Raw genomic sequence first — 115343 nt, 5'->3', positions numbered from 1 at the left:
CGCAATTCGGTCATTCAGACTCCCATGTCGCGGTTCAGCAGATCTTGTTCGGTTTCCCCGCGGACAATCAGCCGGGGAGCTCCGTCGCGCACAGCGACAACGCCCGGCCGGGCCAGATAGTTGTAGTTGCTTGACAGGGCCCAGCAGTAGGCGCCGGTCCCCGGTACAGCGAGCAGATCACCGGCTGCCACGTCCTCGGGCAGATATACATCTCTAACAACTATGTCGCCGCTCTCGCAATGTTTGCCCACTACTCGGGACAGCTGCGGCGCCGCTGCGGAGGTCCGCGAGGCGAGAATGGCCGAATAATCCGCGTCGTACAGCACCGGACGGGCGTTGTCGCTCATGCCGCCGTCCACTGACACATAGCGGCGCGGATGCGTAACGTTTTTCCCGGCATTTTCACCCTCACCGTCGGCCGGGGCGTCAACCCGCACGGTTTTCAGGGTGCCCACCTCGTACAGGGTGAAGGTGCTGCTGCCCACGATCGCGCGGCCGGGCTCGATGGAGATCCGGGGGGCAGTAATGCCCAGTTCGGCGCACTTGGAACGGACGACGGCGGCCATCGCCTGCGCGATGTCGGCTGCCGGGCGGGGCGTGTCCACCGGGGTGTAGGCGATGCCGTACCCGCCGCCGAGGTCAAGCTCGGGCAAGGTGATGGAGTATTTGGCCTGCACCGCAGCCAGGAAGGTCAGGAGCTTCCGGGCGGCCAGCGCAAAGCCGTCCGGCTCGAAGATCTGCGAGCCGATGTGGCAGTGCAGGCCCAGCAGCTCCACGCTGTCGTAGGACGTGGCCGCAGCGACCGCTTCCTCCGCTGCGGACAGGCCTGCTTCAGCAGTGGAATCCTCCGCCATGGAGAGGCCGAATTTCTGGTCCTCGTGGGCGGTGGCGATGAACTCGTGGGTGTGGGCGTGCACGCCGGGCGTCAGCCGCAGCATGACCTTGGCGGTTTCCCCGCGGCCGGAGGCGATTTTGGCCACGCGCTCCAGCTCGTCCAGGCTGTCCACCACGATGCGGCCGAGGTTCATGTCCAGCGCCCGGTTGATCTCGGCGTCGGACTTGTTGTTGCCGTGCAGCGAAAGGTTCTCACCGTCGATCCCGGCACGCGCCGCGACCGCGAGTTCGCCGCCGGAACACGTGTCCAGCCGCAGCCCCTCGTCGGCCACCCACGCCGCGACGGCGGTGCAGAGGAAGGACTTGCCGGCGTAGTAGACGTCCACTCCGCCGCAGATGTCGGCAAAAGCCTCGTCGAATGCATCCTTGAAGGCGCGGGCACGGGCGCGGAAGTCCGATTCGCTCATGACGAACAGGGGCGTGCCGTACTGCTCCTTGAGGCTGCTGACCGGGATGCCGTCAATGGCCAGTTCGCCATTGGCGCTCCGCTCCACCCCGCCCGCCCACACCGGGGTATGGAGGGCGTTGAGGTCAGCGGGGACGGCGAGCCACTCCGGAGCCAGCGGCGAGGCCGTGCCGCTGGGGGCCGGGCTGTTGGATGCCGTGCTGCTGGTGGTGTCCTGCACGCAAATCACATCCGTTCCGGCGCCGAAACGCCCAGCAGTTCGAGCCCGTTGGCCAGCACCTGGCTGGTGGCGTCATTGAGCCACAGCCTGGTGCGGTTGGTGTCCGTGACGGGCTCGTCGCCCATGGGCGCCACCCGGCAGGCGTCGTACCAGCGGTGGTAGGCGCCGGCGATGACCTCGAGGTGGCGTGCCACGCGGTGCGGCTCGCGGAGTTCCGCCGCCTTGGCCACGATGGAGGGGTAGCTGCCGAGGTAGGACAGCAGTTCGTTTTCCGTGACGTGGTCCAGCAGTGAGGCGTCAAAGGCACTCCGGTCCACTCCGGCAGCCACGGCGTTACGGGCGGTGCCGCGGGAGCGCGCGTGTGCGTACTGCACGTAGAACACGGGGTTTTCGTTGGAGTGCTTCTTGAGCAGCTCGGGGTCCAGCGTGAGCGGCGAGTCCGCCGGGAAGCGTGCCAGCGAATAGCGCACCGCGTCCGCGCCCAGCCAGGAGATCAGGTCCTTGAGCTCAATGATGTTGCCGGCTCGCTTGGACAGCTTGGCGCCGTTGACGGAGACCAGCTGGCCGATCAGGACCTCAATGTTGACCTCGGGATCGTCCCCGGCCGCTGCGGCGATGGCCTTGAGGCGGTTGATGTAGCCGTGGTGGTCGGCGCCCAGGAGGTAGATCTTCTCAGTGTAGCCGCGGTCCTTCTTGGACAGGTAGTACGCGGCGTCGGCGGCGAAGTATGTCGGTTCGCCATTCGCGCGGATCATCACTCGGTCTTTGTCATCACCGAAGTCGGTGGTGCGCAGCCAGACGGCACCGCCGTCGTCGAATACGTGGCCCTGCTCGCGAAGGCGGGCAACGGCACTTTCGATAGCGCCGGCGTCGTGGAGCTCCTGCTCGGAGAAGAACACGTCGAAGGAGACGCCAAAGTCCGCGAGGGTGTCCTTGATGTCCTTGAGCTGCGCCTCGTAGGCCGCGGCGCGGATTACGGGCAGGGCCGCAGCGTCCGTCAGTTCGCGGATGTCCGGGTGCTGCGTGAGCACCTCATGGCCGAGGTCGCGGATGTATTCGCCCGGGTAGCCGCCCTCGGGCACGTCGCGGCCGTGCAGGCGCGACAGCACCGAATTGGCGAAGACGTTCATCTGGGAGCCGGCGTCGTTGATGTAGTACTCGGCGGTGACGTCGGCACCCGAGGCGCGCAGCACCCTGGCGATCGAGTCACCCAGGGCCGCCCACCGCGTGTGGCCGATGTGCAGCGGACCTGTGGGGTTGGCGGAGACGAACTCCATGTTGACGGTGTGCCCTGCGAGCGCGGCATTGGTGCCGTACTCCCTGCCGGCTTCGACGATGGCCTTGGCGAGGGCCCCGGCAGCGGCAGCGTCAACTGTGATGTTGAGGAAGCCGGGACCTGCGATTTCCACCCCGTCGACGCCGCTGATGCCCTGGAGCCGGGCACTGAGCAGCGTGGCGAATTCGCGGGGGTTGGTACCGGCCTTTTTGGCGAGCTGCAGGGCGATGTTGGTGGCCCAGTCGCCGTGTTCCCGGTTCTTCGGACGCTCCACCAGGACGGAGTCCGGTATAGCCGCCTCGGAAAGGGCAATGTCGCCGGCGGCAACGGCGTCTTTCAGGCAGGCGGATATTGCGAGGGAGAGTTCTTCGGGAGTCACACTCCTAGCCTACCGGGGAGCCCGTCGTGGCGCGGAATCCGGAAGGTACCCACATGGCCCCTCAATGTCACAGCAAACGGTAGGGAATAATCCGGCGCGCTCTGCGCTTCGGCGTCGAACCGACGGGCCTGGGGTGACGGGCTCCATCACGTCCTTGACGGCATCACCGGGGCTCCGGTCAGGACGGTGGTGGCCACCTGGGCGCGGGCAGAGACGGCAATGGAAGCTGACGCCCTCGCCACCGCCCTCTTCCTGGTTCCGGCCGGCGACCTGTCACGGCATCTCCGCTTTTCCTGGCTCAAAGTATTTTCCAACGGCAGCGCGGAGTACTCCGCGGAATTCGAAGGAGCGCTGTTCACATGATCTCAACCACATCCCGGCAGCAAGCCTCACCTGTCACCGCGCTGGACGCCTACCTGGGCCGGTTCACGATGTACAGGCTAGTGCTGCTGGTGCTTGCCGGCTTGGCCGCCTACAGCCCGCTCCTCGACGCCCTCGGCTGGCTGACCTTCGGCATTCCCAACATGCTCGCCCACCTGCTTCTCTGCCTCGGGCTGACGTACGCCTCCAACCGCGCCCTGGCCGCGCTGTTCCGGGTCCAGCCGCATTCGGAATCCTCGCTGATCACGGGTCTACTGCTCTACTTTCTGTTCTGGCCCACACAGCTTGGCCCGGCGTTTGCCCCGATGGACATGGCCGGGGTGGCCCTGGCCTGCGTCCTGGCGTCAGCCTCCAAGTACGCCCTGGCCTGGCGTGGACGCCACGTGTTTAACCCCGCAGCCGCCGGGGCATTCGTCACCGGGCTGACGGGCCTCAACATTGCCACCTGGTGGGCGGGGACCCCGGCCATGCTGTGGCTCCTGGTCCCGGGGATCCTGCTGGTTCTCTACCGGACCCGGAAAACCCTCATGGCCGCCGTCTTTATCCTGGTGGCCACCGGGGTGGTGGCCGCGGTGCAGCTGCCCTCTGGCGCCGGGCTGGGAAGTGCCGTGGGGCAAACCCTGGCGCAAAGCCCCGTGCTGTTTTTTGCGGGCTTCATGCTTACTGAGCCGCTTACCCTGCCGCCAAGGCGCTGGCAGCAACTGGTGATGGCCGCCGTCGTCGGAATCCTGCTGGCCACGCCCTTCAACGTCGGCTTCGTGGCGAACTCCCCGGAACTGGCGCTGCTGGCCGGCAACCTGCTTGCCTTCCTGGCGGGCCAGCGTGGAAGCGTCCGCCTGCTGTTCAGCCACTCCCGCGCGCTAACGCCGACGACCACTGAATTCGTCTTCCGTCCCCAGCGCCCGCTCCGCCACGCGCCCGGTCAGTACCTGGAACTGGATCTTCCGCACGCCAAGCCGGACGGACGGGGCAGGCGTCGCGTCTTCAGCCTGACCAGCCAGCCCGACGCCAAATATGTGATGATCGGCGTCGGTACCGCCGACCCCGTCTCCGCCGCCAAGCGCAAGCTCCTGTCCCTCAGGCCTGGCGAGAAGCTCACGGCCACTACAGTCGCCGGCGACTTCGTCCTGCCGAAGGGGCAGGACCCTGTCCTGCTCATTGCCGCGGGCATCGGCATCACCCCCTATTTGGCGCACCTTTCCGGCGGCGTGGCCCGCGAGCGCGACACCGCGCTTCTCTACCTCGCCCGGAACGCCTCTGAACTCGCCTATGCAGCGGAACTGGAAGGTTCCGGCGCCCGCATCGTTGCCCGGCTCGCCCACGGCTCGGCGCCGCCGGACTTCATCGAGGACGCCGGTGCGCTGCTGGCGCCAGGGACACGGCTGGACGGTCACGCGCTGAAACAGCTGGTGCCGGACATCGGCCAGCGGCGGGTCTTCATCTCGGGCTCACCGGCGAGCGTGGGCTCGCTGCGGCGCGCCGCGCGGCAGGCGGGCGCCCGCCGTATCCACGTGGATTCCTTTGCGGGATACTGATGTAGAGCAGGAACGGGGTTTCGTTTTCCATTCCGGCCCACCTTCCTGCTAAGCTCTAGGACGTCCGGCCGGGAACGGCAGGAACCCTGAATGCCCTCGTAGCTCAGGGGATAGAGCGTCTGCCTCCGGAGCAGAAGGCCGTAGGTTCGAATCCTATCGAGGGCACAGAGAGAAACCCCCGCCGCTTGCTGAAAGCGACGGGGGTTTTCTGCATCTTCAGTGCGCCTGCCAAAGAATGTCAGAGGCCGTTCGTAGTGTGAGTGGCATGTTCTGTTCAATCGTTCCGCCGTACATCCTCCGCCGCCTGGCCGCGCAAGGCTCCCCCCGGTTTTCGGCCGTGGCCCGCGCCGCCAGGGAAGCGCTGCTCCACGTCGGGGCGGTGCACGCGGCCCGGACGTCGGCGCCGTCTGTTCCGGCGGGCATCAGGCAGCTGCAGCCCACCCCGGTCAACAGGTCCGTCTTCGACGCGAAGTCCGGCCAGTCACTGCCCGGACAGGTTGTCCGGAAGGAGGGCGACGCCGCCACGGGTGACCCCGCCGCCGACGAGGCCTATGACGGCCTGGGCCATACGCACAGCCTCTACGCGGATGCCTTCGGCCGGAACTCCATCGACGGCCAGGGAATGCCCCTGAACGCCAGCGTCCACTTCGGCAAGTTGTATGACAACGCCTTCTGGGACGGCCAGCAGATGGTGTTTGGCGACGGCGACGGCGAGGTCTTCGAGCGCTTTACCCGCTCGCTCAGTGTGATCGGCCACGAACTGGCCCATGGAGTGACACAGTTTTCCGCCGGGCTCGCCTACCGCAACCAGGCCGGGGCCATCAACGAGTCCGTCTCCGACGTGTTCGGCGCCCTTGTAGAGCAGTACTTCCGGAAGCAGACCACAGCCGAGGCGTCCTGGCTGATCGGCGAGGGCCTGTTCACGCCGCGGGTTCAGGGGTCGGCGCTGCGCTCCATGAAGGCTCCGGGAACGGCGTACGACGACGACGTCCTCGGCAAGGACCCGCAGCCGGACTCCATGGACTCGTATGTCCGCACGAGGGCGGACAACGGCGGGGTCCACATCAACTCCGGCATACCAAACCGGGCGTTCTGCCTCGTTGCCCAGACCCTGGGCGGGAACGCCTGGGAGGCACCGGGACAGATCTGGTACGAGACCCTGACGGGAGGCTCGCTGAGCCCGACCGCCACGTTCACAGCCTTCGCCAAAGCAACAGCGGCGACGGCCAAAGAACTATTTGGAGAGCACTCCGCAGAGCATGACGCCGTGCGCGGTGCGTGGGAGACTGTGAAGGTAAAGCTCTAACCGACGCCGGGACTGTGACTTTCCGCTTCCCGGCAGCCGCGGAAACCCGGGAACCTCGCCATGAAAATCACAGTCGAGCGCAGCGGCGGGATAGCCGCACTCACCCGCGTCTGGACCGTGCTGGCCGTCACGACCAGCGATAAGAGCCGCTGGCAGCCCCTCGTCGAGGCCTGCCCGTGGGACGCCGTCGCCGACCCCCGGCAAACGGCAGACGGGCAGCCGGACCGCTTCACGTACTCCATCCGCGCAGGCCAACGCCGCGCCACGCTGCCGGAGACCGAAGTCACCGGCCCGTGGCGCGTGCTGGTGGAATCGACCAGGGCAGCAGCGGAAGAATCCCAGCCTTAGCCTGCCGGGGCCATCTGGCCGCGGAATGCCCGGCGGTAGGACTGCGGACTCGTGTCCAGCACCTTGGAGAAGTGATGCCGGAGCAGCACGGGGTGGCCAAACCCTGACTGGCGCGCCACCTCGTCGATGTTCAGTTCCGTGGATTCCAGAAGCTCCTGGGCGCGCAGGACACGCTGGGAATTGAGCCACGCAGCCGGGGTGGCGCCCGTTTCAGCACGGAACCGCCGGGCAAAAGTGCGCGGCGACATGTGCACGCGGGCGGCCAGCTCATGGACGGGGTGTTCCTCATCCAGGTTCTCCACCATCCACCGGAGGAGCTCCTCCATGGGCTGGGAGCCGCACTCGGGCATGGGCCGGTCGATGAACTGCGCCTGGCCCCCGTCACGGTGCGGCGGGACCACCATGTCCCTGGCGATGGCCGCCGCCACGGCAGCCCCGAATTCGGTCCTTACCAGATGCAGGCAGGCGTCAATGCCCGCAGCCGTTCCCGCGCTGGTGATGATCCTGCCGTCCTCGACGTAGAGCACATTCTCATCAACCAGAGCCCTGGGATACTGGGCGGCGAGCTCTCCCGAGTAGTGCCAGTGGGTGGTGCAACGGCGCCCGTCCAGGAGGCCGGCCCGCGCCAGCGCAAACGCGCCGGAGCAGATCGACATCACCCAGGCGCCCCGGCTGTGCGCTGCCCGCAGGGCATCAAGGACCGATTCCGGAACATCGTCCTCCCTGCCGTAGGGCGCCATGATCACCAGATCCGCATCGGCAGCGGCCTCGAGACCGAGGCTCACGTTCATGGTGAGGCCGGTCTTCAGCGGAACTTCGCCCGGCACCGGGGTGCACACCCGGAAATCGAACTGCGGCACTCCTGATCCCCGGTCCGAACGGTCGATGCCAAACACCTCAAAAGCGGTACCGAACTCAAAGATCGAGAAGTTCGGAACCGCGATCAGAGCCACTGATTTAAGCATGTTTCCAGTATGGCAGAAAATTGCACTTTTTAGGCATTTCTGCCACTTCTTTCTCCCCGCATCCAGGAGAACCATGGAGACATGGAAATCTTCGGAATCGCCCTCCTTGTCCTGGTCCTCGTTGCAGCAGCCGCCACCGTCGCCGCCGTTCTGCGGGATGGCCGCGGCCACACCCCTCCCGAACCCTCGGTCCGGGACTGGTCCGCCCTGGACCTGCCCAGCAGCAACTACACCATGCGCATCTTCTAGCCGCGCGTGGCCTTTAGCCCCGCCGTCAATCCTCCACCATCCATCCAGAACTTCAGCCCCCACCAACACAAAGGACCCGGCGCACGCCGGGTCCTTTTTCGCGGCAGTAGACTGGTGGGAGCCATGACTTTTCACATCTCCTACCCCGCCGAGCTGCCGGTCTCCGAGCGCCGCGAGGACCTGATGGCCGCGATCGCCGCCAACCAGGTGACAATCATCGCCGGCGAGACCGGATCCGGAAAGACCACCCAGATTCCGAAGATGTGCCTGGAGCTGGGCCTGGGCGAGAACGGCCTGATCGGCCACACCCAGCCGCGGCGCCTTGCTGCCCGCACGGTTGCCGAGCGCATAGCGTCCGAACTCGGCGTCGACATCGGCCAGGAAGTGGGCTTCCAGGTCCGCTTCACGGGCGAGGTCAGCAAGTCCACCAAGGTCAAGCTGATGACCGACGGCATCCTGCTGGCCGAAATCCAGCGCGACAAACTGCTCCGCAAATACAACGCGATCATCATCGATGAAGCCCACGAACGCAGCCTGAACATCGACTTCATCCTCGGCTACCTCAAGCGGATCCTGCCGCAGCGGCCGGACCTGAAGGTGATCATCACCTCCGCCACCATCGATCCCGAGCGCTTCGCGAAGCACTTCGGCTCTGACGAGGAACCGGCACCCATTGTTGAGGTGTCCGGACGAACCTTCCCGGTGGAGATCCGCTACCGGCCGCTGTCCCAGCCGGCCGGCGGCCCCTCAAGCGAAGATGACGAGGACAACTCCTCCGACGACGAACTCGAGGAAGACCGCGATCCGCTGGACGCGGTGTGCGACGCCGTCGACGAGCTTGCCCTGGAGGCGCCGGGCGACATCCTCATCTTCTTCTCCGGCGAACGGGAGATCCGGGACGCCGCCGACGCCCTGCAGGCCAGGATGCAGTCGAACCGGCGTCTGGCGGGTACCGAGGTCCTGCCGCTGTTCGCGCGGCTGAGCCTGCAGGAACAGCACCGGGTGTTCAACCCGGGCAGCAAGCGCAGGATCGTGCTGGCCACCAACGTGGCCGAGACCTCCCTCACCGTTCCCGGCATCAAGTACGTCATCGACACCGGTACCGCACGCATCTCGCGCTATTCGCACCGCACCAAGGTGCAGCGGCTGCCCATCGAGCGGGTGTCGCAGGCGTCGGCCAACCAGCGCTCCGGGCGCTGCGGCCGCGTCTCGGACGGCATCGCCATCAGGTTGTACTCCGAGGAGGACTTCGAGTCCCGGCCCCTCTACACCGATCCGGAAATCCTGCGCACCAACCTGGCGGCGGTCATCCTGCAGATGACCGCGATGGGAGTCGCGCGCGGGCCCAAGGACATTGAAAACTTTCCGTTCGTGGAACCGCCGGACTCACGGGCCATCAACGACGGCGTGACCCTCCTTCGGGAGCTCGGTGCCTTGAGTGCGCCGCAGGCAGCCACTGGCTCTCCCCAAGGGGCCACCGCGGACGGCGGGAATGCCGGCCGCAACGGCGGCGGCGGGCTGACCGCCGTCGGACATAAGCTTGCCCAGTTGCCCGTGGACCCGAGGCTCGGCCGCATGATTGTGGAGGCAGGCAAACGGGACTGTGTCCGCGAAGTCATGATCCTGGCGGCGGCACTCACCATTCAGGACCCCCGCGAACGCCCGACGGACAAGCAGCAGCTGGCCGCGGAGAAGCACGCCCGTTTCCGCGACGAGAATTCAGACTTCACCGGCTACCTGAACCTCTGGAACTACATCCACGAGAAGCAGCAGGAGCTGTCCTCCACCCAGTTCCGCCGCCTGTGCCGGAATGAATTCATCAATTACCTGCGCGTCCGGGAATGGCAGGACCTGTTCACGCAGCTCCGGCAGCTGGCCAGGCCGCTGGGCATCAGCCTGGACAACAAGCGCCAGGCGGACGCTGTGGGCAACCACGAGGGCATCCACATCAGCCTTCTTTCCGGCCTCCTGAGCCACGTCGGCATCCTCGACGAACGCAAGCGGGAATACGCCGGGGCCCGGGGAACCCGCTTTGCCATCTTCCCGGGCTCGGCGCTGTTCAAGAAGTCCCCCACGTTCGTCATGGCGGCCGAGCTCGTGGAAACCAGCCGGCTGTGGGCACGGGTGGCCTCCAGGTTCGAGCCCGCGTGGGCGGAGCAGGTGGCGCCGCACCTGATCAAGCGCAGCTACAGCGAACCCCACTGGTCCACCAAGATGGGCGCCGTGATGGCCTATGAAAAGGTCACCCTCTACGGCGTGCCGATCATCGCCCAGCGCCGGATCAACTTCGGCAAGGTCGATCCCGTCCTGGCCCGTGAGCTGTTCATCAGGCATGCGCTGGTCCAGGGCGAATGGAAGACGCACCACAAGTTCTTCCACCGCAACCGCGCCCTGCTGCAGGAAGTGGAGGAACTCGAAGCACGGATGCGCCGCCGGGATCTCCTGGTGGACGACGAAACGCTCTTCGAGTTCTATGACGCGCGGGTGGGCAAGGACGTCGTCTCCGAACGGCACTTCGACAAGTGGTGGAAGGACGCCCGGCAGCAGGATCCCGCCCTTCTGGACTTCGATGAGGCCTTTCTTTTGAGCGAGGACGCCGAGGCGCTGGAGGAGTCCGCCTACCCGAAGACGTGGCTGCACAAGGGCTTCGAACTGCCCCTGAGCTATGAATTCCACCCCGTGGCTCCCGGCTCTACGCCCAACCCGGCCGACGGCGTCACGGCGGAAGTTCCGGTCCTCTTCCTGAACCAGCTCGACGACGCACCCTTCCGCTGGCTGATCCCCGGCCAGCGCGTTGAACTCGTCACCGCGCTGATCAAGTCGCTGCCGAAGCAGGTCCGCAAGAGCTTCGTTCCGGCACCGGACGTCGCCCGGCAGGCTGTGGCGGCGCTGGAGGCTGATTTCGATCCGGCCGAGGACGAGCTGGAGGGTTCTCTTGAGTTGGTGCTGCGCCGCCTGAAGGGCCAGATCGTCCCGCCCGGGTCCTGGAACTGGGATGCGGTTCCGCCGCACCTGCGTGTGAGTTTCAAGGTAGTGGACAGCCGGGCCAAGGTCCTGGACGAGGGCAAGGACCTCGAAGCGCTGCAGGAGCGGCTGGCTCCTGCCACCCGCCGCGCCATCGCCGAGTCCCTGGGCGCCACCCCTGCCACCACCGGCCCGCGGTCCACGAACCCGCGGTCCCCGAAGAAGAGCCTGCCGCAGGCCGCGCAGGACGGGCGGCAGCAGGCACACGCAGGGTTCACGGAACAGTCCGGCCTGGCCGAGTGGCGGTTCGGAACGCTTCAGCGGGAAGTCAGTGTCACAGTCAAGGGCCATACCGTCACCGGTTTTCCCGCACTGGTGGACGAAGGGAAGACCGTCGGCCTGCGCGTCTTCCAGACGGCGTCCGAGCAGCAGGACGCCATGCGGGGAGGGGTCATCCGGCTCCTCGCGCTGCGAGTTCCGGCTCCGGACCGTTACGTCCTGGAACACCTGAACAACACTGAGAAGCTGACGTTCAGCCAAAACCCGCACGGCTCCGTGTCGGCGCTGATCGCTGACTGCGTCCTGGCGGCGGTGGACAAGCTCACGCCCGCAGAGCTTCCCTGGGACCAGGCGGCGTTCGATGCCCTGTACGAGCATGTCCGCGCGGAGCTGATCGACACCGTCTTCAGCGTGACAGCCGTCGTGGAGCGCATCCTCGCCAGCACCCGGCGGATCGAAAAGCAGCTCAAAGGCACCAGCAGCCTGGCGCTCATCAGCGCTCTCAACGACGTCCGCAGCCAGCTTGAACAGCTGGTCTTTCCCGGCTTTGTGGCCCGGACGGGGTACGCACAGCTGAGCCAGGTGCCCCGCTACCTGACCGCCATTGAAAAGCGCCTGGAGAAGCTCCCCGGCAATGTGCAGCGTGATGCGCTGAATATGTCGGCCGTCCAGCAGCTGGAGGATGAGTACGACGACGCCGTGTCGGCCCTGCTGCCCGGCCGCCGCACCGGTGCCGAGCTGACGCAGGTGCGCTGGATGATCGAGGAGCTGCGGGTGAGCCTGTTCGCCGTCGAACTCGGCACGGCCTATTCCGTGTCCGAGAAGCGGATCCGCACGGCACTGAACAAGGTGCTCGCGGCATAGCGCAGCGGGCTATTTCAGCGCGAACCTGAATTTTCAGTTCGACGGCGCTGCGCCGCGCCATCGGCTTCCGGCTCACCACGGCGCCCAAGCAGGTTGCATTTCGCGGCGTTCTCAGGGCTGGGAACGCCCTAAACTGCTACCTGGTTTTGGTTCTCCGGCGCATCCGAAAACTTTTTGGATTGCGGCCTCAATTGGCACCCGATCGGCCCTTTAATGTCGGCCCCCCTTGGCAGACTGTGTTCATGGAAGTCTTCGGGAAGTCAGCACTGACAGCAGCGGCGCCGCGCGTCGTTGTGCGGGCTGGCGCGTTCCCTGATGCAGATGCCGATTTCCTGTTCGAGGAGTTCGCGGACGACGGGTTGCCCTATGACGATGACCTCGACGGCGCGTATCCGGCATCGTTTCCGGAGGACCCGTTTCCAGAGGCCCTGTTTGCCGACGTCCTGTTCGCAGACGGTGCCGGCGCGGCGCGGCCGGGATTGGAGGTCCGGATCGCAGCGGCGCGTGCGCTCCTGACCGCCGATCTCACCTCCGACAATGCCGGGCTGATCGACCAACTCCGCGCCTCCGAGGACGTCAAAGGCATGCTCGCCGGGCAGCAGGCGCGGGTATCGGTGGTCTTCGAGGCCCGGCTGCGGCAGGAATCCACCGACCGCCCGCCCCTGGCCGCCCAGGACCTGGGCAAGGACCGCGGTAAAGACCGTGACATGGGCGCGGCCGAACAGATCGCCCTGGCGCGGGGCGAGTCCCCGCACCGCGGGCAGCGGCTGCTCCGCACCGCCAAGGCCCTGGCGCAGATGCCCCACGCTTTGGCCGCCTTGGACAGCGGGCAGCTGAACGAAGAGCGGGTCATGCACATGGCGAAAGAGACCGCCTGCCTGAGCGTCGAGGACCGGGCTGCCGTTGACGAAGAACTCGCCGCAGATACCGGAACCTTCAACGGCTCCGGGACCCGGGCCATCATCGCCGCGGTCCGCGCCGGAGCGATCCGCAGGGACCCCCGTTCCGTCGCCCGACGTGCCAGCCACGCCCCCTCCGAACGGAGGGTGAGCCTGCGTCCGGCCCCGGACTGCATGACCTACCTGACAGCGCTGCTGCCCGTCCACGAGGGCGTCGCCGTCCATACAGCGCTGACCCGGCACGCCGACGCCCTCCACGCCGCCGGAGACCCGCGCTCCCGTGACCAGATCAAGGCCGACACTCTCGTCGAAAGGACCACCGGCACCCCCGGCGGCATCACCGGCATCGAACTCAACCTCGTCATGACCGACCGCACCCTCCTGCAAGGTGACTCCGAACCCGCCCGGATCCCCGGCTACGGCATCGTCCCCGCCGACTTCGCCCGGAACCTGATAACGCAGGGTGCACGCCTAGAAGAGGGTGAAGGCCAGCGCCGGAGTCCGGAACAGCTCCAGCCGGCGGACCGGCAGGACCATGTCCTCCCATCCGGCACCGGCCCGACAGCTGCGCGCGATTCAGCCAAGAACCTCAAAGAACTCAAAACCTGGATCCGGCGGCTCTACACGGCCCCAGGAACCGGCGATTTGGTGGCCATGGACTCGCGCCGGCGACTCTTCCCAGCACTGCTGCGCCGCTTCATCCAAGTCCGCGACGACACCTGCCGCACCCCCTACTGCGACGCCCCCATCCGCCACCACGACCACATCATCCCCTGGCACGCCGGCGGAACCACCTCATTGAGTAACGGCACCGGACTCTGCGAAGCCTGCAACCACACCAAAGAACTCCCCGGCTGGAAAGCCCAAGCCAGACCCGGGCCAAGGCACACCATGGAAATCACCACACCCACCGGCCACAGCTACCAATCCACCGCACCACCCCTACCAGGAACGGGGCTGCCCGGAGCCTGGGTACGTGAAACACGCCAGTCCGAGCAGCCCGGCCCTGCCCCGTAACAGGCAAAGTCCGGGCGACCCGGCTCTGCCTAAGCCTCCGGCACGAACTCCCCGTAGCCAGCGTCGCGCAGGCCAGCGCGCAGCTTCTCCGCGTTGGCGTCCAGCCTTGCCGGATCGGGGTTGTGCTCCGCAGTGGAAAAGTCGAATTCCGCCATGCTGTTGGAAGGCCACACATGTACGTGCATGTGGTTGATCTCGTAGCCTGCCACGATGAGTCCTGCACGGGCGGCGCCGAACGTGTCCACCTGTACGGCACCGATGCGCCGGGCCACTTCCATGACCTTGGCCAGCGTCTCAGGCGAGGCGTCCGTCCAGCGGTCCACTTCCTCGGTGGGCACAACCAGGGTGTGCCCGTCTGCCAGGGGTCCCATGGTCAGGAACGCGGAGACGTCCGGCTGGCGCCAGATAAACCGACCCGGGATCTCCCCGTTGAGAATCTTGGTGAACAGCGTGCTCATGCGTCAGCCCTTTCCGACGGGTCCTGCAGGGTGGATGTATCCAAAACGAAACGATACTTGACGTCGCCCGCCACCATGCGGTTGTACGCGTCGTTCAGCTGGTCTGCCTGGACGATTTCGACCTCCGGCACCACGCCGTTCGCGGCACAGAAGTCCAGCATCTCCTGCGTTTCGGCGATCCCGCCGATCAGCGACCCCGAGTAGGTGATCCGGCGCCTGATCAGCGCCCCGGGGCTGACCGGCGGCATGGCCTCGGAGGGAAGCCCCAACTGGAACAATGCCCCGTCCCGGCGAAGGGTGCGGAAGAACGGGTTCAGGTCGTGCGGGGCGGCCACGGTATCGATAATGACGTCGATGCTCCGGTTCTCAGCGGCCATCGCCTCCTCGTCGCGGGAAAGCACTACCGCATCGGCGCCCAGTTCAAGGGCTGCAGACACCTTGGATTCAGAAGTAGTGAAGACCTTCACCTCGGCGCCCATGGCCTTCGCCAGTTTGACGGCCATGTGACCCAGGCCCCCCAGGCCTACGACGCCGACAGTGTGGCCTTCGCGGACGCCAAAGTGGCGCAGCGGCGAGAACGTAGTGACGCCAGCGCAGAGCAGTGGTGCTGCCGCCGCAGGGTCCAGGTTTTCCGGCACCCGCAGGACGTAACGCCGGTCGACCACCACGGACGTGGCGTAACCGCCCTGGGTAATGGAACCGCCGTTCCTGGCATCCTTGGCACCGTACGTCCCGGTCAGGCCCCGCTCGCAGTACTGTTCCAGCCCTTCCAGGCAGCTCTCGCATTCCCGGCACGAGTCCACAATGCAGCCAACACCCACCCGGTCTCCGGGTCGAAAGTCCTGCACCGCCGCGCCAACGCGGCTGACCCTGCCCACGATCTCGTGGCCCGGGACGAGGGGATAGTTCTGGCCGCCCCACTCGCCCCTGGTGGCGTGAACGTCCGAGTGGCACAGCCCGCAGAACTCGATCGCAATCTCGACGTCGTCGGCCTTCGGTGCCCGCCGGGCAACCGTCAGCGCAACGAGTCCGCTCGATTCAGACGAGGCGCCGCGGGCGGCCGCAAGGCGCCCCTCGAGGGGTCCGGGGGTGGTCTCTGCCAGTGGGATCCGCAGGTTCAGCGGCGGGGGCACGGGGCGTCCAGGAGTCATATGGCGACGCTACCGCGGCTCCCCGATGAGTTCCAATTACCACTGCCGTTCGACCGGCCAGCCACCGCTTCGTTGCTCACCTTCCCGGATCGGCCCCCGTGGCCACCGGGCGCGAGGCGTCGTTGGACCATTGCGAGAATGAGCCCGGGTAGAGCGCGGCACTGAAACCGGCGATCTCCAGGGCGGCTATCTCGTGGGATGCTGTCACGCCGCTGCCGCAATAAACGGCGGTCGGCGTCGTTGCGTCGACCCCGAGGCTGGCGAACCGCTGCCGCAGCTCCTCCGCCGTAAGGAAGTGGCCGTCGTCGTCGAGGTTCCCGGTGGTGGGAGCGCTGACGGCGCCGGGAATGTGGCCGGCCCGGGAATCCACCGGTTCAACTTCGCCGCGGTACCGTTCTGCCGCCCGGGCATCCAGCAGGACCCCTCCGGTGGCCCAGCCCGCAGCCCCGGCGGCGTCGGTCACGCGCATGCCGCCGCCGGCGAACGTCACGTCGCCGGTATCCGGCTCCACAGCCCCACTCTCCACTGGCAACGCCGCCCTGCGCCAGGCGGCCAGGCCGCCGTCGAGCAGGTACACGGTTCGCACGCCGGCATTCCGGAGCATCCACCACACCCGGGCAGCGGAGGTGTTGCCGGCATCGTCGTAGGCGACCACGACGTCGCCGTCGCGTACGCCCCAGGACCGCGCCGCGTCCTGGAAGCGTGCCTGCGAAGGCAACGGATGGCGCCCGTGGGCAGGGTCGGCCGGGTCCGCCAGCTGGGTGGGGAGATCCACGTACACCGCGCCCGGGAGGTGCTCCTTCAGGTAGTGGCCGCGACCCTCCGGATCCCCCAGCGCCCACCGGACATCCAGCACCACAGTGCGCAGACCGGCCGCCATCCGGGCGTTCAGCCCGGCCACGTCAATGAGGGTGTGCATCTGTCTCCTTGGGTTCGCCTGAAGTGTGCCGCAGGGGAGCCGCCGCGGGCGGATCAGCACCAACTCTAGCCCCGGCCATCCGCGCCGGTAGGCTGATTCCGTGAACAGGCAGATTCCGTGAACAGGCAGATTCGGTGAAGAGGCAGATCAAGTGAAGTGGGCACGTACCCGGGACCGGGCATGGGCGGATGAGGCTGTCCGCAAGATCAACGCGGAAAACAACCGGTCGGCAGACACTCACCTGTATTCCGTGCCGCTGGCGGAGCACTGGGGCGTCCAGCTGTACCTCAAGGATGAATCCACCCACCGCTCCGGAAGCCTGAAACACCGGCTGGCACGGTCCCTGTTCCTGTTCGGGCTGGTGAACGGGTGGATCCGCGAGGGCACCACCATCGTGGAGGCGTCCAGTGGCAGCACCGCTGTTTCCGAGGCCTACTTCGCGCAACTTCTGGGCCTACCGTTCATCGCCGTCATGACCCGCACCACCAGCCCGGAAAAGATCGCCCTGATCGAACAGTTTGGTGGAGCATGCCTGCTGGTGGACCACGCCTCAGAGGTGTACGCGGCCGCCGCCGAGGTGGCCGCCACGAGCGGCGGCCACTATATGGACCAGTTCACCTACGCCGAGCGAGCCACGGATTGGCGGGGCAACAACAACATTGCCGAGTCCATCTTCGAGCAGTTGGCGATGGAGGAGCATCCGGTCCCCCGCTGGATCGTGGTGGGAGCCGGAACGGGCGGAACCAGCGCCACGATCGGCCGCTACCTCCGCTATCACCGCCACGCCACGTCCCTGGCGGTTGTCGACCCGGAAAACTCCGCGTTCTACCCCGGCTGGCAGAGCGGCGCTGCGGATCACAGCACCGGCCTGCCTTCCCGGATCGAGGGCATCGGCCGGCCCCGCATGGAGCCCAGCTTCGTGCCTTCGGTCATTGACCACATGATCCCTGTGCCCGACGCGGCTTCCGTCGCCGCCATGCGGCACCTGCATACGCTGGCGGGGCTGCACGCCGGCCCGTCCACGGGCACCAACCTCTGGGGCGTCTGGCAGCTCGTGGCCCAGATGATCGCCGACGGCGAACGGGGCAGCGTGGTGTCGTTAATGTGCGACGGCGGTGACCGGTACGCCGGCAGTTATTACAGTCCTGCGTGGCTGGCCGCCCAGGGATTGGATCCGCAGCCACACGAGGACACCCTCAAGTCGTTCTTCGAATCGGGCGTCTGGCAGCCCTAAAGCTCCACCGACTCCCGGGCCGAGAGATGGGTGTACTCCGTGCCGTACCTGGCTCCGATCCGCTTGACATGGCCCTCCACCAGACCCAGGCCGGTGTCGTTCAGGAGCCCGTCGTGGATGGCGAATGCCCGCTCCGCGCGTACGCCGATCACAAAGTCCACCACCTCGCTGACCTTGTTCCACGGGGCATGCACCGGGACCAGGAGCGTGCGGACGCTAATGCCGTCCGGAATGATGAAGGAGTCGCCCGGGTGGTACACGTTCTCATCCACGAGATACCCGATGTTGGCGACCACCGGAATGTGGGGATGGATCAGCGCATGCTGGCCGCCGAAGCTGCGGATCGCGAACCCTGCGGCGTCAAAGGACCTACCCGGTTCCACGGCATGCACCCGGTCCGCGGCACCCGGCGCTTCCTTGCGCACATTCTGCGCCACGCCTTCGGGTGCGAAGACCTCCAGCCCTCCGTTGTTTCCGAGCGCGGACGCCACCGCCGGAACATCGATGTGGTCCGCATGCTCGTGTGTAATCAGGACTGCGTGTGCGCCGTCCAGCGCCTCGGCAGTTTCGGAAAAGGTGCCCGGGTCCAGGACCAGCACCTGGCCGTCCTTTTCGAGCCGGACACAGGCGTGCGTGAATTTTGTCAGCTTCATGAAGCCAGCCTAGGGACGGGCCCGATCAGTGTCCACGCGGGTCCTGCTGGTAACGTTAAAGCTTGCCATTACCCGAAAGAAAAGCGAGTTTATCCATGCCACAACGCGCCAGCGCTGACGGCAGACCACAGGCACCTACGACGGCGGCCGCCGGGAAAGAGCAGCGCGTCACCAAGCAACGGATCGCTGTCAGCGCCGCCCTGGACGAACTCAATGACTTCGTGAGCACCCAGGAGCTGTACCGGATACTCCAGAACAAGGGTGTCTCGGTCTCTCTGGCGACGGCCTACCGGATACTTCAGTCGCTGGCCGACGAGGAACTTGTGGACGTCCTGCGTAATGGAGACGGCGAGGCCGTCTACCGCCGCTGCACCGTGACGGTGCACCACCACCACCTCCTGTGCCGCAACTGCGGCAAGGCCGTGGAAGTGGAGGCTCCCGCCGTGGAAACCTGGGCCGCGCGGACCGCGCAGGAGCACGGCTTCACAGAGGTGGCCCACACGGTGGAGATTTATGGCCTCTGCCCCGACTGCTCGGCGCGCAAGGCCGCTGCGCAGTAGACAGCAGCTGCGGTAGCCAGCAACTGCAGTTGGCACCCCCCCACGGTTGGCACCCCCGCGGGCGTCCTTACGCGGCCCGCATCACCCTGCCGTTGAGGCCGCGCTTCGCGCGGACGCTGCCGATGACCCGGCACACCACGTAGATCAGGAACGACAGCGTGGTGACGTAGGGGCTGATGGGGATGCGGCCGCCCAGGGCGAGGAGTATTCCCCCCACCGTCGCCGAAACGGCGAACACTACGCTGAGGAGCACCACGAGGCGCGGCGAGGACGTAACACGCAAGGCGGCAGCCGCGGGGGTGATCAGCAGGGCAAGGACCAGCAGGGCGCCCACGATCTGGATGGACAGCGCCACGCTGACGCCGAGCAGCACCATGAAAACCAGGGCCAGCGACCGCACAGGAACACCGCGGGCCTCGGCCAGCTCCGGATCGACGCTGGCGAAGCTCAGGGGGCGCCATATGGCGCACAGCGCCGCCATTACGGCCACCGCGGTTCCCGCCAGGAGCTGAAGCTGGACGGTATCCACCGACACAATTTGCCCGGTGAGGAGGCCGAACTTGTTGCCGGCCCTGCCCTCGTAGAGCGAGAGGAAGAGAATACCGAGCCCCAGCCCAAAGGGCATGATGACGCCAATGATGGAGTTCTTGTCCCGCGCCCGGACCCCCATGAGCCCGAGCAGCAAGGCAGCCGCCACGGAACCCACCAGGGACCCGAACACCACATCAGTCCCAATGAGGAGCGCGAAGGCGGCCCCGGCGAAGGACAGCTCGGAAATTCCGTGGACGGCGAACGCCAGGTCCCGCTTCATCACGAAGGTCCCCACGAGGCCGCCGAGGAGTCCCAGCACCGCGCCGGCCCACAGCGAATTCTGCACCAGCGCCAGCAGCTCGCCATAGTTCTCGAAGTTGAACACCGATTGCAGGATCGATTCCAAATCCATCAGGAACCCTCCCCGGCAGTGGCGTGTGCGTCGTCATGATGGTGGGTGGTGGCGTCGGGCAGACCGACGACGACGATCCGGCCGTTGGCATGGATCACTTCCACGTTGCTGTCGTAAAGGTCGGACAGCACCTCGGTGGTCATGACCTCATGCGGCGTTCCCACGCTGAACCGGCCGCCGGCCAGGTACAGGACGCGGTCCACGTAGTCGATGATCGGATTGATCTCGTGGGTCACGAACACCACGGCGCTCTTCTGGTCATGGCACTGCTTGTTGATGAGTGCGCTGACGGCCTGCTGGTGGTGCAGGTCCAGCGACAGGAGCGGCTCATCACACAGCAGCACCTTCGGGTCGGTAGCGAGGGCCTGTGCCACCCGAAGACGCTGCTGCTCACCACCGGACAGCTGCCCGACGGGAACCTTGGCGTAGTCGCTTGCCCCGACGAGTTCCAGAAGTTCATCAATCCTGCGATTGGCCTTGGCGGTAGCGAGCCGTATTCCCCAGCGGTGCCCATCTACGCCGAGACCCACCAGGTCGCGGGCCCGCATCGGGGTGTCGGGCAGGAAGGGCTTCTGCTGCGGAATGTAGCCGATCATCCGGCTTCCCCGCTCCACGGGGTGGCCACCGAGACTTACTTCGCCGGAGTGCAGCTCCTGAAGCCCCAGGAGGACCTTGAGGAAGCTGGTCTTGCCGCTGCCGTTGGGCCCCAGAACGGCGAAGAACTCCCCCGGATTGATGTCCAGGTCCAGGTCTTCCCAGAGCGTGCGGCGGCCGAATGTCAGTGACGCACGCTTGAGGCTGATGACTGGGTTCAACGCTGGCTCTTCAGAGCGTTGCTGACGTTGTCCACGTTGTCCGCCATCCATTCCAGGTAGGTCTTGCCGTCAGGAAGTGTTTCAGTGAAGTTCACCACCGGCTTTCCGGCAGCGATGGCCGCGTTTTTGACGGCCTGCGTCTGCGGGCCTTCCGTCTGCTCGTTGTAGGCCAGGAACCGTGTGTCTTTTGAGGCGGCCGTCGAGGTGGCCGCCTTCAGGACAGCGGGCGGAACGTCGGCGCCTTCCTCGACGGCGGCTGTGTACTCTGCGGGGGTGCGGTTCTCCAGTCCTGCTGCTTCGAGCAGGTAGAGGGGAACCGGTTCGGTCACGGCGACACCGGCGCCGCCGTGTGCGGTCTTCATTGCCGAAATCTTACTCTCAAGCTGGGCGAGTCCGGTCTTGAACCCAGCGGCGTTGGCGGTGAACTGGGCGGAGGAGGCGGAGTCGAGCGTGCCGAGCCTGGCTGCGACGGCATCGGCAAGATGCGACATGGCATCAAAGCTGTACCAGACGTGTTCATTGAAGTCGCCGTGAACTTGGGAATGCCCATCCTCGGCGTGGGCTGAGCCGGTGCCGCCAGTTTCCGGAGCCAGCCCGGACACGTCCACGGCACTGATGATGTTCTCGTGGGGCACGTTGCTGTCATCCGCCAGGGTGTGGATGAAGTCGTCGTAGCCGCCCCCGTTTTCCAGGACCAGCTTGGCCTTGGATACCGTCAGCCGGTCCTGCGCGTTCGCTTCGTAGGAATGCGGGTCCTGGCTTGGACGGGAGATGATGGCCGAGACGTTGACCTTGTCCCCGCCGACGGCCGCAACGATGTCCCCATAGACGTTCGTCGACGCGACGACGGCAATGCGGCCACCGGCCTTTGCGCCTGCGGTATCGGCCGCCGGCGAACCGCAGGCCGTGAGGAGCAGGCCGAAGCCGGCGAGGGCGGCGGTAAGGGAAGTGCGGACGTTGACGGGCACGGAAAGACCTCGGTTCTGTACATGTTGTTTGCGGGAGGGCGGCCCCCTGTCGAGTGTACCGCTAAATGTGAATGATTCCTATTTAGAACTCGACGGCGGCGGGCTGATGCGAAGCACCCGGGCCGCTATTCGGCGTCGGGCCTGCCCAGTCGGCGGATCCCCTTGGCCTGGGTTGCGTCCCGGATCTCCCCCACGAGCTGCTCGATGACATCCTCCAGGAACAGCACGCCTTCGGTCTGCCCGCCTGGCCCGATAACGCGCGCCAGATGCGAGCCGGAGCGCTGCATCACGGACATCGCCTTTTCAATCTCGTCCTCGCGCGAGAGGTTGGCCAGGGACCGGATGCGGCTTTCCGCGATGGGCTGCTCGTAACCGGATTCGGGGATGGCGAGCACGTCCTTGATGTGGAGGTAACCGGCCAGCAGGCCGTCGTCGTCCAGCATTGGGAACCGGGAAAAGCCGGTCCGGCTGACAGCCTTTTCAAACTCCAGGGGCGTGGTTGCGGACCTCAGCATGACCAGCCGTTCCACCGGAACCATCACACTGCCCGCGGTGTACTCCGAAAATTCGAGGGCACCGGTGATGAGGCCGGCGTCATCATCCACCAGGCCGTGGCGCGTGGATTCCTGCACGATGGACTGCACCTCTTCCAGCGTGAACGTGGAGCTGACCTCGTCCTTGGGCTCGATGCGCATCAGCCGGAGGATGTGGTTTGCAGACCAGTTCAGCGCCGAGATGACCGGGTTCACGAGCCTCGCTATGAACATCAGCGGCGGGGCAAGGAGCAGCGCCGCCTTGTCCGCAACCGACACGGAAATGTTCTTGGGCACCATCTCCCCGAACGTCACATGGAGGAAGGTCACCAGCATCAGGGCCACTGCGAAGGCCGAGACGTCGGCAACTTCCGTCGGCACACCCAGCCCGGCAAGGGGCGCCGCCAGCAGATGGTGGATGGCCGGTTCCGCCACCAGAAGGATCAGCAGCGAGCACACCGTGATGCCGAGCTGCGAGCATGCCAGCATCAGCGAGACATTCTCCATGGCCCGAAGGGTTGTGTGCGCGCGCAGGACGCCCTCGTCGGCCAGCGGCTCGATCTGGCTCCGGCGCGCGGACATGACGGCAAACTCCGCGGCCACGAAGAAGGCATTGCCCAAGAGCAGCAGCACCAACCAGAGCAGTCCCGCCCAGTCGCTCATGACCGGCCGCCGTTCCCCGTCTTGTTGTTCCCGGTCTTGGTGTTCCCGGACGGGCCGTGATTTGCGGGCCTGTGCCTTGACGGGGTGTGGCCCGACACGCCCTTCCTGGCTGCCCCATTGCCGGCGGAACCGTTTTTGGACGCACCGTTCTTGCCGGCGGAACCGTTTTTGGGGCCGCCGTTTTTGGAGCCGCCGTTACCGGCAGCGCTTTGTTTTACCGCAGCGCCTGGGTGGGCCTGGTTCGGGACAGCGCCGTCCTGCGGTTCACGGTGCGGCCTGAAGCAGATCCGGTCGATGCGCCGGCCGTCCATCCTGGTAACAGCGAGCGTTCCGCCGCCCGCTTCCACTGTGTCCCCAACCTCGGGTATCCGTCCGAGCTCGCTCATGACGTACCCGCCCACCGTCTCGTAGGCGGCCTCGTCGGGGACGGTGAGCCCGGGAATCTGCTCCGAGAGCTCGTCCGGCCGCATCAGGCCCGGAAAGTACCAGTCCCCGGAGGCACTTTGCAGAAGGCCCGGCCGGACCTTGTCGTGTTCGTCCGCCACCTCGCCCACGATTTCCTCGACAAGGTCCTCCAGGGTTGCGATCCCTGCAGTTCCGCCGTACTCGTCCAGCACCACGGCCAGCTGCAAGTTCCCTTCGCGCAGCTCCGCCAGCAGGGCGTCCAGGTGGATGGTTTCGGGCACCCGGAGGACGTCCGTCATGATGGCACCCGCCTCCAGCTTCCGCCGCCGGGCCGGAGGAACCGCGATGGCCTTCTTGACGTGGACCAGCCCGCGGATGTCGTCCGCCGACTCACCGATGACGGGGAACCGGGAGTAACCGCTGCGGCGGGCAGCGTCGATGATGTCCGACACCGGCTGGTCGGCGTCTATGGTTTCGACGCGGATCCGCGGCGTCATCACGTCGGCTGCGCTGCGGCCGGAAAAGTTCAGTGTGCGGGCAATGAAGTTTGCCGTTCCAGGATCGAGCGTGCCCATGGCGGCGGACCTGCGCACCAGCGAAGCAAGCTCCGCAGGCGTGCGGGCCCCGGAAATTTCCTCCTTGGCCTCCAGCCCGAAGACGTTCAGCACCTTGTTCGAAAAACCGTTCAGGACCACGATGGCCGGCTTGAAGATGGCCGTGAAGACCAGCTGCGGCCGTGCCAGCACCCGGCCCATGCGGAATGCGAGGGCGATCGCCATGTTTTTCGGGACCAGCTCGCCCAGCAGCATGGACAGACCCGTCGCGACCACCATCGCCACCACCAGGGAGACGGAACCGGCCACGGGCTCGGGGATGCCGACGGCGGCAATGGGTGCCTCGAGCAGCGCGCCCACGGACGGCTCCATGACGTAACCCGTCAGCAGCGTGGTCATGGTGATGCCGAGCTGGCAGCTGGACAGCTGCGTCGACAGGGATTTCAGGCACTTGAGCAGCGGCACTGCGGCGGCGTCGCCGTCGTCAACGGCACGTTGCACAGTGGGCTGGTCCAGCGCAATAAGGGAAAATTCGACGGCGACGAAGAAACCGGTTCCGAGAATGAGCAGCAGTCCGGCGGCAACAAGGAGCCATTCCATTAGGGGCCGGCCGGAGGTCGTCGGCAGCTGCCCGGACCAGTGGGCTTGCCGGCACTGTGGTCGGGCTGTGCGGCGGTGACCGCGCCGCGCTGATAGCCCCCAGGCCGGCACCTGGATTTACCGTCCATGGCACCTGTATCTACTGTCCATAAGGATTGCAGTCTACAGGAGCAAAATGCCGCCACGGAGGTCTGAACAGGCCTTACGGCCCGGCCGGAATCGGCGTCCGTGCATGGTGGAAAGAGCAAGGCTCCGGACTCGTTTGGACGGCCATTTCGCCATAATTCGAACGGTACATGATTTGGGTCACCCTTATTGGCAGTTAAGCCGGAACGGTCACTAGACTGGCAAAGGTCTGGGTTCATAGGACACAGGAACTGGTTCGATTGTTGTGCCGTGGCACCTTAGGCGACCAGAGGGAAATCAAACTCATGGAAGAGGCGTATTTCAAGTGCCAGAGCAGCCTAGCCACCGTCTGCCAGAGGAATTTGGTGGAAACGAGTGGCTCGTTGACGAACTGTACGAGCGTTATCAGCAGGACAAGAACACGGTTGATGCCAAGTGGTGGCCGCTGTTCGAATCATTCGACAGCGGCAACGGTCCATCTTCCAACGGCGTGCCGGCAGTGACGTCACCGGCGGCCAATCCGGCTACCCGCGAACTGCCCATCGTCACTCCCCCGGCGCCCGCGAAGGCACCGGCATCCGCTCCTCCCGCGGCCCAGGCGCCTGCGGCAGCTACGGCACCGGCGCCGGCAGCAGCCCCCGCCTCGCCCGTACCCGCCAAGAAGGCTCCCGCAACGGTGGCCCGCGACGGCGCGAAGAAGACCGAGGCGGGCACCGGCGCCCAGCCCATCCCGGCCCAGCTGCCGAAGAACGTCAAGGCTCCGACCGCCCCCGAGGAAGACGTCGTATCCGTCCTCCGCGGACCGGCCAAGGCCATTGCGACAAACATGGTCACCAGCCTCGAGGTACCCACGGCCACCAGCGTCCGGGCTGTACCGGCCAAGCTCCTGATTGACAACCGGGTTGTCATCAACTCCAACCTGGCCCGCGCCCGCGGCGGCAAGGTCTCCTTCACCCACCTCATCGGCTACGCCGTTGTCCGGGCCCTGTCCCAGTTCCCGTCCATGAACGTGTACTACGACGAGGTCGACGGCAAGCCGGTGGCAGTCCAGCCGGCACACGTGAACTTCGGCATCGCCATCGACATGCCCAAGCCCGACGGCACCCGCCTTCTGATGGTTCCCAACATCAAGAAGGCCGAGACCATGAACTTCGCGGAGTTCTGGCACACCTATGAAGACCTCATCAAGCGTGCCCGCAACGGCAAGCTGACGGCTGACGACCACGCCGGCACCACCGTGTCGCTGACCAACCCGGGCGGCATCGGCACCGTGCACTCGGTGCCCCGTCTGTCCAAGGGCCAGGCCGCCATCATCGGCGTCGGCGCTCTCGATTACCCGGCCGAATGGCAGGGCGCGAGTGAGAAGATCATCGCCCAGAACGCCATCAGCAAGATCCTCACCCTGACCTCCACCTATGACCACCGCGTCATCCAGGGTGCAGGCAGCGGCGAATTCCTCAAGCTGGTCCACTCCCTGCTCCTCGGCGCGCAGGACTTCTATGACGAGATTTTCGAAGCCCTGCGCATCCCGTACGAGCCTGTGCGCTGGAGCCCGGACCTGCAGGTGGACCCGTCCGACCAGATCAACAAGGTCGCCCGGATCCAGCAGCTGATCCACTCCTACCGCGTTCGCGGCCACCTCATGGCGGACACTGATCCCCTCGAGTACGTCCAGCGCAAGCACCCCGACCTGGACGTGCTCACGTACGGCCTGACCCTGTGGGACCTCGACCGCGAGTGGCCCACGGGCGGCTTCGGCGGCAAGCCGATGCTCAAGTTCCGCGACATCCTGGGCGTGCTCCGGGATGCCTACTGCCGCACCACCGGCATCGAGTACATGCACATCCAGGACCCGGCCGAACGCAAGTGGTTCCAGGACCAGCTGGAACACCCGTACTCCAAGCCGAGCCGCGACGAGCAGCTGCGCATCGTATCCAAGCTGAACGCCGCGGAGGCCTTCGAGACCTTCCTGCAGACCAAGTTCGTGGGCCAGAAGAGGTTCTCGCTTGAGGGCGGCGAATCGCTGATTCCGCTGCTGGATGCGATCATCTCCGACGCCGCCGACGACGCACTGGACGAGGTCGCCATCGGCATGGCCCACCGCGGCCGCCTGAACGTGCTGACCAACATTGCCGGCAAGACCTACGCCCAGGTATTCCGCGAGTTCGAAGGCACGCAGGACCCGCGCTCCGTGCAGGGCTCCGGCGACGTCAAGTACCACCTCGGCACCGAAGGCACCTTCACGTCGGACAACGGCAAGGAGACCAAGGTCTACCTTGCCGCCAACCCGTCCCACCTCGAGGCCGTTGACTCCGTCCTGGAGGGCATCGTCCGCGCCAAGCAGGACCGCCTGGACCAGGGCCAGTCGTTCCCCGTGCTGCCCATCATGGTCCACGGTGACGCGGCCTTCGCCGGCCAGGGAGTTGTGGCGGAGACGCTCAACCTCTCCCAGCTGCGCGGCTACCGCACCGGCGGAACCATCCACATCGTGGTCAACAACCAGGTCGGCTTCACCACCGCGCCGTCCTCCTCGCGCTCGTCCACGTACTCCACGGACGTTGCCAAGATGATCCAGGCTCCGGTGTTCCACGTGAACGGCGACGATCCGGAGGCAGTTGTCCGCATCGGCCAGCTCGCCTACGAGTTCCGCCAGCGGTTCCACAAGGACGTTGTCATCGACATGGTCTGCTACCGCCGCCGCGGCCACAACGAGGGCGACGACCCCTCGATGACGCAGCCGCTGATGTACAACCTCATCGAAGCCAAGCGGTCTGTGCGCAAGCTCTACACCGAGTCGCTCATCGGCCGTGGTGACATCACCGAGGAAGAAGCCGAGCAGCTGCTCCGCGACTACCAGGAGCGCCTCGAGCGCGTCTTCGCCGAGACCCACGCAGCCCAGACCTCGCCCATTCCGATCATCACTGCGGACTCCGCAGCAGTGTCGGACATCGAGCGTCCGCAGGCCCAGCAGTCGGACAGTGGAACGAACGCCCCGGCATCGACGGCCATCTCGGCCGACACCCTCGCCCGCATCGGCAAGGCCCATGTTGAGATCCCCGAAGGCTTCACCGTCCACGCCAAGCTCAAGCAGCTACTGGAGAAGCGTGAACAGATGTCCCGTGAAGGCGGCATCGACTGGGGCTTCGGCGAGATTGCCGCCTTCGGCTCCCTGATCATGGAAGGCGTTCCCGTGCGCCTTGCCGGCCAGGATTCCCGCCGCGGCACCTTCGTCCAGCGCCACGCCGTGTTCCATGACCGCGCCAACGGCAACGAGTGGCTGCCCTTGGGTAACCTGTCGGACAACCAGGCCAAGCTCTGGATCTACGACTCCCTGCTGTCCGAATATGCTGCCATGGGCTTCGAATACGGCTACTCCGTGGAGCGGCCCGACGCCCTGGTCCTGTGGGAGGCGCAGTTCGGTGACTTCGTCAACGGCGCGCAGACCATCATCGATGAGTTCATCTCGTCCGCCGAGCAGAAGTGGGGCCAGCGTTCGTCGCTGGTGCTGATGCTTCCGCACGGCTACGAAGGACAGGGCCCGGACCACTCCTCCGCCCGCATCGAGCGCTTCCTGCAGCTGTGTGCCGAGGAAAACATCATCGTCGCCAACCCGACGACGGCGGCCTCGCACTTCCACCTGCTGCGCCGCCAGGCCTACAGCCGGCCCCGCAAGCCGCTCATCATCTTCACGCCCAAGCAGCTGCTGCGCCTCAAGGCCGCTGCCTCGTCCGTGGAGGACTTCACCACCGGCGGCTTCCGCACGGTGATCGGTGAGCACGAGCAGCTCCAGGGAGACGCCGTCGAACGTGTTCTCCTCGTCTCCGGACGCCTGTACTACGACCTGCTGTCCACGCGGCAGAAGACGGGCGACAAGACGACGGCGATCGTCCGCGTCGAGCAGCTGTACCCGCTGCCGCAGGCGGAGATCGAAGCCGAACTGGCCAAGTACCCGAACGCCGAAGTTGTGTGGGCGCAGGACGAGCCCGCCAACCAGGGTCCGTGGCCGTTCATGGGCCTGCACCTGCCCACCGCGCTGGACCGCAAGGTGCGCCTGGTGTCTCGCCCGGCCTCGGCTTCCACCGCAGCCGGCTCCATGAAGCGCCACGCCGCAGAGCAGGACACGCTCCTGAAGCAGGCATTCGCCCGTAAGTAGCAGAACAGCTGCCCGGCCGGACGGTGACACACCGTTCCAGCCGGGCAGTTCTGTTTAATCGGCTCTGTTTAATCGGCGTGAGTTAATGGACCTTAGGCTGGCATACAAACGGTCCGTATCCGGGACACGCCCTCCCAACAAGTGAAGAGGTAGTAGTGGAAGACAGGAAGCTGCGGATTGCAGCTGTTGGAGATGAACTGCTGGCCGGGCTCGGCGATCCCCGGGCACTGGGATGGCTGGGCCGGGTGCTCGCCCGCACTCCGCAGGACGGCATGACGGTGGAGAGCTTTTCGCTTCCGTGCCCTCAGGAAGGTACGGAAGGCCTGGCCGCGCGCTGGCTCGAGGAGGCCGGCCGCAGGTTCGCCGACAACCACGAGAACCGCCTGGTCATCGGGCTTTCCGGCCGGGACATCGAGTTCGGGCTGTCCACTGCCCGGAGCCGGCTGAACCTCGCCAACATCCTGGATTCGGCTACCCAGAGGCGGCTGGAGGTCTTCGTCGTGGGGCCGCCGCCCACGCTGGATCCGGTGCAGAACCGCCGGCTCGGTGAGCTGAACACTGCCTTCGCCGACGTCACCACCCGGCGCAAGCATCTCTACGTCGACACATTCTCGCCGTTACTGAACCACGAGCAGTGGCGCCAGGACCTCTCAGCCAACGGAGGCACCCCCGGACAGGCAGGTTACGGGCTGATGGCATGGCTGGTGCTGCACCGCGGCTGGTTCCAGTGGCTGGGGATGGACACCCCGGAGTAGGCGCGCTCCAGTCGCGATATATCTTGATCTTCCGTTACTGGCGGGATAGTGTGGCCTCCATAGTCACGATATATCGCAAGTGGAGGAATCATGGAAGAGAATTCCTGGACCGTCACCGGCCCGCAGACCATCGATGTCGACGGCGTTTCGCACCTTAAAGTGGGCATCGTCCGCGGCAGGCTGGACATCGTCACGCACGACGAAGATGTGGTCCGCATCGAGGTATCGGAGGTGCACGGGGATCCGCTGGCGGTGTCCGTAACAGGCGGACGCCTGGAGATCCGCCACCAGCTCCACGGGCCACAGGGCTGGTTCAAGAACCTGATGGATTCGGTCAACAGCCACAGCAACAACTCAGTGGTCATCAGCATCGCTGTCCCTGCCGGGGTCGAGGTCGAGGCGGGCACCGTAAGCGGGGACGGACTGGTCTCGGGTGTCCACGGCCGCACCCGACTGACCACTGTGACCGGATCCCTGCTGGCAGACGGCACCTCCGGCGACCTGCACGTGAACACCGTCAGCGGCGAGGTGATCGCCCGCAACCACAACGGCGTCCTGACCGCCAAAAGCGTTTCCGGGGAGGTTACGGCGTCCGGCCATTTCAGCAACATCCGGGCCAACACCGTCAGCGGCGACATGAGCTTCGACCTGCACGGCTTCACCCACGACTTCGGCGCGAATTCAGTGTCGGGGGACCTGACCATCCGCGTCCCGCACGATGTCGGCGTGGACATCGTGGCCCAGTCGGCCGGCGGTCCGGTGGTCATCGACGACCGGAAGTACGGCCACCCCGGCGGCAAGGTGCAGACCATCTCCGGCCCGGACGCCAAACTCATGCTGGTCCGGACCAACTCGGTGTCCGGCACAACATCCGTCTTCCACAGCCAGGCACCGGCAACTACGGAACCGGCACTCTGATGCCCCCCGTCTTTGCCCACGGCGCGCTCCGGCTCTACCTGCTGGCACTCCTCGAGGCAGGCCCCAAACACGGATACGAACTCATCAAGGCGCTCAGCGACCGGTTCGGTGGCACCTACTCCCCCAGCGCAGGCACCATCTATCCACGCCTGGGCAAGCTGGAGGAGGAGGGGCTGGTGGCCACGGAATCCCAGGGGCGCCGCACCAACTACCGCATCACCGCTGCCGGCCTGGCTGAATTGAACAGCCGGCGCGAGGAGCTGGAGACCGTGGAAAACGGCATTGCGGCTTCCGTCCGCAGGCTCGCCGATGATCTCCGCGCCGACATACGCAGCAACATGCGCGGGCTGCGGGCGGACCTGGCGGCAACAGCAGAAGCGGCACGCACCGCCGCCATGTCGGCGGACCCGGGCGGCCAGGGCCGCTATACGGCCGAGGGGCAGCGCATGCTCAAGGAAGCGGAGATGCTGCTGCAGGCGTTCCGTGACGACATGCGGGCCGAGCTGCGACTGCAGACCAGCGCCCGGCCCATGTCGCCGATGGCCCTGGAAACGGTGCGGACAGTCCTGGAGCAGGCCCGGGTCTCGATCCGGAACTCGCTGTAGGTGCCAGGCCTGCGCGGCGCGGCCCCGAGTCGCGGCCTGTCCGCTGGCCGCACGGCCGCCCGGTTCGCGGCCCGTCCGCTGATATGGGAGACTGGAGGGCAACTCTTTTGGGTAACGAGATTAAGGAGGCCAGCTATGAGCAAACGTGCACGTAAACGTCGTGACCGTAAGCGTGGCGGCGCGAACCACGGGAAGCGCCCCAACACCTAAGCCACGGCTTGTACCGAAGCTTAAACGCAATGCCCCCGCTACCTCGAAGGTAGCGGGGGCATTGCGTTTAAGCCCGGAACTCCGTCAGGCGTCCACCGGCCGGATCGTGTGGATCCGCTGCAAAATCGCGTTCTTCAGGTTTTCCGGCGCAGCCTCGGTACAGGAGCGCTTCACCACTTTCCGGATGACGCACTCAAGATCGTACTGCTGCGTGCACTCAGGGCACTCGTCCAGATGCTGCTTGATCTCCGCAAGGTCGCTGCGGGTCAAAGCTCCATCCAGATACTCGTAGATGCGGTGCATCCTGGCGTCATCGCAATCGCCCAATCCCTGGCAGTCGCTCATTTCCCGTTCTCCTGTTTCTTGCCTTCGGCTGCCGCCGTGGGGTCCGCAGCAGCTTTGAATCCCCGGTCGGCGGCATAGTCCGCCAGCATGTCCCGCAGCATCTTCCGGCCCCGGTGCAACCGGGACATCACAGTGCCGATGGGGGTGTTCATGATGTCTGAAATTTCCTTGTAGGCGAAGCCCTCGACGTCGGCGAAGTAGACGGCCAGCCGGAACTCCTCCGGGATGGCCTGCAGGGCACGCTTGACGTCCGAATCCGGAAGATGGTCCAGGGCCTCGGCCTCGGCGGACCGCAGGCCGCTGGAGGTGTGGGACTCGGCGCGGGCAAGCTGCCAGTCCTCGATGGTGTCCGAATTCGACTGCAGCGGCTCCCGCTGCCGCTTCCGGTACAGGTTGATGTAGGTGTTCGTCAGAATCCGGTACAGCCAGGCCTTCAGGTTGGTGCCCGGCTTGTACTGATGGAACGCCGAGAACGCCTTGGTATACGCCTCCTGCACGAGGTCCTCGGCATCGGCCGGGTTCCGCGCCATGCGCATGGCCGCCGAATATAACTGGTCCACGTACTGCATGGCGTCGCGCTCAAACCGGGCGCGCCGCGCCTCAGTGCTCTCCGAGTCGACGTCGATATCCGCCGCCGCTTCAACGGCGGGTGACGTGTCAATCTGCGGGATGCCGTTGGCGGCGTCCTCCTGCGTGGCCTGTAGGGCCGGATCCACGGTACTCATTGCGTTCAAGTCTACTTTGATCGGAGCCGGCCGCCCCCGACGGCGTGCCGTGCCGTAGTCCGGGCGGGACAGACCGCCGCCTGCCTCCAGCTCATCAGCTTCCGGCACCACAAACGGCCGCATCCTGGCGGGACTTCGCACCCCCACAGCTTCCTTCACCAAAGTCAATGCCCCATCTCCACTCCGCATAATAAGACCCGCTTGCTAAAACCCGCGTTTGCGCCGCGGTCCGCGCTCTTGCCGGTTCCGGCCATGCCCCAGCCGTCTCTAAAACACCGGAAACCGCACGGGACGCTGCCCTAAGACTGCTTCCGGCCTGAAGAGCACAACGGCGCGCGGTGGGCAAATATTCCGCAAAAGTGCAAGACTAGAACCGACTCCGCCGCGGCCCCCGCGGCTCGGCCATCCAGGAGGAAATTCATGTCCCTTGTCCGCTTTTTTGCCCGACCGATGCTGGCCTCAAGTTTCATCCTCGCCGGCACGGACAAGCTCAGGAATGCGGACGATACGGCGCAGCAGCTGTCGCCGCTCCTGCGCCGTGCCTCCGAGGCCCTGCCTTTCCAGACGAATGAGAAGGTTCTGGCCCGGATCATCGGCGGAACACAGGTGGGCGCAGGCCTCCTGTTCGCGCTCGGCAAGTCGGCGCGGCTTGCGGCCTCGGTGCTGGCCGTCATCTCAGCCCTGAACGCCTTCGTTGAATGGCGCAGCGCCGACATCAGCAGCAAGGAGGGCCGGGAAGCCCGCCGCAACCAGCTGCTCAAGAACATCACCCTCACCGGCGGTGTGCTGCTGGCCTCCGTGGACACAGCCGGCAAGCCCAGCCTCGCCTGGCGTGCAGAGCACCTCGCGGCCGACGCGCGGAAGACTGCGACCCACCTGGCCGCGGATGCACGCAAGACCACCGGCAGGAAGCTGCACAGTGCGGATAAGGCGGTCCGCAAGGCCGACAAGGCAGTCCGCCGGGCTGTAGACCACGCGGTAGGGGCATAAGGGGGAATGACTGCATCACCCATGGGCGCGACCGCTGAAAACTCCGGCGCTGCTCCGCACTGGCCCGCGCCGTTCGCGGAGCGGCCGGTCGACGCCACGGTCCGCGTGCCTGGCTCCAAGTCGCTGACCAACAGGTACCTCGTGCTCGCCGCGCTGGCTGACGGCCCGTCCCGGCTCCGGGCACCGCTGCACTCCCGCGACTCGGCCCTGATGATCGCGGCCCTGCGCCAGCTGGGTGCGGACATCCGGGAAGTGGCGGGTGACGCCGCGTTCGGGCCCGACCTGGAGGTGACGCCGATTCCGGCCGGCTCCGGCGGCGCCGACGTCGCCGTTGACTGCGGCCTGGCCGGGACGGTCATGCGGTTCGTGCCGCCGCTGGCGGCATTTCGCAGCGGAGCCACCGTTTTCGACGGCGACCCCCATGCCCGTCAGCGGCCGATGGGCACCATCATCGAGGCGCTGGCAGGGCTCGGAGTAACTGTCAGCGGAGAGGCCGGCGGAACGCCCGCCTCGCTGCCGTTCCGCGTGGAAGGCACGGGGCAGGTCCGCGGCGGGCACCTCGTCATTGACGCCAGCGCGTCCTCCCAGTTCGTCTCCGCGCTGCTGCTGGTGGGTGCCCGGTTTAAGGACGGCCTGCATCTGGAGCACTCCGGCAGCACCGTCCCGAGCCTGGACCATATCAACATGACCATTGCCGTGCTGCGCGGCGCGGGCGTGGTGGTGGATGATTCCACGCCCAACCAGTGGATTGTCAGCCCCGGCCCCATCCGCGCCTTCGACCAGCGCATCGAACAGGACCTGTCCAACGCCGGGCCGTTCCTGGCCGCCGCGCTTGCGACGGCCGGCACCGTGCGGATTCCGGACTGGCCGGAGCACACCACGCAGGTGGGTGACATGTGGCGCAGCATCCTGACGGACATGGGAGCGACGGTGACCCTGCAGGACGGTACCCTGACGGTGACAGGCGGGAGCGAAATCAAAGGTGCGGACTTCGCCGAAACGAGCGAACTCGCGCCCACCGTCGCCGCACTTTGCGCGCTGGCCTCGGGCCCCTCCCGGCTGAGCGGCATCGCCCACCTCCGGGGACACGAAACGGACCGGCTCGCCGCCCTCGTCACCGAAATCAACCGCCTCGGCGGCGATGCCGAGGAAACCACCGACGGACTCATCATCCGCCCCGCCGACCTGCATGCCGGCGTCGTGCACAGCTACGCCGACCACCGGATGGCCACCGCCGGTGCCATCCTGGGGCTGGCCGTCAAGGGTGTGGAAGTTCAGGACATCGCCACGACGTCCAAGACCATGCCGGACTTCCCCAAACTGTGGGCTGACATGCTCAGCCAGCGGGACGGGACCTACACCGCAGGGACCACTGGTGGCACGCAGCACTGACTCCTGGGACGAATCCGACGTCCGGATCCGGCCAAACAAGAAAGGTTCGAGGCCCCGGACGAAGGACCGGCCCAGCCATGAGGACGCCGTCACCGGACGGATCATCACGGTTGACCGGGGGCGTTACACGGCCGTCGTCGGCGAGGACTCCGGCCAGGAGCGGACAGTCATCGCAGCCCGCGCCCGCGAACTGCGCCGCTCCCCCGTGGTGGCCGGAGACTTCGTCTCCCTTGTGGGAGACGTCTCGGGCGCGCCGGACACGCTGGCACGGCTCGTGAAAATCCAGGACCGCAAGACGCTGCTGCGCCGCAGCGCCGATGACACGGATCCCGTGGAACGCGCCGTGGTGGCCAACGCGGACCAGCTGGTGGTGGTTGTCGCTGCCGCCAACCCGGAGCCACGCACCGGGTTCATCGACCGGGCGCTGGTGGCAGCCTACGACGCCGGGATTGAGCCACTGCTGCTGGTCACCAAGGCGGACGTCAAGGACCCTACCGAGCTGCTGGACAACTACCGCCACCTCGACTTTCCGGTCATCATCAGCCGCACCGCCGACTCCGACGCATCCGGCATCGACGCCCGGTCCGACGACGGCCTCTCGGCCCGGCTCGACGTTGCCGCGGTGTCCGAACTCCGCGCCCATCTGGACGGCAAGGTGACAGTGATGCTGGGGCACTCCGGCGTCGGCAAATCCACCATGGTCAACGCGCTGACGGGCGCCGAGCGCGCCACCGGCGGCGTCAACGCCGTGACGGGCCGCGGACGCCACACGTCGTCGTCGGCCCTCGCCCTCAAGCTTGCTGATGCCCCCACGGGGAGCTGGATCATCGACACGCCGGGCATCCGCTCCTTCGGGCTGGCCCACGTCGATCCGGACCGCATCCTGCACTCCTTTCCCGACCTTCAGCCGGGCACCGAGGCCTGCGAACGCGGCTGCAAGCACGACGCCACCGCCGTCAACTGCGGCGTTGATGCCTGGGTCGCAGCCGGGCACGCCGGCCCCACCGGAGCAGCCAGGCTCGTGTCCCTGCGCCGCCTGCTAGGCACCGACCCCCGCATGGAGGCCCAGGAAACCAAGGAACTCGGCAGCGTCAGCTAGCGCCCACGGCCGCAGCGCGGCCGGAACCTCCCCGCCCCGACCGGCCTTTGAGGGTAGTTTGGAAGCATGACCCAACCCGCTTCAACCTACAACGATGACCTGCGTCTGGCCCACGTGCTGGCCGATTCCGTGGACGACCAGACCATGAGCCGGTTCAAGGCGCTGGACCTTCAGATCGAGACGAAGCCAGATCTGACGCCGGTCACCGATGCGGACAAGGCCGCCGAGGAGTCCATCCGCGGCCAGCTGTCCCGCTCCCGCCCCCGCGACGCCGTGCTCGGCGAGGAGTTCGGAAGTTCCGGCCACGGTTCGCGCCGCTGGATCATCGACCCCATCGACGGCACCAAGAACTTTGTTCGCGGCGTTCCGGTTTGGGCCACGCTGATCGCCCTCGTCGACGAAGGCGAACCCGTCGTGGGCGTGGTCAGCGCACCGGCACTGGGCAAGCGCTGGTGGGCGGCCAAGGGCGCCGGCGCCTACACAGGCCGTTCCCTAGCGGCCGCCACGAGGCTCAAGGTGTCCAATGTGTCCAGCCTCGCCGACGCCTCGCTGTCCTACTCCAGCCTCGGCGGCTGGAAGGACCGCGGAAACCTCGATGAGTTCCTGCAGCTCACCGAGGATGTGTGGCGCACCCGCGCCTTCGGGGATTTCTGGTCCTACTGCCTGGTGGCCGAAGGAGCGGTGGATATCGCCTGCGAACCGGAGCTGAACCTGTACGACATGGCGGCGCTGGTGCCGATCGTGACGGAGGCAGGCGGCCGCTTCACCTCCCTCGAGGGCACGGACGGCCCGTTCGGCGGCAATGCACTGGCTACCAACTCGATCCTGCACTCTGAAGTCCTCAAGCGTCTCAACCCGCAACTGGACGACTTGCTTTAGTTTCCGCTCCGAAGCCCCTCAGCTKAATTTTGCGACGGCGGGCGCCCTCTTTTGGTGGCGCCCGCCGTCGTTTCTTCGGCAGCAGGCCGAATATCTGGCCCACGTAATAATCCGCTTAACATTCCGGACCGCCTTTTTCTTCGCCCGTCCGGATGTCCTAGTCTCGTAACAGGTCACGAGTGCCAGCGCTAAACCCCGGTTAGCTGGCCGGCAACCCTCCATTCGCGGTGGGGTGCCCCGGGTGACGACCAGGCCGATCCGGAACGGACGCGGCAAGCGCGGATCCCCGTCACACGGGGTCCTTTTCTCAGTGAGGTCCCATGACGACTGCCATCATTTCTTCCACCACCGACGCCGGCGTGCTGGATGGCCGGTTTGCGGCCGCCGGCCGTCCCCTGGCCGCCGTCACCGGCGCGGAGATCCAGGCACCGCTGATCCAGGGCGGCCACATCCGTTACGCCAACCTTGACTACGGCGCCTCCGCGCCTGCGCTGTCGGTTGTTTCCGCATACCTCAATGAGATCCTGCCGTATTACGCGAGCGTGCACCGCGGCGCCGGCTATGCCTCGCAGATCAGCACGTCCGTGTACGAGAACGCGCGCGACATCGTCCGGGAGTTCGTGGGCGGCCGCGCGGATGACGCCGTCATCTTCACCCGGAACACCACCGACTCCCTCAACCTCCTGGCCGGCTGCCTCCCGGTGGAGGACCACCACCACACGGGGGAAGTGCTCTACCTCGACATCGAGCACCACGCCAACCTGCTGCCGTGGCAGGGCGTGCCGCACCGCAGCGTGGTGGCCTCGGACACGCTGGAAGCCACCATCAGCAGCCTGCGGGCGGAACTGGAGCACGGCGATGTCAGCCTCCTGGCTGTGACTGGCGCCTCCAACGTCACCGGGGAAATCCTTCCGATCCGGCGCCTTGCTGCGCTGGCCCATGAATTCGGCGCCCGGATCGTGGTGGACGCCGCCCAGCTCGCGCCGCACCGCCGCGTCAACATCGCCGCAGACGACGTCGACTACCTCGCCTTCTCCGGCCACAAGCTCTACGCCCCCTTCGGCGCCGGCGTCCTGATCGGCCGTCCTGACTGGCTCGACGCCGGCACCCCGCACCTCGCCGGCGGCGGTGCGGTCAGTGAAGCCAGGCTCGACGGCGTCAGCTGGGCCACCGGCCCCGCCCGCCACGAGGGCGGCTCACCCAACGTGCTCGGTGCGGCCACCCTGGCCCGGGCAACCCAGGTCATCGCTGCCCTGGACCCGCAGAGCTGGCACGCCCACGAGGCTGCCATCCGGTCCTTCCTCGTCGAAGGATTGCGCGAGATCGACGGCGTCACCGTCCACCAGATCTTCGCTGACAGCGACCCGGACGACGCCATCGGTGTGGTCAACTTCTCCGTGGAGGGTTACGACGCCGGTTTGGTGGCCGCCTACCTGTCCGCCGAACACGGCGTGGGCCTGCGCGACGGCCGCTTCTGCGCCCACCCGCTGCTGAAGCGCCTCGGCCTGCCGTCCGGTTCGCTGCGTGCCAGCTTCGGCGTGGGATCACGGCTGGAGGACGCCCGGCGGCTGCTCGCCGGCATCGGGGAGCTATGCCGCTCCGGCCTGGGCTGGGACTACGTAGTGGACGCCGGGCGCTGGGTTCCGGCAAATGACACGCGCACGTACCCCGACTGGGCACCCAACACCCCCGGCACCGCCGGCGCCGCACCCTGTGTACAGGACTGACGGCGCCCAGGACTGACGTCACCCGGTCCTGCTGCCGCAACGGTCACCGTACGGTAGATTCGAAAGGTAATTTTCGACGTCGGCCTAAGGAGACTGTGCGTGGCACGGGGTGGTCCCAAACTTCATCACGGGCGTCGGCAGGAGCTGGGACAGAGCTTCCGGGACGGCGGCGAGCACTACCACCGCGTGCGTCCCGGCTACCCTCGCGACTCCGCCGACTGGCTCATTCCGGCCGGGGCGCGTACGGCCGCGGATATCGGCGCCGGAACGGGGAAGTTCACCGCGCTGCTGGTGGAACGCGGGCTCAGCGTCAGCGCGGTGGACCCCTCCCTGGACATGCTCGAGCAGCTCAGCCTCGCCTATCCCGGGGTTCAGGCTTTGGAGGGGACCGCGGAGGAGACCGGACTGCCCGGGGCGGCATTCGACGTCGTCAGCGTTGCCCAGGCGTGGCACTGGTGCGACCCGCTGCGGGCAAGCACGGAACTTTCCCGGATCCTCAAGCCCCAGGGCGTGCTGGGCCTGATCTGGAACCAGCTGGACACGTCAGTGCCATGGGTGCACCGGCTTTCCCGCATCATGCACGCCGGGGACGTCCACAAACCGGATTTCCGCCCCAGGATCGGCCCGGAATTCACGTCCCTGGAAAGCCACCTGACCCGGTGGGAGGATCCCGTCACCCCGGACGACATCCTTGAGCTGACAAAGTCCCGCAGCTACTACCTCGCGGCCAACGACGCCACCCGTGCCAAGGTGGCCGGCAACCTGACCTGGTACCTGCACGAGCACCTGGGGCATGCCGGGGACGAAGAGCTGCAGCTCCCCTACCTCACCCAGACCTGGCGGGCTGTCAGGGCCGAGCGCCGTGGTGGCAGCAGGTAGGCTTGACGCTGTGAAGACCAGCACGCCCTCCTCCTCGATCGAGGACTACGTTAAGGTCATCTATTCCTTCACGGAATGGCAGGACAAGCCCATCACCTCCACGCAGCTTGCACAGCGCCTCGGGGTAGCCAATTCATCGGTCTCCGAGATGGTGCGCAAGCTCAAGGACCAGGGCCTGGTCCTGCACAAACCGTACAGCGCCATCACGCTAACGCCGCAGGGCGTCCGGCTTGCCCTCTCCATGGTCAGGCGGCACCGGCTGATCGAAACGTATCTGGTCGAGGACCTCGGATACAGCTGGGACGAAGTCCACGACGAGGCCGAGCAGTTGGAACATGCGGTCTCGGACACGTTTATTGAGCGGCTGGCGGACCGGCTGGGTAACCCTGCCAGGGACCCGCACGGCGATCCCATCCCCTCGGCCGACGGAACCGTCCGGATGCCCTCCGCCCACCGGATGATCGAGCTCGATGACGGCCACACCGGCAGGATCACCAGGATCAGCGACGAGAATCCCGAATTGCTGCGTTACCTCGCTGCGGAAAAAATCAGCCTCGACGCCGACGTCGAAGTGCGCGGCCGCAAGCCCTTCGGCGGCGCCCTGGTGGTCCGCATCGGCGCACACGGGACCGGCCGCGACGTAGACCTCGCCGACGAGGTGGCCTCCGCACTGTGGATCCACAGCGATTCCGCCCACCCCGGCTGCCGCATGGTGGGACTGTAGCCGCGGTGCGGGCTCCCCTGGCCGGTCGCACCGGCGCCGCCCCCAAGACAAACTCCGGCTACGGCTGGCGGGTCTGGACGGCCGTAGCCGCGGGCGGCCTGCTGGGCACCGAACTCCGGTACGTGCTGGGCCTGCTGTTCCCGGACCAGCCAGGAGACCTGCCATGGGCCACGCTGGGCATCAACATCGCCGGGAGCTTCGTCCTCTCGGCCCTCACCACTGTCTGGATTGCCCGGCCACACACTGCGTTCTGGCTCCGGGCCGCCATCGGCCCGGGTGTGCTGGGCTCGTTCACCACGTTCTCCGCCGTCGTATTCTCCACCGACCAGCTGACCCGCACCGGGCTCCCGGTACTGGGGCTACTCTACGTGGGACTGTCCGTCCTGCTGGGGATGGCGGCGGCGGCCGCCGGCTGGCGGACCGGCAAGGTGCTCGGCAGTACTGATGGGACCGGAACGTGACGGCAATTCTCGTGGGTGTTTTCGGCATCGCTGGAGCCCTCCTCAGGTTTGTTGTGGACGGCTGGCTGGCCGGCTACCCGTCGCCGCGGCGGCACTGGCCGTGGGCTACCCTGCTGGTCAATGTGGCAGGTTCGTTCGTGATCGGACTGTCCGTGGGCGCCACTGCCGCGTTCGGCCCCGAATGGCACTCAGCCCTGGCCACCGGATTCGCCGGGGGCTTGACCACCTTCAGTTCCTGGACCACTGCGACGGTGCGGCTGGCCAGTGAACGGCGCTACCTCGCCGCCGCCGGCAACATCCTCGCCAATCTGCTGCTGGGGCTGGCCGCGGCCGCAGCAGGCCTTGCCATTACTGGCGGTTAGCCTGCACCGGGTTGCGGATTCCGACGGCGGAGCACGCCGCACCCAGCAATAGCAGCGCGGCCGTAGCCAGCAGCGCGCGGTGCAGGCCCGGCGTCGTCAGCTCCGGACCCACGATGAAGCCCGCAAACGCGATGCAGACCAGCCCGGCGATTCTCGAGACGGCATTGTTGACGGCTGAGCCCACTCCGGCCTGCTTTTCCGGGACGGATCCCAGGATGGCCGCCGTCAGGGGCGCCACGGTCATGGAAAGGCCGAGGCCGAAGACTACCTGCCCGGGCAGGACCTGGGTCCAGTAGTCCAGAGAGCCTTCCACGGAAAGAGTCAGCAGGAAACCGGCGGCGCACAGCACCGGACCGGCGGTCATGAACCACCGCGGCCCGTACTTGCCGGCGAGTCCTCCGAAGAATGACGCCAAGAGCATCAGGATCACCGTTGAGGGCAGCAGCGCCAGGCCGGCGGTGGTCGCCTTCATGCCGCCGACCTGCTGGATATAGATCCCCAGGGCAAAGAACCCGAGCGAAAAGCCGCCGTAGATGGCGGCGGTGGCGATGTTGCCCCAGCCGAAGTTCCGCACCGTGAACATGCTCAGGGGCAGGAGCGGCGCGGCCGTGCGGGATTCGTGGACGAGGAAAAGCGCGGTGGCTACGACGCCGGCGGCCAGCGGCAGCCAGACCTGCGGGCTGCCCCAGCCCGCGGTCCCCTGTTCGATCAGCGCGTAGACCGGTCCGCCAAGGGCGACCACGGCCAGGAGCGCCCCCGCAATGTCGATGCGGCCTGCGGCACCGGGGACGGTGTCAGCCTTCCGCAGCCTGGCCAGCACCGGCCAGATTGCCGCCGCCGGCAGGACGTTGACGAAGAAGATGACCCGCCATGAGAGCAGATCCACGGAGACGCCGCCAATCAAGGGGGCCACGATCGCGGCAGCGCTGGTCCACGCGGACCACTTGCCGATGGCTGCCCCCTGGGCACCGCTATCAAAATGGCTGACAATCAGCGCGAGCGAGCTGGGCACCAGGAGTGCTCCGGCCACTCCCTGCAGACCCCGGCTGACCACCAGTATTTCGCCGGTCCACGCTGCCCCGCACAGGACCGAGGTGAGGGCAAACCCGCCCAGGCCCCACTGCAGCACACGGACGCGTCCGAATTGGTCCGAGAGCGAGCCGGCCGCCAGTATGAGTGCACCAAGTGTCAGGAGGTAGGCGTCCACCACCCACTGCTGGATGCGGAGGCCGCCGCCGAGTTCCCTGCCGATGGCGGGCAGCGCCAGGCTGACGACGAAGCTGTCCAGGATGGCCATGAATGACGCCACAATCGCGACGGTCAGTACCTGTCGCTGCAGGCGCGTGGGCGCGGTGGTCTGGCTGGCATCGCTCATGACTTACCGTATCGTGGACTGGATGATCAGCAGACGTGATGTGGCAATTGCCCTGGATGTACCACTGGAAATGGCGCAGCGCCACGGCATTCCCAAGCTTCTGACCGAAGCCCAGCTCGGCGAACTGCTGGACAATCCCCCTGCCTGGCTGGTCCAGTCCCGCGCCAACCGGACAGGGAAGAGGCCGGTGTGGGTACATCTCGTCTGTGCGGTCTGCGGCTACGAGGAGGCGGCCCGGCCCAAGAAGTGGTGGCCCGAATTCACGTACGTCGTTTGCGGGCACCACCGGCCCTCCGAAGTTCCCAGGCCGGCGCCCGGGCATGTCCGGAGCGAGTTCGACGGCGTGGGCACCCGGTTCGTGGGAATCGCCGACGTTACGGGCTGACGGGGGACGCTTACATCTGGACTCAAACAGGCGTAATTTACGTAGGGAGGGGCACCCTCCTGCCCCTCGGACGAGGGAGCACGCCATGCCGGACAAGTCGCCGCACCAGCAACAGCAGAAAAAAGCGGGCAAGACCATCAAGCAAAAACGCGCGGATAAGAAGGCCAAGGCCCCGCATGAGGGAGCCGCGGACCCTGTAGCGCATCTGAAGAAACGCTGATTGCAGGACAACACCGAACGGGGTGGCCGGGGATTGCCTGACCACCCCGTTGTTTGTGTTCGGCCTCTGGTTCTATCCCCAGTCCGCCATCTCGCCTGGGACAGCCGCGATGTCCGTGATGTGTCCGTCGCGCAGGACGGATATGTTCATCGGAACGCCGATGGCCTCCGCGAAGAGGAGTTTCTGCAGGCTCTCCGCATTGCTGACGGCGCGGGAGCCTACCCTCAGCAGCACGTCCCCGGCCCGCAGCCCTGCTTGTTCCGCCGGCGAACCGGACAGGACCTCCACGACGCGCAGTCCCTCGCGCTGGCCGGTTCGGACCACCTCGCTGGCGCCCAAACGGATCGGTGTGCTGACCACGCCCAGGTAGGCGCGGCGGACCCGGCCGTCCGACAGGAGCGCGGAGATGATCCGGCGTGACGTGCTGTTAATGGGAACGGCCAGCCCCAGCCCGGCACCAGCCACTGCTGTGTTGATGCCCACGATCCGGCTTTTTGCGTTGGCCAAAGCCCCGCCGGAGCTGCCGGCGTTCAGGGCGGCGTCGGTCTGGATGACATCCTCGATCACCCTGCGGTTGCGGCCTGCCCAGACGGGAATCGCCCGGCCCAGTCCGCTGACCACGCCTGCCGTCACCGAGCCGGAGAGTCCCAGCGGGTTCCCGACGGCAATCACCAACTGCCCCACCTGCAGCGATTCGGCGTCCCCGAACTCGGCGGGAGCGACGTGCGGGGCGCGGCCCCGGACCACAGCGAGATCGGACAAGGGATCGGCGCCAACCACTTCGAGATCTGTGCCGGAGCCGTCCGCGAAGACGGCGCGGCCTTTCTGGGTCCCGGCCACCACATGGGCGTTGGTCAGCAGGTAGCCGTCCTCGGTGAACAGGACCGCGGATCCGGCCCCGACCCGGAACCGCCCGTTGCGCCGGTTGCCCGTCATCTCGATCGCGGCCACATGGGGTGTCACCGTCTTGGCCACCCTGATGACCGTCTCCGAATAGGAGTCCAGAGCCTCGCCGTCGTCGATGGGATCCTGTTCGTTTGCAGCCGCCGTGGACATGGCGCGCCTCCCTACCGCTGATTTTGTGTTATCTGTCACAACGGCGAAGCCGTGGCGCGTAGTCCCGTGGAGGCTACGCCGTCGGTGAACAGCGCGTCGGCTTAAATAAGGAATGCCCGGACCGAGGTCCGGGCATTCCCCGTCAGGTAACGGGATTTCGTGGAGATGGGGGGAATTGAACCCCCGTCCGATGTCGTGTTGTCAGGGCTTCTCCGGGCGCAGTTTGCGTCGGATATTCTCGGCCCCAGCCGTCCTGCAAACAGGCGGCTGATCCGGGCCCAGTCATCTAAAAGTCCCGTTTACTCCGATGACGGGAGCAAACAGCAGTGGCTATCTAAATGACGCCAGGATCCGGGGCGATAGCAGCCTCGGGCTGACGGACTGTCTTACTGCTTAGGCAGCAAGAGCGAAGTCAGTGCGCTTAGATTCGGCACTTATTGGTTTGCAGACAGCGTTTACGAGATAATTCTGCATCCTCGGCCCGCTTCACCTGTCGCGACTAACATCGTCGAAACCGATCATCCCCGTATTTTGTTACCAAACCGGCGGAGCGTAAGGTTCTGGACCAGATCCCTGCCGGACTACCAATAATAACGCATCGGCGCGGCGAATCATTCCAGCCGGCACACCGCGCGTCGGCGGGGCCCGGTCAGCGCCGGTTGCGTTCCCGCATGACGCGCAGGGCCTCGCGCTTGTCCTGCTGCTCGCGCAAAGTCTGGCGCTTGTCGTAGTCCTTCTTACCGCGTGCGATGCCGATTTCCACCTTGGCACGGCCGTCCACGAAGTACAGCTGGAGCGGCACGATGGTGAAGCCCGATTCGCGGATCTTGTGCGAGATCTTGATCAGTTCTTCGCGGTGCAGCAGGAGTTTCCGACGCCGGCGCGCTGCATGGTTGGTCCAGCTTCCCTGGTTGTATTCAGGGATGTGGATGCCTTCCATCCAGAGCTCGTCGTTGTAGAACGTGCAGAACCCATCGACCATGGAAGCGTGGCCTTCGCGGAGGGACTTCACCTCCGTCCCCATGAGCGCGATGCCCGCCTCATAGGTGTCCATGACGTGGTAGTCGTGCCGGGCCTTCCGGTTGGTGGCCACGACTTTACGGCCACTTTCTTTGGGCACGGTTCAACTCCTCAGTCCTCGGTACTGACTGTCCCGGCGGCGCCGGGACAAAGCCTTACTATTCTACGGCAGGTGCGCCGTGGCCCCCGTGCGGGCAGGCCGCGTTCCCCCTCGTTAGAGCAGGCGCATCGGGTCAACGGCCACGCCGTTCAGCCAGGTCTCAAAGTGTGAGTGGCAGCCCGTCGAGTTTCCGGTCGTGCCCGAGTAGGCGATGAGCTGGCCCTGGCTGACCTGCTGTCCGACCGACACCACCACGCTCGTGTTGTGGTAGTAGATCGTGGTCAGCGAATTGCCCTGGACCACGCCGTGCGAGATCTTGACGTTGTTTCCGCCGCCGTCGTCCGCCCAGCCGGCTGAGAAAACTTCGCCGGCTGCCGCTGCGTACACCGGTGTGCCGCAGGCGGCACCGAAGTCAATGCCCGTGTGCATGTATCCGCCGGTGCCGTAGAAGTCGATGGTGCCCGGCGGCGTCGAACGCCAGCCAAAACCGGAGGTGATGGGCACGCTATCGGGGAACGGGTGGCGGAGGCCAAAGGCCGACGGCGGGCCGGTCACCGGAACGAAGGGTTTGGGTTCCTCACCCTTGGCCTTGGCGGCCGCGGCGGCAGCAGCGGCGATCCGCCGCTGCTCAGCGAGCCACGCCTCGCGCAGCTTCCGGTCACGTTCCACGATTTCGGCGGCGACGGCGTCCTGGCGCGCCTTGACGGTAGCCAGCTTCTTCTGGATTCCCGGCTTGGCCGCCTCGAGTTCGTTGTTGATTCGGGTGGTGTCGGCGATGAGCTTGTCCACCTTGGCCTTTTGGGCGGCAGCCTCGTCGCGGGCGGCTTTCTCTTTGGCAAGCGCCGCGTCGGCCTTGGCCTTGAGGTCCTGGATTTCGGCTTCGACTGCCTGCAGGCGGGCCTGCGAGTTCACATTGGTGGCGTTCTGCTGGGTGAGCTTGTCCATCGCGGAGTTCTGGCTGCGGAGCGCCTGGTCAGCCATGTCCATCGTGTCGGTGAGGCTGCCGGTGTTGTTGGAACCGAAGAAGAGGGTGAGGTCTGAGGGCACACCGCCGGACTTGTAGGCCTGGGTTGCGATCTGGCCTATCAGCTTCTTCGTGCTGGCGATCTTTTGCCTGTCCGTGTCCAGCTGCTGCGTGATCTTGGCCTTGTTCTGCTGGGCGAGATCCACCCTGGCGGCGAGGGCTTCCACTTCCTTGACGGCACTCGCTACCCGGCCTTGGGCTTCGAGCAGCGCCTGCTGCGCGGCCGGAAGCTGTCCGCGGTAGATGACGAGGTCCGCGGCCGCCTTGGAAATTTTTGCGTCGACGAATTCGAGCGACTCCTGAACCCGGGCAGCTTCGGCCTTCAGTGCGGCCTGCTGGTCCTCAAGGTCGTCGGCGAAGGCGGCGGGCGCTGACGCGACGCCCAGGCTCGCGGCCAGCATCAGTGCCACGGCGGCACCGACAATCCTGCGCTGGCGCCCCGCGGGGCTCTTTCGCACGGGCCTGACCGAACTCGTCATGGGCATTCCTTCGGTGAGCATGGCCTACACCCTCAAGTATCGGCGGAGCGTGAGCAGAGATGAAGTGCCTGCCAGAACCACACCCAGCCCGACGAGGGCCGGGGCAAGGAGGAGGGTCTGTGCCGGAGAGATGAACGCCGTGTCAGGATACTGCTTGGACAGGTATTCGCCCAGGAAGAAATGGGCCACGGCCCATAGCGTTCCCGACGCGAGGGCGGCGCCAATGACAGCCGCGATCACGCCCTCGAGGATGAAGGGCAGCTGGATCACTGCCTTCGACGCCCCCACGAGCCGCATGATGCCTGTCTCCCGCCGCCGGCTGAACGCCGAGAGCCGGATTGTGGTGGCGATGAGCAGGATGGCGCACACCGTCATTACGCCGGCGATGATCACCGCGACGAGGGACGCCGCGTTCATGACGGAGAAGAGCCGCTCCAGGACCTGCCGCTGATCGATGACCGTTTCGACGCCCGGCTGCGAGGAGAAGGTCTCACTGATGATCTGGTACTTTTCCGGGTCCTTCATGTTGATCCGGAACGAGGCGGGAAGCTGGTCCGGCGTCACCGAGTCGACGATGGGAGAGTTCGAGAACTGCTCCTTGAAGTGCTTGTAGGCGTCGTCCTTGGACTCGAACTGGAAGTCGTTGATGTACTGGGCCACTGCCGGCGATGCCAGCAGGGTCCGAAGGTTGTCCTGCTGTTCGGCCGTTACCGGTCCAGAGGCGCAGCCGGCCGCCGTCGAACCTTCACCGCAAAGGAAGATGGCCACCTGGACCTTGTCGTACCAGTAGCCCTTCATCTGGTTGATCTGCAGCTGGAGCATACCTGCGGCGCCCACAAAGGTCAGGGACACGAAGGTGACCAGGATGACGGAGACGACCATCGACAGGTTGCGCCTCAGGCCGCCGCCGATCTCGCCGAGGATGAACTGGAGCCTCACAGCCGGCCCTCCCCTGCCTGGTCGCGGGCCGCCCGGTCACGTCCTGCCCCATCGTGCGGCTCCGCGTCGTCGAGCCCGCTGGCATCCTTGAGCCTGCGCGACTGGCCCACCACGGGGATCATCGACGTGTAGAGGGCCCGGGCTTCGTCGCGGATGACCTTGCCGTTCTTGAGTTCCACAACACGCTTGCGCATCTCGTTCACGATGTCGTCGTCGTGCGTGGCCATGACCACCGTTGTTCCGTTCTGGTTGATCTTGTCCAGGACACCCATGATGCCCATGGACGTCGTGGGGTCGAGGTTGCCGGTGGGCTCGTCGGCCAGCAGGATGCCGGGGCGGTTGACCACAGCGCGCGCGATGGCCACGCGCTGCTGCTCGCCGCCGGAGAGCTCGTGGGGCATGCGCTTCTCTTTGCCCTCCAGGCCTACGGTCTTGAGCACCTCGGGGACGGTGTCGCGGATGACGCTGCGGCTCTTGCCGATGACCTGCATGGCAAAGGCGACGTTGGCGAAGACATTCTTCTGCGGCAGCAGGCGGAAGTCCTGGAACACCACGCCGATTCCGCGGCGCAGGCGGGGCACACGCCAGCTGGAGATGTTGGCCACGTTCTGGCCTGCGACGTAGACCATGCCGGAGGTGGCACGGTCTTCCTTGAGGACGAGGCGCAGGAACGTGGACTTACCGGATCCCGACGCGCCGACGAGGAAGGCGAATTCACCACGGTCAATTTCAAGGCTGACGGAATCCAGGGCGGGCCTGGCCTTCTGGTCGTAGACCTTGGTGACATTTTCGAAACGGATCATGACCCTAATACCCTGCAGGACACGGCCCTATGGGCATGGTCTGCAACCGGTGCGGGGGCTTTCGCTAGGGGGAAGTAGAGCTCCGGCCTCTCGACTATACGCACGGGCTGCCATGCTCAGGCGGGAGTCAGAGGGGCGTGTCGCGGGATTTGAGCGCCGCACCCGGCTCGTTTCGCGTTCTGCTGGTTTAGCGTTCGGCGTTGCGGTTGTCGGTGCGCCAGCGGATCCCGGCTTCGATGAAGTCGTCGATGGCGCCGTCCAACACGGCGCTGGTGTTGCCCACCTCGTGTTCTGTGCGCAGATCCTTGACCATCTGGTACGGGTTCAGGACGTAGGAGCGCATCTGGTCGCCCCACGAAGCCTTGACGTCGCCGGCGAAGGCCTTCTTCTCCGCGTCCTCCTGCTCCTTCTTGAGCAGCAGGAGCCTCGACTGGAGCACCCTCATCGCGGCGGCGCGGTTCTGCAGCTGTGACTTCTCGTTCTGCATGGACACCACCGTGCCGGTGGGTATGTGCGTCAGTCGGACGGCGGAGTCGGTGGTGTTGACCGACTGGCCGCCGGGGCCGGATGAGCGGAAGACATCTACACGGATTTCGTTGTCCGGGATGTCAATGGAGTCCGTCTGTTCGATCAGGGGAATGACTTCCACGGCAGCGAAGGAGGTCTGCCGCCGTCCCTGATTGTCGAACGGGCTGATCCTGACCAGCCGGTGCGTTCCCGCCTCGACACTCAGCGTGCCGAACGCGTACGGCGCATTGACTTCAAAGGTGGCGGACTTGAGGCCTGCCTCCTCCGCATAGGAGGTGTCCATGACCGTGGTGGGGTATCCATGGCGCTCTGCCCACCGGAGGTACATGCGCAGCAGCATTTCGGCGAAGTCAGCGGCATCGACGCCGCCGGCACCCGAGCGGATCGTGACCACGGCCTCGCGCTCGTCGTACTCGCCGGACAGCAGGGTGACCACTTCAAGGTCCTTCAGCGATTTGCGGATGGACCGAAGCTCCGACTCAGCCTCCCCCATCGAGTCTGCGTCGTCTTCGTCCTGGCCGAGCTCCACCAGCACCTCAAGGTCATCGATTCGGGAGGCGAGGGTGTTCAGCCGCTCCAGCTCGGATTGGCGGTGCGAAAGCCGTGATGTGATGATCTGGGCGGCTGCGGGGTCATCCCAGAGGTCCGGCTCGCCGGCCCGCTCGCTCAGTTCTGCGATCTCTTCCTTGAGCGCCTCGACATCGGTGACCTTTTCGATGGAGGTATAGGTGCCGCGCAGCGCGCGGATTTCTGCAGCAAAATCAATTTGAGCCATGGTTGTTTAAGCGTACGCTATCCACCCAGACAGACCGGACGGCGGGCAGTTGGGCTACCTGGTCAGCCGCGAGCGTGCCGTGGACGAGGCAGCAATCGTTATGCCGTCGGGGATGAGGAAGTTGACCGCCGGCGGGTGCACCGTGGCGGTGAGAACCACGATGGCGGTGGAACCGTCGGGCGTCCCGGTTCCGGCCGTGACGGCCAGCCCGTCGACCCGTCCGAAGGCGCCGTTGCGGCTGAGATAGTCGGCTGCGACGTTCCGGACCCTGTCCCCATTCAGCAGTGCCGAGGGAGTGCCGCCGGCGGTTTCGACCTGGCCAAGGGTATAGGAGTCGGCGGCTGCCACCGATGCGCCGTCGGCGAGGGACAAGAGTTTCTTGTGCTCGATGTAAAGGCTGGACGCGGCCATGACCACGGTGCTGACCAGCAGGGCCAGCATGACGAATCCGATGATGAGGACTGCCATCTGGCCGCCCTCATCACGGTTCGTTCGTGCTGGTGCGGCGGCGGGGCTTGCTGCAGGAAGCGTCAACGGAACCTGCCCACTACCTGGGTGGCCGACGCGCTCAGCTGGCTGGCGTTGAGCCGAAGCGCTTCCCCGAAGGGTACGAAAGGCAAGGGCACGGTGAGCCTTACGGTGACGGTGACAGCAGAGCCCGCCGCCATGCAGTCACCACCCGAATCACAGCCGATCTCGACGCTGGCGTTCCCGGCGGGATGCCCGTAGTCAGCGAGGGCAACCATGGTGGCCCGCTCTGCTGCTGCCCGGCCCGACGCAGCATCGGGCTGGGCCACGAAGACCTTGGCCGCCTGGTCCGCTGCGCCCACCACCGCGAAGGAGCCGCCCTGAATCTGGCCAACAGTAATGATGAAGTACACCACCGGAACCATGAGAAGCAGTCCCAGGAACGTGAATTCCACTACCGCACTCCCCCGCTGCCCGTCGTCGCGGGCCGCGTGGTTGTCCGTGGCGCCGGGGCACAGAGCCTCGCAGAACCTGACTGCAAGGGAGTCGAAGCGGTGCCCCAGCCCGCGGCTACCTGGTGATCGCGGCATGACCGGTGACCTCCAGCCCCTCGCGTGGCCCGATCAGGCCAATGACCGGCATTGGTGCCCTGACGGTCACCTCCAGCGTCCGCAGTCCCTGGAAGACGACCTCACGCGTTTCGATGTCGCGGGCAAAGTCCGTATTGAGTGCCGTGCCGATGAGCTCACCGGTGCGGCGCCGGGCGTCGTCAGGGCCGCGGTCCGCCAAGGTCCCGTAGCGGGCGCCGGACGCCGCCGCGTCGATGAGTGTGTTACGGACGTGCAGGATGAGCGCGAGCTGGATCACGGAGACGAAAAACATGGTCAGCAGGGCGCCCACGAGCACAAAGTCGACCACGGCAGCACCGCACTCGCGCCCGGAAGTGTCCGCGGCGGTCCCGTTCACGGGTTACTTTCCGACCGTGTCCATTGCCTGGTTGAACATGGCTTCCAGGGCGGGACCGGCCAAGGCCAGCAACGCGGCCACAAGCACCGCCGACATCAGGGTAATCATGACCCAGCCGGGCACATCACCGCGCTCAGGATGGTCCGTGGACGCCGCGGTCCTCCGGGGCTGCAGGACCGCGGCCAAGGGGTGGCCGATCAGCGCCGCCACCGCGCCGACAAGTGCAAGTCCGTGCCTGGCCATGAATGTCATGTGCTTCCCTTTTCTCCGAGTTGTTTGTCTGTTCTTTGGATCATGCCGCTGCCCCCGCTGTTGCCGGGCAGCTGGCGTCAAAAATTCAGGCTGAGTGCCGCTATTCCGGGGAACACGGCGAATACCACGGTCAGCGGCAGCACCCCGAAGACAAGCGGCACCATCATTGCGATTTCCTTCTTCCCGGCGGACTCCATCAGCTCACGCTTGGCTGTGTCCCGGACGTCCTGTGCCTGGGCCCTGAGGACTTCGGCCAGCGGCGTGCCGCGTTCCACCGCCACGATGATGCCGTCAACAAAGCGGATGAGCGGGCCCAGATCCGTGCGCCCGGAAAACTCCTGAAGCGCTTCCACCAGCGGTTTTCCTGCACGGGTTTCCGCCAGCGCCCTGCTGAATTCTTTGGAGAGCTCGCCCCGGGCGGTCCTGCACACGCGGTCGAGGGCACCGGCGGCGCTTTCCCCCGCGCCCACCGCGAGCGCAATCATTTCGGCCAGGCTGGGGAACTCCGCCAGCATCCGTTCCTCCCGCCGCTTGATCTGCACCCCCAGCCAGTAATCACGGAAGAGGAATCCGCCGATCCCGCTGCCGACGGAGACCGCTACCGCGAGGACGGGACTGAACCTCCCGCCGAGAGCTGCCAGCACAATCACGCTGACTGCTGCGATGAACGCGCAGAGAGCCCAGAAGAGCTGCTGGGCGCGGAAGTCGAGGGGTGATTTGTCGATTCTCGCCTGTGCCAGCCTGCGGCTGAGAGCCGCGGAGCCCAGGTTGAACCGTGCCAGTTTGGCAGTGGCCTCCCTGATCAGCGGGCGGAGTATGCGTTCGAGGGGGCCGAACGGGGTGAGGATGTGTTCTTCGGCCCGCAAGAGCCTGGATTCAAGATTCTGTGACCTGAGCTGCGGTTCGATCCGTTCCACGAAGCTGACGGACCGCATGAAAGGGAGCCGGACGAGGAGGAGCCACAGTCCTGCACCGAGGAGTGCGCCGCAGACGATCGCTGCCGCTGGCACGGCGGTCATCGCAGAACCCTCTCTTCGTCAGGCAAGGCCCCGATCTTCAGCATGACCGAATAGCACACCAGCGACACCACCAGGCCTCCCAACAGCACGGCCGCCCCGATGGGGGTGTTGTATGCAGCCACCGCCTCTGGACGACTCACCAGCAGGAGCATGACGATCCACGGGGCCGCGACGGCCAGGCGGGCCGCGTTGACAGTCCATGACTGCCGCGCCTCAAGCTCGCTACGGGTCCGTGCACTTTCGCGAAGGAACTCGGCGAGGGTCCCCAGCAGTTTGCCGAGATCGGAGCCGCCCACCTCACGGGTAAGCCTAAGTGCCTCGATGATGCGGTCGGCTACGGGGTCCGCCAGCCGTTCCTTGAGTCTGTTCAGGGACGCATCGAACTGGCCGCCCGAGCGGTAGTCCGAGCCGAAGTCGCGAAATACGTGCCGCAGCTCCTCGGGGCCCTTTTCGCCCAGTTGTGTCAGTGCCTCCGGAAGGGACAGCCCCGCCCGGATGGCCGACCGCAGGTGATCCACGACGTCAGGCCATACCCGCCGCAGGACGGAACTGCGTCTCTTGGCCCGCCATTTCACCACCGCCACCGGAAGCCAGGCGCCGAACAGGCCGAAGCAAACGGAGATGGGCAAGGACCTGCTCACTGCGAAGAAGGCCAACGTTGCAAAAGCGCCAAGGCCCAGGCAGCTGCCGATGAGACCGGCGCCGGTGACCTTTTCAATGCCGGCGGACAGCAGCAGGTCATGGAGACGGCTTGTCCGCGGTTGACGTTTGGGGCGCACTGGCTGGTCCCAGGCCGACCACCAGATGAGGAACAGCCCCGCGCCTGTCAGAACCCCCAGCAGCGCAGCCATCAGCGCGGATCCAGAAGCGCTGCAACCTCATAGCCGGCCTTGGCGAATTTCTCCTCCGCCGGCATGGTGTTGGCAGTCGGCTCAAGCAGCCCGCCGATCATCGAGAAAATCATTGAGGACTCGATAACTCCGTTCTCGACCCGCCTGCCCAGGGACAGAATTTCCGTTACCTGCCTGCGTCCGTTTGCAAGTCGGCTGCAGTGAACCACCAGATCGATGCAGGAGGCCACGGTAGGCACCACAAAAGCGCTGGAAATGTTGTCGCCGGCGAGCAAGGGCAGCGTGCATAACTTGGTCACGGCGTCGTGTGCAGAGTTGGCATGGACGGTGCACATCCCCGGCAGGCCGCTGTTAAGGGCGATCAGCATGTCGAGGCATTCTGCTTCCCGGACCTCACCCACCACCAGGCGGTCGGGCCGCATCCTGAGTGCTTCCTTAACCAGTCGGCGGAGGGGGATCTCTCCTTCGCCCTCCAGATTGGGTTGCCGGCATTGCAGCCCGACAACGTCGCGCAGGGGAAACTGCAGTTCGAAGATCTCCTCCACCGTAACGACGCGCTCGCGGCTGCCGATGCTGGCGGCGAGGCAGTTCAGCAGTGTGGTCTTTCCCGCCTGTGTCGCCCCCGAGACCAGGATGTTGAGTCCGCTCGCCACCGCGGCGCCAAGGAAACGACCGGACTGAGGGGTCAGCGTGCCCAACTCCACAAGATGATCCAGCCGGCTTGCCTTCACAACGAACTTACGGATGTTGACGGCCCAGTGGCGCCTGGTGACATCCGGAATAACCACGTGCAGGCGGGACCCGTCCGGCAGTGCAGCGTCGACGAACGGCGATGACATGTCCAGCCGACGGCCCGAGCTCTTCAGCATGCGTTCGACAAGGTCCCGGACCTGCTGGTCCGTAAGGGTCAGTGAAGTGAGCTCGGATTCACCATTCCGTGCAACGTAGATTTCCGTGGGCGCGTTGATCCAGATTTCCTCGATGCCAGGATCATCGAGCAATGGTTGGAGGGCGCCGAACCCGGCCACCGCGTCGAAGACAAACCGGCGCGCCGATTCCAGCGGCCCGAGCGGCGGGAGCGGACCCATGAGGGCGCGTTCGTCATAGTCGGTCACGGCCGCTTCCACGAGACGCCTGACCTCGGCGGTCTGGTGCAATGGATCGAGACCCCGCCGACGGATCAACTCCCGGACTTCATCCTCGACAATGCGTACTGCATCCATGAGTTCCCCCAAACGACTGCCGCCCCCAGCGGAAGCAGTTCATTTTGGGTTAAAACTAAGGGATACTACCCCGTGAGCCAAGTCACTTGGCGGGGCATGTGGATAAGCCTGCTGCTACCGGACGGTCAGCGGATCCGGCTGGACCGCGCGCGGCATACCAGCCCTGGGCGTGCCCAGCAACAACGGCGCCAGAGGCGTCCTAAGAACAAGGGCAGCCGCCACCCAGGGTATGACGAGAGACCCGGAAAACACGAGCCACGGCGCCGCACCCCACTGCATCAGAACTATCAGAAGCAGTGCATGGGTAAGAACAACCATGAAACCGCACCTCGCCAGCATGGTTACCCCTGCAGCAAACCCCCGTCCAGCCAGCGGCACGAGTCTCTCAGCAACAAGGACCATCCCCGCGCAAATGGCGACGGCAACAACGACGGTGACTACAGGAACCCCGAGTTTGGCATTTTTGAGGTCAAAGTGCGACGACCAGTCGGCCAAGATCAAGCAGATAGAGCCCAGGATCAGAAGAGATCCCGTCAACAAGGGCCGCTTCACCCGGTTCCGAAGCTGCTTGAAGGCCCGTCCCGCCAAAACAAAAACAAGGCACGTGCATCCGACGCCGGCAGCCAACGGAATTTTCGCAACCAAATTGCTGTCGGCATAGTTGACGGCTAGTGCACCGAGCGCAACTGCCCACTGAAGCCACAGCGGGAATCGCTGAATGGCGCGAAGCAGCACTACTGTCACAAAAAGTGCGGTGACGAACCAGAAAGCCGCGAATGGACCGGTCAGCCGCGATCCGCCAAGAAGTAGCTTGGTAAACGCTCCCGGCCCAATGTCATCCAACTGCGACATCCACCATGCTCCGATGACAATCAGCCAGAGCAGGTATGGAAGCAGTAATGACTTTATGCGATTTCTGACCTCTGACTTAAGAGTCCTTTTTTCTGACCAGAAATAGCCGGACAGGAAAAAGAACAACGGCACGTGCCACGGATAGAGCGTCTCCCGGGTAAGTGGACCAGCCCAAGCAGTGACATGGCCTGCGACCACGGCAGTGATCCCCAGGACGCGAAGAAAGTCGACGGCGCCGGAACGGCCGGGAGCGGGCCGCCTGCCGAGCGCAGCCTCCTGCGAAGGGAAGGGCTCCCCGGTGCTTCCGCGTTTCGAGACTTGTCCGTATATGGGCTCCACGAATACTACGGTGCGCCGGAAGCGTGCACAGATTCAGCTGCTGCGCCGGCGTAGCCGTAGGGGTTGGCACTCTGCCAGCGCCAGTGGTCAGCGCACATCTGTGCCAGATCACGGTGCGCGGACCATCCCAGATCCGCCAAAGCCGCGGAGGCGTCGGCGTAGCTCACTGCCGCGTCCCCCGGCCGCCGGGGCGCGAACTCATAGGGAACCGGGTGCCCTGCAGCAGCACCGAACGCCTCGATGACCTCCAGGACGGACGAACCCCGGCCGGTCCCCAGGTTCCAGCGGAACGAACCGGTCTTCGTCTGCAGATAGTTCAGCGCTGCCAAGTGGCCGGCGGCCAGGTCCATGACATGGATGTAGTCCCGGACACCTGTGCCGTCGGGCGTGGGGTAGTCGTTGCCAAACACCATGACCTTCTCGCGGCGTCCCACCGCAACCTGGGCAACAAAGGGCAGCAGGTTGTTGGGGATGCCGTGGGGGTCTTCACCGATGCGCCCCGATTCGTGCGCGCCCACAGGATTGAAGTAGCGAAGCAGTGCGATGCTCCACCGCGGGTCGGCGTCGCTGAGGTCGGACAGGATGTCTTCGATCTGCTCTTTGGTTCTGCCATAAGGATTGGTTGCGTCCAGCGGAGACTTCTCAATCAGGGGAACATGCTCCGACGCACCGTATACGGTGGCCGACGAGCTGAAGACCAGCCGGCGGACACCGGCCTTCTCCATGCTCTCAAGCAGGTTCAGAGTGCCCACCACGTTGTTCTTGTAGTACCACAGCGGCTTCGCCACGGACTCGCCGACGGCCTTCAGGCCCGCGAAGTGGATGACGGCGTCGAAGCCGCCCTCTGCGAACACCTGGTCCACAGCCACGGCATCGAGCAGGTCTGCCTCGCGGAACTCCACCTTCTTTCCGGCGAGCTCTTCAACCCGGTGGACCGCCTCGATGTTCGAGTTCATGAGGTTGTCCAGTACGACGACGTCGTGGCCGTCCTCGAGCAGGCAAAGAGCCGTGTGTGATCCGATGTAGCCGGCGCCGCCGGTAACCAAAACCTTCATGGGCCTCATTTTAGGCGGGGCCGCGGCAGTGCTGTTAACTAAGACGCGCCTCACAGCCCGCGCTGGACAGCAGCTCAAGGACCGCGGCCTTCAGTTGTAGGGATCACATAAGCAACATTAGTAACATCAGCATCTTCAGTGTTAGGATGGGCCGCCTACATCGCCGCCGGCGTGGTGGGACTCAAGACGGCGAAGACGTCAGCCATGAGCCGGCTCTCTGCCCGGAATTTGAAGGCTACGGAGTGTCACATGAATTGTTCCCCGAATAGCAAAATCTCCGCGGCTCTCGCCTTGAAGGCAAGGCGCGTTGTCCTACTCAGCGGCACAGCGCTCCTATCCACGATGCTCTCCCTCGGCGGTGGCCTCCCGGCTCAGGCGGTCTCGACCTCCCCTGCCGGCCCGGCCTCTCCGGAGCCGGCAGCAAGCGCTTCGGTATCCCCCTCCGCTGCTGCTCTCCCGCAGGCGACGGAGCCAACGGCGGTCGAACCGAGCCCCGCTACAACGAGCCAGACGGCGCCACAGCCCGAGCCGGGCCCGATCGACATGGCAGCCCTGCGCGCCGAAATCGGCAAAAACGGCGCCTACATGGGCCAGGGCATGAAGCGGCGGGCTACTACCTTCGCCAAGCAGTCGACGGCGTCGTCGCTGAATGCCATTTCCACCGAGGCCGCCAACACCTGGATGGCGCCCGGAGTGCAGGGGCTGGATGTCAGCGGATACCAGACAAGCGTCAACTGGCCAGCGCAGTACAGCATGGGGGCGCGTTTTGCCTATGTGAAAGCCACGGAGGGGATGACGTATACGAATCCCAACTTCGGTGCCCAGTACGGCGGATCGCTGGCGGCCGGAATGATCCGAGGGGCCTACCACTTCGCCCTTCCCGGCGTCTCAACGGCAACGGCACAGGCCGACTTTTTCGTCAATAACGGCGGCGGCTGGAGCGGAGACGGGAAGACCATGCCCCCGCTCCTCGACATCGAGTACAACCCGTATACGGAGTTGGGTAACACCTGCTACAACATGGGCCAGAGCGCGATGGTCAGCTGGATCGCAGCCTTCTCCAACAGGGTCCTGGCCAGGACCGGCCGACTCCCGATGATCTACACGACCACCGACTGGTGGTCCCAGTGCACTGGAAATTCCGGAGCCTTCAGCAACCAGCCCCTCCATCTAGCCTCCTACTCGCAGTACGTGGGGTCCATGCCCAATGGCTGGGGCACTTACAGCGTCTGGCAGTACAGTTCGACCGGACCGTTCGCTGGCGACTCCAACGCCTGGAACGGAACGCTGGCCAGCCTGCAAAAGTTTGCCTCGACGGCTGACGGCACGGTACCCACACCGTCCATAACGTCTTTGGGCGACGTGGTGGCCGCGGACTCCTCCGGCATCCTCTGGGACTACCCAGCGACGGGCAGCGGTACGTTCCGCGCCCGAAAACAGATCGGCTCTGGCTGGCGCGGCCTGCGGTCAATCAACGCCATCGACTGGAACGCAGATGGCGTCCTGGACCTGGTCGCCCAATGGACCACGGGGCGGGCCGCGGTCTACCTCGGAGTCGCGGCCGGCGGTTTTGCAACCGGGCCGGTTCTCGCTGCGTCCGGTTGGGGGGACTACCAGCTCACCGTCGGTTACTGGTTCAACAGCAGCTACTATCCGCAAATCATCAGCCGTGACGACTCGGGCGTTCTGCGCCTCTGGACCAACACGTCCGGGTCGGGCGTAAGCGGTGGAACCGCCATCGGCCAGGGCTGGGCCGGACGAAATCTCACCATGATCGATTTCGACGGCGACGGCAACCAGGACATCCTGGCACAGAACCCCACAGGTCAAATGCTGCTGTACCGCACGAATGGCGGTGGTGCCTTCATCACCGAGGCCCGCAAGACCATCGGCAGCGGTTGGCAGAACATGACAAGCGTCACCGTCACCACGAATTTCAAGACGACGGGAACGAACGGCCTCATGGCACGGAACACCGTCGGCCAGCTTTATTACTATCCGGTGCCCGGCACGTCAGCCTGGGGTCCGGTCACCGCCATCGGCTCGGGCTGGAACAACTACCTCATTGCGGGCGGTGAAACGATCAACGTTTCCACCGGCACTCCACCACCACCGCCTGTAACGCCTTCAATCACCTCCGCATCGGACGTCATAACCGTAGACTCCGCGGGAAATGTCTACCGCCGCGACGCGGGCACGGGCACATTGGGCGCGGCCAGCAGGATCGGCACCGGCTTCACCGGACTGGCATCAGTGCATGTCACTGACTGGAACGGCGACGGCATTCAGGATCTGGCTACGCTGAGCGCCACCGGGGTCCTCGGGATCCAGACAGGCCTGCCGGCCGGAGGATTTGCTGCACGAACCGTGCTCGCATCGAACCTGTCGGGCGCGGACGTCACTTTCGGCAACTGGATTACGGCTTCCAAATATCCCGGTCTTGTAGTCCGCAAAACGGACGGCTCGGTCCAGTTCCACGGGAACCCGTCTGGCGCTGCCTTGGCCCCGGCCACCACGATCGCCTCAGGGTTTACCCAGACGGACATCTCAATGGCAGACGCCGACGGTGACGGGAACCAGGACCTTGTGGCTGTGGATTACCTGGGCCGTATGACGCTTTACCGCTCCGGCGGAACGGGAACGCTTATCGCCGAAACCCGAAAGCTTCTGGCCACGGGGTGGAACACGATGAACAGCATCAGCCCGGCCAGGGGGTTCACTGCGGCCTCCTCGAACGGTATTCTCGCCCGCGACGGCGGGGGCCAGTTGAGCTACTATCCCCTGACCGCCGGAACACTGGGCGCGAAGTCGGCGCTACCCTCGGGCTGGAATGGCCTTCTCATTGCGGGAAGCGGGCTCCTGGTACAGGGTCGCGCCGTCACCAGCACTGCAGATATCTTGACTGTAGATTCCTCCGGCGGGCTCTGGAACCGCCCTGCAGGGAACTCCTCCGTGGGAAGCCCCTACCAGATCGGGGTCGGCTGGTCTGGAATGAAGTCCCTGAATGTTGTGGACTGGAATAGCGATGGCGTCGCTGACGTCCTGGCCCAAAGGCCCAACGGCATGCTGTCCCTCTACCCCGGCTCGGCCGCGGGCGGGTTCGCGGCGCCAGTCACAGTCGCTGCCTCAGGTTTCGCCCAGACCACCCTGGTCGCGGGCAAGTGGGTCTCGGGATCCGCGTATCCGGGTTTGGTCGGTTACGGAGCTGATGGGACCCTGTACTACTGGGCCAATGCGTCCGGGCGGAGCCTCAGTGCGCCGGTACGCATCGGCGTGGGCTGGTCGGGCCTGAAGCTCGCCATGATCGACTTCGATTCGGACGGCAGGCAGGACCTGCTGGCGGTCACCGCCTCCGGCGCCATGCGGCTCTACCGTTCCACTGGTGCGAATAAGTTCATCCCGGAAACCAGGAAGACTGTCGGTACCGGCTGGCAGACGTTCCGCCAGTTCTCTGCCAGCAAAGGCTTCGCGGAGACTACCGCCAAAGGCGTGATGGCGGTCCAGACCAACGGTCAGCTGCGCTACTATCCGGTGATGGCAGGAAGCCGATGGGGCGCCGTCGTTACGGCGGGATCCGTGGGGGTAGCGTCAACCGTCTCGTCCTCGTCGGCCGCCGGCTGAGAGGCTGACAAGTAGCAGAGAAGGCGGCTTCCCGGTTACGCGGGGAAGCCGCCTTCTCTGCTTTCCTGCCATTGCTCAGGCACTGGCAGGACTCAGGCCCGCGCGGCCCTGGCGGACACGATGTCCTCCACAGCCTGTTGCCAAGCCAGCACTTGGGATTCTGCCGACAGCGGCCGGGCGGCTGCATCCGCGGCCTTCTTCCACGCTGAGATTTTTCCCGGCGTCAAGCCATGCAGGGTTTCCCGCAGCGACGCTGCAGAGAAGTCCTCTGTGACGGCCCCGAGCCCGTACTCCTCCATCAGCGGGACCATGGCCGGGCTCGGCCCTGTGATCAGACCAATGCGGGCCTGAACCGCCTCAAAGAATTTGTTGGGCAGGGTGTGCCTTAAGTTGAAGGTCGTGGGGGGAAAAAACACGACTGAGGCGTCGTACTCGCTCATTGTCCTCACCAGCTCGGTATAGGGAACGGGATCACGGAAGCGGACCGCCGGCACTTCGGCAGCGAGATTTTTAAGTTCTTCCAGGTAATCCGGCTCGTTCGGCATCACGATCATGTCCAGCGTGAGCCCATCTGGAGCGTCCGTCATCGCTTCAACAAGCCGCTCGAGTTGCCTGTACCGCTGGGCTGCTCCGCTGTGGACCAGCCTCAGCGGCCGACCGACCGGCCGCACTTCCGCGGCAGTGTAGGGCGCGGCGTTGGTGACGACATTCACGGGGACGCCGTAATCCTCGGCATACGCCTCAGCTATGCCTTGGGAAACAGTTGTGACTGAGGATGCCAAGGGCAGGTAGCGCCGGCAAAGCCACCGCATGAACGGGGCCACGGCCACCCGCCACTTGAGATCCGCTTCCTTCTCCCGGGGGGCGAACTCATGAAGGTCCGCATGGACGCCGAGCCGCGGCTCAAGTTCCAGGGCCAGCGGAAGCGTATTCAGGTCGTTGGCCAGAACAACATCGAACTCACCGCGTGGCAGGATCCTACGTGCTGCCGCAACCGCCGTCATTCCGTCGTACACGCGGCCATAACGGCGCGTGAGAAGTCCAATCTTGTCGGATGACCAGCCCCGGGCGTCGTCCGGCAAAGCGAAGTGGTTTTCGATTCCTTCAGGGGCACCACCATAGCCGCAGGTGGAAACACGGTACTTGCCCTTGAACAGCTCGACCTGTTTGAGGACCCTGGGATCTGAGCGGATGGGAGAAAAGGTCAGGATCAGCAGCGAAGGCAGCTCGGCAGTACGATCCAGCATTACTGTCCTCCGTGCGCCGGCGGAGTCAGGCGCTGCCCGGGCCGGTCTTCTTTGTCCCTCAGGGGCTCGTCTTTACCGGGCGCAGGAGTCTCATCCAGGGCAATTCTGCGGGAGAGCTTGGTCAGGGTGGATTCCATGTGCCGGAACCGCTGATACGTCGTCGCCATGAAGACGAGGAAACTCACGATGAGTCCGTAGAGCACCAGGTCGGTTCCGCGTCCAATGCCGAGCATTCGGGCCACGCGGGTCAGTAGCTCAGGGAAGAAGATGGAGAGCGCTGCCACGCAGGCGAAAAGAACCAGCATGATTCGGCGGATGGCAAGGTGCCTGGCGTTCGAGCCGCCGCGCATGAGTGCGAGCGAGACAATGACGACGGCAAGGACAAGTGCTACCTGGACAATTATCTGCACAATTTCACCTAAAGAAGAGGTCAGCGACGATGTTGACCGAGTTCAGCAACGACTGGCCTTTGGCCTTGGAGTAGTCCGTGTAGATGATCTCCACCGGGTGCTCCACCCAGCGCGGGTTTATCTCCGCGAGCTGATGAACCAGCTCGGAGGCGTGGGCCATCCGGTTCTGCTGCAGGTGGATGTTCCGGGCCACGTTGGGGCTGAAGGCGCGAAGGCCGTTGTGGGCATCCGTCAGGGCCATGCCCGTAGACAGTCGCGACTGCACGGCCGCCGTCCGCAGTACCAGCCGCTTCAGCGGCGTGAGCTTGGTGCGGTCATCGAGGAACCGGGAGCCGAGCACGACGTCGGCTTCCCCCGAGCGGATCCGGTCGGCCATTGCCAGCGCGTCAATGACCCGGTGCTGGCCGTCGGCGTCGAAGGTTACGACGCAGTCCAGTTCAGGGTCCTGGAGCGAGTACTCGATCCCCGTCTGCAGCGCAGCGCCCTGGCCCAGGTTGACCGGGTGCTGGACCACAACCGCGCCGGCGCGCCGGGCCACGTCCTGGGAACCGTCAGAGCTGCCGTCGTCAACGCACACAACGTGGGGAAATTCTTTCCTCAAGCCCTCGATGACAGTGCCGACGACGGACGCCTCGTTGTACATGGGGATGACTATCCAGGTTCGACTCACCCGTCAAGTATTCCACAGGCGGCATGCCCGGGGCTCACCCGGAAAGAGGCAGCACCGTCATTTTCGGGCAAGGTGCCTGAGCACATGGAGCATCGCAATGGGACCGTGTACCAGCCCTGCTCCAGTATGCTTCCTTAGCTCCCAAACGGAGCGGTCAGCGGTAAGGTCTGCGGCCACGACTACGTCGGACGCCCGGAATATCTCCTGTAGGTCAGTTCGTCCGCCCAACGTTCGGGCCAGACGCCTCGACTCGAGGTTGTCCCTGATCAGCCGTCCGGTTACGCCTATCGGTCCGGGCTTCCCGGCGGCGGCAGTCAACAGTGAGGCAACCGGGCCGCCACTCGGCTGCGTCAACGGCACCACGGTGAGGCGGTTGTCCCCGACAGTAACGGTAGGGTCACCGTCATAGGCGTAGACGGCCGTCCCCGTTATCTTGCCAGCGTGCTGACCCCAGGCCCCCACGGCACGGTTCCACAAATCATTGATGACGGCCTCTGGATGGCTGCTGCGGCCGACGACGATGCTAACGTGCAGCGGGTTGGCGGAAGTCACGCCTGGCTCCTTTCTTCGGTGGCAGGCTGCGGACTTGCCGCGCCGAACCCTGCAATCCCCCGCAGTTCGGCAATGACCGGCTCCAGTACGGTGCTGCGGAGGAACTGCTGGCCGTAGGCCCAGGCAGCAGCCCAGCGCTTTTCGTCCGGCTCCTGCAATGCCTCGGCGCAATCTCGCAGCGCGTTGGCAATGCCCTCAGGGGTGAGCTCTTTCGCGGGGAACCATAGCGGATAGTCCCGAAGGAGGTCCGTTGCTGCATTCTCCATGTCGTGCACGGAGACGATCGGCAGACCGGTGGCCAGGTATTCGGTGGTCTTGCCGCCGGTCACGTATTTTCCGCTGGACAGCAGGAGAAGCAGGGCATCCATGCTGCCGTAGAAGCCGGCGACGTCTCGTTTGGAGATCGGCCCGTCGTAGCGGAGGCCGTTCTGGCTACCGGTTCCAAAGATCTCAAGAATCTCCGCGCCTGCCGCCCCGGAAGCACTTAGCTTCCCGCGGAATACCGCCTCGGCGTGCGGGCTGTCAGGACCGAAGGCGGCACTCCACCCGTCCAGGAATTCCTGCAACGGCATGTTTACGTACTGCAGCGTGCCGAGATAACCGAAGCTCGGTCGTTCGGCATGCCTCACCGGCGGCCGGGCGTGGCCCGGCTGCGGGTCGAAGCCGTTGGCCACCACGCGCATCAGGTGAGCGGACCCGGGGTAGCGGCGTGCGTATTCGTCCCTGATCTGACTGTTGACGAACCAGACCTGCGCGGCTTCGTTGAGGTACTCGGCTTCACGCTTTCCCACGGCGCTGTCCGGGGTGAAGTCTTCGGCCCCGGAGATGGTATTGAAGGCCCACGCGTCGCGGTAGTCCATGACGTACGGGACGGCCTCAAGCGCCCGGGCAACGCCAAATGCCACATACGGGCTGGCGGAGGCCATGACCAGGTCGACCGGCTTCTCCGCGTGAATGCTTCGGGCAGCGTCGCTGGCGGGCTTCAGCCACGCTCCGTGGAAGTCCTCGGGGAAGTTCCGCCGGCTGCGGCGGCGCAGGGCCTCCTTCCACAGGTAGGGCGCCTCGATCCTGAACCTTGAGTACCGGCGGAGGTCGCCCTTGGCCGGTTCCTCTGCGCCGCCGTCGTCCACTGCGACAACGCGGATGCCCGGGTCAACCGATTCCGCCAGCTTCTCATCAACTCCCGAAATCTGAGACCAGACCTGCGGGTCAACGGTGAGGACCGTGACATCCCAACCATCCAGGGCGAACGCGTTGGCTACCGCGGTGCAGCGGTAAACGGACGACGCCGTGCTGGGCGGAAAGGCGAAAGCGATATAGAGCAGGTGGGGCTTGGTCATCGAGCATTCTCCAGGGCTTTGGCGTAGCCGGCCTCCAGCCGGGGGAGCATGACCTCGGCGCTGTGGTTCCTGCGAACGTAGGAAGGCCCATCCAGACGCTGCGACAACGCCTGTGGATCCTGAAGTGATTCCAGCACAGCTTGGCCAACGTCACCCAGCCCCACAGAAACAGCCGCCAGATCATCCGGGTAGCCGGACACTGGATCGGCGACAATGACAGGAACCCCGATGCCTAAGGCTTCCAGTTCACTTGTGGCGAGGATTCCCGCCACTTGGCCGACCGCGACATGGGCGGTGGCCAACTCCAGAAGAAACCTGTCCTTGGGCATCTTGGGCAACAGCGTGACCCCGAGCCCAGCGGCCTCGGCCGCCCTGTCTCCCCAATTCAGTCCCACAATGTCGACACCCTTATGCCCGACGGCGGCAACCACGTCCGCCGCCGTCTTCAGCAGTGCGTCCCCTCCCTTAGAAGCGTCCCAACGCGACGGAAAGAAGACGCGCGGCCTGGGCGCGGGGCTCCAAACCGGCAGTTCGTTCGGTTCCACAGGAATCGGGAAGTATTCAGCATCGGCTCTAACGCTTTCCGCTTTCTCCCGGACGTCCGGTGTCATGTACCACACGTGCCCGGCGCCGTCGATATCGCTTTTCATCATCGCGTGATGCTGGTCCTGCCAGTAGTTTTCCCGGATATCGGTTCCGTGCAGCGTGAGGGCGTAGGGTCGGGAGAAGAATCCCCGTGCCCACTTGGCCCGGCCGCCCATGTTCACGTGCCAAAGCTGCGTGCGAGGGTAGGCCGCTGCCTGCTCCAAACGAAACCTGTAATAAGCGGACTTCGTTCCACCCCTGGTCCAAGGGCCTTGGATGATCTTCCAAGGTTTTCCCTGGCGGGCGGCCGCTTTTACGATGGTCTTACCAACATCGGCGCAGTCAAACAGCTGGGTCACACGGATTTGGTCACTCATGCCTTCATCCTCTCATTGGCATGCAGCAGGAGCGATTCGGCCACCGGGGTACCGGCCCGGAGCCCCCGGCTACCTCGCAGCAGCCCCCGTCCAGGCCCGGCGCGTAGTATTGGAGGGACTCTTCCCCTTCCGTTCTGGAGTAATTCTTGAGACAACTGCGCCGCACCATGCGCGAACTGCTGCCACTTCTGCCGATGAATGCGCGGAGGTTCCTCCTGCTCTTCGGCGTCTTGTCAGCTGTTCTGGCCTTGCTCGACGCAAGCGCACTCGGCGTCTTCGCCCTCGTGCTGAACCAGATCCTTAAGGGTGGGGACATGAGCCTGCCCTTGATCGGGACCATGAGCCAGGAGTTTGGGCTGGTGCTGCTCGTCGGGTCCGCCATGGTCATGATCCTGAAGTCGGTTCTGAACATCTGGCTGCAGTGGATCTCCACCCGGAAGTTCGCCGACTACGAGCTCGAGATCGGCACCATCCTTTTCCAGAGCTACATACGCGCTCCGTGGACCGAACGTATGAAACGCTCCACCGCGGAGCTGGTGCGGATGATCGACGTCGGCATCGCCAACACGGTGTCCGGCGTCCTGCTGCCCGCCGTGACACTGCCTGCGATGGCCCTGACGTTTGTCTCCGTCCTGGTAGTCCTCATCGGTGCCTCTTGGCAAACAGCCCTGGCCACCCTCATTTACCTCGGCGCCATCGCCGCGTTCCTCTACCTCTGGCTCTCCAAAAAGTCCTACGAGGCCGGCAAGGTAAACCGGGACGCTGCCATGCGCATGTCCACGCTCGTGTCCGAGATGTTGGCAGCGCTGAAGGAAATCACTCTCCGGGACAAAGCGGACGAGGTCGGCGACATCGTCATGCAGAGCCGCGAAACGGCGGCGCGGTCCCGCTCCAACATCCGCTTCATGGGCGCCGTGCCGAAGTTCGTGATCGATATGGCGCTGATCGGCGGCTTCCTGCTCATCGGCACCGTCGGATACCTGATCGGCGGCATTCAGGCTGCAATGTCATCCGTAGCCATCTTCGGCTTGGCGGGCTTCAAGATGGTCCCCGCCCTCACCGCGATGCAGTCCCAGCTGACGGTAGTTCAGTCCACCCTGCCCTACACCGAAACGGTCATGCGGGACATCAAGGATGCCGCCGAGTTCCGCAAGAACGCGGAAAAGCTGGGCCGGACTCCCATCCGGCATGAACCGAAAATACTCGAGCTCAAGAACGTCGAATTCACCTACCCGGGCGCCGGCCAGCCCGCCGTCCGGAAGATCAACCTGCAGCTGCCCATGGGCTCGTCCATAGGTGTGGTGGGACAGTCTGGCGCCGGCAAGTCCACCCTGATCGATATCTTCCTCGGCCTGCTGACTCCTTCCGCAGGAACCATGGCCCTCGACGGCGTTCCGCTCGAGGACGTGCTGGCCGACTGGCGCAAACGCGTGGGCTACGTGCCGCAGGAAGTTGCCATCTTCGACGGTACCGTGGCCCAGAATGTAGCCCTTACCTGGGGCAGCGACATTGACGAGGCCCGCGTACGCACCGCCCTGCAGCGCGCTCAGCTCCTCGAAACCATCGAGTCCCGCAAAGACGGCATCAACGGCCGTGTCGGCGAACGGGGCCTGGCACTTTCCGGCGGCCAGCGCCAGCGCCTCGGAATCGCCCGAGCCCTGTACATGGATCCGCTGGTGCTGGTGCTGGACGAGGCGACGAGCGCACTAGACACCGCCACCGAGGCAGCCGTAGCCCAGGCCATCAGTGAACTGCACGGCGAAATCACCGTCATCTCCGTGGCGCACCGCCTGTCGACCATCCGCAACAACGACCAGGTGTGCTTCATGAAGGAAGGCACCATCCTCGCCCAGGGCACCTTCGACGAGGTTGTCCAGGCCAACCCGGACTTTGCCCAACAGGCAGCCCTTGCCGGACTGTACTCCCCCGCTGCAGTAACCGCGGCCGGCAGCTGATGGTCACCGGCAGCTCACCGCGGCCGGCAGCTGACGGTCACCGGCAGCTCACCGCGGCCGGCCCCTAACCGCGGCCGGCCGCAATTCCCGCATACAGCGCCGACAGGCGCGGGACGAAGGCTGCCGCGTCATAGCGCGGCAGCGCCCAGTCCCGTCCGCCCAGCCGTTCGGTGACCGCCACCGGGTCATCCAGAGCCGCCACGACCTGCTCGACCACGTCCCCGTCGGTCCCCTCGATCACGGGCGGCGTGGTCCCGTCGTCGGGCCGCGGGAGTCGCGAACCCACGGCGGCGAGCGGCGCACCCATACACAGGGCCTCGAACTCGCTCGTGGCGAAGTTGTTGGTTGCCTGACCTATCGTCAGGTGCGCCTGGGCCATGATCCGGTGAAAGTCCTCCTGCGGCATCCTCTCCAGCAGGGTCACACCGTTCTGCCGGGCCGTCTCGGCCCCGGGACCCCAGTTCAGTCCGAGGATCTCTGCGCGGTTTCCGACGGCGGCACTGAGCTTTCGCGCCAGCCCCAACTGCCGCTCCACGCCTTTGTCGTCGTCCCAACGTGAGACGAAAAGAAGGGAGGGGCGCCCGCCAGGATTCCAGGGTGGCAGCGCCGCGGCATCCACGAGGGCAGGGAGGAACTCGGCGTCGGGCCGGGCACGCCGGGCGTTCTCCGCGGTGTCGTTGTTCGCAAAGAAGACGTGGGCGGCCCCGTCGATCGCCTGTTGGATCTCGGCGTGGAACCGCGGATCGGCCCACTGCTTGCGGATGTCAGTTCCATGCAGGGTCAGCGCGTAGGGTCGGCGGGGCATCCCGCGCTCCCGGAGCAGCCGCGCGCTCGTTCCGTAGTGCACATGCACGACGTCGGCCGCGCGGAGCCGGACCGCCCGGCGTGCGACGTAGGGAACGAACCGTGCCCGGGCAAGAAGCGGGTTGGCCGGGGCAGGTGTCATGGGCCGCACCTGTTCGGGCGGCATGTACGCCCATTCGATGCCAGCCCTTGCCGCCGCCCGTACCATGTTGCGGGCCACGAAGGCACAGTCGTTGAACTGAAGAACCCTGGGTTCGGACCTCAATAAATTTCCTCTGCTTGCCGCGTGTTCGTCAGTTAATCAGTTTTTCAAGCGCGAGCCAACGCCGCCGTATAGGCACGGTCAAACAGCTCACCCACGGCCGCCGGTGAGAACCGCTCCCTGATGGGAAGCGCGATGTCCTCGGCAGGCACGTCTTTGAACGCATCCCTTGCCTCCAGCACGGCGCGTCCCAGCGACTCCGGCGTCACGTCCTCCACCAGCCTGCTGTTCGAGGCATCGGCGTAATCGCTGAAGCCTCCTACCCGCGTCGCCACGACGGCGCGCCCGGCAGCCAGGGCCTCGGCCGCGGACGTGAAAAAGTTCTCCTGGGCGGTCGGAAGGAAAAAGAGATCGGCAGCGGAAAGATGCCGGGCCACCTCGGCCGGCCGGACGGATCCTGTCAGCGCGACTTGACCTGCAAGTCCGAGCTCGGCCACGCGCGCCTCAACCGCGGCCCGCAGCGGCCCCTCCCCCACCCAGGTCAGGTGGGCTTCAGTGCCGTGCTCCCGGAGCCAGGCGATGGCGTCCACCGCTTCCAGCGGCCGCTTCCTAGCGACCAGTCCCCCGACCGCAGCCAGCCGGAGAGGGGTGGCGAATTGGGCAGGGACGACGGCGCCACGCCCCTTGACCACGCACGGCACCACCGTCGCGGCACCTGGCCGCGCAAAGCGCTGCATCTCGGCGGCCAGCTGTCCGGTAACGCCGGTGACCACATGGGGCAACCGCAGAACCGCCCGGACTCCGGCCAGCTTTTCCCACAGGGCTGAAACACTCGCAGGATTGACCACACCGTTCCAGTGTTCGGTGTGCACCCAGGCGCGCCCCTGGCCGGCAAGCGTCCGGGCGGCCCATGGCAGCATCGTGACCAGGATGGAGGAAAACGCCATGGTGTGGACGGCATCCGCCCAGGCCATTTCCTTTGCCAGCGTCCGCGCCGCCCGCACCAGGGTGAAGGGGCGCTTGGGATCGGCAGCGATGCGGCGCACCGGCGTCCCCTCCCACAGGCCGGACACCTGCCCGGGCATGCCGAGAGTGCTTCCGAGCCGCACGTGGACCACCCGAACGTCGTGTCCCCGGCCACGGACGGCCTCCACGTGCTCGGCGTTGAAAGGCGCCTCGGTGGGGTTTTCGTCATGCGGGTACCACGTGGCAACAACCAGGATTTTCATGTCTTCCTTCGACCGGTCTTTAAAAATATGCAGGCCGCTTACACGAGCGCCGAGGCGCTCATGAACCGGAACGGGGCTTCCGGGTGCAGCACCCTGGTGATGTCGCGGGGCACCCACGTCTGCGGGCTGACAAACCGGCGCCGGGCCTGGGCCAGCGACTTCATCACGACCAGGTCCGCTTCCTGCCGCACAACGGCGTCGAGCAGTTTCCTGTCTGCCACCGAAAGCGGACGGGCAGCGTGCGGCGCTCCGAACAGCAGCTTCCGCACCTCTTCGGCCATCTCCCGCGCGTCTTCCCTGTTCCAGCTTCCGGCTTCAGCCCGGAGCAGGACATGCCCAAAAACATGCACGCGGATAATCTTCGTGACGATTGCTTCCCTGGCACGCTGCGGAAGCCCCGCAAACCAGTCGGACAGCACGAGGTCAGTGGCAAAGGCCAGATCCTCCGTCACCGGCCGCGGAGTGTGGGTGACCCGGACGGTAGCGTCGGCATGAACCAGGTATCGCGGCAGGCCCCGCCCGTAGCTGATTTTCGCGCCGGAAAACCACAGCCGCGCGGAAAAGGACTGGTCCTCCCCCGTCGCGTAGCGTGGCGGAAACGTGAGGCCCAACTCGCGCACCAGAGCCAATCGCAGCAGTCCCAGCGGCGCCGTGCGGTAGGTGAGGCGGTCCGCCACCGGATCCAGGTGCCCGCGCCGGGTGCGCCGCACCACGGGCGTGTGAATCGTGGCGCCGCCGGCATGTGCCATCGGGGCGATCAGGACGTCGGAACCGTCCCGTTCCGCGGCCTCCACCCATTGCGCCAGGGCCCCGGGCTCGATGGAATCGTCGCTACCCATGATGGCCACCCAGGTTCCGGTGGCTTCGGCAATCCCGTGATTGAAGGGACCGGCCGGGCTCTTGATGCCGTCCACGAAGTGCAGGAAGCGGACCAGCCCCCGGTGCTCGGGCGCCACGCGCTCCCGGATCGGATCCACGTCCGTGTTGTGGCACACCACGTTGATCCGCAGGCGCCGCGGCGCACCGGCTTCCGCAGCCAGGCCGCCCTCCAGCAAGGACGCCACGGCGCGCCCTACCGGCCGGTCTGGGGTGTGCACCGCAATCACCACGTCGAGCAGCCCGGAATCCTGTGTTTTGTTGTCCACCCAGTAAGGTTATCGCGGGTCCAATGAAACCTTGCCGAGGAGCACGCACACCCCCATGAGCCAGAGCATCGAAGTGGTCATTCCCGTCCATGATGTGCAACGACCCTTCAAACGCGCTGTCAGCTCCGCGCTGGGACAGCGCGCCGGGCTGTTGCGGCTGGGTGTTGAACTCCGGGTGACAGTGGTGCTGCACAACCTCGGTTCCGCCGCCGGGGAGCATAGCGACGGCTCCAAAGCCGGATCCGGGCTCGACGGCGTCACGTGGCTGACGTGCGACGACGGCGTCAGGTCCCCCGCCGGACCCCGCAACTTTGCGCTGGATCAGAGCACAGCAACCTTTCTGAGCTTCCTGGACTCGGATGATCATCTGGAGCCCGGGTCACTGGCCGGATGGTGGAAGGCCGCGCAGCCGAACAACGCTGCCGTGGTCATCGCACCGTTGCGCACGCCGGAAGGGACCATCCTGCCGGCCCCGCGCATCAGGCCCTCGAAACCGGCTGTCCTGCATCCCCTCAAGGACGGGCTGGCCTACCGGAGCGTGCCGTACGGCCTGCTCCGGCGCTCCGTCCTCACCGACATCGGTTTCCGTTATGCCGAGGGGCTGCGGACCGGCGAGGACATCGAGGCAACCCTCAAGCTGTGGTTCCGCTCGGGACCTGTCTGCTACCCCTACGGCGCCGCCGCCTATCACCAGACCGACGATTCAGGCGCCGGCCGCGTCACCAGTTCCCTCAGCAATCTGAAGGATGAATTCACGTGGCTGGAACGGCTGCTCGCCTCCGAATGGCTGCAGCAGGCCACACTCGCCGAGCGGCGCGCCGTGGCATTGAAGATCCTGCGCGTGCACGGTATCGGCGCGCTGCTCCGCCGCGCCGGCGCAGCAGATGTCCAGAATGATGCCCTCTGGAACGAGGAGGAGCGCGCGTACTGGCTGGACATCTCCACCCGGCTATACGCCTTTGCCGGCGGCTCCCTGCCGGAACTAAGCCGCCGGGACGCCGAACTGACCCAGGCAGCCGCCGCGGCGCCCGACGTTCAGTCGCTGCGCACCGCCGTCGAACGCCACCGGACCGCCGGCCGCCTGGGTGACCTGGTTCCGGCCAGCCCGGCGGCGATCCTGTCACGGGACGCGGTACTGCGGCATTACCTGACGGAGCGGCTGCGCGCCAGGGCCGGTGTCTTTTCCCCATCCTGATCGGCGGCAACCTGTCCCGGGCGGAAATCTGCGCGGCCTCCAACTAAACTGGAACCCATGCGAATTCTCAGCGTCGTTGGCGCACGTCCCCAGTTTGTGAAACTTGCGCCCATTGCGGCAGCCATGAAGGGCCATGCGGAACACCTGATCGCCCACACTGGCCAGCACTATGACGAACTCATGAGTGATGTGTTCTTCCGCGACCTCGGCATCCCCGCCCCGGACTTCAACCTTGGCGTGGGATCGGGCAAGCACGGAGCCCAGACCGGCGCCATGCTGCACGGGCTGGAAGAAATCCTGGAACAGTCTGCCCCTGACTGCGTCCTGGTTTACGGCGACACCAACTCCACCCTGGCCGCGGCCATCGCCGCCATCAAGATGCACATCCCGGTCGCGCACCTTGAGGCAGGACTGCGGTCCTTCAACCGCCGGATGCCGGAAGAACACAACCGCGTCCTGACCGACCACAGTGCCGATCTCCTGCTTGCCCCCACCGAGGTGGCCGTCAAGCACCTCGCCACCGAGGGCCTCGCCGAGAGGACCGTCCTGGTGGGTGACGTCATGACTGACGTCCTCTTCAAGGTCCGTGACGTGCTCGACGCCGGCCACCAGCCGCTGCCGGTGGACGCGGTGCCCGGCGAATACTACGTCTGCACCATCCACCGGCCGGACAACACAGATTCCCCCGAGCGCCTGGCCGCCATCGTCGGGTCCCTGGCCAGCCTGTCGAAGCCGGTCTTCCTGCTGGCCCACCCCCGCCTGGTCAACCTTGCAGCCAAACACGGCATTGAGCTCGAGCAGGGAGCCATACGCGTGGCGTCCCCGCTTGCCTACCCGCAACTGGTCCACGCCGTCCGGAACAGCGCGGGCGTCATCACGGACTCCGGCGGACTGCAGAAGGAAGCCTTCCTGCTCCGCACGCCCTGCACCACGATCCGCCCCGAGACTGAATGGGTAGAGACGGTCGACCTCGGCTGGAACGTGTTGGTAAGCAAGGACCTGGGCATCCTGGCCGACACGGTACAGCGGCCTGCACCAGCCTCGACGGATGCCACTCCCTACGGCGACGGCCACGCCGCCGAACGCACTGTGGCAGCACTCATCGAGGCCTTCGGAAGCTGACCCACCGGGCCGGCTAAGCCCAGACCAGCTTAAAACGACGACCTCCGGAACAGGCACCCACAGGGTGCCGGTTCCGGAGGTCTGTTGCTTCTGGCCTGCTGCTAGCTGCAGGCCACCACCTTGAACAGTTTGGCGTTGCCCTGCTGATCCACGAGCTGAACGGCAGGCGAGGCTGCGAGGTTCTGCAGGCCTGGATATGTCTTGCTTTCCGGGGTGTTCAGCAGATACTGGGTACCGAAATCAAGGGCGTAGGATACCTTTGTCGCCCGCACGGCGTCACAAACCCCCGGCGAGGTTTTTGCGTCCGCGAGCGACTCCGCCACGGTCCGCATGTCTTTGCTTTCCGCCTGGCCCAAGTGGTACTCCAGCACCTTCCGGTCTGAAAAAGCGTAGGCAAGCGCCCCGCCGTTCCACGGATTCACGGCGATCACCGCGTCCTTGGGCACTTTCGAGCCGAGGCGTGCCAACAGGGCGTACTCGTCAGAGGACAGGATGGAGTCCTTGGTGTCCCGGGCAAAGTAGTACTGGTTCGACGCCACATACCCCCTGACCGGACCGGCCTGGGCCGCCCAGCCGAGAATCAGGCAAACCGCCACGATGCCGGCAAAGCCCGGAACACCGCCCAGCCGCATCCTGCCAATGCCAGCCGCCCTCAGCTTCACGGCCAGGACGCCAGCTGTCGCCTTGAGCGTATCGGCCGTGGCCAGCACGCCAAGCGCTGCGAGCACGGTGGCGAAGAGCGGAAGGTAGGCGGCAAGCCGAAAAGTGTCCTGGTACCAAGTGCCCGTGAAGAATGCCCGGGCCCAGCCGGGTGCGTAGCCGGCATCCACGACGTAGAGGAACCCGGCCACAAAGTAGCATCCGAGCAGCCACAACTGCGTACGCCGACGGATGATCCTGACCATGCCGACCACGGCCAGGATGGAAATGATGAGTGTGACGTCGGTTTTCATCGGGCCGTTGGCAATGACTTCGCCCACGGCTCCGGCCACGGTCTGGTGTGGCGTCCAACCGTTGTACGGAGCCGGGCGCAGCTTCTGCCACGCAAGCACCACGGCCACCGCTCCCGCCACCGAGGCCAAAGCGACCACCCCATACTTCGCCGGCGATGCCTTGGTCCGGATCAATTCCCTCACATAGAGGAAAAGCCGGGACAGGACAACCGGAATGCTGAAGGCAAGGAGCGCGTTGATGGCGCTCATATGGGACAGGGCCAGGCCTGGGATCGCCAGCAGAAGCACAAGCCATGCCCGGAGTGCGGGTTCGCGCAGTGTCGGTGATAGGCGGCAGACAAAAACTACCGCGGCGACGCCGGCCGGGAGTGCGCTGACCGAGAGCAGGTTCGGGAAGAGCGGGCCCCAGACCAGCAGCAGGTACGGAAACGCGAGGAACCCCGCCGACACCACTCCGGCTGCCATCAGGCCGATCGGGCGTGGCCCGATGATGACACGGGCAAGGAAGACCACGGAGATGGGCCAGATAACGGCTGACGCCACGATGTTTACCGCGTTCACCGAGACCGGGACGGAGGCCCCCGTCAGCTGGCATACGAGGGCCCCCAGCGAATGCCACACGGCCGGGTACACGGAAGACAGCCCGCCGGTACCGCCCGCCATGCTGCCAAGATTGAGCGTCGAGGCGTTCCCCGTGTCCAGGATGTAGCGCACGGCGTTCAAATGGAAGACGTCGTCGTAGCGCTGGGAGATGTTGTCCGGCGCGCCCACGAGTTGCATGACCCTGCGGGCGATGAGGACCGCGCCCACGGCGACACCGATGGCACCTGCAGCCATGGTCTGCCAGCCGTCGCCCTGTTGCACCGTCCGCCGCACAGCCCCGGGCTCCTGGCGCCGCCAGGGCCGCGTCGTCACCGCCCACGCTGCCGCGGACGCCAGTACGGCCGTTACCAGCACGACGCCGAGCCCCCACTGCACGTGGACGAACGGCGCAAGCACTGCGCCGACTCCCGCGATGGACAGCGACAGCACCGGGGCAAGTCCCAGGAGACTGGTGCGCCGGAAGCCCAGGGACCAGGCGAGGGCAGCACCGGGAAAAAGCACCACGGCCACAGCAGCCAACAGGGCCGGCAGCGAGGTCAGCCAGGACAAATTTCCTCCAAGGGTATTTACAGGTCGGGCGCCGGCTTTCGGCCGGACCGCTTCACGCAACTGAAACTTACGGAGCGCGGGGTAAAGCTTATGGGTCAGGAGGCTAGTTTCCCCGGAGCCGGCCGATGACGTCGGCTACCGGGCCGTCCATGATGACCCGCCCGTGTTCCAGAAGCACCCCGCGTTCGCAGACGCGGGCCACCAGGTCGAGGTCATGGCTCACCACTACCAGGGTCTTGCCTGCCGCCGCGAGTTCCTGGATCTTGGCGAGGCATTTCTTCTGGAAGGGCTCATCACCTACGGCCAGGATTTCATCGACCAGGAAGACGTCAGGGTCCGTATGCACCGCCACAGAGAACGCAAGCCGGAGGTACATGCCCGAGGAGTAGAACTTGACCTCGGTATCGATGAACTCCCCAATCTCGGCAAACTCCACGATGGAGTCGAATTTCTCCTTGATCTGGGTCTCGGTCATCCCGAGGATCGCCCCGTTGAGGAAGACGTTGTCACGCCCCGAGAGGTCAGGGTGGAAACCCGCGCCGACCTCGATCAGGCCAGCTACGCGCCCACCGGTGCGGACCGTGCCCGAGTCGGGGAGCATGACGCCCGAGATGTGCTTGAGCAGGGTCGACTTCCCGGAGCCATTCAGCCCCAGGAGTGCCACCGTCTCACCGTGTTCGACGTCGATGGACAGGTCGCGGAGGGCGTGGAACTTCTTCGACAGGTCACCTTTCCGGCCTCGCATGAGCCAAACAAGGGCTTCCTTCAGGGACCGGGTGTGCCTGAGCACGAACTGCTTGTTGATGTTGCGGATTTCAATTGCGGTGGTCAAGGCTCACAGCTCCTGTGCGAAGCGGCCCTCGAGCCGCCGGAAAGTCCACTGGCCGAGGAAAAGGATGGCAAGCGAGACCAGAACCCCAACCGGTACCCACACGGTGACGAGATTGGGTGGGCTCCCCTCAGCACCTGCCGTCGTGGGCAGCCAGAAGGCATGGTGGAAACACTCCACCGCGATCGTGATCGGGTTGAGCTGGTAAACCGCGAACCAGGTTTCGCCGGCCTTGTCCAGCACCATCCGCCAGGAGTACAGCACCGGAGCAACCCAGGTGGCGATCAGCAGAATCAGGTCAACCAGGTTCTCCGAATCACGGAAGTACACGTTGACTGACCCGAAGAAGAGCCCCAGCCCCGTGGCCAGCAGGGCAATCATGACAAAGCCGGCGACGGCGGTCACCAGTTCCAGCGGCCCCGGCCGCCAGCCGCTGAACAGGCAGGCCACCACAAGGACGAACAATTGCGGAAAGAAGTGGACCGCGGAGACCCACACCGAGGAAACCGGAAACAGCTCCCTTGGCAGGTAGATCTTGTTTATCAGTCCACTGTTGTTGACGATCGATCGCGTGGCCGTGCTCAGCGACTCCGTGAAGAAGTTCACCAGGATGATGCCGGAAAACAGGTAGACGGCATAGTTGGGCAGCCCTCCCCTGTTACTCGGGCTCTGCTCCAGCCCCAGGAAAACTCCGAGGGCAATGTAAAAGGCGACGAACTGGACCCCGGGTTTGACGTAGGTCCACAGCAGCCCGAGGACCGAGCCCCGGTACCTGATCCTGAGCTCCTTGCGGACAAGGAGCTTCAGGAGGTACCGGGAACGGAACACGTCCACGAGCCCGTTCCCGGTTCCCGGCGCCGCCAGCGCCCGGCCGGAATCCTGGTGTGTTGGCAAGGTGCGTCCGCTTGTCACTGCCCGGGCTTCTGCTGTTCAGCGTCGGAGCCGGAGTTGGCCGCGAAGGTCTCGCGCCAGGTATCCGGAGACGTGAAGTTGGGCAGTTCCTTCTTGTAGGACGCCGAGAGCTCATCCCAGCGGGCCAGGACGCGTGCGTGCAGGGTCAGGCTCCGCAGCAGCTGCTTGCGGAAGCGGACATTGTCCCGGAGGTACCAGGACGCGCCCGTGCCGTCCGAAGCCGACACAATGGCCGAATCCAGGTGGGACAGCCGCCACCAGCGTGCATCCGCCGCGGGCACGATAGCCTCCGGGTGATGGGTCGCGGCCGGGTCGACGTTGCGGAGCTGGCGGGCGGCGCCGGAGAGTGCGCCGGACACGGTCTGCCTGAAGTTCTTGGGTCGGGTCGGAACCATGCCGAACTTGGGCAGGTGCAGCCGCTTGACGGCGGGGAATTCGGTGATGTCCTTGCTGACCTGGGCATCGGGGAATTCCGAGCGGACCTTGCGGATCTCGGGGAGTTTGCCGCCGATGGTCCGGTGCAGGTGCGACGGCCCGTCGAGCAGGTCCTTGAGCGCACGGTTCCTCAACTCCATCGCCGAGTACTGCAGCGAGAGGAGGTGCCTGACGTCTTGGAGGAAGCTCTCGACGGGAAGCCGGCCGCCCTTTTCGTACTGCGAGTACAGCAGCGCCGCCACCCAGCGGTTCCGCTGGTGGTAGTAGGCCTGCCAGTCGATGGTGTCGTCTTTCTCGGTCCAGGGCATGTGCCACACTGCCGCGCCGGGCAGGCTCACGGTGGTGTAGCCGTTGGCCTTGGCACGGACGCCGTATTCAACGTCGTCCCACTTGATGAAGACGGGCAGCGCGAGCCCGATCTCCTTGATGATCGACGTCGGAATCAGGCACATCCACCAGCCGTTGTAGTCGACGTCGATCCGGCGGTGCATCCACGGGGTGGTGCGCAGGTTGCTCGCAGCAAAGTCATGGGCAATCTGCCCCTCGCCAATCGGCTCGTACTGGAACCGGTACTCGTTGATGCCCTCGCCAAAGTTGTGGATAACGGAACGTTCAAACAGGTTGAACATATGGCCGCCCACGATCGTGGCGCTGCGGGTGAAGTCGGCGAAGTTGACGGCCCGGAGGACGCCTTCGGTCTCCACGACGACGTCGTCGTCCAGGAGCATGACGTACTTGCTCTCGCCGCCCTCGACAGCCTCGTACATGCCGCGGGCGAAGCCGCCGGACCCGCCGAGGTTGCCCTGTTCGATGAGCTTGAACTTGTCGCCGAGCACGGCGGCGGCCTCCTCGAAGCCCTGCTCGTCCCGGACCTTCTGGTTGCCCTGGTCGGTCACGATCAGACGGTCCATGACCGCGAGCAGATCCTCGGACTCGGCAAAGGTGCGCAGGTGCTTGACGCAGTAGTCCGGCCGGTTGAACGTGGTCACGGCGATGGAGAGGGAACCGGGGCTGAAGCCCTCGGGCTGCGGAACGGACCAGTCGGCCTGCTTCAGCGTCACGTCGTCGCCGTGTGAGACGAGGTCGAACCAGTACCAGCCGCCGTCGGCGAACGTGGTCAGCGTGAGATCGCAGGTGGCGGTGGTCCCGCCCGTCAGGTGGAGGCTCTGAACGCGGTTGGAGCTGCCGCGGGGGCTGGACTTGTAGACAATGACCGTTGCCTCGGCGTCAGTCTCGATGTTCAGGCGTACCTGCTGCACATCGGTGTGGGCGCGCCAGTAGCTGGCGGGAAAGGCGTTGAAGTACGTTCCGAAGGAAACCCTGCGGTGCGCCGGTAGCGACAGCTGGCGCCGGCCGAGGATGAAGTCCGAACGCATCTCGCTCCGCAGCACGGCCGGCTGCGCAGCGGCAGCGCCGCGTTTGCTGCCGGAGCCCTGCGTTTCCACCACACGGCGTGCGGCATCAAAGTCAACGTACAGCGGGAGGGTGTCGGTGTCGCCGTCGACCGGGAACACAACCCGGTGGACTGTCTTCCAGACAGTCTCGTCGCTGCCGGGTTCGGTTCCCTGCCGGAACTCCGTCGCTACGCTCATGCGTCTACTCCTCCGCTTTCCAGCTTCGCACCGCCGCTGAAGTGCGGCTTGATCTTGTTGTCGAACATGCTCAGGGCCGATCCGATGGCCATGTGCATGTCGAGGTATTTGTAGGTTCCCAGCCGGCCGCCGAACAGGACGGAGTCCTCGCCGCGGGCCAGGTCGCGGTAAGCCAGGAGCTTCTCGCGGTCCACCGCGGTGTTCACCGGGTAGTAGGGTTCGTCGCCCTTCTCGGCGAAACGGGAGAACTCCCGCATGATGACCGTGGCGTCCTTGGTGTAGTCACGCTCGGGATGGAAGTGCCGGAACTCGTGGATCCGGGTGTACGCGATGTCCTCGTCCGGGTAGTTCATCACCGAGCAGCCCTGGAAGTCCTCGATCGGGAGCACCTCTTCCTCAAGGTCGATGGTGCGCCAGGACAGGTCGCCTTCGGCGTAGTCGAAGTACCGGTCCACGGGGCCGGTGTAGATGACCGGCACCTGGCCGCGCACGGCGCTCCGGCCGAGTTCGCCGTCGTCGAAGAAGTCGGTGTTGAGGTGTACCTCAATGTTCGGGTGGTCGGCCATCCGCTCGATCCAGGCTGTGTAGCCGTCAACCGGCAGTCCCTCATACATGTCGTTGAAGTAGCGGTTGTCATAGTTGTAGCGCACCGGAAGCCGGGAAATGATTTCGGCGGGCAGGTCCTTGGGGTCGGTCTGCCACTGCTTGCCCGTGTAGTACTTGATGAACGCCTCATAGAGGGGGCGGCCGATCAGCTGGATCCCCTTGTCGTTGAGGTTCTGCGGATCGGTCCCCGCGAGTTCGCCGGCCTGCTCCTGGATCAGCGCCCGGGCGTCACCCGGACCCATCGAGGAGCGGAAGAACTGGTTGATGGTGCCCAGGTTGATGGGCATCGAGTACACCTCGCCCTTATGGCTGGTATAGACCTTGTGCTGGTAGTTGGTGAACGCCGTGAAGCGGTTCACGTACTCCCAGACGCGCTCGTTGGAGGTGTGGAAGAGGTGGGCGCCATACCGGTGGACCTCGATGCCGGTCTTGGCCTCATTTTCGCTGTACGCGTTTCCGCCGATGTGGTGGCGGCGGTCCAGGACGGCAACTTTCAGCCCCAGCTCCGTGGCGGCGCGTTCCGCGATTGTCAGGCCAAAAAAACCCGAACCGACTACGACGAGATCAGCGTTCACAACTCTCCTGTGTGTTTTGGTGGCAGGGTTCAGCAGCCCTATCTGCCGGGTCTAGACTACCCGAAGTCCGTTGCGTGCCCGGTATCGGCAGCCGCTGCGCTGGCTACCGCCAGCCAAGTTCTGGCGGGGGAAAGTGTCTGGCACCGTCTCCCGGACAGTCCGATTTGCGGTCCGTGATGGCCGTGCCCGTACCTCGTTCCTACCGGCGGATGGAAGCGACCTTGTCCGCGCCGTAGTACCTGAAATTGCTTTCAAACCGCAGATTGTCCCAAGGCTTGGGGGTCAAAATCTGCGACCGGTAGCCCCGCGACGGCCAGCGTTTGAGCGCATTCAAAAAGGTGTCAATTCTGCTGTTGGGCGCTTCAGCCAGACGCAGCAACTCCAACTCGGCAACGCTGAGCGGCCGTTCGACGGAGGGAGCAAGCGCCTTGATAGCACCCACCGCCGCAGCCAACACTGCCCTGTCATCCTCAGTCCAAGGAAAACTGCCTCCACGCCGGTACATCGCCGACAGGACGTGAACGCGAAGGATCTTAACGGCAATGGCGTGCCGGGCGGGGCCCCGCAGTTCCCGGACCCAATCCGCCGTGACCACGCCCAGAAGTGCGCGGAACTCTTCCCTCAACGGGAGCATCTGGCCAGTGACGCGCTCAACCGCGTCTTCACCCACGACATAGGTGCCTTGCCCCATCTCGATCCTGCCGCCGGTAAACCACATGCGGAGGCTGAAGTCCATATCCTCACCAGTACGGAGACCGCCGGTGAACTGCACGCCGAGCCGCTTGACGGTGGAAAGCCTCATGATGCCAAGGGGCGCAGTCCTGTAGGCAACCCGGTCACGGACGGGATTCAGCGGTCCGGTGCGCAATAAACGCAGCCGCGGAGAGCGGATTGGAGCTCCCCCCTGGGTGCGCAGCCGTGCGAGCACGGCATCGGCCTCGCTGGAGTCCGCCTGACCAATCCATTGCGCGAGGGCATTTGCCTCCAGGAAGTCGTCGGAGCCAAGCAAGGCGACATAGCGGGTCGCAACCGTCGTTAGCCCGGCATTCATGGGTCCGGCGGGAGACGGAATGCCGTCGTCGAATTCCAGGAGTTCGATGTGCTCCTCTGGAAGCTCTAACAGTTTCTTGTGGACGTCGGCCGCGGCGATTCCATGGCAAACCACCAGGACCTTCACCTGGCCGGGGTTCCCGGCAGCAAGTGCCGACGCCACAGCACGGGCGATTGGCCGGTTGAGTTGATGGACAGCAATAACAACGGTGACGGCATAGTCGCTGGTCATCGATTTCCTCCAAGTTTCTGCTCGCGCTCGGCGCGTGGGCCGAGGCCCGCCGTGGCCAGCACCTCGGCGGCGGCATGCTGTCCCGACGTTGCCAGCGAGGCATTCTGCTGCACCCAGCCGGCCCTGGCATCCCGGCCGTCCGTGTTGCCGCCGGACATTTCACCGGCCGCTACACGGCACATGGCGGCCGCCACACTGTCGACGTCGTAGTTGGCCGCTTCGCCGAGTCCGTTCCCGGAGACGAGCGACGCGCCCTCCCCCGTCCCGGCGAAAACCACCGGCGTCCCGCAGCCGGCAGCCGCGTAGATCTTGGTCGGCTTGGCAAAGTCGTAGCCCTGGCCCGGTTTGATGCTGACCAGGGCCGCGGCTGCCCCCCGGATCCAGCGGGCCGCATCCGCCGGGGGAATGACCCCGCCGAACGTCACACGGCCGGGCACCGATTGCGCCGCCAGCTCCCTGAGGTGAGGTTCGTCGGCGCCCTGCCCAAAGAAACGGATGCTTGCGCCCGGGTGCTCGGCAAGCACAGCCGGCAGCGCGCGGATGAAGATGTCGGCACCCTGCCATTCGGACATCGTTCCGGTGTAGACGAAGAAGGGGCCGGCGGACCCGGCAGTCTCCCCCTCGGGTCCAAACACGGACGTGTCGATCCCGTTGCCGACGACGATAATGCGGTCCCGCGGGACCCCGAACTGCTCGACCTTCTGTGCCACACCATCAGAGATGGCGATGACCTTTGATGCATTGCGCAGCGCAAACCCTTCGGCAGCCCGCATCACGCGGATCACGACGCCGGGCACATCCGTGGCGGACAGCGCTTCGGTCCAGATGTCCGCGGCGTAGTAGACGAACGGCCTGCGCCGCAGGGCCGATGTCAGCGCCACGACCACGCCGGTGGTGGGCGGCGGCTCGGACACGACGACGTCAGCCCGCGAAAACAGCAGCCGGAAAAAGGCGGGCACATCAAAGCTCATGTACTGAACGTAGCCGCGCACATTGCCGCCGGCGTCGCGCAGCACCGGCCACCGGGAGATCCTGTACCGCGGCTTGAACGGCGGCGATCCCTTCGGCGGCCTGGTGGTCACGACGCTGACGTCGGCGCCGTTGGCCGCCAGGCCGTCCACGAGGGCCTTCAGCCGGAATGAGGCAGCACCCACTTCCGGTGTGAAAAGCCGTGTTGCCACTGTGACCCTGACAGGTCTGTCTTCAGTCACGAAGCAGCAATCTTCACGATCTGCCGGTTGGTGGCGGACTCCAGCACGGCTTCGGCCACGCGGAGGGTATCCAGGCCCTCGCGCATGGTGACGACGTCGCTGCGCAGTCCGAGGACGGCGTCGCGGAACGCTTCGTGCTCGGTCCGCAGCGGCTCCGGCTTGGCGATGGCGAGCCGGGTGACGTTGCCTTCGGAGACGCCACGGAACGCGGCCATGGACTCCCATTCGGTGGCGACCGTGCCGTTCTCGAAGAACGTCAGGTCAGCGGTGATGGTGTCGGCCACGAAGGCACCCTTTTCACCGGTGACGATCGTGAGCCGTTCCTTCATCGGTGAGAGCCAGTTGACCAGGTGGTTGGTGATGACTCCGTTGCCCAGCTGTCCTGTCGCTGCCACCATGTCCTCGTGCGGGCGGCCGCTGCGGGTGGTGGTGCGGGCGAAGATCGACTCGAAGCGGCTCTGTGCCAGCCATGCGGTCAGGTCGATGTCGTGAGTGCCGAGGTCCTTGACCACGCCGACGTCGGCGATGCGGGCCGGGAACGGGCCCTGGCGCCGGGTGGCGATCTGGTAGACCTCGCCCAGCTCGCCGGCTTCGATCCGCTTGCGCAGCGACTGCAGCGCCGGGTTGAAACGTTCGATGTGGCCGACGGCGCCGACGAGGCCTTTGGCTTCGAAGGCGTCGACGAGGCGCTGCCCGGCCTCGGCGCTGGAAGCGATCGGCTTCTCGACGAGGGTGTGGACGCCGGCGTCGGCCAGGGCGAGTCCGACTTCCTCATGCAGCCCGGTGGGCACGGCCACCACTGCCATGTCGATACCGGCTGCGATAAGCTCCTCCACCGAGGACAGGACAGCCAGCTGTCCGGCGACGCCGTGCGGGTCGCCGAAGGAGTCGGCGACCGCGACCAGGTCGACGCCCTCGAGCTCCCGGACCACGCGCGCGTGGTGGCGGCCCATCATGCCCAGGCCGATGAGGCCTACGCGCAGGTTAGCCATCAGGCACCTGCCTGGACGAGCTTGTTGACCGCGGTGACGATGCGGTCCAGGTCGTTCTGGCTCAGGGACGGGTGCACCGGCAGGGAGAGGACTTCCTTGGCCGCGGTCTCCGTGTTCGGCAGGTCCTCGGTCCGGTTGAACGAGGGCAGGCGGTGGTTCGGGACCGGGTAGTACACACCGGTACCGATGTTGTATTCCTCGCGGAGTGCCTTGGCCAGTCCGTCGCGGTCCTCCGGCACGCGGATCGTGTACTGGTGGTAGACGTGGGATGCGCCTTCGGCGACCTTGGGCGTGGCGACGCCCTGGAGGTTGGCGGTGAGGAAGGCCGCGTTCTGTTGGCGCTGTTCGGTCCAGCCGAGGACCTTCTTGAGCTGGACCCGGCCGATAGAGGCGTGCAGGTCGGTCATCCGGGCGTTGAAGCCCACGAGCTCGTTTTCATACTGCTTTTCCATGCCCTGGTTCCGCAGCAGTCGCAGGTTGCGCTCCACGCCGGCGTCGGGGGTGGAAACCATGCCGCCCTCGCCGGAGGTCATGTTCTTCGTCGGGTAGAGGCTGAACATGGCGAACTTGCCGAATGTTCCGACCTTCTGGCCCTTGAAGCTGGCACCGTGGGCCTGGGCGGCGTCCTCGTACAGGTCGATCCCGCGTTCTGCAGCGAGCTTCCCGAGGCCTTCGACGTTGAACGGGTGCCCGTACAGGTGCACGGGCATGATGCCCTTGGTCTTGTCCGTGATCAGCGAGGCGACGTGATCCACATCCAGCGTGTAGTGGTCCAGTTCGATGTCGGCAAACACCGGAGTAGCCCCGGTCAGCGCGACGGAGTTACCGGTTGCGGCAAAGGTGAACGACGGAACGATAACTTCGTCACCCGCCCCGACGCCGGCCGCCAGGAGCCCGAGGTGCAGGCCGGACGTGCCGGAGTTCACGGCCACGGACGAGCGGCCGTCCAGGAGAACCTCGGAGAACTCCTTCTCGAACTCGGCGACCTGCTGGCCCTGGGCCAGCATTCCGGTGGCCAGAACGGCGTCGACGGCGGCCCGCTCGTCGTCGCCGATGATCGGCTTCGCCGCGGGGATAAAGTCGTAGCTCATGCGTTCTCCTCAGACTCTTTCAGGGAATTTCCGTCTTCAATGTATTTGGCGCCGGTAGCAGGGCAGACCCAGAAGCCGCCCTCCTGGCGCAGCGGCTCACCGGCCTTGCCCACCCAGCCAAGACGCCGGGCAGGGACGCCCGCCATCAGGGCAAAGGCCGGCACATCCTTGGTGACGACCGCGCCAGCCGCAACCGTGGCCCAGCGCCCCACCGTCAGCGGGGCAACGCACACGGCGCGGGCGCCGATCGAGGCGCCGTCCTCGATGGTCACGCCCACCGGCGTCCAGTCGTGGGCGCTCTTCAGGGAGCCGTCGGGGCTGACCGACCGCGGGTAGGTGTCGTTAGTCAGCACAACGGCCGGCCCAATGAACACACCCTTGCCGAGCTTGGCCGGCTCGTACACCAGGGCGTAGTTCTGAATCTTGGTGTTCTCGCCGATCTGCACGCCGGTACCGACGTACGCGCCGCGGCCCACGATGCAGTTCGCGCCAAGGTTCGCCTGTTCACGCACCTGGGCAAGGTGCCAGACCTTCGTCCCGTCGCCGAGGATCGCCTGGTCCGAAACGTCGGCGCTCGGAGCAATGGTCGTCGTCATACTTTGGTTCCTCTCAGAAGTGCCGCTGCGGCCGGGCCGCACCGGTAAAGGCTGCCGTTGGACGCTCTCAGGCCTTGCCGATAACACGGTAAACGACGCCGTCCCACCGGTCGGCAGAACTCACGCGGCGGCCGTCGATAAAGGCCTTGATACCGGGCAGGTCAGCCCGGGACAGTGTGCGGTACTCGGCGTGGTCGGCCTGGACGACTGCCGCGTCGACGGGCTCGCCGACGTGGTACGCCGTGAAGCCAAGCTTTTCCAGTTCAGTATCCGTGTAGAGCGGATCGTGCACCGTCACCACGGCGCCGCGCTTCTCGAGGCTGGAGACCGCGTCGAAAACGCCGGAGAAGGCAGTCTCCTTCACACCGCCGCGGTACGCGGCGCCCAGCACCACCACGCGGGCATCGGCCAGGTCGCCGTAGGCGCCCTCGAGGAGGCCCACCGTGTAGTCGGGCATTTCGGCGTTGGCGGCACGGGCGGCCCGGACCACCGTCGCCTCGGGGTCGTTCCAGAGATACAGGCGCGGGTAGACCGGGATGCAGTGGCCGCCGACGGCGATGCCCGGCTGGTGGATGTGGCTGTACGGCTGCGAGTTGGAGGCTTCGATGACCTGGTAGATGTCGATGCCCGCGGTGCCGGCGAACCGGGCGAACTGGTTGGCCAGGCCAATGTTCACGTCCCGGTAGGTGGTCTCGGCCAGCTTGGCCAGCTCGGACGCTTCCGCGGAACCCAGGTCCCAGACGCCGTTCGGGCGGCGAAGGTCAGCACGCTCGTCGAAGTCCAGTACGGATTCGTAGAACTCAACGGCCTTGGCCGCGCCTGCCTCGGACAAGCCGCCCACCAGCTTGGGGTACTTGCGCAGGTCCTCGAACACGCGCCCGGTCAGCACGCGTTCCGGGGAGAAGACGAGGTGAAAGTCCTGGCCTTCGACCAGCCCGGATCCGGCCTCGAGCGCAGGCTTCCAGCGGGTTCGCGTGGTTCCGACGGGAAGGGTTGTTTCATAGGACACCAAGGTGCCCGGGGTCAGGTGCTTCGCCAGTTCGGCAGTTGCGCCATCCATCCAGCCGAAATCAGGCTTGGCATCGGCGTCCACGAACAGCGGGACCACCAGCACCACGGCGTCCGCACCGGGAACGGCTTCGGCATAGTCGGTTGTGGCACGCAGTTTGCCCGCCGGTACCAGTTCGGAGAGTTTGTCCTGCAGGTGGGCTTCGCCAGGAAACGGCTCGGTCCCCGCGTTGATCAGCTCCACGACCTGCTGGTTGACGTCGACGCCGACAACGTCATGGCCCTTGGAAGCAAATTGGACGGCCAGCGGCAGCCCGATTTTTCCCAACGCAATTACAGCAATCTTCACGAGTCTGAAGCCTTTTCTCTCAGGACTGGCAGGCGGCAGCCACGCTGCCACACCCGGTTTTGCTTAACACTATCCGCTGACCGGACCTTACGCCGATTCCGCGACCGCGACGGCGTAGCAGGAGACTTCGGTCCGGAAAAGCGGCCGGGTTTTCCACATGGACGGATTCACCGGATCAAATCCGGCGGCGCCGGCACTAGCGTGGTGCCCAGGTTTTTCCGAAGAACGGAGGTCTGCGGTGCAGCTGCAATGCACTCTTGTCCGCGCCCCAGGCGCCGGATCCCGCGGGCCAGGACCCGCTGCCGGGCCGGAATCCACCGGCCCCGGATCCGCTGCCGGGCCGGTCGAGCTGACGGTGTCGGTTCCGGACGGATGCCCGGGGGCAGAGCTGGATGCAGAGCTCTCCCGCAGCTTCCAGACGCGTGAGCTGACGGTGGCCGGCCTGCCGCTCAGCGGGCTGACCGTCGGCAGGGCGCCCCTGGTCAGCGGGGCTGTCCTGGTGGACGGCCCCATTGACGCCGGCGTGGCCGGAATTGCCGGCGAACTTCCTGCCGCCGTGCTTCTGGCAGTGGACAGCGGCCCCGCCGCAGGCTCAGTTCTTCCGCTGCGCCGGGGAAGCTACCTGATCGGCAGGACTAATGCCGACCTGACCATTCCGGATGCCGACCTATCGCGTGAGCACGCGAGAATTGAGGTTTCCGATACTGCCCTGACGCTGGTGGACCTTGGCAGCATCAACGGCACTGAGGTTGACGGCAATCGGGTTCGGAGAACCGCCGTCACCATCGGTTCCCGTATCCGCTGCGGCAATTCGGCCATGTCGGTCGTGCTCGCTGCCCCGCCGCCGGCCCGGGGCGCCGACCTTGGCTTTGCCGGGTCCTCTGTGGCCGAGCCCCTGACCGTGTCGCGCCCGGCGTCGCCGGCGAGCCGGTCCATATTGGTTCTCGGGGCGGCGCTCCCCGTGTTCATTGGTGTGGGCCTGGCCCTGATGACTGGGTCGTGGATGTTTCTGGCCTTCACGGCCGTGTCGGCCGTGACGCTCCTGGTCCCTCTGGTCTCGGGCGCCCGGCAGCGCCGTGAATTCCGATCGGCGGTCGCTGCGGCTGCTGCGCAGGATCTGGAGCGTCGACGGCGGTCCGCACCCTCTGCCGCTGTGCTTGCGCTGGGCGCTGCGTTACCCGCACGGAGCCCTGCCGGCACCGATCAGGGCGCCGCAGCGGAAAAGTCGAAGTACTCGAGAGAGCCGGGGCCCGCACCTGCGCCGGGTGTCTGGCTCAGGCTTGGGCTGTCCGATCAACTAGCCAACATACGCGTGGAACCGGACCAGCCGGGCTGCAAACTCCCCGGCCTCGGTGCTGTGCCACTGCTTCTTGACCCGGCCCTGGGGGTCGTTTCCATCCGGGGGCCGGAAGCAGAGGTGCAAGGTCTGGCCCGCTCATTCATCCTGCAGCTCACCGGGTATCCGCTGGCCCGGGGTACCCGCATCGTGATTCACGGACCAGCCACAGTCCTGCCGCTCGCGGCGCGGTTTCTTCCCGGCGTCTCACTCCATTCACGGATTTCAGACACCATTGCGGCCTTGACGGAAACGTCCAGCGGGAGGGGTGGGGGCCGCATCCTTCTGGTCTTCGGCCCGGGGGACGACGGAACCGAGGAGGCCAGCCTCGTCGCGACTGCACGGGGCCTGGGCTGGCGCGTGGTCCACCTTGCACGCCTGGGACGGGAGCCAGCGGAGACCGACATTGACCTCGGCGAGCGCCGGGCCATTTTTCGGTCGCGGGACTCGTATAAACGCTTCGTTGCAGACCTGGTGCCCTCCGGCGTTTTCGATCGCTACTGCCGAACATACCGACAGAGCTGCATAGATGTGCCGGGCGGCGGTCATTCCACCCCTGCCAGTTGCCGGCTCACCGATCTCCTCGACCATTCGGCCCGCGCGACCGCGAAGCGCTGGGAGACAGGCAGGCTAAAGCCAGGACTCGCTGTTCCCCTGGGCCGCACTGCCGGGGGCGTGTGTGTGCTCGATCTGGAGTCCGATGGGCCGCATGTCCTCGTTGCAGGCACCACGGGCTCCGGAAAATCCGAGCTGCTTCGGACGATCACCGCGGGTATCGCTCTGTGCTACCCGCCCGACCGCGTCAATGTCCTCTTTTTCGACTTCAAGGGCGGGTCCGGGCTGGGCCCATTGACGGACATCCCGCACTGTGTCGGCATGCTGACGGACCTCGCCAGCAACCAGCTGGAGCGCACGATTGTGTCACTGCGGGCAGAAGTCCGCAGGCGTGAAGGACTGCTGGCCGCCGCCGACGTCCCCGACCTCGCCGCCTATCGCCTCTTCCCAGCCGGCGGACCGCCACTCCCTCAGCTGATCCTCATCATCGACGAGTTCCGGATGCTGGTCGAGGAAGCTCCGGAAACCCTGACCGAGCTCATGAGGATCGCGGCCATTGGCCGCTCCCTGGGCATCCATCTGATCATGGCGACGCAGCGCCCGCAGGGGGCTCTCACGGCAGACATCCGGGCCAACGTCACCACGAACATCGCCCTCCGTGTGCAGTCCGCCCACGAATCGGCCGATGTGATCGGGACCAACGCAGCCTCAGCGATACCCGTCAACCGGCCCGGGCGCGCCTACCTCGCCCGCGGAGCCGAAGCTGCCCAGGAGTTCCAGTCGGCATCAATTTTCGTCGCCGGCAAGGACCCTGCGGCTTGCCGCGTCAGGGTGCTGAAGACCACGGAAGCACTGCAGGCGCTCCCATCTGTCACCGGCAACAGTCTTCCGCCGGCAACGCCGTCGGAGGCCGCCAGTTCCGTGGTGGAGCTGGCTGCCTCGCTGTGGGCCGGAATGGACGGCTCCACGCCACGCCGCCCGGTGGCTCCGCCGCTGCCGGACGTGCTGGCAAGTCAGGCGGACGTGGCTGCAGCCAGCGGAGACGGCCCCTTCCGGCCCGGTACCGTAGCGCAAGCAGCCGAGGAATGGGCTGTGGGGCTGGGTTTACTCGATCTGCCTGACGAACAGCGGCTTGCCGGCCTCACGTGGCGGCCCGGGGTCCACGGGCACCTGGCGCTGATCGGCGCAGGATCCGGTGACGCCACCGACGCCATGTCGGCGGTTATGCAACAGCTGCTGGCCCATCCCACCGAATGCCACCTCTATGTCCTCGATGCGGACGGGCTCCTGGCAGATGTGGCGGGGTCTCACCGAACGGGCTCCGTGGTGAACCTCCACGACCTCCGCCGCGGCGTGCGCCTCCTGGATCGGCTGGCAGCGGAGATGTCGCAGCGGCTAAGCCGGCTCCCGGCAGCCCCGGGCACGCCGCTGGTGCTGGTGATTTCAGGGTGGGGCTCGTGGCTATCAGCCCTCCGCTCCGGTCCGTTGACCCGGGCCGAAGACCATGTCCAGGACATCGTCCGGGACGGCCGTCCCGCCGGAATTACCGTCGTCATAACCGGCGACCGCGAACTCGTGACGTCGCGGTTCTTTCCGGCCATCCCCAACCGCATCCACTTCCCGCGGGACGTCAGCGCCGAGAGCCGGCTGGCGTGGCCCAGGATGCCAGACCTGCCGCCGGTTACGGGACGGGCAGTGGCATCCGGCGCCCTGTCTGCCGGGCGCCAGGCGGTCTGCCAGCTCTATGCCTGCGGAGGCGCCGCTACCACCAAAAAGGCCACCGCTCCAGGCGGACCGGTGCAGGGTCCAGTTCGGGTGAAGCCTTTCCGGGTGGATCCCCTTCCGGCGCGGCTCACGGTGGCCGAAGTATTGGGCCGAATGCCCGGAACCGAATCAGCAGCAGCCGTCCCGCCATCCGGCTCTCTTCGCGCAGCGGCCCATCCGGCAGGCCAGGCGGCTCATCCGGCAGGCGCAGCAGCCGCCCGGCTGGTCGTCGGCGTGGGCGGGGACGAACCAGGCCCTGCCGCCGCGTGCCTGCCGCAAGGCTCTGTCCTGGCCGTGCTGGGAAGCATCGGTTCGGGCAAGTCAACGTTCATGCGTTCCGTCCGGACCCTTAACCCTTGGGTGTCCGGGTGGCTGCATCCCGGACGGCAGAACAGTCCCGCCGACTTTTGGAGTGATGTCCACCGGGATGCCGCGGAGGGGCACGTGCCAATGGACCGCATACTCCAGGTCGATGATGCCGACACGCTGCCTGCCGCGGCCCAGCAGCAACTCGTGGAGCTGAACATGCGCGGCTGGACAGTGATCTTTTCAGCCGGGTTCAGCCAGTCACTGATACAGCGCGTCCCGCTGGCGCTGGCAGCCCGCAATTGCGGCAGGGGCATCCTGATTGCACCCCGCAGCCCGCTCGATGGCGACATCTTTGGGCTACGGATTGAGCCTGACTCCCATCCGCCGCCGGGACGCGCCCTGCTCGTGGCAGACGGCACGGCCCTGCCGGTTCAACTGGCCACAGGCGAGGATGTCAGCAGGCGTTAGAGTGCCGGCGGATCGGAAGCGGCGCGGGAGGCGAAGCGAATCACACGCTTGTCGAACAGCAGGACGATGGCCGCGGCGGCAGGAATCAGCATCGCCACCCCGGCTATCGGGAGCCCGCCCGTAAGTGTGGGAAAGCCAATGGTCAGCACGAACAGCTGGGCCACGAGCGCCCCGGCCCGCGGCCAGCGGAAGCCACGGAACAGAAATACGGCGACTGCATACAGCCACGAGGAAAAGGCCAGCAGCAGGCCGAGGGTGAAGACCGCGCCCCAAAACGACATGACGGGCGCCCCGCCGGCAAGCTGGAAACCGTACCAGCCGGCGGCTGCCAGCAGGGCCGTCGCCTCCGCTGCGACTATTCCGGAAATTACCGGGATGGCCCGGGGCCGGGCGGACGGCGATGGCGTGGTTCCGCTTGCGTCCCGGTCCTCCGGGAAGCTGTCTCCGGCGCCCGCGAGCGGGCCGGACGGATCTTTAGGGGGTCTTGACACACTGGCACACTACCCGAGATAGTCGACACGCGGCGGGGTAGCCCGCCGATGTGATGCATCGCTCACGTTTCTTGGGGATTTCGTGGTCCACTACCCCTTGTTTACACAGCGTTAACATGAAACGCTTGATCCAGATGACCAAGGGGGCCCTGCAGGGCCCCTTTCCTTTGTAAGCCCTAGTGAATATTTTCACAAAGGGTATTGACTTCCCAGGAATGGAGTGACTGATCAGCATGGATTGGCGTAATCGCGCGGCCTGCCTCGACAAGGACCCGGAGCTGTTTTTCCCCGTGGGCAATACCGGCCCCGCGCTGCTGCAGATCGAAGAGGCCAAGAGCGTCTGCCGCCGGTGCCCGGTCGTTGACACCTGCCTGCAGTGGGCATTGGAGTCCGGCCAGGATGCCGGCGTCTGGGGCGGCATGAGCGAAGACGAGCGGCGTGCCCTCAAGCGCCGGGCCGCCAGGGCCCGTCGCGCTTCCTAGCGCCACACGAAAGCAAACAAAGGCGCCAAAGCAACAGCGCGCCACCGAAAAGGCGACGGCCGCGGACCATGGGTCCGCGGCCGTCGCCTTTCTCATGTCAGCGGCTCGCCAGGCTCAGGACAATCTGCACCGCGGTGCCGCCCCCTTCCCGGGGCTTCCACTGGATGGTGCCGCCGAGTTCGCTCGTGACCAGCGTCCGGACAATCTGCAGCCCGAGGCCCTCCACGTGCGGCGTTTCCGGCAGGCCAACGCCGTCGTCCGCCACGGTGACGGTGAGCAGTTCCTCGCCGTCGTCGCCTTCCGAGCGGTCGGCGAGCAGCCACACCGTGCCGGTGCGTCCCTCCAGTCCGTGCTCGACGGCATTGGTGACGAGCTCGTTGATCACGAGCGCCAGCGGCGTCGCGAAGTCGCTGGGAAGCTCGCCGAACAGCCCTGACCGCTGAGTGCGGACCTGCTGGGACGGTGAGGCCACTTCTGCGGAAAGGCGGAACTGGCGCCCGATGAGTTCATCGAAATCGACGCTTTGGGTCAGGCCCTGCGACAGGGTCTCGTGGACCAGGGCAATCGTTGCCACGCGCCGCATGGCCTGCTCCAGCCCCTGCTTGGCTTCGTCACTGACCATGCGGCGGGACTGCATACGCAGCAGCGCAGCAACGGTCTGCAGATTGTTCTTGACGCGGTGGTGGATTTCCCGGATCGTGGCATCCTTTGTGACGAGTTCCATCTCACGGCGCCGCAGTTCGGACACGTCACGGCACAGGACCAGCGCGCCGAACCGATGCTGCTCGTCACGGAGCGGAATGGCGCGCAGGGACAGGCTCACGCCGCGGGATTCGATCTCACTGCGCCACGGCATCCGCCCGGTGACAACGAGCGGAAGCGTCTCGTCCACCATGCGGCGGTCTCTGAGCAGGCCAGCCGTGACCTCGGCCAGCGAGCGCCCCTCGAGGGACTCGCCGTCGCCGAGGCGCCGGAACGCCGAAACACCGTTCGGGCTGGCGTACTGCACGATGCCCTCGGCGTCGAGGCGGATCAGGCCGTCGCCCACGCGCGGGGCGCCGCGGCGGGAACCGGTCGGCGAGGCGAAGTCCGGCCAGAGCCCCAGTGTGCCCATGCGCAGCAAGTCGTAGGCACACTGCCGGTAGGTCAGCTCCAGCCTGGACGGCATCCGCGAACTGGAGAGGTCCATGTGGGAGGTGACCACCGCGAGTGTCCGGCCGTTCCTGACCATCGGGACGGCCTCGACCCGCAGTGCCATGTCGCTGCTCCAGTTCGTCTCACTGGAACGCTCGATGGTGCGGCTTTCCCACGCCTTGTCCACCAGCGGCTGCAGGTCCGACCGGATACCCTCCCCGACGAAGTCGGCGTGGAACACCGTGTGCGTCGTGGAGGGCCGGACGTGTGCCAGGGCAACGTAGCCGTGCTCCGGATGGGGAAACCACAGGGCCAGGTCGGCAAACGCGAGATCGGCCACCATCTGCCAGTCGCCCACCAGGAGGTGCAGCCATTCGGCATCCCCCGGCCCAAAATCAGCGTGTTCCCTGATGGGGTCCGTAAAGATTGCCACTGCACCTCCAGTTTTTCGACGGCGGGACCGGTGTCCTAGCGTCGGACGATTGACCTCAAGAGCCTCAATGCTACCGAGAGCGAGGCCATGTCGTCCGCTTCGAGGGCATTGACCTCATCAAACATGCTCTTCGCCCGGCCCAGGTGTTCAGCGTTCAACTGCTCCCACGCCTTGAGCCTGTCCCCCGCCGACGCTCCTTCATCTGTAGAGTCCAGGACCGCCGTCGTCATGTCCGAAATGGTCGAGTAGAGGTCGTCGCGCAGCGCGGCCCGGGCCAGGGCCTGCCAGCGGTCCTTCCGCGGGAGGGAACTGATCCGCTCAAGCAGGGAGTCCGCATGGAACCGGTTGAACACCGTGTAGTAGACGTTGGCGATGTCCTCCACCGGGTCCTTGCGGCTGTGCGCGATTTTCGCGATGTCCAGCAGGACAAAGCTCTCGAACAGCTCGGCCCAGCGGTGGCCCAGGTCCTCGGGGAGACCCCAGGAGCGCGCCTTCTCAAGCCAGGAGGCCACACGCTCACGGTCGTCACCGCGCAGGTACTCCAGCAGCCGGGCTCGCATGGGTTCCATGGGCGGCTGGAACTCGGCGACGATGTCGGCGATCGGCCGCGAGGCGCTGCCCTGGGCTAGGACCCATCGCACCGCACGGTCCAGCAGGCGACGGATATCGAGATGGACCGTGCTCCAGTGCTCAGTGGGGAATGACGCCGGAAGATCGTTGAGCTCGGACACCATGACGTCGAGTTCGTAGATTTCCCGCAGCGCCACGAACGCCTTGGCCACAGCCACCTCGCTCGCCGAGGTCTCCTCCATGGTCCTGAACGCAAAGGTGATGCCGCCCAGGTTGATCATGTCGTTGGCCACGACCGTTGCGATGATTTCCCGGCGCAGCGGGTGACTGTCCAGGTCGGCGTCGAACTTTTCCCGGAGCTGCACCGGGAAGTACCGCCGGAGCGTCCCGCGGAACCACGGGTCGTCGGCCAAATCGCTGTCACGCAGGGCCGTCGCCAGTTCGATCTTGGCGTAGGCGGCCAGCACCGACAGCTCGGGGGACGTGAGGCCCTGCCCCTGCTCCAGCCGTTCACGAATCACATCGGTGGACGGCAGCGCCTCGAGGTCGCGGTTCAGGTCCGCCGTCTTCTCCAGCCAGTCCATCAGACGCTCATAGCTCGGGCTCCATTCGGCGACTTTCTGGCGGTCGTTCAGGAGCAGGATGTTCTGGTCGATGTTGTCCTCAAGGACAAGCCGCGCTACTTCCTCGGTCATCGACGCCAGGAAGTCTGAGCGTTCGGCGGCGTCGAGCTTGCCGGCAGCCACCATCCTGTCCACGAAGATCTTGATGTTGACCTCGTGGTCGGAGCAGTCGACGCCGGCGGAGTTGTCGATGGCATCGGTGTTCAGGATGACGCCCTGGAGCGCCGCTTCGATACGGCCCCGCTGTGTCATGCCGAGGTTTCCGCCCTCGCCCACCACCTTGACGCGAAGGTCGCGGCCGTCCACCCGGATGGCATCGTTGGACTTGTCGCCCACCATGGCGTGCGTCTCGGTACTGGCCTTCACATAGGTACCGATGCCGCCGTTGTAGAGCAGGTCAGCGGGCGCGAGCAGGATGGCGCGCAGGAGTTCGGGTGGGCTGAGCTGGGTCGTGTCCTCGGGCAGCCCCAGCGCGGAGCGGACCTGCGGCGAGACCGGAATGGATTTCGCCTGCCTCGGGTAGACCCCGCCGCCGTCGCTGATCAGGCTCTTGTCGTAGTCGTCCCACGACGACCGGGGCAGCTCGAACAGCCGCTGCCGTTCCGTGAAGGAGGTGGCCTCGTCCGGGTTCGGATCGAGGAAAATGTGCCGGTGGTCGAACGCTGCGAGCAGGCGGATGTGCTTGGACAGCAGCATGCCGTTGCCGAAGACGTCCCCGGACATGTCACCGACGCCGACCACGGTGAAGGGCTCGGACTGGGTGTCCAGGTCCAGCTCGCTGAAGTGCCGCTTGACCGACTCCCAGGCGCCTCGGGCGGTGATACCCATGGCCTTGTGGTCGTAGCCCACCGAACCGCCGGAGGCGAAGGCGTCGCCCAGCCAGAATCCGTAGTCCGCAGCCAGTCCGTTCGCAATGTCTGAGAAGGCAGCCGTGCCCTTGTCCGCCGCGACCACCAGGTACGAGTCGTCGCCGTCGTGCCGCACCACGCTCGACGGGGGGACAAGGCGTTCGCCGTCGGCGCCCGTCACCAGGTTGTCCGTGATGTCCAGCAGGCCGCGGATAAACGTCTTGTAGCTTTCGATGCCCTCCGTCATCCAGGCGGACCTGTCCTTGGCGGGATCCGGTAGCCGCTTGGCGAAGAACCCGCCCTTCGCACCGGTTGGAACGATCACGGCGTTCTTGACCGTCTGCGCCTTGACGAGCCCCAGGATCTCGGTGCGGAAGTCTTCCCGCCGGTCCGACCAGCGGAGACCGCCGCGGGCCACCTTGCCGAAGCGCAGGTGAACGCCTTCAACCCGGGGAGAGTAAACCCAGATTTCAAACATGGGCCGGGGGAACGGCAGGCCCTCGATGGCTGAAGGGTTCAGCTTGAAGCTCAGGTGCGGCTTGTCCTGGTAGAAGTTGGTGCGCAGGGTTGATTCGATCAGGTTCGTGAACGTCCGCACCACGCGGTCGGCGTCCAGGGTGGCAACATCGTCGATCGACGCCGCCAGCTGGGCACGGACCGCCGCCTGCTTCTGTTCCCGCTCGGCCTCGGGGAGTCTGGGGTCGAAGCGCGCTTCGAACAGCGCAATAAGTCCGAGGGTGACCTCGGGATTGGCCAGCAGGGTGTCGGCCATGAACTCAAATGAGTTGGTGTTTCCCATTTGCCGCATGTACTTCGCGTAGGCCCGCAGCACGATGACCTGCCGCCACGTCATGCCCTCGCGGAGCACCAGCCGGTCGAAGCTGTCCGATTCCACCGCGCCGGACACGGCCGCACCGAAGGAGTCCGCCAGCAGCCGGCCGGTGGACACCGGGTCCACCCCGGCCGGGTATTTCAGTCCGAGGTCGTAGAGGAAGAAGTCCCGGCGGTCGGCGGTCTCGATCTCGAAGGGCCGCTCGTCCAGCACCTCCAGCCCCAGGTTATGGAAATAGGGAAGGATCTGGCTCAGGCTCTTCGGCTCCAGCATGTAGAGCTTGACCCTGGCGTCCTCCTCGAGGGTGGCGCCGGCACCTTCGGGAAGGTAAACGTGGACACCGGGCCGCTCCTGCCTGGCGCCAACCTTGCGCTCGGCCGCGGCACCATACTGTTCAAACCGGGCAATGTCTTCCAGAGCGTCTTCAATTTCGTAGTCGACGCGGTAGCTTGCCGGGAAAGCCTCGGCCCAGATGGTCGCCAGTTCGTTGGCGCCGTCGTCCGCGCTCCGCTCACGAAGTACTTCGGCGATCCCCTCGCTCCAGGAACGGGCGGCCCGGACGAGCCGCTTTTCCAGTGCGTCGGTGTTGACGTGGCTGACGTCTGCGCCCTTGGGCAGGCGGATCCGGAAGAACAGGCGGGCGAGGGCCGATTCCGTCATCCGCGCCTCGTAGTCAATGGACTCCGCGTGGAAGGTCTCGCGAAGTTCCTGCTCGATCCGCAGCCGCACATTGGTGGTGTACCGGTCGCGGGGGAGGTAGACGACGGCGGACATGAACCGGCCGTAGATATCCGGCCGGAGGAAGAGCCGAGTCCGGCGCCGTTCCTGCAGCCGCTGGATGCCCATTGCCGTGGCGGCGAGGTCGGGAACTTCGATTTGGAAGAGCTCGTCGCGAGGGTACGTTTCCAGGATGCCCAGCAGATCCTTGCCGGAGTGTGAGTCTGGCGGAAAACCGGCGCTGCGGAGCACGGCATCGACCTTTTCCCGGACAATCGGGATATTGCGCACGGAGTCGGTGTACGCGCTGGTGGCAAACAGTCCGATGAAACGCTGTTCACCGTTGACGTTGCCCGCGGCATCAAAGCTCTTCACGCCGATGTAGTCCAGGTATGCAGGCCGGTGCACCGTTGAGCGGGAATTGGCTTTGGTGACCACCAGGGCCCGCTTTTCCCGGGCCTTGCGCCTTCCGGCGTCGGTAAGGTGCTGCACCTGATGGGTGTCGTGGTGCGCACGCAGCAGGCCGAGTCCGCTGTCCTCGCGCAGCTCCAGGACATCCTCGTTGTCTTCGTTGACGAGGTCATACTCCCGGTAGCCAAGGAACGTGAAGTTGCCCTCGTCGAGCCAGCGCAGCAAATCCTGGGCCTGGCGCAGCTCTGCAATCTGCGTCGGGTGCGCTACCTTGTCCAGTTCCTGGGCAATCTGCAGCGCCTTGTTGCGCATTTTTGGCCAGTCCTCGACGGCGGCCCTGACGTCACCGAGGACCCGTTCCAGCCCTTTGTGCAGCTGCGCTGCGGCTTCGTCACTGGCACGGCCTATCTCGACGGCAATCCAGGACTCCATGTGGGACGCGTTATCGCCCTGGGCAATCAGGTGGGACAGGACCGGCAGCGCCGCGGTATCGCCGCTTGAGATGCCGATGTTGGACGGGACCCTGTCGACCTTGACGAGCTCATTGCTTTCGCGGTTTCGCGTGACAACGAACATCGGGTGCAGCACGAGGTGGATGGCCGAATTCTGCCGGACCAGCTCGGCGTTGACTGAATCCACCAGAAATGGCATGTCGTCGGTGACGATATACACGACACTCCGGTCGCTGTCAGGGACGATGGAAATGTTGGCAGTGCCCGGCCGGCGCTCAAAACCGACGGCACGGTGGGTCTCAGCCCGGGCCGTCAGCAGCTCATGCGGGTAAGCGCGCGCGTCCTCCTCCGCCAGATGCTCGTAGTAGTCCGCAAAGAAGCCTTCCTCGGCTCCGATTGAACGGGACTGATCCTCCACGCTGGACCCAGACGACATCGACACACGCCTCCATCACACAGTTTGCGGCTGCTTCCTTGCAGCCCTCACCGTGAGCCTAGCCCGTCCGCTTTCGCCCTGCTGTGGATGAGAACACAGAGGATCGGCGTTTTTGCTGGACAGGTGCACAAACCAATTTTGCGATGGCGGCCCGCAGGCGGGATTCCGGAGCGGATTCCAGCAACAAAGACCCGGACAGCAGCGCCGCGTCGGCGGCGCCGGGGTCCCAGGGAAGGAAGGAGTTGATGACCGCAGAGGGGCCGAACCGGTCCCACGCCTCGCGGAGTTGGCGTTCGGGGGAACGGCCCACCGCCGAGGCCCGCACTTTGTTAAGCACCACCTCCGGACTCACTCCCGGCACTGTACCTTCGAGTTCCGCCAGCCCCCTGACAAGGCGGGGAACGCCGACCGGATCCGCTGAGCCAACGGCAAAAACCGTATCGGCCATTTCAAGACTCCGAAGCGTTGCGGCGTTTCGGCGTGGTGCCATGGTGTCGAAGCTCAGTTCCTCATCAGCCTCCAGGCAAAAGCCGGTGTCGACGACGATGACGTCAGCCACCTCGCGCGCGCGCTCCAGGACGAGCGTCAGCGCGGCCGTCCGAAGCTCGGTCCACCGGTCGGCCCGGGTGATGCCGGTCAGAACCCGGAAGGTCCCTGCCGTGGCAGAGACCGGGACGGCGACGCGCAGCAGTGCTTCCCGGTCCAGGATGCCCTGGTCAGCCAGCCGGCAGGCCTGCGCGAAACCTGCCGCTTCGTCGAGGAGCCCAAGGACACCGGCAACGCTGGCCCCGTAGCTGTCGGCGTCGACCAGCAGGACAGACTTGCCCTCCGCGGCAAGCTCCCCGGCGATGTTGACAGCAACCAGCGTTCGGCCTGGTGAGCCGGCCGGCCCCCACACCGCCAGGATTTTGCCTGTCCCGACCAGCTCCGGCTCCGGCGCCGGGTCGACGTCGACAGTCTCCGGGCGCAGGGCCGCACCGGTTTCGGCGAAGCCCATGCCGTAGCGCGGCCCGGTCCCGGGATTCAGCCCCGCCGGACCGGCGCCTGCGTGCCTGCTGACGGCGTCAGCGATGCTCTCGGCAAGGGCTGTGGATTCCACTGTCGAAGGCGCCGGCGTCACTCCGATGCCGCGAAGCCTCAGCCACTCTTCGGGGTTGTCGGTCAGGGCGATGATTGCTACGCCCACGGCGGCGAGCCTGTCCACCAGCGAGGCAGTCAGACCGGGACTGCCCTCGGCAACAACAGCTGCCCGGGCCAGCCCGCTCTGGCAGGCCGCCATCAGTTCTGCAAGCTCCGTACAGCGCCGGACGACTGTTACCGGACCATGGAGCCGTTCCAGTCCCCCAACCAGGTCTTCCGGCGACTCACCGAGGGTGACAACCGCGATGCTCACTTGGCGGTCCCGCCGGGATTCCAGACCACGGAGATTTTCGCCTCGTTGGCCTGCGCGCCCAGGAGGGATGCCATCTGGCCGTCGCCCACCAAAACCATGAGGACCGTGGACTTCGACGCACCAAGTGCCGTGGATCCTTCTGCGACCTCGGCGATTTCCGCGCCGGGCAGCAGCAGTCGGGGCTCGGCAAAACCGTTTCGCGCGTCAGGTAAGGAGACCCAGACGTCGACGCGGGTGCCGGCCACCGCCTGCTCGGGCAGGGCCTCCTGGACAGTGACGGCTACCGGCTTTCTGTCCAGGGCATCGACGCTGCCCAGGCTTGCACGGGGAACCAACTGGTCCTTGGCGATCCGCTGGACGGCCACCTGGCCGTCAGGAATGCCAGACTCTGCCGTGATGTAATGCGTTTCGACGTCGCCCAGCCGCACCTTGACCCGACTGATGTTTTCGGGTGTGAGTTTCTGCCCGACGGCGATTGCCTCGCGGGCGGCAAATACCTCTGTTGTCCGGTCCGCGCTGCCGACGAGCGCAACGACCCCAGCTACAGAGGCGAGGACGAGGAGCACACCCACCAGCAGCCTCGGGTCTTTCCACGAAGGCTTCTTCAACCGGGCCCCCGTGGCCGCCGTGCCTGCACTCATGCGTACTGCTCCCCCTTGACGCGTGGGCGCTTGATCGCGCCGGTCATGATCATTGTTACGGCATGCCCACTCGATCGGAAGGGTATTGCGGCAAACAACATCAAACTGTGGATAACGGCATCATCCGGCGCCGACGGTGGCAGAATTGGACTATGCCCCGATTCCTAACGCTTGCAGACGTAGCCGAGCAGCTTCAGATCAATGCGCCGGCAGCCTATGCCCTGGTCCGCAGCGGCGAACTGAAGGCCATTCAGGTGGGCGGCCGCGGCCAGTGGCGCGTCGAAGAAAAAATGCTTGAGCAGTACATCGAAGAGCGCTATGCGGAGGCAAGCCGCATGATCCAGGAGGCCAAGTCCAAGTCCCGCTGAGGGCTGGAGGTTTTTCCGCTCAGAGCTCCCCGGCACGCAGTGAGCGAAGGGCACCCAGCGCCTGAAACGGAACAGTGGCGACATCCGCGACACGGCCGGCCCTGCGCGGTTCGCCGGGCAGCATCATGGCGAGGTCGAAAAAGTCCCGCCCCACCCTGTCAATGACGCCGGATATCTGCGCGTCCGGTGACCCGCCCGCCATTAGAACGGTGAGTTCCGCCCTGTCCCGCGCCAGCCCCCGCAGCGCGCTGGCGAGGCCCAGCTTCCGGCGAACGGGCGACGCCTCGCCGACCGCAAACCGCCCGAGTCCGGTGCAGTGGCCGACGGCTGCATACGGAATCAGCACCTGATGCACCTCCTCGTCCAGGACGAGGCTTTCTGATCCTGCATGGCTGAGGGTGCCCGCAAGGACCCGCCCCGAACTCAGATGGACGCCGACGTGGCGGCCAAGGGATCCACGCAGCCTTTCATGCAGGGCCATGGAAGCAATGTCTGCGCGGGAGCGCTCGGCAATCTCGGACTCCAGGCCCAGGACCCCGGCCTCAGCCAGCTGCAGCTCGAGATCTTCGAAAAGTGCATTCCATCGCATGGCGTCAGCGTAGGCACACTGACCAGGGCGGTCAATCCATCCACAAGTTCCTATTCGCCATAGACAACCGGGTTACACCTGCTGCAAACTGGCTCCAGCGGCATAGAAACAGATCAAACTACACCAAAGTGCATCAAGCAGCATACTTGGGGGGAATCATGGGGGAAGTGGTACAGCGTCCGGTGAGGGCAGAAGCCGCCCTGGCGGCAGTCATCCTGGGACTCGGCTTCTTTTTGGCGTGCGTCGGCGCGGGCTTGGTCGACCATTGGACCCGGTCCGCTGCACGTCGGCAGACCTTGCTCTTCGACGACCTGCTGGGTGTACTCGCACTGGCGGCCGGCCTGGCAGTCATCGCCTGGTGGCTGCTGTCCTTGGCTGTAGCCTTGGCATCGGCAGTCCTCGAACGGTCCGGGCACCACGCTGCCGCGCGCACCGCGGGACGGTTCAGCCCTGTTTTCATGCGCAGGCTGGCGATGGCCGCCGTGGGTGTGCAGCTCCTCGGTGCACCACTGGCCCACGCCGATGCCTTCTCCGCCGCCCCCTCCACTTCGGTCCACGGATCGTCACTGTCCGCAGGGTGGGCTCCCCTGGCTGACCAGCAAAGCGATCCACCCCGCGGTCACGCGGCAGACACCCGCCTCACGCGAAGCACGGCCGCCGCCACCGGCGACGTTCAGCCTCAGTGGAAGCCCCGCGTCCCGGTCGTGGAGCCGCGCCTCCTGACCTCATTGCCGTCCAGGGCAGCAGCGGCGGATTCTGCCGGTGCACTACGGGAGGTTCCGGTCCGGGCCGGCGAATCCCTTTGGACCATCGCCGCCCGGGAGCTGGGACCCGGTGCTTCAGAGGTTGAAATTGCCGCCCGCTGGCCGCTCTGGTACCGGGCCAACCGTGCTGTCATCGGAGCCGATCCCAACGTCCTCCTCCCGGGCCAGCTCCTCAGCCCGCCGCCCCCGCCGTAAGTGGCGCCGGGCCCCCGAGCTTCTTCTGCGCCACAGGTGAGAACCGCTTTCTGGCGACCCGCCTGTCAACGCTCCATCCGACGACCGCTCCGCGATCACCGGTACCGAGTCGCGCCGCCCTGTCACTCCCCGCGGCCCCACGGACCCTCATGGTCTGCCGAAGCCAGCCTCTACCGAAGGACCCAATCATGACTGCAGTAACTTCAATACGGTACGCAGGAGGAAGTGCCCTTGTGCCGGTGCCAGCCCCCGCTCCGGCACGCCCGGGAACACCCATCCGCCCGGTGGAAGCCCGGCCAGCGGCCGGTAGCGACACTGGCGACGAGGCGCGCGAAATCTGCGCGATCACCAGAGCCACGGTCCAGGCGGCCATCGAAGTCCTGGCGGGAACACGGCCCATCCACCAGCTGGCACGCCGGCTGGACCAGCGCTGCCTTACCGTGCTGCAGCACCGGGCCGCCCTTACCCGGCGGGTAACTGCCCGGGCTCCCCGGAAAATGGGACTGCTTCACCGCAATGCATCTGTCCGCTCCGTCCACGCCTGTGAGGTGGCTCCGGACATTTACGAGGCCAGTGCGGTGGTGAGCGACGAACTGCGCGTCCGTGCAGTCGCCGTTCGGCTGGAGCGCAGCAAGAACGTCTGGCGCGTGACTGCCCTCGAGATTGGCTGATGCCAACACAGCAAGGGACCGAAGCCGCCAAGCGGCTCCGGTCCCTTGCTGTCATATTGCGGTGTTAGCGCTTTTTCTTCTTCCCGTCGCGCTGGTCCTGCGAGGCTGCCTTGGCGGGGTTGCCCGAACGGCCGGCCGCCCGGCCCTCGATCCGGGTCTCGGCTCCGCCGTCTTCCCTGGGTGCGGTGTACTGCAGCTGGGCGGGCTTCTCCGGCGCCTCAAGACCGGCCGCGCGGATTTGCGGCTCGTGGTGTTCGGTGTGGCCGCCGGCGGCATCGGCCACCACGACGTCCTCGGCCGGGGTGACTTCCACTTCGAGGTTGAAGAGGAAGCCGACGCTTTCCTCGCGGATGGCTTCCATCATGGACTGGAACATGGTGAATCCTTCACGCTGGTATTCCACCAGCGGATCACGCTGCGCCATGGCCCGCAGGCCGATGCCCTCCTTGAGGTAGTCCATCTCATAGAGGTGCTCCTGCCACTTCCGCCCGATGACGGAAAGGACCACGCGGCGTTCGAGTTCACGCATGCTTTCGGGGCCGATGGCTTCCTCGCGGGCCTGGTACACCAGCTTGGCGTCCGACATGATTTCTTCCCGCAGGAACTCCACGGTGATACGCGACTTGCCGCCTGCCTCGTCGATGACGTCGTGCGGCGTCACGGTGACGGGGTAGAGCGTCTTGAGGTTGGTCCAGAGCTGGTCGAAGTCCCAGTCGTCACCGTTGCCCTCGGCGGTTGCTTCGTCGATCAGGGCATTGATGGTGTCTTCAAGGAAGAACTGCACCTTTTCGTGGAGGTCATCGCCTTCCAGGATCCGGCGGCGGTCCCCGTAGATGGCTTCGCGCTGGCGGTTGAGGACGTCGTCGTACTTCAGGACGTTCTTGCGCTGCTCGGCGTTGCGGCCTTCGACCTGCCCCTGGGCAGAGGCGATGGCCCGCGAGACCAGCTTGGATTCCAGCGCAACGTCGTCGGGCACGGAGCTGTTCATCAGCCGCTCGGCGCCGCCGGAGTTGAACAGGCGCATGAGGTCGTCGGTCAGGGAGAGATAGAACCGGGACTCGCCGGGGTCGCCCTGGCGTCCGGAGCGGCCGCGCAGCTGGTTGTCGATGCGGCGGGATTCGTGGCGCTCTGTTCCGAGCACATACAGGCCGCCCAGGCCCAGTACTTCCTCGTGCTCGTCCTTGACGGCCTTCTTCGCGGCTTCCAGGGCCCCGGGCCAGGCGGCCTCGTACTCGTCCGAGTTTTCTTCGGGGTCAAGTCCCCGCTGTGCGAGTTCGGCGATGGCGGTGAACTCGGCGTTTCCGCCCAGCATGATGTCCGTGCCGCGGCCGGCCATGTTGGTGGCAACGGTGACCGCGCCCTTTCGCCCGGCCTGGGCCACGATGGCAGCTTCACGGGCATGGTTCTTGGCGTTGAGGACCTCGTGCCTGATGCCCTCCTTCGCCAGCAGCCGGGATAGGTACTCGCTCTTTTCGACGCTGGTGGTACCCACCAGGACCGGCTGGCCGTCCACATGGCGTTCGGCGATGTCCCGGACCACGGCCTCGAACTTCACGACTTCGTTCTTGTACACCAGGTCCGACTGGTCCTTCCGCTGCATGTCGCGGTTCGTGGGAATGGCCACCACGCCGAGCTTGTACGTGCTCATGAATTCGGCGGCTTCGGTCTCGGCCGTTCCGGTCATGCCGGAGAGTTTGTCGTACATGCGGAAGTAGTTCTGCAGGGTCACGGTGGCCAGGGTCTGGTTCTCAGCCTTGATTTCGACGCCCTCTTTGGCTTCGATCGCCTGGTGCATGCCCTCGTTGTAGCGGCGGCCGGCCAGAATACGGCCGGTGTGCTCGTCAACGATGAGGACTTCGCCGTCGAGGATGACGTAGTCCTTGTCCCGCTTGAACAGCTCCTTCGCCTTGATGGCGTTGTTGAGGAAGCCGATCAGGGGCGTGTTCGCGGATTCGTAGAGGTTCTGGATGCCGAGGTAGTCCTCAACCTTTTCGATTCCGCCTTCGAGCACGCCGACGGTGCGCTTCTTCTCGTCGACCTCGTAGTCCTTCTCGGGCTGCAGACGCATAACGACCTTGGCGAACTCGCTGTACCAGCGGTTCGTGTCACCCTGGGCCGGACCGGAAATGATCAGCGGGGTACGGGCCTCGTCGATGAGGATGGAGTCCACTTCATCGACGATCGCAAAGTTGTGGCCGCGCTGCACCAGTTCGGTCTTGTCCCAGGCCATGTTGTCGCGCAGGTAGTCGAAGCCGAATTCGTTATTGGTGCCGTAGGTGATGTCGGCGGCGTACTGCTCGCGGCGGACTGACGGGTCCTGGTTGGCGAGGATGCAGCCGCTGGTCAGGCCCAGGAAGCGGTAGACACGGCCCATGAGTTCGGACTGGTATTCGGCGAGGTAGTCGTTCACGGTGACAACGTGCACGCCATTGCCGGTGAGGGCGTTGAGGTAGGCCGGAGCAGTGGCCACCAGCGTCTTGCCTTCACCGGTCTTCATTTCGGCGATGTTGCCCATGTGCAGGGCAGCGCCACCCATGAGCTGGACGTCGAAGTGCCGCATGCCGAGCGTGCGCGAGGACGCCTCACGCACGGCGGCGAAGGCTTCCGGGAGGAGATCATCTAGCTTCTCGCCATCCTGGTGGCGCGTCCGGAGACGATCTGTTTCTTCACGCAGTTCCGCATCCGTAAAGGTTTGGAACGAATCTTCAAGGGCGTTAATGGAATCAGCATAGTTCCGCAGTTGCCTCAGGAGCCTTTTGTCACCTGTGCGGAGAATTTTTTCGATTAGTGATGCCACGTGAAGTTGCTCCCAGTCTCATGCTGCCGAATTCTGGCGTGATTTAGTCTACGGGAGAGACACACGGCACGTTGCCCCTGTTCCCTCACAGCGGATAGCCGTTGACGGCGGCGGCAACCGCAGGCGCAAGGTCCCCCGCCGGCGAGACGGCTACGCCGTCCAGTCCCAGCCAGCCGGCCATCAGCTGCAGTTCGGCAGCGAGTTCGACGGCGGTGTCCGCCGGAGCGTCCGGCTCACCGAAGCACGCCTTGGCAAGCAGAAGGCCGGCGGCCCGGTCGGCCTTCAGGTCCACCCTGGCCACGATGCGGTCACGGAGCAGAAACGGAAGCACGTAGTAGCCGAAGCGGCGCTTGGCGACGGGGGTATAGATCTCGATCCGGTAGTGGAACCCGAACAGCTCTTCCAGCCTGCGCCGTTCAAAGACCAGCGAATCAAAGGGGCTCAGCAGCGCGCGGCCCTCTGCCCGGCGGGGCAGCCGGGCCTGCGCATGCCGGTACACCTTCCGGTCCCAGCCCGCCACGGTCACCGGTTCCAGGCGCCCGGCGTCCACCAGCCGCTGAACCGATGCCGCCGCCGCCTTTACCGGCGTCCTGAAGTAGTCCGCGAAACACCGAAGAGTCCCGATCCCGTGAGCCTGGGCGGCCGCATCGATGAGCCTGTCCATGGCGGCTGAGGGCTCCGGTGCCGTTTCGAGGTTATGGCCGGGCAGGACCTGGCGCGTCAGGGCATACTGCCGCTCGAACTGGTCTGTCCGTGACGCTGACGAGACCACCCCTTCTTCGAACAGGTGCTCCAGCACGCGTTTGACGGCGTTCCAGTTCCAGCCCCAGTTCACGTGCTTGCGGTCCTCGACGTGCCCGAGCGAGGCGGTCAGTTCGGCGGCCGTCATCGGCCTGCCAGCGGCCAGAGCCTCCAGGACCCTGCCCGTCACACCGGAGCGCAGTGCCGGGTCCATCCCGGCAGCCCCCACCCACCTGCGGTTCTGCCACACCACCAGGTCCGGAAAGTGCTCAGGCCGGATGTAACTTGCCTCGTGGGCCCAGTACTCCATCATGCGCCGCGGGTGCTTGCCTGCCATTTGTTGGAGGATGGCGCGGTCGTAGTCGCCCAGCCTGGAAAAGAACGGCAGGAAGTGGCTCCGGGCGAGAACGTTGACTGAATCGATCTGGACGAGTTGTATCCGGGCAAAGGTCCGGCCCACCGCCCGTGGGGTCACGGGGCCGGCGGGCCGTCCTTTGTCCAGTCCTTGGGCTGCCAGTGCAATCCGCCGGGCCTGCGAGAGGCTCAGCGATGCACCCATGTCAGCCCTTTCGTTGCCTGGGCACCATCTTAGGCAGTTGCGGCCGCATCGTCCGAGCGGTACGCAAGAATTTTCTCCTCATGCGTGTTCTCGCCGGGCTCGCAGTAATGGTCCAGGGTGATGACCCCATACGTCCAGCCGCGGCGCCGGTACACAACCGATGGTGCGTTCGTGGCCTTGTCCACGAAAAGGTAAAAGTCGTGACCGATAAGTTCCATGTTGTCCACGGCGTCGTCAAGGGTGAGGGACGCGGCCGGGAACACTTTGCGGCGAATCAGAACCGGCGAGTCGCCGGCGGGGATGTCGTTGTCGACGTCATACGGCGATTTCTCAGCCGTTTCCGGAGCAGGCTGGGTGTTATTGCTCGCTTCCACGTAGATCGGCTGGTTGGAGCTCGCCGGCTCCAGGGTTGCAGTTGCCTCGCGCACCGCCTTGGGCGTGTGCCGGCCGTGATGGACCTTTTTGCGGTCCTTGGCCCTGCGCAGCCGCTCAAGCAGCTTGTTGTAGGCGAGGTCGAACGCGGCGAACTTATCTGCGGCGCTTGCTTCGGCACGGATCACGGGGCCGCGGCCCAGGACTGTCACTTCAACCGTGAGCTGGTCACCGGTCTGCCGCGCATTTGTTTCCTTGGAAACCTTCGCGTCGACCCTCTGGACCTTGTCCCCAAGCGATTCGATCTTAGAGATCTTCTCGCCGGCGTATTCGCGGAATCGGTCCGAGACCGTCAGATTTCGTCCGCTGATCATGAACTCCATGGTGCCCTCCAAATGACTTCGGTGACACGACGGCGGCACTTCCCGGGGACGATCTGATTGACAGTCGAGCCCCTTTCCGAGCCGCTATCGAAAGGTACAACTGATCTTGGTACCCATATCCGACGTTAGTTCATAGCATCAAGTTATTCATCCTTTCGCAGTTTATTTTTTTCTATGTCTCCGCTAGGCCGCGGGACGCCCGGTGCACCCCGGGAGGCCGCCGCATCGGGGGCACTGGTGACGGCAAGGACAACGGCACCGCGCACGATCCCGCCTGCCTCGTGGACCGCCCGCGCGGCTTCCGCAAGCGTGGCGCCGGTAGTCAGGACGTCGTCGACAATGATGCACTGCCTGCCCCGCAGGGAGCGTCCGCGGGCGTCCCGCACCGTGCGCATGGAACCGCGGACCCGTCGGGACCTGTCTCCCCTGCCGAGCCCCTTCTGCCCTCCGGCCGGGCCCACGCCTGTCCCGGGGTTCCTGACTTTGCGCAATGCGTCCACGCACTCCGCGTGCCCGTCCCGGTTGCTGCGGCGGACGCCAGCCAGCAGGAGATGAACGGGACTGAACCCGCGTTTACGGAACGCACTCCCCCTGGTGGGGACCGGAACGAGGAAAATTGCGTCCGTTTCCGCGCACGCTGCGGCCAATGCGCCGGCGAGTGCCTTCGCCAGCACGCTCCGGAGCTGCCCCTGCCCGTGGCGCTTGAAGGCAAGAATCGACTGTGAGAGTTCCTCGCGGTAGATGCCGGCCGCGACGACGGGAAGGATAACCGAACCGTCGGTGTCCATCAGCGCCGGGGCCGCGGTCTCCGCCCGGAAGGGCCGGCGGGTGAGCATCCGGACACTGCGCTCGCAGCCGGCACACAGGGCCAGATCCTCCTTTCCGCAGCACACACATTCCACGGGCAGAGCCAGGGCCACGATGTCCGCGGCGGCCCCCTCCAGCAGGTCCAAGGCCTGCAGGAGTCGCTGCGGGTGCTGCCCGCGGTGGCGGGCGTGCCAACGGGGCTGGGCGACAAGATCGGGATCCGCCGAAGTCCGCCGCGCGCGTCCGGGCGGGTCCCCTTGCGGGTCCGCGTGCGGGTTGCCCTTCCCGCCTGCTGTCCGTCGACTCCCCACTCTCCAAGGTTCCGGCAACGGGCTGGTCCGCGAAAGGCCGGGCCTCCTCCATGTGGATAAAGCCCGCCGGAACCACTCCCGCGGAAATGCCGGGAGGGTCAGCCGGGGAAGGACGGGTCCGTGGGCCCCTTCAACTGCGCCGACCACCCGTTGCCGAGTCGCTGGAAGATGCCGTCCGCGGACTGTGCATAGATCTCTTCGGGGCCGTTACCCGCGCTGAGCGCCACCAGCCCCGGCCAGGGTGCGAGCTTCTGCGGCTGGGAGGAGGTGAGCGAGAGCAGTTCGGGGGTCACGTTGGAAATCGCCGCACCCTTCATCACCACAACCGTCGTGTCGTTCACCCACACGCCTTGGTCCGGTTTTCCGCTGGACTGCAGGGTGACGGGCGCCGTCAGCTCCTTCGGCGTGCCGTCGGCACTGCGGATGATTCCCGTCACCTGGACCCGTGTTTCACCGTTCTGCTCGGAGATGACCAGCGCCCGGACACCTTCCCGGGACACCCGGAAATCCTTGACGTTGCGGCCGGCTAGCCAGGAGGGGGTCAGCGAGACAGAGGGCACCGGTGCGCCCTGGGCCACGCCGGTGGGACGGAAGGCCGTGATCTCGGTGACGCCCTGCGCTCCGGGGCCGGCGGTCCACAGCCAGTCATGGAGGCTGAACGACGGATGCGTCAACGTGCTCCGGGTAGTCAGGGCGCGCGCAGGCTGCCCGGGCACCATCGAATAGAGGGTGCTTCGGCTGCTGTTCAGGAACGCCACCGTCTGCGAAACGGGCGACTCGGCAGGCGAACGCGGTTTCAGCGCCGCCACAGGCTGCATGTCGGGCAGCGGCGACACCCTGTTGTTCTCATACCGCACCAGCTCGTTGTTACTGACAGCGATCTGGCGGGCGGGGACGTTCCTGTTCTGGACCGGCGGCAGGACCGAACCGTTGTCCTCCACCCGGACAAGGTCTTGGTTGGCCCGCAGCTCCACGTTGATGACGTCCGGCTGGCTGCGGAACGTGAGTGCCAGCTGGGTCTGCATCCTGAGCCGGTCCTCGGTGGAGGCCTCGGTCAGCTCCTTGGCCGACAGGTCCACCTGGGCTGCGCCCGAGACTACGGGCACGGACTCCCTGGCAAGCTTCATTCCGGAGGGGAAGGCGCTGACGACGGCGCCCTTAAGATACGGGGCGGGTCCGCCGAGCAGGGCGCTCGTCATGGCCTTCACCGTCTTCTTCTTGATGAACCAGCGGACATCCGGGACCGCGTAGGTAAAGGTGGGGTCGTAGAAATATATGGGGTAGGCCCCATATATGACTTTGAAGGTCTCCTCGGGAATGGCGGTGCCGTCCGGGATCTTCGAGATGCGCCATTCGCCGTCAACCTGGACCAGGGTTACAGGGATGTTTTCCTTGGTTCCTTCCGGCATCTGGGTGGCGACGCCGTCGGAATCCACGGAGTAAGCGACGTCCAGTTCATAGTTGTAGACGCCCTCGACGCCGGTCTTCACCACGCGCTCGGAGCGGAACACGAGTGTCCGCAGGTCCGGCTTCCACGCAACGGAGGAAGCCTGGGTGAGGTACTGCCGCGCCACGGCATAGTCGTCCTCGTACCCGCTTCCTGCCAGGTAGAAATCCTCGATGACCGCTTCGGGGCTGGACCCGGTGCGCGGCGCGACGGGGAAGAACACCGGCGCGTTGGGATTTCCGGCGCTTTCGTCAGTGCTCTTTCCGACGGGCCCGGAGCGCGGGATCTGTGCGCACGATGCCAGGAACAGCAGCATGACGGCCAGCAGCCCAGCGGCAAGCCCGCGGGCCGCGGGCCGCACCCGGCTCATGAACGCTCCCCTGCACGCGCTGCCTCCGGTGTGCCAGCCACGGCAGCCCGGCCTTCAGCCGCCTCGGCCGGAGCAGCGCCCGCTGCCGCAGCCGGGCCCCTCACCGCCGCGGGGTCACTCGCCGCAACGGTGTCTTCTGCCGCAACGGTGTCTTCTGCAGCAGTGGAGTCCTCCGATGCAGCAGTGGCTCCCATGCCCCGGACAAGTACGGTGTGGTCGCCGGGGCTGCGCAGTCCCACGTCTGCCGGTTCAAGGGGCAGCGGGGATTTTGGAATGGTTCCGCCCTGTTTAAGCGGCAGCGTAAGCCTGAAGTTAGAGCCGACGCCGGTGTTCCCCCAGGCCTGCAGCCACCCGTTGTGCAGTTTGGTGTCTTCGGTAGCGATGGAGAGGCCCAGCCCGCTGCCGCCGGTGGTGCGGGCCCGGGCAGGGTCGGCGCGCCAGAAGCGGTCGAACACCCGGGCCGCCTCGGCCGGGCTCATGCCGATTCCGTGGTCCCTTACCGTCACGGCGACAGTGTCCCCATTGGAGGCGACGGAGATGTTGACGGGCCTGCCTTCGCCGTGCTCGAGAGCGTTCAGGATCAGGTTCCGCAGAATGCGGTCAATACGCCGGGAATCCATCTCCACCACGACGCTGCCTTCCGGAGCATTCAGCGTCATCTTCGAGCCATACTCATCGGCGACGGGGGCCGCTCCCTCCATCACATGCGAGATGAGCTGGACGATATCCGTCGCCTCCGCGTCGAGCATGGCGACGCCGGCGTCGAACCTGGAAATTTCCAGCAGGTCCGCCAGCAGGGACTGGAACCTTTCCACCTGGTTGTACAGCAGTTCCGCCGACCTCTTATTAATGGGGTCAAAGTCGTGGCGGGCGTCGTACAGCACCTCGGCGGCCATCCGGACGGTGGTCAGCGGCGTGCGGAGCTCGTGGGACACGTCGGACACGAACCGCTGCTGCATCTGGGACAGCGTGGCCAGCTGCGTGATCTGCTCCTGCAGGCTTGCGGCCATGTGGTTGAAGGAGGCACCCAGGCGCGCCACCTCGTCCTCGCCCTTGACCACCATGCGTTCCTGCAGCTGGCCTGCCGCCAGCTTTTCGGACACCACGGCGGCATGGCTGACCGGGCTAACCACATTGCGGGTGACGTACCAGGCGATGGCGCCGATCATGAGGATGAGGGCCGCGCCGCCGGCCCAGAGGACGTTCTGGATTTCGTTCAGCGTCTGCTGCGCCGTGTTGAGGTCGTAGATCAGATACAGCTCATAAACAGTGCCGTTGAACGTCACCTTGTTGCCGACGGCGATGCCCGGCCGGTCTTCGGTCCCCACCGGGAACTCCGTGGACGCCCAGAACTGTTCCTTGCCGGAATCCTGCACCGCTGCCCGGAGGTCCGGAGGGATGACGCTGATGGTCAGCTGGTCTGACGCACGCGACTCCACCCACCTGTTGCGGGGCTTGGTCTGCTCCGGCATCGCCTCAAACACGTAGCGGCGCTGGATTACCGAGCCCTTGCCCTCTACGGCGTTGAGGGTGTCGTAGACGAGGGTGATCACGCTGGACTGGTCGGTGACCTGGGCGCCGTCGAACGTGTCCTGCACCTGCTTGACGTTGTAGCGGGTCTCGGACTCCGCTTGGGTCAGCCGCTCCTGAAACAGGTTGTTGGCAATCTGGTTGGACAGGTAAGCGCCCACAATCGCGAAGGAGCTGATGGACAGCAGCAGGGTGGTCAGGACAGTGCGGAACTGCAGCGACCGGCGCCAGCGCCGCTGCAGCGAATGCAGCAGATAACGGATGCCGGGAAAGATGCGGTCGACGCCGGTGCGCACCAGGCGGGCGACCCGCAGCAGGACGATGAGTCCGCGGCGTTGCCAAATCCGGGCCTGCGACGGCAGCCTCGCGAGCCCGGCGCCAAAGGCGTCGGTGTGTTCGGGGGCAGGACGGGGGCCGGGATTGCGGACGCCGTCCCGGGCGTTTTCCGCCGCGGAAGTGTTGCCGTGGGGTCCGGATCCGGATCCCGCGGGCGTCTCTGGGGGATTCTGGCCCTGGGGTTCAGGACCCTGCTTTGTAGCCGACACCACGAACCGTCAATACAACTTCCGGAGCTTCCGGATCACGTTCAATTTTGGACCGCAGTCGCTGGACATGGACATTGACCAGCCGGGTGTCAGCCGCGTGCCGGTAGCCCCAGACCTGCTCGAGAAGCAGTTCACGGGTGAATACCTGCCAGGGCTTGCGTGCCAGGGCAACCAGGAGATCGAACTCGAGCGGAGTCAGTGAAATCCGCTCGTCGCCGCGGCTCACGAGGTGGCCGGCGACGTCGATCGTGATGTCCGCGATGCGCAGCGTCTCGGGCGCCTTCTGGTCGCCGGGGCGCAGGCGCGCCCGCACGCGGGCAACGAGCTCCGCGGGTTTGAAGGGCTTGGGCACGTAATCGTCGGCACCGGATTCCAGTCCCCTGACCACGTCGGAGGTATCCGACTTGGCCGTCAGCATGACGATCGGAACGTCCGACTCAGAGCGGACCTGCCGGCATACTTCGATGCCGTCCATTCCCGGGAGCATCAGATCAAGGAGCACCAGATCGGGCTTTGACGAGCGAAAGACGTCCAGAGCCTGTCCGCCGTCCGCGCAGAAGACGGGCTCAAAGCCGTCGTTGCGCAGGACAATGCCGATCATTTCTGCGAGCGCCTCGTCATCGTCAACCACCAGAATGCGTGCCTTCATAGTTATATATTCCCTTATTGCTGTTGCTTTGTCTTATTGATGGACTTTTCGGCGAGGCGTGGGACCGGTGCGGGCTGGGCGCACCGGGCGCCCGTCGCGGGGCCGAACCTCCGGGAAGCTAGGATGCCTGACGGCGGAACTATAGTCTGGAGGTGCCCGGCCTTCACCGGCGCGAATATTGGGGAGGAACAGGTTGTCAGAGCAGGATCCGCAGCACCCGCCATCCGGACACCGGCCTCCCGAATACCAGCATCCTGAACCCCGACCTGCTGAACACCGCCAGCCGGAACACTCTTCATATGGGCAGCTGCCTCCTGCACAGCTGCCGGCGCAGCCCGCCGGCCTGCCCCCAACGCCGTGGGCTTCACCGCAGCAGCAGCCTTGGGGTGCACCCCCTCAGTGGGGCACCCAGCAGCCGCAATGGGGCAGTCAGCAGCCTGGCCCCTACCCGCCCGGGACCTTCCAGCCTGGCCCCTACCAGCCGTACGGGCCGCCGCACCAGTGGAGTCCCGGGCCGAATCCAGCGGGGCCAAATCCCGCCATCCCGTACCCCATGTACGCGGCGCCGCAGAAGCCCGGCGTGGTGCCGTTGCGGCCGCTGATGTTCGGCGAACTCATGGACGGGGCCTTCCAGACCGTCCGGCGGAATCCCAAGGCAATGCTCGGGGCAGGCCTGTTGGCCCAGGCGCTGGGCGCCGTGCTTGCCGGCGTCGTCCCGCTGATTACCCCTGCCTCCGGCGCGTCCGCGGGGGCCTGGCTGAGCAACCTCAGCACTGCTCAGATGACGTCCGTTTTCGCGGGGCTGGCAGGCGGCGTCCTGCTTTTCGGCCTGGTGTCCGTGTTCATCTCCACGGTGATGCAGGGGGCCATGGTGGTCCCCGTGGCCCGGTCGATCCTCAACCGGCGCACCGGGTTCCGGCAGATGTGGGTGCTGGCCCGCGGACGGGCCTGGGCACTGGTGCGCCTGGCCGCACTCTGCGTGGCGGCCGTGCTGCTGGCGGCGGCGCTCATAGCCCTGGGCGCCGCGTCGCTGGCCAACTCGATGGGCTCGGGGGCGCTCGTCATCGTGCTTCCGCTGGTTCTGGCGTTCATTGCAGGCATGATCTGGGTATCCGTGAAACTCACCGTCGCACCCGCCGTCATCGTCGTCGAAGACCTGGGGGCATTCGACGGCATCCGACGTTCCTGGGCCGTCACGCGGGGAAGCTGGTGGCGCGTCTTCGGCATCGTCCTCGTGGTGTCGCTACTCGTGGGCGTCATTGGCCAGATCGTCCTCATCCCCGTCAGCCTCCTCTCCGGACTGCTCACCACCGTCGCCGGGCCCCAGGACCCCACCAGCCAGGCGGCCGTCCTGCAGGTGGTGATCGGTGTCGCCTCAACTGTGGTGTCCGCCGCGATCGGGGCAGTGGCGTTCGCCTTCCAAACGTCGGTCATGGCGTTGCTGTACATGGATTTGCGGATGCGCAACGACGGCCTGGACGTTGCGCTGCTGCGGCTGCTTGAAAGCGGAAACGACGACGGCGGGATCCCCGGCCGGGGCGTGCACGTCTACGGCCCGGGCCGCAACAGCCCAGGGCCTTACCAACCCGGGCCCCATCAACCCGCGCCCTACCAGACAGGGCCTTACGGAAATTCAGGCTGGCCGCCGCCCCCGGGGCCGCCAACGATGCCGGGATGAGCAGCGTCTGCTTCCTCCCGATGCTTTGGCACGCCGCGGGACTGCTGCGACGGCCTCTTGAACCGCCGGTGCAGCCCGACCGGGAAGAAGCGCGGCGCTGGGCGGCGGAGGAGCTCTC

At 65.7% G+C, this 115343-nt stretch carries 99 protein-coding genes, 1 tRNA gene, 1 other RNA gene, 1 pseudogene and 1 riboswitch (2 of these 103 running past the window's edge); of the genes and pseudogenes, 37 read left to right on the top strand and 65 right to left on the bottom strand.

All coding sequences use genetic code 11. From position 1 onward, the window contains the following. The 3 genes in view from AC1DFE_RS01880 to argS are tightly spaced (at most 5 nt apart) and all read right to left on the bottom strand, a layout consistent with a single transcriptional unit that may run on beyond the window. On the bottom strand, nt 1–14 hold the 5' portion of the coding sequence (locus AC1DFE_RS01880; protein WP_476904218.1) for a homoserine dehydrogenase. The gene continues 1303 nt to the left of window position 1, outside the view; only the first 14 of its 1317 coding nucleotides appear in the window; its start codon is at nt 12–14; its stop codon lies off the left edge, out of view. Then, nucleotides 15–1520, bottom strand: coding sequence for a diaminopimelate decarboxylase (lysA, locus tag AC1DFE_RS01875; RefSeq protein WP_476904217.1), 1506 nt, complete (start codon nt 1518–1520; stop codon nt 15–17). A 5-nt stretch (nt 1521–1525) separates the two neighbouring features. Next, complete coding sequence (argS, locus tag AC1DFE_RS01870; protein ID WP_476904216.1) at nt 1526–3175, bottom strand: arginine--tRNA ligase; 1650 nt, start codon at nt 3173–3175, stop codon at nt 1526–1528. A gap of 90 nt (nt 3176–3265) precedes the next feature. Between argS and AC1DFE_RS01865 the strand changes: the two are divergent. The 5 genes and pseudogenes from AC1DFE_RS01865 to AC1DFE_RS01845 form a co-directional block, all read left to right on the top strand. After that, nucleotides 3266–3538 (top strand): annotated as a pseudogene (locus AC1DFE_RS01865) (FAD:protein FMN transferase); the annotation flags it as partial. Next, the gene (locus AC1DFE_RS01860) at nt 3535–5091 is read left to right on the top strand and encodes a ferredoxin--NADP reductase (protein ID WP_476904215.1); all 1557 of its coding nucleotides are present in this window, start codon (nt 3535–3537) and stop codon (nt 5089–5091) included. The pseudogene AC1DFE_RS01865 and the gene AC1DFE_RS01860, both read left to right, overlap by 4 nt. A 92-nt stretch (nt 5092–5183) precedes the next feature. Further along, nucleotides 5184–5256, top strand: a tRNA-Arg gene (locus AC1DFE_RS01855). 100 nt (nt 5257–5356) lie between these two features. Further along, nucleotides 5357–6397: a M4 family metallopeptidase gene (locus tag AC1DFE_RS01850; RefSeq protein ID WP_476904214.1), complete on the top strand. Its 1041-nt coding sequence runs from the start codon at nt 5357–5359 to the stop codon at nt 6395–6397. Nucleotides 6398–6457: 60 nt separating this feature from the next. Further along, on the top strand, nt 6458–6745 hold the full coding sequence (locus AC1DFE_RS01845) for a protealysin inhibitor emfourin (RefSeq protein WP_476904213.1): 288 nt from the start codon (nt 6458–6460) through the stop codon (nt 6743–6745). On the opposite strand, the gene AC1DFE_RS01840 is transcribed toward AC1DFE_RS01845, so the two are convergent. Next, a complete protein-coding gene (locus tag AC1DFE_RS01840) occupies nt 6742–7710 on the bottom strand; it encodes a GlxA family transcriptional regulator (protein WP_476904212.1) in 969 nt (322 codons plus the stop codon). The two genes, AC1DFE_RS01845 and AC1DFE_RS01840, sit on opposite strands and share 4 nt — an antisense overlap. An 81-nt stretch (nt 7711–7791) precedes the next feature. Here AC1DFE_RS01840 and AC1DFE_RS01835 point away from each other — a divergent pair, with 81 nt between their 5' ends. From AC1DFE_RS01835 to AC1DFE_RS01825, 3 genes are all read left to right on the top strand, one after another. Next, nucleotides 7792–7959 carry a hypothetical protein gene (locus tag AC1DFE_RS01835; protein ID WP_476904211.1) on the top strand — a complete coding sequence of 56 codons (168 nt, stop codon included), beginning with the start codon at nt 7792–7794 and terminating at the stop codon, nt 7957–7959. Between the two features lie 123 nt (nt 7960–8082). Then, nucleotides 8083–12066 (top strand): ATP-dependent RNA helicase HrpA, encoded by a 3984-nt coding sequence (hrpA, locus tag AC1DFE_RS01830; RefSeq protein WP_476904210.1) that lies wholly within the window; start codon nt 8083–8085, stop codon nt 12064–12066. A 242-nt stretch (nt 12067–12308) separates the two neighbouring features. Next, complete coding sequence (locus tag AC1DFE_RS01825; RefSeq protein WP_476904209.1) at nt 12309–13982, top strand: HNH endonuclease; 1674 nt, start codon at nt 12309–12311, stop codon at nt 13980–13982. Between the two features lie 29 nt (nt 13983–14011). Here the strand turns inward: AC1DFE_RS01825 and AC1DFE_RS01820 are convergent, their stop codons facing one another. From AC1DFE_RS01820 to AC1DFE_RS01810, 3 genes are all read right to left on the bottom strand, one after another. Next, nucleotides 14012–14440 carry an HIT family protein gene (locus tag AC1DFE_RS01820; protein WP_476904208.1) on the bottom strand — a complete coding sequence of 143 codons (429 nt, stop codon included), beginning with the start codon at nt 14438–14440 and terminating at the stop codon, nt 14012–14014. Then, nucleotides 14437–15591: an NAD(P)-dependent alcohol dehydrogenase gene (locus AC1DFE_RS01815; RefSeq protein ID WP_476904207.1), complete on the bottom strand. Its 1155-nt coding sequence runs from the start codon at nt 15589–15591 to the stop codon at nt 14437–14439. The genes AC1DFE_RS01820 and AC1DFE_RS01815 overlap by 4 nt, the downstream gene beginning before the upstream one ends. A gap of 76 nt (nt 15592–15667) precedes the next feature. Further along, nucleotides 15668–16510, bottom strand: a complete 843-nt coding sequence (locus tag AC1DFE_RS01810; protein WP_476904206.1) for a sulfurtransferase — start codon at nt 16508–16510, stop codon at nt 15668–15670. A 151-nt stretch (nt 16511–16661) separates the two neighbouring features. Here AC1DFE_RS01810 and AC1DFE_RS01805 point away from each other — a divergent pair, with 151 nt between their 5' ends. Then, a complete protein-coding gene (locus AC1DFE_RS01805; protein ID WP_476904205.1) occupies nt 16662–17744 on the top strand; it encodes a PLP-dependent cysteine synthase family protein in 1083 nt (360 codons plus the stop codon). Here AC1DFE_RS01805 and AC1DFE_RS01800 read toward each other — a convergent pair. Further along, on the bottom strand, nt 17741–18397 hold the full coding sequence (locus tag AC1DFE_RS01800; RefSeq protein ID WP_476904204.1) for an MBL fold metallo-hydrolase: 657 nt from the start codon (nt 18395–18397) through the stop codon (nt 17741–17743). The genes AC1DFE_RS01805 and AC1DFE_RS01800 overlap by 4 nt on opposite strands. Before the next feature lie 95 nt (nt 18398–18492). Here AC1DFE_RS01800 and AC1DFE_RS01795 point away from each other — a divergent pair, with 95 nt between their 5' ends. After that, nucleotides 18493–18957 (top strand): Fur family transcriptional regulator, encoded by a 465-nt coding sequence (locus tag AC1DFE_RS01795; protein WP_476904203.1) that lies wholly within the window; start codon nt 18493–18495, stop codon nt 18955–18957. Nucleotides 18958–19024: 67 nt separating this feature from the next. Here AC1DFE_RS01795 and AC1DFE_RS01790 read toward each other — a convergent pair whose 3' ends face one another. From AC1DFE_RS01790 to AC1DFE_RS01770, 5 genes are all read right to left on the bottom strand, one after another. Further along, nucleotides 19025–19900: a metal ABC transporter permease gene (locus tag AC1DFE_RS01790; protein ID WP_476904202.1), complete on the bottom strand. Its 876-nt coding sequence runs from the start codon at nt 19898–19900 to the stop codon at nt 19025–19027. Beyond that, the gene (locus AC1DFE_RS01785; protein ID WP_476904201.1) at nt 19900–20715 is read right to left on the bottom strand and encodes a metal ABC transporter ATP-binding protein; all 816 of its coding nucleotides are present in this window, start codon (nt 20713–20715) and stop codon (nt 19900–19902) included. Before AC1DFE_RS01785 ends, AC1DFE_RS01790 begins: the two co-directional genes overlap by 1 nt. Then, nucleotides 20712–21683 carry a metal ABC transporter solute-binding protein, Zn/Mn family gene (locus AC1DFE_RS01780; protein WP_476904200.1) on the bottom strand — a complete coding sequence of 324 codons (972 nt, stop codon included), beginning with the start codon at nt 21681–21683 and terminating at the stop codon, nt 20712–20714. The genes AC1DFE_RS01785 and AC1DFE_RS01780 overlap by 4 nt, the downstream gene beginning before the upstream one ends. Nucleotides 21684–21808: 125 nt before the next feature. Next, the gene (locus tag AC1DFE_RS01775) at nt 21809–22879 is read right to left on the bottom strand and encodes a hemolysin family protein (protein ID WP_476904199.1); all 1071 of its coding nucleotides are present in this window, start codon (nt 22877–22879) and stop codon (nt 21809–21811) included. After that, a complete protein-coding gene (locus AC1DFE_RS01770; protein WP_476904198.1) occupies nt 22876–24438 on the bottom strand; it encodes a hemolysin family protein in 1563 nt (520 codons plus the stop codon). Before AC1DFE_RS01770 ends, AC1DFE_RS01775 begins: the two co-directional genes overlap by 4 nt. 451 nt (nt 24439–24889) lie before the next feature. Here AC1DFE_RS01770 and AC1DFE_RS01765 point away from each other — a divergent pair, with 451 nt between their 5' ends. From AC1DFE_RS01765 to AC1DFE_RS01745, 5 genes are all read left to right on the top strand, one after another. Beyond that, entirely contained in the window at nt 24890–28717 is a 3828-nt protein-coding gene (locus tag AC1DFE_RS01765; RefSeq protein WP_476904197.1) for a multifunctional oxoglutarate decarboxylase/oxoglutarate dehydrogenase thiamine pyrophosphate-binding subunit/dihydrolipoyllysine-residue succinyltransferase subunit, read from the top strand. Between the two features lie 155 nt (nt 28718–28872). After that, nucleotides 28873–29472: a GDSL-type esterase/lipase family protein gene (locus tag AC1DFE_RS01760; RefSeq protein WP_476904196.1), complete on the top strand. Its 600-nt coding sequence runs from the start codon at nt 28873–28875 to the stop codon at nt 29470–29472. A gap of 90 nt (nt 29473–29562) precedes the next feature. Next, a complete protein-coding gene (locus AC1DFE_RS01755) occupies nt 29563–30390 on the top strand; it encodes a DUF4097 family beta strand repeat-containing protein (protein ID WP_476904195.1) in 828 nt (275 codons plus the stop codon). Beyond that, complete coding sequence (locus tag AC1DFE_RS01750; RefSeq protein WP_476904194.1) at nt 30390–30995, top strand: PadR family transcriptional regulator; 606 nt, start codon at nt 30390–30392, stop codon at nt 30993–30995. The genes AC1DFE_RS01755 and AC1DFE_RS01750 overlap by 1 nt, the downstream gene beginning before the upstream one ends. Before the next feature lie 135 nt (nt 30996–31130). Further along, nucleotides 31131–31205 (top strand): 50S ribosomal protein bL37, encoded by a 75-nt coding sequence (locus AC1DFE_RS01745; RefSeq protein ID WP_369299106.1) that lies wholly within the window; start codon nt 31131–31133, stop codon nt 31203–31205. An 84-nt stretch (nt 31206–31289) separates the two neighbouring features. On the opposite strand, the gene rsrA is transcribed toward AC1DFE_RS01745, so the two are convergent. Then, on the bottom strand, nt 31290–31550 hold the full coding sequence (rsrA, locus tag AC1DFE_RS01740) for a mycothiol system anti-sigma-R factor (RefSeq protein ID WP_476904193.1): 261 nt from the start codon (nt 31548–31550) through the stop codon (nt 31290–31292). Further along, nucleotides 31547–32275, bottom strand: a complete 729-nt coding sequence (locus AC1DFE_RS01735) for a sigma-70 family RNA polymerase sigma factor (protein WP_476904192.1) — start codon at nt 32273–32275, stop codon at nt 31547–31549. Before AC1DFE_RS01735 ends, rsrA begins: the two co-directional genes overlap by 4 nt. A 420-nt stretch (nt 32276–32695) precedes the next feature. Between AC1DFE_RS01735 and AC1DFE_RS01730 the strand changes: the two genes are divergently transcribed. From AC1DFE_RS01730 to AC1DFE_RS01690, 9 genes are all read left to right on the top strand, one after another. After that, nucleotides 32696–33265, top strand: coding sequence for a DoxX family protein (locus AC1DFE_RS01730; protein WP_476904191.1), 570 nt, complete (start codon nt 32696–32698; stop codon nt 33263–33265). A 21-nt stretch (nt 33266–33286) separates the two neighbouring features. Then, the gene (gene aroA, locus AC1DFE_RS01725) at nt 33287–34657 is read left to right on the top strand and encodes a 3-phosphoshikimate 1-carboxyvinyltransferase (protein WP_476904377.1); all 1371 of its coding nucleotides are present in this window, start codon (nt 33287–33289) and stop codon (nt 34655–34657) included. Then, on the top strand, nt 34641–35756 hold the full coding sequence (rsgA, locus tag AC1DFE_RS01720; RefSeq protein ID WP_476904190.1) for a ribosome small subunit-dependent GTPase A: 1116 nt from the start codon (nt 34641–34643) through the stop codon (nt 35754–35756). The genes aroA and rsgA overlap by 17 nt, the downstream gene beginning before the upstream one ends. Before the next feature lie 66 nt (nt 35757–35822). Next, on the top strand, nt 35823–36635 hold the full coding sequence (hisN, locus tag AC1DFE_RS01715) for a histidinol-phosphatase (protein ID WP_476904189.1): 813 nt from the start codon (nt 35823–35825) through the stop codon (nt 36633–36635). Between the two features lie 171 nt (nt 36636–36806). Next, a riboswitch (SAM riboswitch) is annotated at nt 36807–36920 on the top strand. Nucleotides 36921–36955: 35 nt separating this feature from the next. Then, nucleotides 36956–38362, top strand: coding sequence for an aminotransferase class V-fold PLP-dependent enzyme (locus tag AC1DFE_RS01710; RefSeq protein WP_476904188.1), 1407 nt, complete (start codon nt 36956–36958; stop codon nt 38360–38362). Between the two features lie 99 nt (nt 38363–38461). Next, nucleotides 38462–39241 carry a class I SAM-dependent methyltransferase gene (locus AC1DFE_RS01705; protein ID WP_476904187.1) on the top strand — a complete coding sequence of 260 codons (780 nt, stop codon included), beginning with the start codon at nt 38462–38464 and terminating at the stop codon, nt 39239–39241. A 10-nt stretch (nt 39242–39251) separates the two neighbouring features. Then, on the top strand, nt 39252–39965 hold the full coding sequence (locus tag AC1DFE_RS01700; protein ID WP_476904186.1) for a metal-dependent transcriptional regulator: 714 nt from the start codon (nt 39252–39254) through the stop codon (nt 39963–39965). Nucleotides 39966–39970: 5 nt separating this feature from the next. Continuing rightward, the gene (locus tag AC1DFE_RS01695) at nt 39971–40426 is read left to right on the top strand and encodes a fluoride efflux transporter FluC (protein ID WP_476904185.1); all 456 of its coding nucleotides are present in this window, start codon (nt 39971–39973) and stop codon (nt 40424–40426) included. Continuing rightward, nucleotides 40423–40788 (top strand): fluoride efflux transporter FluC, encoded by a 366-nt coding sequence (locus AC1DFE_RS01690; protein WP_476904184.1) that lies wholly within the window; start codon nt 40423–40425, stop codon nt 40786–40788. The genes AC1DFE_RS01695 and AC1DFE_RS01690 overlap by 4 nt, the downstream gene beginning before the upstream one ends. Here AC1DFE_RS01690 and AC1DFE_RS01685 read toward each other — a convergent pair. After that, nucleotides 40775–42163: an MFS transporter gene (locus AC1DFE_RS01685; protein WP_476904183.1), complete on the bottom strand. Its 1389-nt coding sequence runs from the start codon at nt 42161–42163 to the stop codon at nt 40775–40777. The genes AC1DFE_RS01690 and AC1DFE_RS01685 overlap by 14 nt on opposite strands. Nucleotides 42164–42185: 22 nt before the next feature. Between AC1DFE_RS01685 and AC1DFE_RS01680 the strand changes: the two genes are divergently transcribed. Continuing rightward, the gene (locus AC1DFE_RS01680; protein ID WP_476904376.1) at nt 42186–42548 is read left to right on the top strand and encodes a hypothetical protein; all 363 of its coding nucleotides are present in this window, start codon (nt 42186–42188) and stop codon (nt 42546–42548) included. An 85-nt stretch (nt 42549–42633) separates the two neighbouring features. Next, nucleotides 42634–42768: a hypothetical protein gene (locus AC1DFE_RS01675; protein WP_258006495.1), complete on the top strand. Its 135-nt coding sequence runs from the start codon at nt 42634–42636 to the stop codon at nt 42766–42768. Between the two features lie 72 nt (nt 42769–42840). Here the strand turns inward: AC1DFE_RS01675 and AC1DFE_RS01670 are convergent, their stop codons facing one another. The 16 genes from AC1DFE_RS01670 to galE all read right to left on the bottom strand — a co-directional run bounded on the left by AC1DFE_RS01670 (nt 42841) and on the right by galE (nt 56517). Further along, the gene (locus AC1DFE_RS01670) at nt 42841–43824 is read right to left on the bottom strand and encodes a S1C family serine protease (RefSeq protein WP_476904182.1); all 984 of its coding nucleotides are present in this window, start codon (nt 43822–43824) and stop codon (nt 42841–42843) included. A gap of 157 nt (nt 43825–43981) precedes the next feature. Then, nucleotides 43982–44350: a transfer-messenger RNA gene (gene ssrA / locus AC1DFE_RS01665) on the bottom strand. Nucleotides 44351–44473: 123 nt separating this feature from the next. Then, nucleotides 44474–44944 (bottom strand): SsrA-binding protein SmpB, encoded by a 471-nt coding sequence (gene smpB / locus AC1DFE_RS01660; protein ID WP_003804881.1) that lies wholly within the window; start codon nt 44942–44944, stop codon nt 44474–44476. 114 nt (nt 44945–45058) lie between these two features. Then, nucleotides 45059–46447 carry a peptidoglycan DD-metalloendopeptidase family protein gene (locus tag AC1DFE_RS01655; RefSeq protein ID WP_476904181.1) on the bottom strand — a complete coding sequence of 463 codons (1389 nt, stop codon included), beginning with the start codon at nt 46445–46447 and terminating at the stop codon, nt 45059–45061. A gap of 24 nt (nt 46448–46471) precedes the next feature. Continuing rightward, on the bottom strand, nt 46472–47386 hold the full coding sequence (ftsX, locus tag AC1DFE_RS01650; protein ID WP_476904180.1) for a permease-like cell division protein FtsX: 915 nt from the start codon (nt 47384–47386) through the stop codon (nt 46472–46474). Then, nucleotides 47383–48189, bottom strand: a complete 807-nt coding sequence (gene ftsE, locus AC1DFE_RS01645) for a cell division ATP-binding protein FtsE (protein WP_476904179.1) — start codon at nt 48187–48189, stop codon at nt 47383–47385. Before ftsE ends, ftsX begins: the two co-directional genes overlap by 4 nt. 187 nt (nt 48190–48376) lie before the next feature. Beyond that, nucleotides 48377–49492 (bottom strand): peptide chain release factor 2, encoded by a 1116-nt coding sequence (gene prfB / locus AC1DFE_RS01640; RefSeq protein ID WP_476904178.1) that lies wholly within the window; start codon nt 49490–49492, stop codon nt 48377–48379. A 54-nt stretch (nt 49493–49546) separates the two neighbouring features. Beyond that, nucleotides 49547–49960 carry a pilus assembly protein TadG-related protein gene (locus AC1DFE_RS01635; protein WP_476904177.1) on the bottom strand — a complete coding sequence of 138 codons (414 nt, stop codon included), beginning with the start codon at nt 49958–49960 and terminating at the stop codon, nt 49547–49549. A 62-nt stretch (nt 49961–50022) separates the two neighbouring features. Next, nucleotides 50023–50550, bottom strand: coding sequence for a hypothetical protein (locus tag AC1DFE_RS01630; protein WP_476904176.1), 528 nt, complete (start codon nt 50548–50550; stop codon nt 50023–50025). After that, nucleotides 50531–50926: a TadE family protein gene (locus AC1DFE_RS01625; RefSeq protein WP_476904175.1), complete on the bottom strand. Its 396-nt coding sequence runs from the start codon at nt 50924–50926 to the stop codon at nt 50531–50533. Before AC1DFE_RS01625 ends, AC1DFE_RS01630 begins: the two co-directional genes overlap by 20 nt. A gap of 3 nt (nt 50927–50929) precedes the next feature. Next, nucleotides 50930–51169: a hypothetical protein gene (locus AC1DFE_RS01620; protein WP_476904375.1), complete on the bottom strand. Its 240-nt coding sequence runs from the start codon at nt 51167–51169 to the stop codon at nt 50930–50932. An 86-nt stretch (nt 51170–51255) separates the two neighbouring features. Then, nucleotides 51256–52197 (bottom strand): type II secretion system F family protein, encoded by a 942-nt coding sequence (locus AC1DFE_RS01615; RefSeq protein WP_476904174.1) that lies wholly within the window; start codon nt 52195–52197, stop codon nt 51256–51258. Further along, nucleotides 52194–53048, bottom strand: a complete 855-nt coding sequence (locus AC1DFE_RS01610; RefSeq protein WP_476904173.1) for a type II secretion system F family protein — start codon at nt 53046–53048, stop codon at nt 52194–52196. The genes AC1DFE_RS01615 and AC1DFE_RS01610 overlap by 4 nt, the downstream gene beginning before the upstream one ends. Further along, nucleotides 53048–54271 (bottom strand): CpaF family protein, encoded by a 1224-nt coding sequence (locus tag AC1DFE_RS01605; RefSeq protein ID WP_476904172.1) that lies wholly within the window; start codon nt 54269–54271, stop codon nt 53048–53050. Before AC1DFE_RS01605 ends, AC1DFE_RS01610 begins: the two co-directional genes overlap by 1 nt. Nucleotides 54272–54385: 114 nt before the next feature. After that, nucleotides 54386–55462: an acyltransferase family protein gene (locus tag AC1DFE_RS01600; RefSeq protein ID WP_476904171.1), complete on the bottom strand. Its 1077-nt coding sequence runs from the start codon at nt 55460–55462 to the stop codon at nt 54386–54388. A 5-nt stretch (nt 55463–55467) separates the two neighbouring features. Then, entirely contained in the window at nt 55468–56517 is a 1050-nt protein-coding gene (gene galE, locus AC1DFE_RS01595) for a UDP-glucose 4-epimerase GalE (RefSeq protein ID WP_476904170.1), read from the bottom strand. 543 nt (nt 56518–57060) lie between these two features. On the opposite strand from galE, the gene AC1DFE_RS01590 reads away from it, so the two are divergent. Beyond that, nucleotides 57061–60138 (top strand): lysozyme, encoded by a 3078-nt coding sequence (locus AC1DFE_RS01590; RefSeq protein WP_476904169.1) that lies wholly within the window; start codon nt 57061–57063, stop codon nt 60136–60138. A gap of 92 nt (nt 60139–60230) precedes the next feature. Here the strand turns inward: AC1DFE_RS01590 and AC1DFE_RS01585 are convergent, their stop codons facing one another. From AC1DFE_RS01585 to AC1DFE_RS01560, 6 genes are read right to left on the bottom strand one after another with little or no spacing between them, the layout of a single operon-like run. Beyond that, the gene (locus AC1DFE_RS01585; protein ID WP_476904168.1) at nt 60231–61385 is read right to left on the bottom strand and encodes a glycosyltransferase; all 1155 of its coding nucleotides are present in this window, start codon (nt 61383–61385) and stop codon (nt 60231–60233) included. Next, the gene (locus AC1DFE_RS01580; RefSeq protein WP_476904167.1) at nt 61385–61795 is read right to left on the bottom strand and encodes a DUF2304 family protein; all 411 of its coding nucleotides are present in this window, start codon (nt 61793–61795) and stop codon (nt 61385–61387) included. Before AC1DFE_RS01580 ends, AC1DFE_RS01585 begins: the two co-directional genes overlap by 1 nt. A gap of 4 nt (nt 61796–61799) precedes the next feature. Next, nucleotides 61800–62465 carry a glycosyltransferase family 2 protein gene (locus AC1DFE_RS01575; protein WP_476904166.1) on the bottom strand — a complete coding sequence of 222 codons (666 nt, stop codon included), beginning with the start codon at nt 62463–62465 and terminating at the stop codon, nt 61800–61802. Nucleotides 62466–62522: 57 nt separating this feature from the next. Continuing rightward, entirely contained in the window at nt 62523–63017 is a 495-nt protein-coding gene (locus AC1DFE_RS01570; protein WP_476904165.1) for a hypothetical protein, read from the bottom strand. Further along, nucleotides 63014–64357, bottom strand: coding sequence for a glycosyltransferase family protein (locus tag AC1DFE_RS01565; protein WP_476904164.1), 1344 nt, complete (start codon nt 64355–64357; stop codon nt 63014–63016). The genes AC1DFE_RS01570 and AC1DFE_RS01565 overlap by 4 nt, the downstream gene beginning before the upstream one ends. Next, nucleotides 64354–65319 (bottom strand): glycosyltransferase family protein, encoded by a 966-nt coding sequence (locus tag AC1DFE_RS01560; RefSeq protein WP_476904163.1) that lies wholly within the window; start codon nt 65317–65319, stop codon nt 64354–64356. The genes AC1DFE_RS01565 and AC1DFE_RS01560 overlap by 4 nt, the downstream gene beginning before the upstream one ends. A 146-nt stretch (nt 65320–65465) precedes the next feature. On the opposite strand from AC1DFE_RS01560, the gene AC1DFE_RS01555 reads away from it, so the two are divergent. Beyond that, nucleotides 65466–67274 carry an ABC transporter ATP-binding protein gene (locus AC1DFE_RS01555; RefSeq protein WP_476904162.1) on the top strand — a complete coding sequence of 603 codons (1809 nt, stop codon included), beginning with the start codon at nt 65466–65468 and terminating at the stop codon, nt 67272–67274. Between the two features lie 64 nt (nt 67275–67338). Here the strand turns inward: AC1DFE_RS01555 and AC1DFE_RS01550 are convergent, their stop codons facing one another. Genes AC1DFE_RS01550 through AC1DFE_RS01540 form a run of 3 tightly spaced genes read right to left on the bottom strand, consistent with a single transcriptional unit; the run spans nt 67339 to nt 70654 of the window. Beyond that, nucleotides 67339–68343, bottom strand: a complete 1005-nt coding sequence (locus tag AC1DFE_RS01550; protein ID WP_476904161.1) for a glycosyltransferase — start codon at nt 68341–68343, stop codon at nt 67339–67341. A gap of 44 nt (nt 68344–68387) precedes the next feature. Then, the gene (locus AC1DFE_RS01545) at nt 68388–69509 is read right to left on the bottom strand and encodes a glycosyltransferase (protein ID WP_476904160.1); all 1122 of its coding nucleotides are present in this window, start codon (nt 69507–69509) and stop codon (nt 68388–68390) included. A 38-nt stretch (nt 69510–69547) separates the two neighbouring features. Further along, a complete protein-coding gene (locus AC1DFE_RS01540; protein WP_476904159.1) occupies nt 69548–70654 on the bottom strand; it encodes a glycosyltransferase in 1107 nt (368 codons plus the stop codon). Nucleotides 70655–70709: 55 nt separating this feature from the next. On the opposite strand from AC1DFE_RS01540, the gene AC1DFE_RS01535 reads away from it, so the two are divergent. After that, a complete protein-coding gene (locus AC1DFE_RS01535) occupies nt 70710–71849 on the top strand; it encodes a glycosyltransferase (RefSeq protein WP_476904158.1) in 1140 nt (379 codons plus the stop codon). A 57-nt stretch (nt 71850–71906) separates the two neighbouring features. Then, entirely contained in the window at nt 71907–72971 is a 1065-nt protein-coding gene (gene wecB / locus AC1DFE_RS01530; protein ID WP_476904157.1) for a non-hydrolyzing UDP-N-acetylglucosamine 2-epimerase, read from the top strand. Nucleotides 72972–73072: 101 nt separating this feature from the next. On the opposite strand, the gene AC1DFE_RS01525 is transcribed toward wecB, so the two are convergent. The 11 genes from AC1DFE_RS01525 to AC1DFE_RS01475 form a co-directional block, all read right to left on the bottom strand. Next, nucleotides 73073–75076, bottom strand: a complete 2004-nt coding sequence (locus AC1DFE_RS01525) for a DUF6541 family protein (RefSeq protein WP_476904156.1) — start codon at nt 75074–75076, stop codon at nt 73073–73075. Between the two features lie 103 nt (nt 75077–75179). Next, entirely contained in the window at nt 75180–75908 is a 729-nt protein-coding gene (locus AC1DFE_RS01520) for an ABC transporter ATP-binding protein (protein WP_476904155.1), read from the bottom strand. A gap of 3 nt (nt 75909–75911) precedes the next feature. Then, nucleotides 75912–76799, bottom strand: coding sequence for an ABC transporter permease (locus AC1DFE_RS01515; RefSeq protein WP_476904154.1), 888 nt, complete (start codon nt 76797–76799; stop codon nt 75912–75914). 14 nt (nt 76800–76813) lie between these two features. After that, on the bottom strand, nt 76814–78844 hold the full coding sequence (locus AC1DFE_RS01510; protein ID WP_476904153.1) for a glycosyltransferase: 2031 nt from the start codon (nt 78842–78844) through the stop codon (nt 76814–76816). Then, on the bottom strand, nt 78841–80025 hold the full coding sequence (glf, locus tag AC1DFE_RS01505; RefSeq protein WP_476904152.1) for a UDP-galactopyranose mutase: 1185 nt from the start codon (nt 80023–80025) through the stop codon (nt 78841–78843). Before glf ends, AC1DFE_RS01510 begins: the two co-directional genes overlap by 4 nt. Nucleotides 80026–80224: 199 nt before the next feature. After that, nucleotides 80225–81307 (bottom strand): glycosyltransferase family protein, encoded by a 1083-nt coding sequence (locus tag AC1DFE_RS01500; RefSeq protein WP_476904151.1) that lies wholly within the window; start codon nt 81305–81307, stop codon nt 80225–80227. Beyond that, a complete protein-coding gene (locus AC1DFE_RS01495) occupies nt 81304–82518 on the bottom strand; it encodes a glycosyltransferase family 4 protein (RefSeq protein WP_476904150.1) in 1215 nt (404 codons plus the stop codon). Before AC1DFE_RS01495 ends, AC1DFE_RS01500 begins: the two co-directional genes overlap by 4 nt. Beyond that, nucleotides 82515–83510: a Gfo/Idh/MocA family oxidoreductase gene (locus AC1DFE_RS01490; protein ID WP_476904149.1), complete on the bottom strand. Its 996-nt coding sequence runs from the start codon at nt 83508–83510 to the stop codon at nt 82515–82517. Before AC1DFE_RS01490 ends, AC1DFE_RS01495 begins: the two co-directional genes overlap by 4 nt. Beyond that, entirely contained in the window at nt 83510–84601 is a 1092-nt protein-coding gene (locus AC1DFE_RS01485) for a DegT/DnrJ/EryC1/StrS family aminotransferase (RefSeq protein ID WP_476904148.1), read from the bottom strand. Before AC1DFE_RS01485 ends, AC1DFE_RS01490 begins: the two co-directional genes overlap by 1 nt. Further along, nucleotides 84598–85197: an acyltransferase gene (locus AC1DFE_RS01480; RefSeq protein ID WP_190601971.1), complete on the bottom strand. Its 600-nt coding sequence runs from the start codon at nt 85195–85197 to the stop codon at nt 84598–84600. Before AC1DFE_RS01480 ends, AC1DFE_RS01485 begins: the two co-directional genes overlap by 4 nt. Before the next feature lie 67 nt (nt 85198–85264). Next, nucleotides 85265–86554, bottom strand: a complete 1290-nt coding sequence (locus tag AC1DFE_RS01475; protein ID WP_476904147.1) for a nucleotide sugar dehydrogenase — start codon at nt 86552–86554, stop codon at nt 85265–85267. A gap of 238 nt (nt 86555–86792) precedes the next feature. On the opposite strand from AC1DFE_RS01475, the gene AC1DFE_RS01470 reads away from it, so the two are divergent. Further along, the gene (locus AC1DFE_RS01470; protein WP_476904146.1) at nt 86793–90986 is read left to right on the top strand and encodes an FtsK/SpoIIIE domain-containing protein; all 4194 of its coding nucleotides are present in this window, start codon (nt 86793–86795) and stop codon (nt 90984–90986) included. On the opposite strand, the gene AC1DFE_RS01465 is transcribed toward AC1DFE_RS01470, so the two are convergent. Beyond that, on the bottom strand, nt 90983–91477 hold the full coding sequence (locus AC1DFE_RS01465) for a hypothetical protein (RefSeq protein WP_476904145.1): 495 nt from the start codon (nt 91475–91477) through the stop codon (nt 90983–90985). The two genes, AC1DFE_RS01470 and AC1DFE_RS01465, sit on opposite strands and share 4 nt — an antisense overlap. A 233-nt stretch (nt 91478–91710) precedes the next feature. On the opposite strand from AC1DFE_RS01465, the gene AC1DFE_RS01460 reads away from it, so the two are divergent. Further along, on the top strand, nt 91711–91959 hold the full coding sequence (locus tag AC1DFE_RS01460) for a WhiB family transcriptional regulator (RefSeq protein ID WP_003804966.1): 249 nt from the start codon (nt 91711–91713) through the stop codon (nt 91957–91959). Between the two features lie 97 nt (nt 91960–92056). On the opposite strand, the gene AC1DFE_RS01455 is transcribed toward AC1DFE_RS01460, so the two are convergent. The 4 genes from AC1DFE_RS01455 to AC1DFE_RS01440 are packed head-to-tail and all read right to left on the bottom strand — an operon-like array spanning nt 92057 to nt 100449. Further along, a complete protein-coding gene (locus tag AC1DFE_RS01455) occupies nt 92057–93526 on the bottom strand; it encodes a sensor histidine kinase (protein ID WP_476904144.1) in 1470 nt (489 codons plus the stop codon). 35 nt (nt 93527–93561) lie between these two features. Then, on the bottom strand, nt 93562–98415 hold the full coding sequence (locus AC1DFE_RS01450) for an NAD-glutamate dehydrogenase (RefSeq protein WP_476904374.1): 4854 nt from the start codon (nt 98413–98415) through the stop codon (nt 93562–93564). Nucleotides 98416–98473: 58 nt separating this feature from the next. Next, complete coding sequence (locus AC1DFE_RS01445) at nt 98474–99808, bottom strand: CpaE/TadZ family protein (RefSeq protein ID WP_476904143.1); 1335 nt, start codon at nt 99806–99808, stop codon at nt 98474–98476. Further along, nucleotides 99805–100449, bottom strand: a complete 645-nt coding sequence (locus AC1DFE_RS01440; RefSeq protein WP_476904142.1) for an SAF domain-containing protein — start codon at nt 100447–100449, stop codon at nt 99805–99807. Before AC1DFE_RS01440 ends, AC1DFE_RS01445 begins: the two co-directional genes overlap by 4 nt. 152 nt (nt 100450–100601) lie before the next feature. Here AC1DFE_RS01440 and AC1DFE_RS01435 point away from each other — a divergent pair, with 152 nt between their 5' ends. After that, on the top strand, nt 100602–100817 hold the full coding sequence (locus AC1DFE_RS01435) for a helix-turn-helix domain-containing protein (RefSeq protein ID WP_066432775.1): 216 nt from the start codon (nt 100602–100604) through the stop codon (nt 100815–100817). Nucleotides 100818–100836: 19 nt separating this feature from the next. Here AC1DFE_RS01435 and AC1DFE_RS01430 read toward each other — a convergent pair whose 3' ends face one another. Further along, nucleotides 100837–101406 carry a hypothetical protein gene (locus AC1DFE_RS01430; protein ID WP_476904141.1) on the bottom strand — a complete coding sequence of 190 codons (570 nt, stop codon included), beginning with the start codon at nt 101404–101406 and terminating at the stop codon, nt 100837–100839. Between the two features lie 158 nt (nt 101407–101564). Between AC1DFE_RS01430 and AC1DFE_RS01425 the strand changes: the two genes are divergently transcribed. After that, nucleotides 101565–102365, top strand: a complete 801-nt coding sequence (locus AC1DFE_RS01425; protein ID WP_476904140.1) for a LysM peptidoglycan-binding domain-containing protein — start codon at nt 101565–101567, stop codon at nt 102363–102365. A gap of 188 nt (nt 102366–102553) precedes the next feature. Next, on the top strand, nt 102554–103036 hold the full coding sequence (locus AC1DFE_RS01420) for an Rv3235 family protein (protein ID WP_476904139.1): 483 nt from the start codon (nt 102554–102556) through the stop codon (nt 103034–103036). A gap of 64 nt (nt 103037–103100) precedes the next feature. On the opposite strand, the gene secA is transcribed toward AC1DFE_RS01420, so the two are convergent. The 7 genes from secA to mtrA form a co-directional block, all read right to left on the bottom strand. After that, nucleotides 103101–105833 (bottom strand): preprotein translocase subunit SecA, encoded by a 2733-nt coding sequence (gene secA, locus AC1DFE_RS01415; protein ID WP_476904138.1) that lies wholly within the window; start codon nt 105831–105833, stop codon nt 103101–103103. A gap of 85 nt (nt 105834–105918) precedes the next feature. Continuing rightward, nucleotides 105919–107133, bottom strand: coding sequence for a winged helix-turn-helix domain-containing protein (locus AC1DFE_RS01410; RefSeq protein ID WP_476904137.1), 1215 nt, complete (start codon nt 107131–107133; stop codon nt 105919–105921). Between the two features lie 29 nt (nt 107134–107162). Further along, on the bottom strand, nt 107163–107888 hold the full coding sequence (gene hpf, locus AC1DFE_RS01405; RefSeq protein WP_476904136.1) for a ribosome hibernation-promoting factor, HPF/YfiA family: 726 nt from the start codon (nt 107886–107888) through the stop codon (nt 107163–107165). A 143-nt stretch (nt 107889–108031) separates the two neighbouring features. Next, a complete protein-coding gene (locus AC1DFE_RS01400) occupies nt 108032–108841 on the bottom strand; it encodes a ComF family protein (protein WP_476904135.1) in 810 nt (269 codons plus the stop codon). A gap of 263 nt (nt 108842–109104) precedes the next feature. After that, nucleotides 109105–110823, bottom strand: coding sequence for an LpqB family beta-propeller domain-containing protein (locus AC1DFE_RS01395; protein ID WP_476904134.1), 1719 nt, complete (start codon nt 110821–110823; stop codon nt 109105–109107). Beyond that, a complete protein-coding gene (gene mtrB, locus AC1DFE_RS01390) occupies nt 110820–112715 on the bottom strand; it encodes an MtrAB system histidine kinase MtrB (protein ID WP_476904373.1) in 1896 nt (631 codons plus the stop codon). Before mtrB ends, AC1DFE_RS01395 begins: the two co-directional genes overlap by 4 nt. A 157-nt stretch (nt 112716–112872) precedes the next feature. Next, on the bottom strand, nt 112873–113547 hold the full coding sequence (gene mtrA, locus AC1DFE_RS01385; protein ID WP_476904133.1) for an MtrAB system response regulator MtrA: 675 nt from the start codon (nt 113545–113547) through the stop codon (nt 112873–112875). A 580-nt stretch (nt 113548–114127) separates the two neighbouring features. On the opposite strand from mtrA, the gene AC1DFE_RS01380 reads away from it, so the two are divergent. Then, nucleotides 114128–115225 (top strand): DUF7847 domain-containing protein, encoded by a 1098-nt coding sequence (locus tag AC1DFE_RS01380; protein ID WP_476904132.1) that lies wholly within the window; start codon nt 114128–114130, stop codon nt 115223–115225. After that, on the top strand, nt 115222–115343 hold the 5' portion of the coding sequence (locus tag AC1DFE_RS01375; RefSeq protein ID WP_476904131.1) for a DUF4129 domain-containing protein. The gene runs 586 nt beyond the window's last position; the window shows 122 of its 708 coding nt (coding positions 1–122); it begins with the start codon at nt 115222–115224; its stop codon lies beyond the right edge, outside the window. The genes AC1DFE_RS01380 and AC1DFE_RS01375 overlap by 4 nt, the downstream gene beginning before the upstream one ends.

Source organism: Arthrobacter sp. 05T423, assembly GCF_056396245.1.
The sequence above is the reverse complement of the archived record's forward strand: the minus strand, read 5'-3'. Positions and strand labels throughout refer to the sequence as shown.

What these genes read in the sequence shown, in the direction of transcription:
- wecB (WP_476904157.1), top strand. Translation starts at nt 71,907, where the DNA reads ATGCGAATTCTCAGCGTCGTTGGCGCACGTCCCCAGTTTGTGAAACTT.
- AC1DFE_RS01835 (WP_476904211.1), top strand. Translation starts at nt 7,792, where the DNA reads ATGGAAATCTTCGGAATCGCCCTCCTTGTCCTGGTCCTCGTTGCAGCA.
- mtrA (WP_476904133.1), bottom strand. Translation starts at nt 113,547, where the DNA reads ATGAAGGCACGCATTCTGGTGGTTGACGATGACGAGGCGCTCGCAGAA.
- AC1DFE_RS01810 (WP_476904206.1), bottom strand. Translation starts at nt 16,510, where the DNA reads ATGCACACCCTCATTGACGTGGCCGGGCTGAACGCCCGGATGGCGGCC.
- AC1DFE_RS01500 (WP_476904151.1), bottom strand. Translation starts at nt 81,307, where the DNA reads ATGACCAGCGACTATGCCGTCACCGTTGTTATTGCTGTCCATCAACTC.
- AC1DFE_RS01750 (WP_476904194.1), top strand. Translation starts at nt 30,390, where the DNA reads ATGCCCCCCGTCTTTGCCCACGGCGCGCTCCGGCTCTACCTGCTGGCA.
- AC1DFE_RS01590 (WP_476904169.1), top strand. Translation starts at nt 57,061, where the DNA reads ATGGCAGCCCTGCGCGCCGAAATCGGCAAAAACGGCGCCTACATGGGC.
- AC1DFE_RS01435 (WP_066432775.1), top strand. Translation starts at nt 100,602, where the DNA reads ATGCCCCGATTCCTAACGCTTGCAGACGTAGCCGAGCAGCTTCAGATC.
- AC1DFE_RS01675 (WP_258006495.1), top strand. Translation starts at nt 42,634, where the DNA reads ATGCCGGACAAGTCGCCGCACCAGCAACAGCAGAAAAAAGCGGGCAAG.
- AC1DFE_RS01605 (WP_476904172.1), bottom strand. Translation starts at nt 54,271, where the DNA reads ATGGATGCAGTACGCATTGTCGAGGATGAAGTCCGGGAGTTGATCCGT.
- AC1DFE_RS01485 (WP_476904148.1), bottom strand. Translation starts at nt 84,601, where the DNA reads ATGAGCTACGACTTTATCCCCGCGGCGAAGCCGATCATCGGCGACGAC.
- AC1DFE_RS01860 (WP_476904215.1), top strand. Translation starts at nt 3,535, where the DNA reads ATGATCTCAACCACATCCCGGCAGCAAGCCTCACCTGTCACCGCGCTG.
- AC1DFE_RS01535 (WP_476904158.1), top strand. Translation starts at nt 70,710, where the DNA reads ATGAGCCAGAGCATCGAAGTGGTCATTCCCGTCCATGATGTGCAACGA.
- galE (WP_476904170.1), bottom strand. Translation starts at nt 56,517, where the DNA reads ATGAAGGTTTTGGTTACCGGCGGCGCCGGCTACATCGGATCACACACG.
- AC1DFE_RS01815 (WP_476904207.1), bottom strand. Translation starts at nt 15,591, where the DNA reads ATGACTCCTGGACGCCCCGTGCCCCCGCCGCTGAACCTGCGGATCCCA.
- AC1DFE_RS01710 (WP_476904188.1), top strand. Translation starts at nt 36,956, where the DNA reads ATGACGACTGCCATCATTTCTTCCACCACCGACGCCGGCGTGCTGGAT.
- AC1DFE_RS01510 (WP_476904153.1), bottom strand. Translation starts at nt 78,844, where the DNA reads ATGAGCGTAGCGACGGAGTTCCGGCAGGGAACCGAACCCGGCAGCGAC.
- AC1DFE_RS01685 (WP_476904183.1), bottom strand. Translation starts at nt 42,163, where the DNA reads ATGAGCGATGCCAGCCAGACCACCGCGCCCACGCGCCTGCAGCGACAG.
- AC1DFE_RS01850 (WP_476904214.1), top strand. Translation starts at nt 5,357, where the DNA reads ATGTTCTGTTCAATCGTTCCGCCGTACATCCTCCGCCGCCTGGCCGCG.
- hpf (WP_476904136.1), bottom strand. Translation starts at nt 107,888, where the DNA reads ATGGAGTTCATGATCAGCGGACGAAATCTGACGGTCTCGGACCGATTC.
- AC1DFE_RS01615 (WP_476904174.1), bottom strand. Translation starts at nt 52,197, where the DNA reads ATGACCGCCGTGCCAGCGGCAGCGATCGTCTGCGGCGCACTCCTCGGT.
- AC1DFE_RS01820 (WP_476904208.1), bottom strand. Translation starts at nt 14,440, where the DNA reads ATGAGCACGCTGTTCACCAAGATTCTCAACGGGGAGATCCCGGGTCGG.
- AC1DFE_RS01800 (WP_476904204.1), bottom strand. Translation starts at nt 18,397, where the DNA reads ATGAAGCTGACAAAATTCACGCACGCCTGTGTCCGGCTCGAAAAGGAC.
- AC1DFE_RS01770 (WP_476904198.1), bottom strand. Translation starts at nt 24,438, where the DNA reads ATGGAATGGCTCCTTGTTGCCGCCGGACTGCTGCTCATTCTCGGAACC.
- AC1DFE_RS01680 (WP_476904376.1), top strand. Translation starts at nt 42,186, where the DNA reads ATGATCAGCAGACGTGATGTGGCAATTGCCCTGGATGTACCACTGGAA.
- AC1DFE_RS01460 (WP_003804966.1), top strand. Translation starts at nt 91,711, where the DNA reads ATGGATTGGCGTAATCGCGCGGCCTGCCTCGACAAGGACCCGGAGCTG.
- AC1DFE_RS01730 (WP_476904191.1), top strand. Translation starts at nt 32,696, where the DNA reads ATGTCCCTTGTCCGCTTTTTTGCCCGACCGATGCTGGCCTCAAGTTTC.
- AC1DFE_RS01840 (WP_476904212.1), bottom strand. Translation starts at nt 7,710, where the DNA reads ATGCTTAAATCAGTGGCTCTGATCGCGGTTCCGAACTTCTCGATCTTT.
- AC1DFE_RS01430 (WP_476904141.1), bottom strand. Translation starts at nt 101,406, where the DNA reads ATGCGATGGAATGCACTTTTCGAAGATCTCGAGCTGCAGCTGGCTGAG.
- AC1DFE_RS01610 (WP_476904173.1), bottom strand. Translation starts at nt 53,048, where the DNA reads ATGGCTGCGCTGCTGGGGGTTCTGACAGGCGCGGGGCTGTTCCTCATC.
- AC1DFE_RS01565 (WP_476904164.1), bottom strand. Translation starts at nt 64,357, where the DNA reads ATGACCAAGCCCCACCTGCTCTATATCGCTTTCGCCTTTCCGCCCAGC.
- AC1DFE_RS01545 (WP_476904160.1), bottom strand. Translation starts at nt 69,509, where the DNA reads ATGAAAATCCTGGTTGTTGCCACGTGGTACCCGCATGACGAAAACCCC.
- AC1DFE_RS01790 (WP_476904202.1), bottom strand. Translation starts at nt 19,900, where the DNA reads ATGGATTTGGAATCGATCCTGCAATCGGTGTTCAACTTCGAGAACTAT.
- AC1DFE_RS01655 (WP_476904181.1), bottom strand. Translation starts at nt 46,447, where the DNA reads ATGACGAGTTCGGTCAGGCCCGTGCGAAAGAGCCCCGCGGGGCGCCAG.
- aroA (WP_476904377.1), top strand. Translation starts at nt 33,287, where the DNA reads ATGGGCGCGACCGCTGAAAACTCCGGCGCTGCTCCGCACTGGCCCGCG.
- AC1DFE_RS01585 (WP_476904168.1), bottom strand. Translation starts at nt 61,385, where the DNA reads ATGCTGGATCGTACTGCCGAGCTGCCTTCGCTGCTGATCCTGACCTTT.
- AC1DFE_RS01425 (WP_476904140.1), top strand. Translation starts at nt 101,565, where the DNA reads ATGGGGGAAGTGGTACAGCGTCCGGTGAGGGCAGAAGCCGCCCTGGCG.
- AC1DFE_RS01670 (WP_476904182.1), bottom strand. Translation starts at nt 43,824, where the DNA reads ATGTCCACGGCGGCTGCAAACGAACAGGATCCCATCGACGACGGCGAG.
- AC1DFE_RS01775 (WP_476904199.1), bottom strand. Translation starts at nt 22,879, where the DNA reads ATGAGCGACTGGGCGGGACTGCTCTGGTTGGTGCTGCTGCTCTTGGGC.
- AC1DFE_RS01825 (WP_476904209.1), top strand. Translation starts at nt 12,309, where the DNA reads ATGGAAGTCTTCGGGAAGTCAGCACTGACAGCAGCGGCGCCGCGCGTC.
- AC1DFE_RS01410 (WP_476904137.1), bottom strand. Translation starts at nt 107,133, where the DNA reads ATGGGTGCATCGCTGAGCCTCTCGCAGGCCCGGCGGATTGCACTGGCA.
- hisN (WP_476904189.1), top strand. Translation starts at nt 35,823, where the DNA reads ATGACCCAACCCGCTTCAACCTACAACGATGACCTGCGTCTGGCCCAC.
- AC1DFE_RS01795 (WP_476904203.1), top strand. Translation starts at nt 18,493, where the DNA reads ATGCCACAACGCGCCAGCGCTGACGGCAGACCACAGGCACCTACGACG.
- AC1DFE_RS01620 (WP_476904375.1), bottom strand. Translation starts at nt 51,169, where the DNA reads ATGGCCAGGCACGGACTTGCACTTGTCGGCGCGGTGGCGGCGCTGATC.
- AC1DFE_RS01480 (WP_190601971.1), bottom strand. Translation starts at nt 85,197, where the DNA reads ATGACGACGACCATTGCTCCGAGCGCCGACGTTTCGGACCAGGCGATC.
- AC1DFE_RS01630 (WP_476904176.1), bottom strand. Translation starts at nt 50,550, where the DNA reads ATGCCGCGATCACCAGGTAGCCGCGGGCTGGGGCACCGCTTCGACTCC.
- AC1DFE_RS01490 (WP_476904149.1), bottom strand. Translation starts at nt 83,510, where the DNA reads ATGGCTAACCTGCGCGTAGGCCTCATCGGCCTGGGCATGATGGGCCGC.
- AC1DFE_RS01845 (WP_476904213.1), top strand. Translation starts at nt 6,458, where the DNA reads ATGAAAATCACAGTCGAGCGCAGCGGCGGGATAGCCGCACTCACCCGC.
- AC1DFE_RS01450 (WP_476904374.1), bottom strand. Translation starts at nt 98,415, where the DNA reads ATGTCGTCTGGGTCCAGCGTGGAGGATCAGTCCCGTTCAATCGGAGCC.
- prfB (WP_476904178.1), bottom strand. Translation starts at nt 49,492, where the DNA reads ATGGCTCAAATTGATTTTGCTGCAGAAATCCGCGCGCTGCGCGGCACC.
- ftsE (WP_476904179.1), bottom strand. Translation starts at nt 48,189, where the DNA reads ATGATCCGTTTCGAAAATGTCACCAAGGTCTACGACCAGAAGGCCAGG.
- AC1DFE_RS01755 (WP_476904195.1), top strand. Translation starts at nt 29,563, where the DNA reads ATGGAAGAGAATTCCTGGACCGTCACCGGCCCGCAGACCATCGATGTC.
- hrpA (WP_476904210.1), top strand. Translation starts at nt 8,083, where the DNA reads ATGACTTTTCACATCTCCTACCCCGCCGAGCTGCCGGTCTCCGAGCGC.
- AC1DFE_RS01395 (WP_476904134.1), bottom strand. Translation starts at nt 110,823, where the DNA reads ATGAGCCGGGTGCGGCCCGCGGCCCGCGGGCTTGCCGCTGGGCTGCTG.
- AC1DFE_RS01735 (WP_476904192.1), bottom strand. Translation starts at nt 32,275, where the DNA reads ATGAGTACCGTGGATCCGGCCCTACAGGCCACGCAGGAGGACGCCGCC.
- AC1DFE_RS01635 (WP_476904177.1), bottom strand. Translation starts at nt 49,960, where the DNA reads ATGGCAGTCCTCATCATCGGATTCGTCATGCTGGCCCTGCTGGTCAGC.
- AC1DFE_RS01560 (WP_476904163.1), bottom strand. Translation starts at nt 65,319, where the DNA reads ATGAGTGACCAAATCCGTGTGACCCAGCTGTTTGACTGCGCCGATGTT.
- rsrA (WP_476904193.1), bottom strand. Translation starts at nt 31,550, where the DNA reads ATGAGCGACTGCCAGGGATTGGGCGATTGCGATGACGCCAGGATGCAC.
- AC1DFE_RS01420 (WP_476904139.1), top strand. Translation starts at nt 102,554, where the DNA reads ATGACTGCAGTAACTTCAATACGGTACGCAGGAGGAAGTGCCCTTGTG.
- AC1DFE_RS01440 (WP_476904142.1), bottom strand. Translation starts at nt 100,449, where the DNA reads ATGAGTGCAGGCACGGCGGCCACGGGGGCCCGGTTGAAGAAGCCTTCG.